Origin of the sequence: Mesorhizobium sp. Root157, from assembly GCF_001427385.1 — a bacterium.
Lineage (GTDB): Bacteria > Pseudomonadota > Alphaproteobacteria > Rhizobiales > Rhizobiaceae > Mesorhizobium.
Map to the genome: position 1 here is coordinate 222894 of NZ_LMGJ01000023.1, position 102580 is coordinate 325473.

Consider the following 102580-nt stretch of genomic DNA (forward strand, 5'->3'; position numbering starts at 1 on the left):
GGTCGAGCCGGAATCCACGATGACGATTTCCCGGCACACATCCAGGCTCTCGATGCAGGGGCCGATCATCGAAACTTCGTTCTTGCAGATGATGAAAGCGGAGACTGGCGGTTTTTCGGTGCGCTGCATGAATTTTCCTAAGGTAGGTAAATACCCAAATCTTTACTTCATCTGTTAAACAATATGTGAATTTTTTGATTAAAATTTAAAAATCTTGGAATTCATTATTTCGTAGAGCCATTAGTCGGCCATTTAGTGCTTTGGCTTTACTATCAAGTCCTTGTTGTCTCGCAATTGCTTTTTTAAACATATTTCGTATGATGTGCCAGGAGCGGATGAATGTAACACTGTGCTTTCGACTGACGTAGATACGGGATTTCATCGTCTCGTATTCTCTAAAGGCGTTCATATCGTCGGAATTTCCCGACGAACCACGTCCTTTGTGATAAACGACTGCATTATGAATATAATGCATCTCGTGCCCGGATTTGATGATGCGTGCGCATAGATCGTCATCTTCATAATAAAGGAAAATATTCTCGTCAAAGCCGCCCAATTCAAAGAAGATATGTTTTCGGACGAGTAGTGCGGATCCTGAGGCTGTGATGATTTTTTCGTCACCGGTCGGCAACTGCGGGCGGATCAGGTAAGGACGCGGAAGCAGGATCGTGCGGCGGCGCAGGAATTGGCTTCCATCTTCATTCAAGATTCGGGGGTTAAAGGCGACCGAGCGAGGATGCCTGGCGAGCGCCTCCGTCATTGCCTCTAAGGCGCCCGATTCCAATTTCGCATCTGGGTTGAGGAACAGGATGTTTTCCGCCGTCGCGACTGCGGCGCCGCGATTACAGGCCGTGCCAAAGCCGAGGTTCCTCGGCATTTCCAGCACTGTTGCTCCCAATGCGCGGCAAACCTCCACGGAGTTGTCGACGCTGGCGTTGTCGGCGACGATCACTTCATTTCCGGGAGGAATGGAACGAATGGCGTCGCCTATCACTTCGGCGCTGTTATAGGTGACGAATACGATGGAGAACATGGCTAGCGCCTGACCAGCGCGAGAGTGTTTTCGTGTTGCTCCAGCGTTTTCATGCCAGCTTTCTCGACCAGTTCCATGAAACGAGCGACCGAGCGTCCCTGCTGTTCGAAGATGTGTGGATGGATTTCCACGACTGCGAGACGGCAGGAGGCAAATGCCTCGCCATCGTTTTCAAAGACATCGAACTCGGCACCTTCGATATCCATTATCAGGCTGAAACCCTCGGTGACGCCCATGGCCGAAACGATTTGCTGCAAGGTACGGGCGGCAATATTGACGTTGCCCGGCAGGATGTCCGAACCAAGGCGGCTGATGTGGACATTCTCGCTCTTGGCAAAGCTGACGCTCTCCGCTCCGTAGGCGATGGCGTAATTGTGCACTTGGACTGGAACGGAACGCGGCTGCGTTGCAACGTTTTCCGTGCAAATATCGATTATGTCCGGGTTAGCTTCGATCACCCAATAGGGTGTCTGAGGCGCTAGCTTTCTAGCAATATAGGCGCTGAGGATGCCGAGAGATCCTCCCATTTCTATCACGGGCAGGTGTGGATCGAGGTGGGCATCTACCAAGCGGCGCTCGGCTTCTTCATATTTGCCCTGCATGACCTGCCGTTTGAATGTGAACGGAATGTGATCAGGAATCGTGACCTTGATAGAATGATAGTCGAATTTCGGCCCGTGCCTGAGCCGGTACAGGCCCAACCGAAAATCACGCGACAGTTTCTTCAGTGTCTTGGCCATGGTCCGTTCTGTTGCAGCGAGTAGACTTGGGCAATATGCGTGCTTCGCCTCCCTCTAGGCCAGAACAAGACTGCGTGTCGAGAGCAGACTGAACCCCTCCAGCCGCTCGCCTAAATCTCCACCGGAACCTCGTCCTTGACCTTGCGGATGGTGAGTGCCGTGCGCACCGTGCCGACATTGGGCGTCGAGGTCAGTTCCTCGATGACGAAGGTCTGGAAGGTGCCGATGTCGCTGGTCACGCAATGCAGGAGGAAATCGGATTCGCCCGACACCATCCAGGCCTCGCGCACGATCGGCCAGCCGCGCGTGCGCTCGGCGAAGGCCTTCAGTTCGGCATCGGCCTGGTGGTGCAGCCCGATCAGGCAGAAGGCGACCACCTCCATGCCAAGCGAAGGCGCATCGAGAAGGGCGCGGAAACCGCGGATGATGCCCTTTTCCTCCAGCCGGCGGACACGCCGCAGACAAGGGGGCGCCGATATGCCGACGCGTTGCGACAACTCGACATTGGTCATGCGGCCATCGTTTTGAAGCTCGCGCAGTATCTTCCAGTCTATGGCGTCGAGATCGGCCTTGATCGGCATTCGGGAAAGTCCATTGCGCAAGAATCTGTCGTTCGTCGGTAATTAAACGACTTTTTGCCGCACGCCAGCCCTTTCAGGCGGAATTGCCCCAGTTTCCAACACTTCCAGCAGCCAATTGGTGCGACAAGCTTTCCGGGGACACTTGCCGCACCGCCTTGCTGGCAGGGCGGCCAGCACTTACATTGCGCATTCGAAGATCCAGCCATTTGCGGGCCGCGCGGCGGCTTGCTGTCCCGAAGGCCGCTCCATGACCGTCAAGCACGCTCCCGTCCTCATCATCGGCTCCGGCCCCGCCGGCTATACCGCTGCCATCTACGCGGCGCGCGCCATGCTGAAGCCGGTCCTGGTGGCGGGGCTGCAGCAAGGCGGGCAACTGACGATCACCACCGATGTGGAGAACTATCCCGGCTTCGCCGAGGCGATCCAGGGGCCATGGCTGATGGGCGAAATGCTCAAGCAGGCCGAGCATGTCGGCACCGAGGTCATCAACGACATCATCGTCGAGGTGGACATCAACCAGCGTCCGTTCATCGCCAAGGGCGATTCCGGTACGACCTACACGGCGGATGCGCTGATCATCGCCACCGGCGCGCAGGCCAAGTGGCTGGGCATTCCCAGCGAACAGGCCTTCATGGGCTTCGGCGTTTCGGCCTGCGCCACCTGCGACGGCTTCTTCTATCGCGGCAAGGACGTGGCGGTGGTCGGTGGCGGCAACTCGGCGGTCGAAGAGGCGCTTTATCTTTCCAACCTGGCCCGGAGCGTGACGGTGATCCACCGGCGCAGCGAATTCCGCGCCGAGCGCATCCTGCGCGAACGGCTTTTGGCGAAGGACAACATCAAGGTGATCTGGGACACGATGGTCGACGAGATCACCGGCCGGCCCGGCAAGGCGCCGTTGCCGCCTTCGGTCGAGGGGCTGAAGCTGAAGAACGTGGCCACCGGCCAGGACAGCCTGCTCAAGGTCGACGGCGTGTTCGTGGCGATCGGCCATGCGCCCTCGGTGGAGCTTTTCGCCGGGAAGTTGAAGCAGAAGCCGAACGGTTATTTGTGGACGGCACCGGATTCGACGCGCACAGATGTGCCTGGCGTGTTTGCCGCCGGTGACGTGACCGACGACATCTATCGCCAGGCGGTGACCGCAGCCGGCATGGGCTGCATGGCGGCGCTCGAGGCGGAAAAGTATCTGGCCGGGATAGAGGTGCATCGGGAAGCGGCGGAATAAGCCGCAGAAAAGCCCTATCTCTTCATCAAACGCCGTTCGGAACGAGGGGAATCATGGCGTTGGATTGGGATAAACTACGCGTGTTTCACGCAGCGGCGGAGGCTGGCTCCTTCACCCATGCCGCGGAGACCCTGCATCTTTCGCAATCGGCGATCTCCCGGCAAGTGAGCGCGCTCGAGCATGACGTCGGCGTGCCCTTGTTCAACCGGCACGCACGCGGTTTGGTGTTGACCGAGCAGGGCGAGATGCTGTTTCGCACGGCGCACGACGTGCTGATGAAACTGGAAACGATCAAGACGCGGCTGTCGGAGACCAAGGATCTTCCGAGCGGTGTCTTGAGAGTGACGACCACGGTGGGCCTTGGCACAGGGTGGCTGACCGAAATGGCCAAGGAATTTCTCGACCTCTATCCCGAGATCAACCTGCAACTGGTGCTGGCCAACGAGGAACTCGACCTGACCATGCGCCAGGCCGATTGCGCGGTCAGGTTGCGCCAGCCGCAACAGCCGGACCTGATCCAGCGCCGCCTGTTTACGGTGCACCTGCACGTGTTCGCCTCGCAATCCTATCTCGACAAGCACGGCGTGCCGAAGTCCGTCGCCGATCTCGACAATCACCGTATCGTGACGTTCGGCGAACCGGTGCCGTCCTATCTCAGCGGGCTCAATGCCCTGGAAACCGTTGGCCGCTCCGAAAACGACAAGCGCCCGTCCGTGCTGCAGATCAACGACCTGATGTCGATCCGGCGCGCGGTGAAACGGGGTGCGGGCATCGCCATGCTGCCCGAGTACATGGCCGGAAAGGATTCGGGCCTGGTGCCGGTGCTGGAGGAACTCGAAGGCCCATCCTTCGACACCTTCTTCGTCTATCCCGAGGCGATGAAGAACCAGGCCAAGCTGAAGGCTTTCCGCGACTTCATGTTCAACAAGGCGCGAAACTGGTCCTACTGACCGGCGCTCCGCCGCCATTGCGGCAGGCAACATGCTCAATAGAGCGGCCGAAGGCTGGGCGCATTGCCTGCGGGCGTCGCACTGGCGTGGAAACGGGCAGGCCGCCGCAGTATCGGCCCGGCTTTCTGGCCTTATTGCCGCAAAATCGGCATTGGACCACAGCCTGCGTCTTTTTGCATGTGTGAGTTGCAAAATAGATGCTTGTTTCGAAGGCAGGAGGGTCCCATATATTGTGCATCTCCTGAGCGCGTTCTCCTCCCATTAGCGCTCACGAGTGTTCCCCTCTGGAGGTTTAGCCCTAACAGGCACTTCCAATCAACTCAGCCGGATCTTCTTGGATCCGGCTTTTTTGTTGCCTTGAAAACCCCGCGCACGGACGCGACGCGGCGCTCGACGCCGGGGCAATGTGGAACTTTCCCGACGCGCTTTGGATTCGGCATCGCGATCCATCCCTTGCACATGATTCGGAACCGAATTGCGCGGGCGACCGTTGCGCAGGCTGCTGCACTCCGGCTGTCCGCGGATTGCCGCGCAGTCACGGCGTGTAACAGTCATGTAACCCCTGTAACGTGACGCGGGCGCCCAGTCTTGACTAAGCAGTAAGCAGGACGCGGCGCGTCGACTCGAGGGATGGGGGCATCGCTCGTTTCGCAGGCTCAGGTAGCCGCCGCGTCCAGCTTTTTCTGCCGGCAGCAGCCGGTCACTGGACTTGCCAACGATGCGGCGGGCCTGCCGTTACCTCCCCGGAGACGGTCCGCAACAAACGGCGCCCGGTTGAACCGGACGCCGTTTGTCGTTGAGGTGCGGCGAGCGCCCCGTGAGGGTTGCCGGTCACTGCTTCATGCGGCCTTGCCGCTGGCATTCATCGCATCATCCGCCAGCCGGCCAGTCAGTTCCGCCATGTGGCTGAAGCTGGCGCTATAGGTGGCGACACCCGCGGTTGCCGAGCGCAGTTCGATGATGAGGTCGCCGATCTCGGCCTGCGGCATGGTTGCTTCGACCACATCCCAACCCGGCCAGCCTTCGCGCGCGTCGTAACCCAGTATCTGGCCGCGCCGTTGCGGTATGAGCGCGATGATCTTTGCCGTCGCGTCCGAAGGCGTGAGGATCTCGACCTTCGTGACCGGTTCGAGCAGCACCGGCGAGCAAGACGCCATGCCCTCCTTCATCGCCAGCTTGGCCGCCATCTGGAAGGCCATGTCCGAGGAATCGACGGCGTGATAGGAGCCGTCGGAGAGGTTGACGGCGACATCCACCACTGGGAACCCCATCGGTCCTGACTTGAGATAGTCGCGAACACCCGTTTCCACCGACTGGATGTAGGTCTTGGGCACGACGCCGCCGGTGATGGTGTCGGTGAACTGGAAGCCGGTGCCGCGCGGCAGTGGCTTGATCTGCAGCACGACATCGCCGAACTGGCCGTGGCCACCCGACTGCTTCTTGTGGCGGCCGCGCTGTTCGACCGGCTTGCGGATCGTCTCGCGGTAGGGAACCGCTGGCGCGTGGCCTTCGACCGGAATCTGGTTCTTGCCCTCCAGGCGTTCGCGCACCACGCGCAGGTGCATCTCGCCGTGACCGGACAATATGGTTTCCGCCGAATCCTGATTGTGGCGAAGGCTGAGCGAGGGATCCTCCTCTGCCAGGCGCTGGATGGCTGCCGACATCTTCACGTCATCCTTGCGCTCCTTCGGGCGCAACGCGAAGGCATAGACGGGTTGGGGTGGCGAAAGTTCGATAAGGGGTGCCATGCCGCCCTTGGCGGAGGTGAGGGTCTGCCCGGTGCGCACGTCGTCCAGCTTGCCCAGCGCGACCGTGTCGCCGGCCGTTGCGGAGGCCAGCTTCGACTGGTCCTTGCCCAGCAGGCGGTATATGCCGGACACCTTGCCCATTTCCCCACCGGGAAGATAGAGTTCGGCGCCGTCCGCGACCTGGCCGGACAGGATGCGTGAAACGGAAAGCTTGCCACCGTGCGCGGTGTGAACGGTTTTCATGACCTGCACCACCGTGGCGTTGCCCTCCGGCGCGCCGAGCCGCTTGCGGGTCGCCTCGATATCCGGCGCATCGTGGCGGATGGCTTTCAACAGGCGCAGCACGCCGTTGCCCTTTTCGGCCGCTCCGATCAGTACAGGTGTCAGCGTGCCGGCTCGAAGATCGGCGGCGAGATCATCGAAGATAGCGTCCTTCGGCGGTTCGATCTCTTCCAGCAATTGCTCCATCAACTGGTCGTCCTGATCGGCCAGCGTTTCGAGCATGGAGAAACGAGCCTCGATCTCGCGCGCCTTGTCGTCGCCGGGAATCTCGGCGACTTCGCTTTCGGCGTATTCGCGGTAGATGTAGGCGCGCTCCAGCGCAAGGTCGATGGAGCCGATGACGACGCCATCCTTGCGCAGCGGGATCTGCCGCAAAAGCAGCGGCAGGGAACTGGCCGGCTGCAGCATCTTGAGCGTATCGCGCACGCCGGCAACCGACTTGTCGATCTTGTTGAGGAAGAGGATGCGCGGCACGCCGAGTTCGTCCAGCCGGCGCATGATGAGTTGCAGGGCAGGGATCTTCTTTTCGTCCGCCTCTGCAACCACCACCGCCACGTCGCAGGCAGCGAGCACCGGCTCGGCCTCGAAGGCGAATTCGATCGAGCCGGGGCAATCGATGAAGGTGAGCGTATCGCCCATGAATTCGGTGGTGGCGACGGTGGCCTCCACGCTCATGGCGTGCGCGCGCGCTTCGGGAGAATGATCGGAAACGGTGTTTCCGGATGAGACCGGGTTCTGGCGGGGAATGGTGCCCGTGCGGGCGAGTATGGCTTCGAGAAGTGTCGTCTTACCGCTTGAGAAGGGACCGACTATGGCGATGCATTTCGGTCCCGTGCGTCGTCCTCCGGCGCGACTACCCATGGCTGACCTCCGCTCAGGCATTTTTTTGGGAGCGGCGGCCGGCCTGAAGACCGTCGCGCGGCGGCAGGATTGGAAATCTGCCATCCATGTACATCGTCACATGGCTTTGGCATTTCGGCAAGTGTATGGGGTGACAGCACGAAAGGAATGTCGCCATCCCAAAGTCCGCCGCCGAACTCATCTATGACAGTCTGGCCGTTTCGGAACGATTGCCCCGAGGCCAACTGGAAGCTTATGTTCGGCGGCAGCTCTGTGCCATCACCAGGCACGCCTACAATACTGTGCCGTTCTATCGGGAGCGGCTTTCGGCCGCTTTTGCTGCGGGCTGCGATATCGAAAGTTCGGCGTGGGCGCAGTTCCCAGTGCTTACGCGCGCTGATCTGGTCGAACACTTCGAATCGTTGAAAAGCACTGCAGTACCGGCCGCGCATGGAGAGGTGAAAGCGTTTTCTACCTCAGGAACGTCAGGTGTCCCAGTCACGGTACTGAAAACCGCCCTTGCCGGCAGGATGGAACTGGCGATGATGGGGCGGTTCTACCGCTGGGTCGGCGTCGACCCGACCTGCAGGCTGGTGATGGTCCGCGCCGCGGCCCATCCCAAGCTCAGCTACATGGCCCAGGAAGAAGAGCCCTGGGTTCCTGGCTGGATGGCGCCGGAAACAAATTTCGGCACCTACTCGCGGCTTGCCTACCCGATGAGACTGTCCGACCAGCTTGATTATGTCAGGCATCAAGGGTCGGTCTATCTCAACACGCAGCCGAGCAACGCCATGGGTCTCATAGCCGTGGCAGAGCAGGATTCCGTATCGGGCATCGACTTAAAGGGGATCATCACGCTTGGTGAATATGTAAGCGCACAGATGCGCCGCGACGCCGAACGGGTGTTCGGCTGCCCGGTATTCGATACTTACAGCGCCAATGATGTGTGCACCATCGCCTCGCAGTGCGCCTGCGGATCACTCCACGTCAATGCCGAGTGTGTGCGGGTAGACATACTGCGGCCCGATGGCTCGCCTTGCGACGATGGCGAGGAGGGGCGCGTCGTCTTGACCACGCTGATCAATGCGGCGATGCCACTGATCCGATATGATATCGGCGACATCGGCTACATTGGTGGTCCGTGCCCGTGCGGGCTGACGCTGCCGAGGCTGGTACTTACGGTGGGGCGGCAGCGGCGTTTGTTCAGGTTTTCGGACGGCACTGAGATCGCGCCGATCTTCAGTCTGGAAAAATTTGCTTCCGGCTTTCCGGTCGTGCAGTGGCAGCTCGCACAAGTCGGCCCAGAAGCGCTCGAACTGCGCTTCTCGAGCCGAGCCGGCGATGGCGAACTCGATTTCGAAGGGGTAACCAAGGGGGTGCGGGAGTATTTCCAGCGCCCGGTCAGCGTTGCCTATAGGCGTTATACGCACATGCAGGTCGGCCCGGGTGGCAAGATCGACCAGTTCGTGAGGGAAGACGAAGCCGGCGTGTAAGGCAACCGGCTCCTTCTTGAACCCTGATCGAGGTCAGTACGCGCACTCGCTGGTGCAGGGTGGCGCTGCGTTATCCGGGGCGGTGAAGGCCGCGCCGAAGAAATCGAGAAGGCGGGCTTGGGGGTCGTCCTCGCGATGACGAGCCTTAAGCGACTTGCCGCTTTCGCCGAAATAGATGCGCAGCCCAACCTTATAGGCTTGGGTGTCTTCACCAAAGCCGGCATCCGCAAACAGAGAGACATTGTTGCTGGCGAACGGCAGCATGGCTTCTCCGCCGACCTTGGCGAATGTCTCGTCGAACTGGTGCCCGACACCGGCATGGATACGGATATTGTCGGTTGCGTAGAATGCAGCGACGAGATCGCCGTTGAAGAATGTATCGTTACCGGCATTGGTATCGACGAAATCGGCGCCGACGAACGCTTCAACGCTGATCCGGTCGAAATAAGCCTCGCCTTCGGCGCCAAGCCGCCAGACATCGGCATTTTGTCCGCCGCCGGAAGTACGCACGTAGTGGCCGTAGACGCCGAGCAGGCCCTGGTCGGGGTTGCGCCAGAAGCCATGGGCGCCAACACCGGCCGCGGTGATGCTGGGATCGGTATCGAAGCGCCCCACGCCTGCATCGATCTGCACGCCGAACTGCTGGGCTACCGGCAACGCAATCGAACCAATGCCGTGGAGAGCATCCAGGTCATCTGAAGTACCGGAAACATCAGTGCGGCTATAGCCGATCTCCAGCTTGCCGTTGATGCCGGAAACGGCAGGCTTCCCTTCAAATTTTTCCTGGAAGTCGGCAGCCTGTGCCGAAAACCCGAGGGTGAAAAAAACCGCAGTCGTAGTCAGTAAATGAACTCGCATATCCCTCATCCAAAAAGTACTCAAATCAGCACGCGGACCATGACGAGACTCGGGTCAGACTGGAAGCGACCATTGCCGAATTCACTGTTGCCGTCGCGGAATGCGGGTCTGCTGTGGCGAAGTAGACACATTAGAGGGCGCTTGAGCTGCCTGGAAGCGGCTGCGGGTGTCGTTTGACGCCGCCCGCTATTTCATCAAACGACCGATGACCTTGCGGGCGACGGCCCCCGGTTTGACGTTGACGATATGAGCCTTGTAGTCGCCGGAATAGACCCGGCGCATCATGGCGGTGCGGTTGACGAGGTTTTCGTCGAGCGAAACGGCGAAGTCGGATTCCGAGCGCCGCACGATGTTGCCTTCGAAATGAGCATGGCCAAGTTGCACCGACACCCGCGTGCCGACAGGCGCGCGAACGTTGCCGAGCAGGCGCATGCCGCCCACCGAGACATCCGCCGTGACAAAGATGTGGTGTTCGTTGTCAAAGGACACGATCACGGTTTCCTTGCCTTGAAGGCGTTCATGGCGGCGCAGGCGCGGCTTTTCGATGCAAACCGCGATTGCGGAAATGAGGATGACCATGTTGTACCAGGACCAGTACAGCGCCACCATGCTGGAATCCTGGAGCGGGCCGCTACCGCCGAACGAGAGCAGTACGCCGAGAACGGTCAGGCCGAGCAGGAAGCTGAACAGACTCATCATGCGCCACTGGATGACCGTTTTCGAGCGGTCGCCGCCTTTGGCGGTAACCTTGAATTTCTGGCCTTTGGGCTTGAACAGGCCGATGGCGACGGCCGTCAGGATTTCGCGAGCCGCCAGCAACTGGGAGATGTCGGTCATGACCGGCAGGACTCGCTGTCCGGACAGCCACGCCATCACCGCGATCTGGGCGAGATAGTAGGGCAGGAAATTGGCAATGCCGTCCGCCGTGCCGACATTGACGGCGTTGATGCCGAGCAGAAGATAGAAGATCGGGACGAGAACGCCCGCCACGCGAAACAGGTAGGCCATGCTCCAGTAAAGCAGGCTTTCGACAAGGCTGACGCGGTCGATGAACTGAAGACCGTTGCCAAGGTTGAAAGGGCCGTCCTTGCCGCGGATGATCTGGATGAAGCCAAGGCACCAGCGGGACCGCTGGGTGATGTATTCCTGCAGGCCTTCCGGCGCCAGGCCGAGTGAAAGGCGCTCGTTGAGATAGACAGTGCGAAAGCCGTTGCGCTTCAGGCGAAGGGTAAGCAAATAGTCTTCCGTCACGGATTCGGTCGGGAAGCCGCCGGCAGTTTGCAACGCCTCCATGCGTATGACCGAGGAGGTGCCGCAACAGAAGGCCGTGCCCCATGCATCCTTGGCCGGCATCAGCACATCGAAGAAATAGCGCTGTTCGTCCGGCCATGCGTCCGAAGCCTGCAAATTGGCCTGGATCGGGTCGGGATTGATGAAGTGCTGCGGCGTCTGGACGATGCCGACATCCGGCTCCCTGAACAGGGTCAGCGCGCGCGACAGAAACATCGGCGTCGGCACGAAATCGGCATCGAGAACGGAAATGAAGTCGGGCGGCTCGTCCAGTGCCGAGACGTGCCTAAGCGCGTGGTTGATGTTGCCGGCCTTGGCGTGGGCGTTGTCGGGACGGGTCAGATAGTTGCAGCCCAGTTCGTCGGCCAGTTCGGCGAGCCATGGCCGCCGGCCGTCATCCAGCACCCAGACACGAAAATGGGCATATGTCATGCCGGTGGCGCCGACGATGGTGCGCTCGAGGATTTCGCGTTCCTCGTTGTAGGTGCAGATGAAGACGTCGACCAAGGGCATCTGTGGCTGGGAGAAAAGCCAAGGTGTATTGTTCTCGACCTCGCTCGTGCGTTCGCCGGTTCGGGTGAGGGTGATGTAGGAAATCACCGAGCCCGAAACCGCACCCAGTTCGATCAGAAAGAACAGCCAGCCGAAGGCAAAGTCGACGGGATCTGAAAAGGACGGGATGGTGATGGTGACGCGCCAATAAAGGTACCTGGCGGTGAGGGCCAACACCAGCATGATCGGCAGTATCCGCAGCCGGCTATGGCGATCGATCCACGGCATCGCTGCCAACAAGAGCCCGGCAATGATGAAGCCGGGCACCGCACCTTCCGACAGAACCGACAGGATCGGGTTCATGGTTGGGTCGCTCTCAGGAAGCTGCTTCGCCGAATACCACCCGGCCGGTGCGGCCAACCGGGCAGGAGCCTTCCTGTTGCATGCCTTCGACCGCAACCAAAGCGCGATAGGCTTCCTTGGTCAGCGCCGAGGGGAGGATGGCGAAGTTGGAGGCAGCAGAAGAGACGCCGCTCAGTTGCACGACCTTGCCTGGCAGAGCGTGCGTCCCGTCGCGGAAGGTGAAGTTTGCCGGCATGCCCACCGAAAGGGTGTTGTAGACGGCTTCGGTAACAGCGGCGGTAACCAGAAGTTTCGAGCAGTCCAGCACGCTGACCAAGGGCTGGCCGGCGACGACCTGTTCGCCGGGGGCGGTGAACAGTTCCCAGACCTGGCCGGCGGTGGGCGCCGTAAGCGTTGCGTTGCTGGCCAGTTCGAATTGAGACTGTTCCCGATCGAGCCCTTGCTGCAGCCGCGTCACCCGGGCATCCAGCCTCGCCTTGTCGGCCTCAAGCGTCGCCATCGTCTCGGCTATGTCGTCGAGGCGCTGGGCCGACCGGGGCTCGTCGTCATAGCCGTCGCCGAAAAAGCGGCTTTGCGCCAGCGCTTCGGCTTCGACGGCAAACGCAGCCTTTCGAGCCTTCGCTTGATTCAGGGCAGCCGTGGCGACATCGAGATCGCGCCTGGCGTTTTCTTGCGAGGTTCTCGCACCGGCGCCGGAAGCCGCCAAAGACGATTGGCGCTGGAATTCGGCCTCGGCGCGGGACAGCACCGCCTCCGCTCCGGACAACTCGGCATCGACTTCAGCGATCTTGGCCGCGACGCGGTTCTTGCGGTCGGTGCGATAGGTTTCCACGCGCTTGGAGATGCCGGTGCGCAGCTCGGCAAGACGCTCGATGCGCGAAGCGAGCGCATCCTGCTCTTCGCGGGCTGCGCCCAGTTCTTCGGAGGCGCGCTCGATGGCGTTGTGATCGGCGCGGGCATTGACCACGGTCGCCAACTGCCAACCGGCGGGGATGGTACTGCCGACACGAAGGCCTTCCAGGCCTTCCGCGACGACGCCACCGATGGGCGCGCGTATGGTCACGATCTGGGCGTTGACCACGGCTTCGACGCTGGACACCTGGAAGAGGCGCTGCATCGGCATCCACCCCACCGTAAGCAGGATCGCCAGGCCGGCGATCGTCTTGAGGCCGCGAGACCACATCGGCGACAGCGGCTGGCTAAAGCGCGATGGCGTTGGCGGCGGGGAGAGAGTCTTCTCGTGCTCCTCGTTGCCAAACTCCTTGGCCAGCATGGTCTGCAAAGCGCCAGCATCCGTCAGTGCGGAGGCCGAAGCCGGCTGATTGTAGGTAAAACGGCCGGCCGGCAACGGCTGCGTGTCCTTTCCCTGGTCAGGCTGGACATTGGTCATTTTCCTGGGCTGAGCCCTGGCTTTGGACGTCATTTCGAGCCTCCCGCAGTCAGCGGGCCCCTGTTGAGCCGAACTTGTATTGGTTCTCGATGTCGGCTTTGTCTGCCGTCATTGTTGCAAGCAGGGATTTCGAGACGTTAAACTTCTATGCAATTTTTACGCGATGGCTAATGTATCGTGAAAATGGCGATGGCCGCGAAACTGCCGTTCAGCCGGCAGGATCAGTTGGGGCATAGGCGAGGAACGAGGTTCACCCATGAAGATCACACCATGCGGAAGCGTGCCGACCCGCCTTGCCTCCGACCAGTATTTTACCGGCCGGGTGACGCAGGACGCAATCATTGAGGCGGACGCGCCTGCCCGCCTACGCGCGATTTCGGTACGCTTCGAGCCGAGCGCCCGCACGCACTGGCACACGCATCCGCTCGGGCAGACGCTGCATGTGGTTTCAGGGGCAGGGCGCGCGCAAAGCTGGGGTGGGCCAATTCAGGAAATCAGGGCCGGCGACACGGTGTGGTTCGCGCCCGGCGAGAAGCATTGGCACGGCGCCGCGCCCCTTGCAGCGATGACCCACATCGCCATGCAGGAAGCGCAGGACGGTAAGGTCGTCGACTGGCTGGAACCGGTGAGCGACGACCAATATGGCGGATGACGCCGCTGCGGAAGCCCGTGCGATGCCTTGAGCCTGAGACCACGATCAAAGCCAGCCGCGCCGCTTGAAGAACCAGTAGGGCACGATGGCTGACAGCGCCATGAGACCGAGCGCCCACGGATAGCCAAGCGTCCAATGCAATTCCGGCATCACATCGAAGTTCATGCCGTAGATCGAAGCCACCAATGTCGGCGGCAGAAACACGACGGCAGCCACCGAAAAGATCTTGATGATCTGGTTCTGCTGGAGATTGATCAGGCCCAGCGTCGCATCCAGCAGAAAGTTGATCTTCCCGGACAGGAAGATCGCGTGATCGGCCAGAGAAGCGGCATCGCGCTGAATGAGCTTGATGTGTTCCCGGATGTCCTTCTTTGATTTGCGCTTGGCCGTTTCGGACGACAGCCGGCTGATCTCGACCGCACTGTGATAGGCGGCGAGCCTGGTGATGCTGATCAAGCTTTCGCGAACCTTGGTCAGCAGGTCGCCCTTCAGGCCGATCTGCTCGATCAGCGACTGGAGATCGTGGGTCTTTTTCGTCGCGTTCTCCGACTTGTTGCGGAACACCTCCCGGGAGATCGCGTCGGCCTCGTCGCCGATGCGCTCCAGTGTGTCGGCAATCCGGTCGATGATGGCCTCGATCACGCCAATCATGATGGCCTCGCCTGATGCACACTGTCCGGCGGTGCCGCGCTGCACCTTGGCCATGTATTGGACGAACGGTTTTGAATCGACGTGGCGAACGGTAACCAGCGTTTGTCCCTTCAAGATGAAGGTAATCGGCGATTTGACTGGATCGTCGCCCTCCACGTCGGTGATCGCCGTCATGGTCATGAATTCGGCGCCGTCCTCGTTATAGAGGCGGTCCGAGAGCTCGATTTCCGCCATCTCGTCGCGTGTGGGAATGGCGATCTTGAGATGAGTTTCGACGCGCTTCACGTCCTCGCTGGAGGCGTCGAGAAGGTCCAGCCACACCGCTTCGGAAGCCTCGGGCCGGTCAAAATTTTCAATGGTAGCGAAACGGCCGTTATGGCCTGCATAGATGCGCAGCATTCCTGGCTCCTTCCGGTAAGGCTATTGCGCCATCCGTGGAGCCCGCAACTAGAGGCTCACGCGGACGACGGGTTCGAAGAGGGACTTCGACTGTCCGGGTCCATTGGTGTGTCCTGTGGTTTGATGACGGCTGGATGACCGTCATACATCGCGATGCCCCTTATTTTCGATAGTGTCAACATCGTCTGCAACAAGGTCGCACTCGGGTAGCGTATGGTCCCGCTTGGGGTGGGAAGCGGACTTTGGCGATCTATTCCTCGAAGCGACCCGTGGCGTCACGATCGCGTTCGTATCGTTTCGTCAGCGGAAACGGCGGCAACCAGGATTCGCGACGGACGGTCCAGAGTTCGTAGGTCGGCCTTAGTTGATCAGGGGCATCCAGGGATCCGAGGTTCACTTCGATCTCGTCGGCGGTGCGGCCGAAAACGGATGAGCCGCAGCGGGGGCAGAAAAACCGCCCGGCGTAATCGCGTGTTTCGCCAGCGATCGTCACCGCCTCCTGGGGGAATATCGCGGATGCGTGAAAAAGGGCCCCATGATGTTTGCGGCAGTCGAGACAGTGACAAAGGCCGACCCGGTATGGGGCGCCCGACGCCACAAATCGGACGTTGCCGCACAGGCAACCGCCGGTGAAACGGTCCATGCCGTGTCTCCTCTAAAATCGAGCAGTCGCAATGGCTACAACGAACCCTGCCGGGCGTCCATGAAAGATGTGCCAGCCTTGAGGCGACGGCTGCAGGGTGGAATTGGACTTCTCGTCGGCAAAAAGCCCGGCGCGAGGTCGGGCTTTTGTGATTTCCACTAACCTGGGCTGGTTAGCTCAAGCTTGCGGTGAAGCGCTGGATGCGTGTGCAGGCTTCTTCCAGCAGCGTCTCCGACGTGGCGTAGGAAATGCGGAAGTTGGGGCCGAGGCCGAAGGCCGACCCGAACACCACCGCGACGCCTTCCGCCTCCAGCAATTCCGTGCAGAAAGCTTCATCACTGTCGATGAGCTTGCCGTTGGGGGCTGTCTTGCCGATCAGTTCGGCACAGGAGGGATAGACGTAGAAGGCGCCTTCCGGCGAGGGGCAGGAGATGCCGCGGGCCTGGTTAAGCATCGACACGACGAGGTCGCGGCGGTTCTGGAAAATCGCCTTGTTCTTCTCGATGAAATCCTGCGGACCATTGAGTGCTTCGACCGACGCCCACTGGGCAATCGTGCAGGCGCCAGACGTCTGCTGGCCCTGGATCATATCCATCGCCTTGATGAGCGCGACCGGGCCAGCGGCATAGCCGATGCGCCAGCCGGTCATCGCATAGGCTTTCGACACGCCGTTCATGGTCAGCGTGCGGTCGTAGAGCTTCGGCTCGACCTCGGCGAGGGTCTTGAAGACGAAATCGCCATAGGTGAGGTGCTCATACATGTCGTCGGTTAGCGTCCACACATGCGGGTGTTTCAACAACACGTCGGCCAGCGCTCTGAGTTCGGCTTCGGAATAGGCTGCGCCCGACGGGTTGGACGGCGAGTTCATCAAAAGCCATTTGGTCTTCGGCGTGATTGCCTTCTCCAGCACTTGTGCCGTCAGCTTGAAGCCGTTGTCGATGGAGGTCTCGGCAAACACCGAGGTGCCGCCGCAGATGGCCACCATTTCAGGATAGCTGACCCAATAGGGGCGCGGGATGATGACCTCGTCGCCGGGGTTGAGCGTCGCCATGAAGGCGTTGAACAGAATCTGCTTGCCGCCGGTGCCGACGATGGTCTGCTCGGGCTTGTAGTCGAGGTTGTTCTCGCGTTTGAATTTTTTGGTGATCGCCTCGCGCAGCGGTACGATGCCGGACACAGGAGGGTACTTGGTTTCGCCGCGGCGGATTGCTTCGATCGCTGCATTCTTGATGTTGTCGGGCGTATCGAAATCCGGCTCGCCGGCACCAAGGCCGATGACATCGCGCCCGGCGTTTTTCAGCTCGCGCGCTTTCTGCGTCACCGCGATGGTCGCGGAAGGCTTTACGCGGGAAAGGGCGTCGGCGAGAAAGGCCATGAGAAACGTCTCCAGTGTGTGGCTGAGCAGTCACTCGACTGCGCATTTCTATTGTCGCATCGGGGGGCGAAGTGCAAGCTTAGCGAATTGACCTGCAGGAAAATCCGTTTCCTGCTACATTAACGAGCGGTAAAATATTGGCGGGTAGAGTTGCCTGATTTGCAACCGTTTCGCGGAGCGCCATTTTGGCTCGGAGCATTGGGCTCGCCCATGTCATTCGTCATGAAGACGGCACCGCGACCGGTGTGTGGGGCGTTTATGCGCTCAAGAGTGCTTTTCAACCGATCTTTGCATTCAATGAGGGGAGGCTTTCGATCGTTGCGTTCGAAGGCCTCATCCGCCCTTTCCGCGATGGGGAGCCAGAAACGCCTGCGGTGTTCTTTTCGGGCTGTCCCCCCGTGGATCGCCTGCACATCGAAGGGCTGACCCGCACGATGCACCTTTTGAACGCCGGCGCATGCCTGCCTGAAGATATGTCGGTGTTCATCAATTTCGACCCGTCCGTGTTTACCGACCGCAGCATTTCCGATGCCGCCATGCGCGACATGCGGCTGGTGCTGCATGAAGCGAATATCGATCCGCGCCGCGTGGTGTGCGAGGTGACGGAGCAAAAGACGGTATCGCAGGAAGCACTCTACGATTTTGTCGCAGCGTTGCGCGACAGCGGCTTTCGCATTGCCGTTGACGACTATGGTGCCGATGAGTCCGACATCACCCGTATCCAGGAACTGAAGCCTGATATCGTTAAGTTCGATGCGGTGTGGATCGCCCAACTGATGGAATCGGGTGCAGGCTTTGCCTTGCTGAAGGCGATGGTGAAGTCTTTCGAGGAGCAGGGGATACATACTGTCTTCGAGGGTATCGAGGAGAATTGGCAACTGGAGCTTGCGGAGAAATCCGGCGCTTCGATGGTTCAAGGCTTCGTGCTGGCGCGCCCGGAAATCGCCTCGCCGGCACTCCGGTCGATGGTCACCGCTGCTGAGCCGTCCGAGAGACCTGGGGAGAGCGGCCAGGCCGAGACGACCCAGCCGGCGCGTGCCCCCGGACGTACGGCCAAGGTATTTGGCCGCAGGACTGCCAGATGACGCGTAGAGCCGAGCGGCGTCGCGATGTCGGCGGCGCTATCTTTGCCGATGAAATCGGCATCGAATATGGAGTCTATGGCGAGTTCCGGCTCCGCAGTGCCTACCAGCCGATCTTTGCGCCTTTTGAAGGCTCGCTGAAGCCGGTGGCCGTGGAGGCCCTTATCGAACCCCACAAGGTCGGTGCCGCCATTTCGTCGTCGGTGTTTTTCGACGGTGTCGCCGCCAAGGATCGGCTGTTCGTGGAAACGATGTGCCGGACGCTGCATTTGCGCAATTTCCGCAATATCGGCGTTGGCGAACTGGATTTGTTCTTTAACTTCCACCCCGGCGTCAATGATCATCCTGGTCGGGTTTTGTCCGAGTTGCGGCTGATGATGGGAGGGCTGGAGGATGCAGAATTGCATCCCGGCATGATGGTTTGCGAAATCACCGAGCATGCCGCACCGAACGACAAGGTGCTGGCGGCCATCGTGCATGAAATGCGTCGCAATGGCCTTCGCATAGCGGTCGATGATTTCGGCGCCGGCCATTCGACCGAAGAGCGGCTCAAACTTATCGAGCCGGACATCGTCAAGATCGATGGGCCATGGTTTGCGCTGCTGTGCCGTTTTCCAGCGGCCGAGCGTCTTTTCAAATCGCTGGTCAGCCTGTTGCATGACCGTGGCACCAAAATCCTGGTCGAAGGCATCGAGCAGCCGGAGCAGTTGCGGGTGGCCCTCGACGGCGGTGCCGATCTGTTGCAAGGGTTTCTTCTTGGGCGACCGGCACTGGCTGGAACGATCTTCGACGAAGAACCGATCGATACAGCGCGCCTGCTTGGCCGTTCTGGTTTGGCATCGCCGCTGATCGGCTGACCGATCAGCGCAATCGATCGCTGCACCAACATAAATCACTGGAAGCGTAAACCGCCGGGCGCAATATTCAAGCGTTGGGGAGGCTGGCCGAATGACCCTGCTTTATGGAATGATCGACAGCGGCAATTGCTACAAGCCGCGGCTCTTGATGGCGAAGCTTGGCATGGCGTTTACCAATGTCGAGGTGAGTTCGCATACTGGCCAGACGCGCGCGCCGGACTTCGTGGCCAAGAACCCCAACGCCATGGTGCCGCTGCTTGAACTCGATGATGGCCGGCGCATCGCCGAATCGAACGCGATCCTGCTCTATCTCGCGGAAGGAACGCGCTTCCTGCCCGGCGACCGTTATCAAAGGGCGCTCGCCTATCAGTGGCTGTTTTTCGAGCAGTACAGCCATGAACCGTATATCGCCGTGCGCAAGGCACTGCTGACCTTTCCTGAACGGGCGAAGGACGCGACGCCTGAACGGCTGGCGCAGACCTTGGAGCGAGGCAACAAGGCGCTTGGCGTCATGAACAGGCATCTGGCGGGGAATGAATATTTCGCCGGGGAGGTGCTTAGCGTTGCCGATATCGCGCTTTATGCCTACACCCACACGGCAGAGCAGGGCGGCTTCCAACTCGACGCCTATCCGGCGGTGGCTGGTTGGCTGAAGCGGGTCGAAGCCGATCCGGGGCATGTGCCGATCGACTGGCTGCCTGATTGAATTGTCCCCACGCGGCCGCCGCTTACGCGGCTCGCTCTGTGCGCCACGAGGCGCGACGCCCGGTCGGGCTTGCGGCCTGTCGGTAGACTGTCTGCGAAGAACAAAAAGGCGGGAAAAATCCCGCCTTTCGATGCTCGGTAGCCTGATTGGGAGCCTGTGGTCCGGGCCGGCAGCAATCTGCTGCATCGGCTGGTCGGGTTCAACATGCTCCGGCGCGCTTCTCACGCAGCCGCCAGTACATCCGTGACTTGCTGCGCGCCCCAAGCTCTCGCCCGGCGCGCGCCTTGTGCTAAATCAGGCTGCCTTGCTCAGAGATCCAGCGGACGACTTGCCGGTGCGGCGGTCCTGCTCGATCTCGAAATTGACCTTCTGGCCCTCGTTAAGGGTCGACATGCCAGCGCGTTCGACAGCGGAGATGTGGACGAATACGTCCGCGCCGCCATTGTCAGGCTGAATGAAGCCGTAGCCCTTGGTGGCGTTGAACCACTTCACGGTCCCAGTTGCCATAGTAGTATTCCTTCGAGTCTGCTCATGTTTTCGGTGACCGGACCAAAGCCCGGCCGGTGGCATCGAGATTTTGGAGAAAGACGTCAGCAAACGCGAGGATCGCGAGGCCCGGATCGATCGGCCGAAATATCAACGGACCGCATATAATTCGTGATTGCGGCAAAAACAAGAGGCTGCCGCAAATGGCTTGCAGCAAGCTGCCAAGGAGCACCTTAACTGTGGCGGAACTTGCACGGCATGCGAGCGTTAGGGTTGGAATTTTACCCGTCGGCAGAGATTCGGAGTGAGATCATGAAAGCCATCCTTATTGCAGCAAGCCTGTGCCTGATCGCGGCAGAGGCGCATGCCATATCCCGCTACGACCCGACCCGCATGAGTTGCGGCGAGGTTCAGGCGCGGGTGGCCCGTGAAGGGGCGGTCATCCTGCGCTATCGATCGCCGCGCAATCCGAACATGACGCTTTACGACCGCTATGTGCGCAGCGACCGCATGTGTCCGATGGAGCAGAAGAGCGCGCGCGCCTATGTGCCGAGTGCCGATGCGAGGGCGTGCCCGGTGCGCAAATGCGAGCCCCGCGAAGACAACCGCCGCTTTAGGCGGCTGTGGCCAATGTTTCCGGATTGAGCGGGCGTCTTGCGGTTTCAGAAGCTGAACGCGGCCTGCGTCGAAGGCGGGGGGCCGATTCGCACGCCTTCCAGGGCCAGCATCCTTTCCTTGGCGACCGAGCCGCCAGGGGCAGAAAAGCCGCCGATCTTGCCGCCGGCGGCGAGGATGCGATGGCACGGGATGACCAGCGGCACCGGGTTGGCGCCAAGCGCGGCACCCGTTTCGCGCGGCAGGCCGGCCTTGCCGGCGCGCTTTGCCAGTTCGCCATAGGTGGTGGTTTCGCCGAAGCCGAGCTTGCGCGCGGCATCGTAGATGGCCAGCCGGAAATTGTCGACGCCTGACAGATCCACCGGTACGTTCGAGAAATCGACCTGTTCGCCGGCGGCATAGGCCTTGATGCTGTCGACAAGTTCGACGACCCATGCCGGCATTCCAGCGCCTGCGGCGGCGCTATTGCCGACCTCGCGCAACAGGCGACGTTCGACGCTGCCGCGGCTCTTTTCCGCCAGATGCAGCCTTGTGAGGCCGCTCTCGCTCCAGGCAATTCCCATGAAACCAAGCGCCGTTTCGAAGACGGCGCGGCCGATGGTTTCGGGAGACAGTGCAGCGTTCATCGCGTCATCCTTTCGCACATGCCGCCCATTTTCGAGGGGGTAAGCCGGTACGAAGCGGGAACATTATCGCACCGCGTTGTGGCAATTGCCACCCGAAAACCGCGAAAGCCACAGGTTGCGGGGCGGAATCGGCTGGTGTAAGGAGCGTAGGCACGTTCCCGACCAACGGACCTTGAACCCCCGGCTTGCCAGCGAAGCTTTCCATTGCCGCCCTTGGTGTGACGCTGGCCGCGTTCGGCCTTGCCGGTTGCACCACGACCTCGCAGTCGCCGGGGCTGGCGGAAAATGTGAGCGTCGAGGAGGCCGATGCGGGCTTCACCATCCCGCTGCCCGATACGGTCGCCGTGCTGCCCGAAAGCGCCTTTGCCGATGCGGCCCAGCTTGCCGACATGGCCGCCCTGCCGCCGCCGGCACAGCCCGGCGAAGCGCTGGTCGCCGACGCAGCCGAGCCGCAGTCCGCGATGCCGGGCGTTGCGCCACAGCCGGCCTTGCTGGCTTCCGCCATGCCCCAGATCCAGCCGGCATCTTTCGTGGCGCCCGCCCAGCCGGCGATGCCCGATCCGGCGGCACAGCCGCGCGGCGAGGTGGACCGGCTGATCGCCAAATACGCCGCGCTTTACGAAGTGCCGGAAGCCTTCGTGCGGCGCGTGGTGAAGCGCGAAAGCACCTTCAACCCGATGGCTTACAACAAGGGCCACTGGGGCCTGATGCAGATCAAGCACGCGACGGCGCGGGGCATGGGCTATAGCGGGCCGGCCAACGGGCTGCTCGATGCAGAGACCAACCTCAAATATGCGGTGAAATACCTGCGCGGCGCGTGGCTGGTGGCCGACCGCGACGAGGACCGCGCCGACCGGCTCTACCAGAGCGGCTATTATTACCACGCCAAGCGCCGCGGCATGCTGGCGATCACCGGGCTGGGCAGGGACCGCAAGCGCCGGCTCCCTGTCGTGCCGGCACAACCGGCCGAGACGCCGCCGGTGATGGACCTGCCGGTTTCGCTGACCGATTCCTGATGCCTGAGCCGCGCGCGCCGGCTGCCAACGACGTGCGCCTGCGCAAACCCCTGAGCGATCCCCTCGACCTGCCGCGCTGGCCGCAAGGCTTTGCCCCGCGCGCATTCCAGCCTGCCGATGCGGCGCTGCTGCACGCGCTGCTCGCCGAAGTTTTCGACGACGGCACCGACGGTCCGTTCGAGACATGGTGGCCGCGCATTTGCGGCGATGCCGACTTCGATCCGGCGCTGTGCTTTCTCGTCTGCGACGGCGGTGGCCGGCTTGCCGGTGCGGCGCTGTGCTGGACCTCGGCCTTCGTCAAGGATCTGGCCGTGGCGGAACAGGCGCGCGGCAAGGGTATCGGCGAAGCGCTGATGCGCCATGTGTTCCAGACGTTTCGGGCGCGCGGGGCAAGCCATGTCGATCTCAAGACCAATACGATCGACAATGCCGCTGCATTGCGGCTCTACCGGCGGCTCGGCATGGTCGAGGTGGACTGGCGCGGCTAGGGCAGCGGGGACAAATCAACCTGATTTCTGCTATAGCGGGCGAGAGAGCAAAGAGGCCGTCATGACAACCATTGCGCTTCCCCTTGCCGGTTCGTGCCGTTGCGGCCAACTCGAAATCCGCATCACCAAGGCGCCGATCTGCACCGCCGCCTGCCACTGTCCGGGCTGCCGGAAGATGTCGTCTTCGGCCTATTCGCTGACGGCGATGGTGCCGGCTGACGGGTTTGAGGTGGTGAAGGGCGAGCCTGTGATCGGCGGCCTGCACGGGGCGGACATTCACCATTATTTCTGCCCGCATTGCATGACCTGGGTGTTCACGCGGCCGGTCGGCATGGACTTCGTCAATGTGCGGCCGACCATGTTCGACGATACGAGCTGGTTCCGGCCCTACATGGAAACCTATGCCAGCACGAGGCTGCCCTTTGCCGAAACCGGCGCGGTGCGGAGCTTCGAGACATTCCCGACGATGGAGGACATCGAGGGGCTGGTGCGCGGCTATGCGGAATGGGCAGGGTGAGAGGATTTTCGCTCCCCTGAAGATGGAGAGGCGCCCCCTTTCCGCGTCGTCATCCTCGGGCAAGCCTGAGCATAGCGAAAGGCGCGACCCGAGGATCCATGCCGTGAGATTGGGAAATGCGCAGTGGCTCAGGATGAGGAGTCCTCTTCTACATCGTACCACGCTGCCGCTCCGTCACGGCATGGATCCTAGGGTCTGCGCGACGGCCTTCGGCCTGCTCCGCCCTAGGATGACGAAGGAATGGGTGTGCTTTATGGTCGCCACGCTGCCTTTTGGCCCTGGGAGTCTTCTGCCCCGCCCTTAAGCTCGCTCGCTGCGCTCGTCGCTGGCGGGGACCCCGGATGGCCAGACGGCTATCGGAGTTCGTGCTTTATGGTTGCCACGCCCGGCATTGCCGTCTGGCCATTGTCAAAGAACTGACCTCGATTGAGAGGTCGGGAAGACGGGCGGCCGTTCGGACGCTCGTTTAGGTAAGTATGCGACCTTGCGGCCGCCCGTCCGGTGGTCTTGCCTCACCGGGGGGCGCTGCCGCCTGATGCGGCCCGCTGGCCCAGTCGAGGCCCGGACTTGGGGGCTCATCACCCAGCCGCACACCGTCATGCGACCAATCCGGCACCGACGCCGAAGGGGTGGGGATAAGTAGGGTGAGAGATTTTTGCGGAGGTGAACGAGATCAAGGGGTTGGCGGGTGGCAGCGGAGGGATCGATCCACGGCGGTAAATTGGAAACTTGCTTGCCTACAATGAGAAGCGGAGTCTGTTCCCAGACGAACCCGAGATGTTTGGTATCTGCTCGGTAGGAATGTGAAACAAGGTGAGGTAGGCACTATTGTCGGCTCGTATCCAGAGGACAAGGTTACCGGACGACAGGCACAGAGAAATTTTGTGCCACAAATGTTGCGCGATATGATGCTTTTCGCGACTTTTTCTAAGTAAAATCAGACACCTCTAGGAGGTGGGTGCTGAGCAGATTGTGCGGTCCTAAATCGAACCCGATTTGCCCTTTGTGATGGCACCTTGTGCCTGTGGATAACTCAAAATGGCTACTGTAATTTTCTATAGGTTTTTCAATCTGTTGCTGATCTAAATCAGGTTCTATTGCCCGTGAAACGTGTGCAGTGATGGCAAAAGCCTCTTGCAGCGAGTTTGGAAATCGAGCCACCTAAAGAAATCGGCCTTTGAATGATTCTTCATGAATTTCTTAATGGAGAAATCTGCCGATGCGTCGGAATCATAAAAAGCGTCGCCAATCCATTCGTCCCAACTGGAGACGAACATTTGATCTGGCTGCTCTCTATTTCATTCAGAAGCTGATTGATTTCGGGTTCGACAGTTTTCGCGATTTCCTGTGAGTTGCCGCCAATCCTGCGGGCCGACAAGTCAGCGGGACAGCGCCCCCCCTCTGGCCTGCCGGCCATCTCCCCCTCAGGTGGGGAGATCAGCAGCTTGCGCGTTATCGTCTAAAAATAATCCTGCAATGGCCTGACTTCCAGGGAGCCGGCCCTCAGCGCCGCGATGGCTTCGGCAACAGCGGCGGCGCCGGAGAGGGTGGTGTAGTACGGCACCTTCTGCATCAGCGTGGCGCGGCGCAGCGATTTTGAGTCGGAGACGGCTTTCTGGCCGTCCGTGGTGTTGAAGACGATCTGCACCTGACGGTTGCGGATGGCGTCTTCGATATGGGGGCGGCCTTCCAGCACCTTGTTGATCTTTTCCGCCGCGACGCCGTTTTCGCCGAGGAAGCGGGCGGTGCCGGAGGTGGCCAGCACCTTGAAGCCTTGTCCGGCCAGGCGCTTGACGGCGGGCAGGATGCCCTTCTTGTCTTCATCGCGCACCGACACGAACAGCGTGCCCGAACGCGGCAGGTCGACGCCGGCACCAAGCTGGCTCTTGGCGAAGGCCAGCGCGAAATCGTGGTCGAGGCCCATGACCTCGCCGGTGGAGCGCATTTCGGGACCGAGCAGCGTGTCGACGCCGGGGAAGCGGGCGAAGGGGAACACCGCCTCCTTGACCGCGATGTGGCCGGGATTGCGGGGATCGGGCTTGGCGCCATAGTGGGCGAAGGCGGCGTCGAGCGTTTCGCCGGCCATGATGCGGGCCGCGATCTTGGCGATGGGGCGGCCGATGGTCTTGGCGACGAAGGGCACGGTGCGCGAGGCGCGCGGGTTCACTTCCAGCACATAGATGGTGCCGTCCTTGACGGCGTATTGCACGTTCATCAGGCCGCCGACATTGAGCGCCTTGGCAAGGGCTGCCGTCTGGCGCTCGATCTCGTCGACGATTTCCGGGGCAAGCGTGTGTACCGGCAGCGAGCAGGCCGAGTCGCCCGAATGGATACCGGCTTCCTCGATGTGTTCGAGAATGCCGGAGACGAAGGTCGCCTTGCCGTCGCACAGGCAATCCACGTCCACCTCGACGGCCTCGCTGAGATAGGTGTCGAACAGAAGCGGGTTCTTGCCGAGCAGCGTGTTGATCTGGCCGGTCTTGTCGTTGGGGTATTTCTGCTTGATGTCTTCCGGCACCAGTTCAGGCACGGTGTCGAGCAGATAGGTTTGCAGCATCGTCTCGTTGTGGATGATCTGCATGGCGCGCCCGCCCAGCACGTAGGAGGGACGCACGACCAGCGGGAAGCCGAGCTCGCCGGCGACGGTGCGCGCCTGCTCGACCGAATAGGCGATGCCGTTCTTCGGCTGGGTGAGGTCGAGCTTCTGCAGCAGCTTCTGGAAGCGGTCGCGGTCTTCGGCAAGGTCGATCATGTCGGGCGAGGTGCCGAGGATCGGGATGCCGTTCTTTTCCAGAGCCTCTGCAAGCTTGAGCGGGGTCTGGCCGCCGAACTGGACGATGACGCCGACGAGTTCGCCGCGCGTCTGCTCCATCTTGAGGATCTCGATGACGTCTTCGGCGGTGAGCGGCTCGAAGTAGAGGCGGTCGGAGGTGTCGTAGTCGGTCGAGACCGTCTCCGGGTTGCAGTTGATCATGATCGATTCGTAGCCGGCTTCGTTGAGGGCGAAACAGGCATGGCAGCAGCAATAATCGAACTCGATGCCCTGGCCGATGCGGTTGGGGCCGCCGCCGAGAATGACCACCTTCTTGCGGTCGCTGATGCCGGCCTCGTTGGCGGGCTGGCCGGCGAAGGGCACCTCGTAGGTGGAGTACATGTAGGCGGTGGGCGAGGCGAATTCGGCGGCGCAGGTGTCGATGCGCTTGTAGACCGGGCGCACGCCAAGCGCATTGCGCAGGTGCGCGACTTCCTTGGCGGTTCTGCCGGTGAGCGAGGCGAGGCGGGCATCGGAGAAGCCCATGGCTTTCACCATGCGCAGGTTCTGCTCGTCTTCCGGCAGGCCATGCTCGCGGATGCGGGCTTCCATGGCCAGGATGCCGGCGATCTGCTCGAGGAACCACGGGTCGATCTTGCACATTGAATGCACGTCTTCGAGCGAGGTGCCCATGCGGATCGCCTGCGCCACCATGCGCAGCCGGTCCGGCGTCGGCGTGCCGAGAGCGGCGCGGATGGCGTTGCGATCATCGCCGGTTCCGATGCCGGGGATTTCGATCTCGTCGAGACCGGTCAGACCGGTCTCAAGGCCGCGCAGGGCCTTTTGCAGCGATTCCTGGAAGGTGCGGCCAATGGCCATGACCTCGCCGACCGACTTCATGGCGGTGGTCAAGGTTGGCTCAGCGCCGGGAAATTTCTCGAAGGCGAAGCGCGGGATCTTGGTGACGACATAGTCGATGGACGGCTCGAAGGAGGCTGGCGTCGCGCCTCCGGTGATGTCGTTTTCCAACTCGTCCAGCGTGTAGCCGACGGCCAGCTTGGCGGCAATCTTGGCAATTGGGAAGCCGGTGGCCTTGGAGGCAAGGGCTGACGAGCGCGACACGCGCGGGTTCATCTCGATGACGACGAGGCGGCCGTCGGCCGGATTGACGGCGAACTGGACGTTGGAACCGCCGGTCTCGACGCCGATCTCGCGCAGCACCGCGATCGAGGCGTTGCGCATCATCTGGTATTCCTTGTCGGTCAGCGTCAGCGCCGGCGCGACGGTGATGGAATCACCGGTGTGCACGCCCATCGGGTCGATGTTTTCGATGGAGCAGATGATGATGCAGTTGTCGGCTTTGTCGCGCACGACCTCCATCTCGTATTCCTTCCAGCCGAGCACCGATTCCTCGATCAGCACTTCTGTGGTGGGGGAGGCGTCGAGGCCGGACTGGACGATGTCGAAGAATTCGGTGCGGTTGTAGGCGATGCCGCCGCCGGTGCCGCCCAGCGTGAAGGAAGGCCGGATGATGGCCGGCAGGCCGATCTGGTCGAGCGCGGTCGCGGCCACGCCCATGGCGTGGTTGATGTAGCGCTGCTTGCGGTCACCCTCGCCGAGGTTCCATTCGGTCTCGGCGCGATCGAGCGCGGCATCGAGTTCGGTGCCTGAATGGGTCGCCTTCAACTCGGCGCGGCGCGCTTCGTGGGTCTTGCGGTCGGCGTCCTTGACGTCGGTGGCGTTGGCCAGCATGGAGCGCGGCGTTTCCAGCCCGATCTTGGCCATGGCCTCGCGGAACAAGGCGCGGTCCTCGGCCTTGTCGATGGCGTGCGCGTCGGCGCCGATCATCTCGACGTTGTAGCGTTCGAGCACGCGCATGCGGCGCAGCGAAAGGGCGGTGTTGAGCGCGGTCTGGCCGCCCATGGTGGGCAACAGCGCGTCGGGGCGTTCCTTGGCGATGATCTTGGCGACGACCTCGGGCGTGATCGGCTCGATGTAGGTGGCGTCGGCCAACTCCGGGTCGGTCATGATGGTGGCCGGGTTGGAATTGACCAGGATGACGCGGTAGCCCTCTTGCCGCAGCGCCTTGCAGGCCTGGGTGCCGGAGTAGTCGAACTCGCAGGCCTGCCCGATGACAATGGGGCCGGCGCCGATGATCAGGATGGATTTGATATCGGTGCGTTTTGGCATGGCGGGTCCGTCAAGCTGGCTGCACGAAACGCCGGCGCGAGGTTTCTCCATTTCGCGCGCTAACGCGTCGCGGAGAGCCGGGCCAGTGTGCAGAAGGATTCTTTGTTCAGGCTAAGAGGGCCTTATAGGGGAGAGTTTCGCGCGATGTAACCCCGAAAAGTGCGCCTTTTTGGCAATCAGGGTGTGGACAATCGGCGCAGGGCTCCGGCATTGCCGCCCTGTCGTTCAAATGCCGGCTATTTCGAGCGGCCGGATGCCGGTGCCGACCGAATAGCCGGCGACGGATCAGCCGCCCGCCTTCAGCTTTGCGCGGCGTTCGATTTCGGCGTCTGTCGGTTCCTCAAGGGCGAAGGAGCCGGTCTTGATGTCGCCGGAACGCTGGTAGGTCGCCATGATGACGCCGGTGGCGGACACTTGCGACGAAACGAGCTTGAAGGCGGCCGGCATGGCGCCGCCGTCGAACAGGCGCTTGCCGTGGCCGAGGGTCAGCGGGAAGACGAGCAGGGTGATCTCGTCGATAAGGTCGCTGGCGAGCAGCGTCTGGTAGAGTTCGCTCGAACCCTGGATGAGCAGGTCGGGACCGTCCTCTTTCTTCATGGCGCCAAGCGTTGCGACGATGTCGGGGCCGAGCCATTGACTGTTATGCCAGGTCAGCGTGTCGGGCGAATGGGTCGCCACATATTTGGTGGTGGCATTGAAGGCCTTGGCGATCGAATCGTCGTCCGACACCTGAGGCCAATAGGCGGCGAAGATGTCGTAGGTGCGCCGGCCAAGCAGAAGGTCGAAGGGCCTGGAGAAGGTGTCGTCCATCACCTTGCCCATGACGTCGTCCCAATAGTGGAACGTCCAGCCGCCAAACCTGAAGCCTCCGGTCGTATCTTCCTCCGGCCCGCCGGGAGCCTGCATGACGCCATCGAGACTGACGAATGTGGAGGCTTTGATCTTACGCATATCCGTTCTCCATCCTGGTGGTCGCCGACCTGCGGCTCATGACAATGACGCGCCAGAATACGGCTTTCCGACAGGGGCGTCGCAAAAAGTTACCGGCGGTCATGGCGGTGGCGCGTCGGGAAGCCGCCGCGACGAGAACCAGACCTCGTCGAAGATCGCGGTCGAGGAACTGTCCGGCCGCCTATCGGCAACGAGCCACAACGACCGGCTGCGCAGCGCCTGTTCGCGGGTGACCTCAACGGCTGTTCCTGCCTCCGCCAAGCCGCTGCAGGCGATGAAACGTGAACCCATCAGCGGATCGCAAGCAAAGCCCTGGCCGCGGCGCGTGATCAGGATGGTGATGCCCAGGCGCCGGGTCGGTTGCCACGGAAAGATCAGGCGACCTCCTGGGAGCAGGGGCTGTAACCAAGCCTGCGGCGGCGCGGCCACGGCTGCATTGACATAGATGACGTTGGCAGGGGGCACTACGCTTGTGAGCGCGTTGGCATGCACAAGGCCGACATTGCCGTAGGGTCGCAGATTTTCCGTGGCTCTGGCGGCGAGGCCGGGGTCAAGTTCAAAGGCGACGACAAGGCCGCCCGGCTGCACCAGCAGGGAAAGCAGGGCCGTATAGTAGCCGGTGCCGGCACCGATATGCAGGACGGTCTCGCCGAGCTGCGGCGCGACCCTCGCCATCCACATGGCGTGCAACAGCGGCTCGCCATTGTTGATGCCCTTGTCGGGGTCGAGGACAACCAGAACGTTTTCGTAGATGTGCGATGCGTCGGCATCGGGTGTCTCGACGAGGCGGCCCTCTGCCACGATCTGCCAGGGGCCGGGGCCAAGGAAGGCCTCGCGCGGAACCGTTGCGAAGGCGCGCTCGATACGGGGGTTGGCGGCAGCCGCAGCGACGGCCAGCCGCCGCGCATAGCGTGCCCGGGCGTCCGCCGGATCGGCCATCGCAATCGGCCTCCATTGCAGTCCCCGCTACAGTTTGCACCGTCCGGAGCTCATCTGCAAAAGCAATGAAGGTGTGTTGCGCTTGCGATCCTGCTCAGCCTATGCCGACGACGGTGTCGTAGAGCAGCTTGAAGTTCAGGAGCAAAATGAGGCCGGCGACGAACCAGGCAAGCCACGACACCGCACGTGGAATGGCGAGGCTGCCCATCTTCTTGCGGTCGGAGACGAACGATACGAGCGGAACGACGGCGAAGGGAAGCTGCATCGACAGGATGACCTGGCTGAAAACCAGGAGCTCGGCCGTGCCCTTCTCGCCATAGAGGATGGTGACGAAGACGACCGGGATGATGGCGAGGCCGCGGGTGACCAGGCGGCGCGCCCAGTGAGGCAGGCGCAGCCGGAGGAAACCTTCCATGACGATCTGGCCGGCAAGCGTGGCGGTGACCGTGGAGTTCAGGCCCGAGGCCAGAAGGGCGATGGCGAACAGCGTCGAGGCGATGCCGAGGCCGAGCAGGGGCGACAGGAGTTGATAGGCATCGCCGATCTCGGCCACGTCCTGGTGCGGGGTGCCGTGGAAAGCGACGGCGGCGACGATGAGGATCGAAGCGTTGACGAACAGCGCCAGCATGAGGGCGATGGTGGAATCGATGGTGGCCCACTTGATGGCGTCGCGCTTGCCCTTGTCGGTGCGCTCATAGGCACGGGTCTGCACGATCGAGGAGTGCAGGTAGAGATTGTGCGGCATGACGGTGGCGCCGATGATGCCGATGGCGATGTAGAGCATGGCGGGGTTGGTGACGATCTCCGACGAAGGCACGAACATCGCATGCAGGATGGAGCCCGGTTCAGGCGCGGCGACGAAGATCTGCACCGCAAAGCAGCCGAAGATGACGATCAGCAGCGCGACGACGAAGGCTTCCAGATAGCGGAAGCCCTTGTTCATCAAGAGCAGGACGAGGAAGGCGTCGAGGGCTGTGAGCACGGCGCCGCCGACCAGCGGAATGCCGAACAGGAGTTGAAGGGCGATCGCCGTGCCGATGACCTCGGCAAGATCGCAGGCGATGATGGCAAGCTCGCACGCCACCCACAGCAGATAAGCAACCGGCTTGGGGTAATAGGCGCGGCAGGCTTGGGCGAGATCGAGGCCGGTCGCGATGCCGAGGCGGGCGGAAAGCGCCTGCAACAGGATCGCCATCAGGTTGGACAGCATGATGACGAACAGAAGCGTGTAGCCGAACTGGGCGCCGCCGGCGAGATCGGTGGCCCAGTTGCCGGGGTCCATGTAGCCGACGGAGACCATGTAGCCCGGCCCCATGAAGGCGAACAACCGCCTCAACCATATGCCTGAAGCCGGCACGGCGATGGAGGCATGAACCTCCTGCAGGCTGGGCATCGCCTCTTGGGAACGCTGGAGAAAACGTCTGCTGGGCTGTGTCGATGCGGCGGCTTTGGATTCGGACATGGAGGGGGATTCGGACACGGAGGGGCTTTCAAACGAACGGGACTGGCGAATGTCGCGGAATTTATGCCAGAGCCCGACATTATTCAATAGGCTATATTTCATTGTAGCGGCTTTCTCGTGCGTTGGACGAAAGCCTATCCGGGCAAGGGTTGCGGAGCCGGGGGAATGGGTTAAACACATGGGGAGGGCGCGACAACGCCCGTTGCCTGGCCGAACAAAGCCTGTGCTATGATTATGAAGGCTGTTTGGAAGGAGGAAGCGGTGGCGCCCAGAAAACGTCCGGTTCGGCGCGACGAGCCACTTCCCGATGCCGAGGTGCATTCGGAAGGGTTTCGCGCCACGCGCGAAGCGCAACGCAGCGCGCTGATGGAAGATTATGTCGAACTGATCGCCGACCTTATCGAAGACGGCAATGAGGCACGCCAGGTGGATATCGCCGCGCGGCTGGGGGTGGCGCAGCCGACGGTTGCCAAGATGCTGACCCGGCTTTGCGCCGAAGGGCTGGTGTCGCGCAAGCGCTACCGGGGCGTGTTCCTGACCGAGGCCGGCCGCAAGATGGCCGATGAAAGCCGCATCCGTCATCAGACCGTGGAAGCGTTCCTGCGTTCCCTGGGTGTCAGCGCCGAAACCGCGCGGATCGATGCCGAGGGCATCGAGCATCATGTCAGCGCCGAGACGCTGGAAGCGTTTCGAAAGGCAATGGCGGCGGACTGAAACCCGCCGGCCTCCCAACTCCCGCCAATCGCACCGGCTTGCGGAACCGCAAGGGCTGCGCCGCGTTGAGGGCGATGCCCGCGGATCGGCGCGGGTCCAACCCGAGGAGAACGACATGGGTGCTGAACAGGCCGTGACGGCAAAGGGCAAGGCTGCGGCCAAAGGGCTGAAGGAAGCGGCGGCAAAGGAAGAGCGCAAGGTCGAGGCCGCAACTGGCAAGGACCTGAAGAAAGGGGCCGAGCGTTTCAACGAGCGCTCGAAGAGTTCCGACGGCAAGAGCGCGGGAACCAAGCAGCGCGGCTAGGTTGTTTTTCGACATTGGTGCGATGCGCATGGCATGACGGCGAAGAATGGTCATGACTCGCTGCAACCATTGAGATATTCGTTGGGAAATTCAACCGCAGCGAAAGCGCCGGCGCGGCGTTGCGGCCACCGTTGATGCGACACCACAGTTGAGGGTTTGACATGCTTTGGAGAGGCCGCCGTCAGAGTGACAATATCGAGGACGCGCGCGGGCAGTCCGGCGGTTTCGGGCGGCCTGGCGGCGGCCTGGGCGGCCGTCCCGGCCAGTTCCGCATTCCGATCGGCGGCCGGGCGGGCGGCGGCGGGATTTCCACCATCGTCATCCTTGTCGTGCTGTTCTTCGCGCTGAAGGCCTGCGGTATCGACCCGATGCAGATTCTTGCAGGCGGCGGCCTGGCACCTGACGACGGCAGCGGCCGCATCACCCAGACCGATTCGGGAACAGGGACGCCGGCCAACGACGAGATGAAGCAGTTCGTCTCGACCGTCCTGGCCGAAACGGAAGACGTGTGGAACGGCATTTTCCAGGCGAACGGACTGACCTATGAGGAGCCGAAACTGACCCTGTTCGACGGGCAGATCAAATCGGCATGCGGGTTTGCATCCTCGGCGTCCGGCCCGTTCTATTGCCCCGGCGACCGCAAGGTCTATCTGGACACCTCCTTCTTCCGGCAATTGTCGCAGCAGTTCGGCGCGTCGGGCGATTTCGCCGAGGCCTATGTAGTCGCGCACGAGGTCGGCCATCACGTGCAGAACCTGATCGGCGTGCTGCCGAAATTCAACCAGATGCGCCAGAACATGAGCGAGGCGGACGCCAACCACATGTCGATGCAGGTCGAACTGCAGGCCGACTGCTTCGCCGGCGTGTGGGGCCACTTCACCGCGCAGAAGGGCATTCTGGAGCAGGGCGATCTGGAGGAGGCGCTGAACGCCGCGCAGCAGATCGGCGACGATACGCTGCAGAAGAAGATGCAGGGCTATGTGGTGCCGGAAAGCTTCAACCACGGCACCTCGCAGCAGCGGCAGACCTGGTTCGCCCGCGGCTTCAAGAGCGGCAAGCTTTCCGATTGCGATACGTTCAACACGCCGATCTGAGCGTATTGAGGTTGGCGAGCGGCGCGCGATGATCATGCTGGCATGGGGTGTCAGCATGAAAATTTTTGATACGTTCCCTTATTGTTCCGAGCTGCCATCTTCTTTATAAGAGCCCTCCGCGCCCAATGGGTCATTCACCCCGGCGCGGATCAGAAACGGGACAATATTTCATGGTGGACGCCGCTCATGCAAAGCGCGGGCTCGCGCTTGTTTTCACGACGCTTCTGCTCGACGTCATCGGTTTCGGCATCATCATGCCGGTGCTGCCGGCCTATCTGCAGGAACTTTCCGGCGTCGACATCAGCGAAGCGGCAATCGAGGGCGGCTGGCTGTTTCTGGTCTATGCTGCGATGCAGTTCGTCTTCGCGCCGCTGATCGGCAATCTGAGCGACCGTTTCGGGCGGCGGCCGATCCTGCTCGCCTCGGTGTTCACCTTCGCCATCGACAATTTGATCTGCGCAATCGCCTGGTTCTATCCGATGCTGTTCATCGGCCGCGTGCTGGCCGGCATCAGCGGCGCCAGCTATTCGACAGCATCCGCCCTGATCGCCGATGTCAGCAACGACGACAACCGGGCGAAGAATTTCGGCCTGCTCGGCATCGCCTTTGGTGTCGGCTTCGTCATCGGGCCGGTGCTGGGCGGGCTGCTTGGTCAGTTCGGCCCGCGCGTGCCGTTCTATTTCGCCGCCGCGCTCGCCTTCCTCAATTTTGCCGTCGGCTATTTCCTGCTGCCGGAAACGCTGGATGAGAAACACCGGCGCCGCTTTGAGTGGAAGCGCGCCAATCCGCTCGGTGCGCTGCAGCAGATGCGCAACTATCCCGGCATCGGCTGGATCGGGCTGGTGTTCTTCCTGATGACGCTCGGCCACATGATGTATCCGGCGGTGTGGGCGTTTGTCGGCACCTATCGCTATGGCTGGAACGAGCAGGAGATCGGTTTTTCGCTGGGCGCTTTCGGCCTGTGCGGCGCGATCATCATGGCGACCGTGCTGCCGCGCGCGATCCCCAGGCTGGGCGAATGGCGCACCGCGGCGATCGGGCTGGCCTTCACCGCTGCGAGCGCCTTCGGCTATGCCTTCGCCTGGCAGGGCTGGATGGTCTATGGCGTCATCGTTGCGGGCTGCCTGGAGGCGCTGGCCGATCCGCCATTGCGCAGCCTGGCCGCCGCCAAGGTGCCGCCCTCGGCGCAGGGCGAATTGCAGGGCGCGATGACCTCGATCTTTTCGATCACGTCGATCATCACGCCGATCCTATACACGGCGATCTTCGCCTGGTTTACCGGGCCAAGCGCGCCTGTGCAATTTGCCGGCGCGCCTTATGTGGTGGGCGGCATATTCCTTGCGCTGGCGCTTCTGGTGTTCGTGACCAAGGTGGCCAAGCCGACGCCCAGGGAAGTGGAGCGCATGCACGCCGAGGAAGCCGCTGGCGCCGGCGGACCCTAGATGGGCCGGGCGATGTTTTAAGCCCGTTCGGCCAATGCGGGTTCGCCTTTGCGCTCGCGCACGAGGTTGGCGAAGCGGCGGAAGAGGTAGTGCGAATCCTGAGGGCCGGGCGATGCTTCCGGGTGGTGCTGGACGGAAAAGACCGGCCGGCCGGTGAGCGCAATGCCGCAATTCGAGCCGTCGAACAGCGAGACATGGGTTTCCTCCACGCCCTCGGGCAGCGAATCCGCATCGACCGCGAATCCGTGGTTCATCGACACGATCTCGACCTTGCCGGTGGTGTGGTCCTTGACGGGATGGTTGGCGCCGTGGTGACCCTGGTGCATCTTCTCGGTCCTGCCGCCGAGCGCCAGCGCCAGCATCTGGTGGCCGAGGCAGATGCCGAAGATCGGGATGTCGGTGTCGAGCAGATCCTGGATGATCGGAACCGCATATTCGCCGGTGGCAGCAGGGTCGCCGGGGCCGTTGGACAGGAAGATGCCGTCCGGCTGCATGGCGAGGATTTCCCTGGCTTCGGTCTTGGCCGGCACGACCGTGACCTTGGCGCCGAGACCGGCCAGAAGGCGCAAGATGTTGCGCTTCACGCCATAGTCGACGGCAACGACATGCATGGTCGGTTGGGTCTGCTCGCCATAGCCTTCATCCCATACCCACGGCGTCTCGCTCCACACCGAGGACTGGCCGGATGTGACTTCCTTGGCAAGATCGAGGCCTACGAGGCCGGACCACGCGGCGGCGCGGCGCTTCAAATCCTCGATGTCAAACTTGCCGTCCGGCGCATGGGCGATGACGCCGTTGGCCAGGCCCTTTTCGCGGATCAGCGCGGTCAGCGCGCGGGTGTCGATGCCCGAAAGCGCGATGATGCCGCGCCGCTTCAGCCACTGATCGAGATGGCTGGCCGCGCGATAGTTCGAGGGATTGGTGGCGTCGGCCTTGAAGACGGCTCCGACCGCACCGGCACGGGCGGCCGGGTGCAGATCCTCGATGTCTTCGTCATTGGTGCCGATGTTGCCGATGTGCGGGAAGGTGAAGGTAACGATCTGGCCGGCATAGGAGGGATCGGTGAGGATTTCCTGGTAGCCGGTGAGGGCGGTGTTGAAGCAGACTTCGGCGACCGCCTGGCCCGTGGCACCGAGGCCGCGCCCTTCGATCACCGTTCCATCGGCGAGAACGAGCAGGGCGGTCGGTTTTTCCGAAACCCAAGGGGTGGTCGATGCCATGGCGGCGCTCCATCAAGTGGCCGCGGACGGAACCCAATCCTTCGCGCAGCAAAAAACGCGCAGCGGCGATGCCGGCAGCCTCCACGCGTAGTCAAAAGTGCGGTTGCAAGGCCTTCACATAGGGGAAGGCGGGCGCAGGGTCAATCGTTGCGTCCCGCCTTTGCCTTGCCTAATCCATGGCTGGAACTTTTGAACGCCGGCCTGGGTTTTACTGGGTGATTTCAGGCTCGACCAGCCTGGCCAGATTCCGCAGCGATTCCTGCCAGCCGAGATAGCAGGCTTCGGCGGGGATGAGATCGGGTATGCCGGCTTGCTCGACGTTCAGCTCGGTGCCGCAGGACACTTTCTTCAGCTTCACCGTGACCTGCATTTCGCCGGGCAGGTTGGGGTCGTCGAACTTGTCGGTGTAGCGCAGGCGTTCGCCTGGGACGAGTTCGAGATACTCGCCGCCGAACGAATGGCTGTCGCCGGTGGTGAAGTTGCGGAAAGACATCCTGAACGTCCCGCCGGCTTTCGGCTCCAAATGGTGCACCGTGCAGGCAAAACCGTTCGGCGGAAGCCACTTGGCAAGTGCATCCGCCTCGATGAAGGCGCGATAGAGCTTTTCCGGCGTTGTTGCCAGAACGCGGTGCAGGTGGACGGTGCTGGGCATGTCGTTCATCCTTGTTGTTGTCAGGTGTCCGGGCTTCGATAGCGGTTTTTGTCGTGGCCGGTTCCGACCTTACGGGGCGAAGCGCCGCGCAAATCCCGGTTCCGAATCCAAGGACGGACGACGACCGCCCGATCCGACAATTGGTTGCAGTCTCATGTGCAAGATGATGCTCGCCCGATGGCGGCTTGATGCGCCACCCACTTGAGATTTCAGCCGGAATGCCATTTATCGATGCCAGGACTTAATTCGCATGCACTGCATATTGAAGGAAACTCGCCATGCGCGAAAGACTCGCCGAGGACGTGAAGGCGGCAATGAAGGGAGGCGACAAGGCGCGCCTTTCGACGCTGAGGCTGATGCAGGCGGCGATCAAGGATCGCGACATCGCCAACCGCGGCAGCGGCAAGGAGCCCGCCACCGACGATGAGATCGCCCAACTGCTCGCCAAGATGGTCAAGCAGCGCGAGGATTCGGCCAAGGCGTTCGATGACGGCAACCGGCCTGAACTGGCCGTCAAGGAGCGCGAGGAGATCGTGGTGATCCGCGACTTCATGCCCAAGCAGCTTGGTCAGGCGGAGACCGAAGCCGCCATCCGCGCGGCGATTGCCGAGACGGGTGCTGCGGGCGTCAAGGACATGGGCAAGGTGATGGCCGCGCTGCGCGACAAATTCGCCGGCCAGATGGATTTCGGCAAGGCGAGCGGGCTGGTCAAAGGGTTGCTGGGCTAATGTCGCCCAAAGCGGGAACCGGTTCGGGATCACGGCCTGCATAAAATCAAAGAGCCAAAGCGCTTGAAGCGTATCTGGAAGATCGCGATGCGCTCAGGTTTTCCAACGGCGAAATTCGGGTCGTTCGGCTTTCTATTCCGCAGGTACGGGAAGCGGCGGTGACTGGTTCCTGCTCCGCTCCAACAGGTATGAGACCAGCGCGACCGCGACAGCGACCAGCATGGCGGCGGTGCCGAGCAGGGGCAAGGCGCGATAGCCGTAGCCGGCGCTGAGTACGGCGGCACCCAGAGAAGCAGCAAGCGCAATGCCCACGTTGAAGCCTGAAGGGATCAACGAGGATGCAAGGCTGGGAGCGTCGGCGGTCCACGACAGGATGCGGGTCTGGATCGGGGTGCCGATGGCGAAGTTGAGGCCGCCCCATAGGGTGATCGCGGCCACCATCGGCAGCGGATAGGGGCTCACAGCATAGATGGCGGCAAGCATGAGCGCCTGCAGGGCCAGCATCGTGATCAATGACGGCATCAGCTTCCAGTCGGCAAGCCGCCCGCCGAGAAAGACGCCGATAGTGGCGCCGACGCCGTTGAGGAGCAGTACCCACGGAACCCAGGCTTGGCTGAGGCCGGTGACTTCACTTAGCATGGGTGCAATGTAGGTGAACGGTCCGAACTGGCCGATCATCAGCATCACCATGATGATCAGCGACGTCCATACCTGCTGGCGGCCAAGCGCGCGCACCTCGTGCGCCAGGCCGGCCGGCCGCTTCGCCGATCCCGTTGCCGCGGGCACGAGCGTGGCAATGGCCGCAATCGCCACCACGCCAAGGCCGCCCATGACCCAGAACGTCGCTCGCCAGCCCCATATGTTGCCGATTGCCGTTCCCACCGGAACGCCGATGACGTTGGACACGGTAAGGCCAGACAGGATGAGGGCCACGGCCATGCCGCGCTGTTCTTCCCGAACCAGACCGACGGCCACCACCATGGCGACACCGAAATAGGCGCCGTGCGCCACCGCGACGGTGACGCGCAGCCCCAGCATCGAGGCAAAGTCGGGGGCGAGCGCGCATGCCACCTGGCCGAGCGTGAAGGCGACGGTGAGGCCAAGCAGCAAGGTCTTGCGGGAAAGGCCGTGGGTGGCAAGGGTGAGCAGCGGGCCGCCGATGGCAATGCCCAGTGCGTAGCCGGAGACGAGATAGCCCGAGGCTGGGACCGATACGCCGAGGCCTTGGGCTACCTGCGGCAGGGCGCCGGCGATGACGAATTCGGTGGTTCCGAACGCAAAGGCCGCGATGAACAGGGCAATGAGCGGAAGGGGCATGAGGGGCTCCTTGCCAGAACGGATGATTTGGTGAACCCGGGCGGGAAACCGGTTCCCGCGTTTCCCGGAATTGCTCAAGGAACAGCCTCAAAGCATGGTTGACCCTGGCGGGCAATCCGAAAATTCTTCACGCACGATCAGATTTCTTGGGCGGAACTCAGCCGGCCTTCAGCCGCGAACCGGAAAGCAGACCCTGTTCCTCCAGCACCGGATAGGCCATGGAGGCGAGCAGCGAGTTGACCTGTTTCAGGTCGCGGATGGTGTCGAGGTGGATCGAACTGGTTTCGATCGAATTCGGCGTTCCGTCGCGCAGGCGCAGGAAGTGCTTCTGGCTGGTTTCCTTCTCGCGGTCGCGCAGGAGGTCCTTTTCGAGCACGAGCTGGCGCGCCGTTTCGGAATCGCGCGATACCAGCACGTTGAAGGCGAGGCGGGCGTTGGCGAGCACGGAGGCGTGGAAGGCGCACAGTTCCTGCCAGCCCTCCGGTGTGAATTCCAGGCCCTGGTCCAGCTTCTTTTGCACATGAACCAGCATGTTGCGCACGATGATGTCGCCTACCTGCTCCAGCTTGACGCAGGCGCCGATAAGTTCCTGGCAGCGCAACGCCTGGTCTTCGGTCAGCGGGTTCTTCGTCACCTTGGCGAGATAGATCTTGATGGCGGCATGGCGGCTGTCAACGCGGTCGTCGAGGGCGGCGAGCGCTTCGATCTTGTCGGCGTCGGCGCTTTCGTAAAGCTCGATGATGCGCTTCAGCATGATCTCGACCGTTTCGCACACGCGCACCACTTCACGCGTGGCGTTGGCCAGCGCCTGGTTGGGGCTCGACAGTGCCGATTCGTTCAGCGCCGAAAGCTCGGCGACCTGCAAGGCGTCGGCCGATTCCGGCTTGGCGCCGAGCGCCACGATCTTTTTTGAGGCGCGGTAGACGAGGCCGGCCAGCGGCAGGCCGGCGAGCAGGATGATGACGTTGAACAGAATATGGGCGTTGACGATCTGGTCCGATGCGGTCTGGCCGAGAAAGGCGACGTCAGGCCGGAAGTTCATGATCACGATCAACATGATGACCGAGCCGACACCGCGCATCAACAGATTGCCGACCGGCACGACGCGCACGCCGGGTTCGGCGTTGCGGGTGAGCATCGGCGCGATGACCGAGGAACCGAGGTTGACGCCCAGCACCAGCACGAGGCCGAGTTCCGGCGTGATCAGCCCGCGCCCGGCCAGCGTCGCCATCAACAGGACGGAGGCGATGGACGACTGGAACAGCCAGGTGATCAGCGCGGCGAGCAGATAGGCGGTGACCGAATCGCTGGAGAAGTAGTTGATGACGATCGGCATCAGTTCGCTTTCGCGAAGCGGCTCCGAAGCCTGGCCGATCATCTCCAGCGACAGGATGAGCAGGCCGATGCCGACGAGGATGCGGCCGATCTGGCGCCAGTCGCGCCGTTCCGTCGCCATGAACATGAAGGTGCCGGTGATGAGGCAGAGCGGCACCAGCAAGGTCAGGTCGTAGGTCAGGAGCTTGGCGACCAGCGCCGAGCCGATCTCGGCGCCGCGCACCGCCAGTTGCCCGGCAAGGCCGGAGACGATGCCGGCGCCGGCGAAGGAACCGACCAGCAAGGTAACGGCGGTCGAGCTTTGCAGGGCAATGGCAAGGCCGGTTCCGGCGAGGACCGCCATGATGGGATTGCGCATGGTGGCGCGCAGTTTGTGGCGCAGTACATCGCCATAGGCACGCTCGACGCCGGTCTTGACCAGCCGGGTGGCGAACAGCATCAGCGCGACGGCGCCGGCCAGATGGATGAGGACGACGGAGCCGCTCATGCCTGATCCTTGCTGGCTTGGCCCCTGCTGGCCTGACCCCTGTTGGCTTGGCCCCTGGTTGCTTGTTCCCTATTGGCGAGCGGCGCTGCCGGGGGCACGCGCACAGGCGTCGGGCGCCGCGGCGAAAGGGCCGCGAGCGTGGGGCAGGAAAGGACGCGAATCAGATGCATTGCAGGTGTCATGGCTCCGTTTACAATATTAGCCGGGTAATAAAATTTGTCCATCGTCCGCGCGTGTCTGCACGACCGACGTGGCCGTGTCGAGGCAGGGTCGCTTTCGTCGTGAGCCTGAGGCCGTTGAAACTGGCGGCTTGGTGTCGAAAGTTTCGGCGTGGGTTCAGCTTCGTAAGCTAAATATAGGATTCCATTACGGATTTGTAATGCTCCTGTTCAGTTTCGGTTCATGGAGCGACCTCTAGTTGTGGCGGTGTCTTCAACCAAGGAGTGCCTGCCATGAAACGCCTCGTCATTTCCGCCCTTGCTTTTTCCATGTTGGCCGCAACGGCGTTGCAAGGTCAGGCAGTGCCCATGAATCTGCCTGCCCAGCCGCAAGGCAACACCACGCAAGTCGACTGGAAGAAGCCAGTTCATCGGTATGACAATCGCAAGGTCGAAAAGCGGACCGTCATCAAGAAGCAGAAGGTGGCGAAGCGTCACCAGTGGAAGCGCGGCGAGCGCTACGGCGAATGGCGCCGCCACCCGCCGGTGCGCGACTATCACCGCTACGGCCTGCATCGCCCGGCCCGCGGCCAGCAATGGATCAGGGTCGGCAACGACTACATGCTGGTCGGAATTGCGTCGGGGATCATCGCCGGCCTGATCGCAGGACGGTAGCCGACCCGATCCGGACGGAAGGGGCGGCCCCAGGGTCGCCCTTTCCATTTTGGGCCTGTGAACAGCGGGTATGGGCAGGATCAGGAGTCGTCTTGGCCGGCGAGGGTGGCTATATGAAGGGAAACGAGCCAATGCCCGATGCGTTTTCCGCCCTCATTCCTCGACGAGATCCGTGACCGTGTGCCGATTTCATCGGTCATCGGCGCACGCGTGGCGTGGGATCGCAAGAAGACCAACGCGCCGCGCGGCGATTACTGGGCCTGCTGCCCCTTCCATGGCGAGAAGTCACCGTCATTCCACTGCGAGGACAAGAAGGGACGCTATCACTGCTTCGGCTGCGGTGTTTCCGGCGATCATTTCCGTTTTCTCACCGAACTCGACGGCCTGAGCTTTCCAGAGGCGGTCGAGCGCATTGCCGATCTGGCCGGCGTGCCGATGCCGGCGCGCGACGAGGTTGCCGAGGCGCGTGAAAAGCAGCGCGCCAGCCTGACCGACGTCATGGAAATGGCGACCAGCTTCTTTCAGGAACGGCTGCATGGCAGCGAGGGCGCGAAGGCCCGCGCCTATCTGCGCGACCGCGGCCTGACGCCGGCCACGCAGCAATCGTTCCGGCTCGGCTATGCGCCGGACAGCCGCAACGCGCTGAAGGAGCACCTTGCCGCCAATGGCGTCGGCAAGGAGGAGATCGAGGCCTGCGGGCTGGTGGTGTTCGGCGAGGATATTCCGCTCTCCTACGACCGCTTCCGCGACCGCATCATGTTTCCGATCCCGGATTCGAGGGGCAGGATCATCGCCTTTGGCGGGCGGGCGCTGTCGCCGGATGTTTCGGCCAAGTATCTGAATTCGCCGGAAACCGAACTCTTCCACAAGGGCAACGTGCTTTACAATTTCGCCCGCGCCCGCAAGGCGCTGGGCAAGGCCGGCCCAAATGGCGGCGGCTCGGTGGTTGCGGTCGAAGGCTACATGGACGTGATCGCACTGGCGCAAGCCGGATTCGAGAATGTCGTGGCGCCGCTCGGGACCGCGCTGACTGAAAACCAGTTCGAACTCTTGTGGCGCATGAGCGGCGAGCCGGTGCTGTGCTTCGACGGAGACGGCGCAGGGCTGAAGGCGGCATGGCGCGTGGCCGATATGGTGCTGCCGATGATCCAGCCCGGCCGAACGGCGCGCTTTGCGCTGCTGCCGGAAGGCAAGGACCCCGACGACCTGGTCAAGAGCGACGGGCCCGATGCATTCCGCGCCGTGCTTTCGGAAGCGCGGCCGCTGGCCGATCTGATCTGGATGCGCGAGACGGCCGGCGGGGTGTTTGAGACGCCCGAACGGCGGGCTGAACTGGAAAAGACGCTGCGAGAACTGACCAACCGCATCCAGGACGAGAGCGTGCGCTTTCATTACAACCAGGAAATGCGCGACAGGGTGCAGAGCTTCTTCGGCACGCAGCGCAATCGCCCGTCGCGGCCCGGCGAGCGTCGCGGGCAGGGCGGATATGGTGCGCAAGGCGGAGGCCAATGGTCGCGGGGCGGCGGCGGCGGGCGCAGCGCCATCAGCGAAAGCCTCGGACGATCTGCCCTGCTCAAGCGCGGCGGCGAAGTGATGTCGGTGCGCGAGGCGACGATCATGGTGGCGCTGGTCAACCACCCGGCCCTGATCGACGAGAATTTCGAGCATATTGAGTTTCTCGATCTCGCCAACAGCGACTTGAGGAAGCTTCATGCAGCCCTGCTCGATGCGCTGGCGCACGATCTTGCCAACGAGCGCGGCGCGGTCGTGGAGGCGATCGGTCGCTCTGGCTGCCACGAAATATGGGAGCGCGCGGTGACGCTGATCAGGCGCACACGGCAGTGGCCGGCGCTGGAAAGCGCGGCACTGGAGGATGCGCGCGACGCTTTCAACCAGGCGCTACACTTGCACCGCAGCGCGCGCACTCTACATAAGGAACTGAAACAGGCCGAAACTGCGCTGGCTACCGATCCCACTGATGAAAATTATCGGCGCCTGATCGAAATCCAGGCGCAATTCAGGGACGTGCAGGCAACTGAGGCGCTGATTGAAGGATTCGGCGTTTCGTCGGGTCGAGTTGGGCGTGTTTAGCCTCGGCGAAGCGTTTACAGGCATTTGATTCGCTTTTTTGGCGCGAATCATGCGACAGGCCTTGACCTTGCGAGAGATTGGCGGAATCAGGTCGATTCGAAAACTTTAGCCCAACGGCATCGACGAAAAAGCGCAGATGCAAGGGTACCGGTCACTGGACGGATGAAAAACCGACCTCAGATATCAGGGTTAATCCGGACTTAACGAGACATGCGGCAACTGTGAGGGTGGAGCGCATCGTTCGCTCATGACATTACCCGGTTCAAAAGCTTGCCCGGCTTACCAGTAAAGCCGCTTGGAGACATAAGAAGAATGGCGACAAAGGAAAAGGAAGAGGTCGAGACCGAGCGCGAGGGCACAACCGATGGCCCATTGCTCGACCTTTCCGACGATGCTGTCAAGAAGATGATCAAGGTCGCGAAGAAGCGCGGCTATGTGACCATGGACGAGTTGAACGCGGTGCTGCCTTCCGAGGAAGTGACCTCCGAGCAGATCGAAGACACCATGGCGATGCTTTCCGACATGGGCATCAACGTCGTGGAAGACGACGAGCAGGGCGAGGAACCGGAAGGCGAAAGCCATGGCGACGCCGAAGAGGACGCCAACGAACTGGCGGAACAAACCGGCACCGCCGTCGCGGCCGTTGCCAAGAAGGAACCAACCGACCGAACCGACGACCCGGTGCGCATGTATCTGCGCGAGATGGGCTCGGTGGAGCTTCTGTCGCGCGAAGGCGAAATCGCCATCGCCAAGCGCATCGAGGCCGGCCGCGAGACGATGATCGCGGGCTTGTGCGAAAGCCCCCTGACCTTCCAGGCCATCATCATCTGGCGCGACGAACTCAACGAAGCCAAGATCCTGCTGCGCGAGATCATCGACCTCGAAGCGACCTATGCCGGCCCCGAGGCCAAGCAGGCTCCGATCGTCGAGCGCGTGGAAGAGGAAGCCAAGCCCAAGACCGACGAGAAGCCGCGCCGCGGTTCGCGCGATGAAGAAGACGACATCACCAATGTCGGTGCCGACACGCGCGGTCTGGAAGAAGACGAGGAAGAAGACGACGAAGCGAATCTTTCGCTGGCGGCCATGGAGGCCGAGCTTCGCCCGCAGGTGATGGAGACGCTCGACGTCATTGCCGACACCTACAAGAAGCTGCGCAAGCTGCAGGACCAGCAGGTGGAAAACCGCCTTGCTGCCGCCGGCACGCTGTCACCCAGCCAGGACCGCCGCCTGAAGGAGCTGAAGGACCAGCTCATCAAGGCGGTGAAGTCGCTGTCGCTCAATCAAGCGCGTATTGAATCGCTGGTCGAGCAGCTCTACGACATCAACAAGCGGCTGGTGCAGAACGAGGGCAAGCTGCTGCGCCTGGCTGAAAGCTATGGCGTGCGCCGCGAGGAATTTCTGCGCGAATACCAGGGCTCGGAACTCGATCCCAACTGGACGCGCTCCATCGCCAACCTGACTTCGCGCGGCTGGAAGGAATTCACCAAGAACGAGAAGGATACGATCAGGGACCTGCGTTCCGAGATCCAGAACCTTGCCACCGAAACGGCGATCTCGATCCTGGAATTCCGCAAGATCGTCAATCAGGTGCAGAAGGGCGAGCGCGAGGCGGCGATCGCCAAGAAGGAAATGGTGGAGGCCAATCTGCGCCTCGTCATCTCCATCGCCAAGAAATACACCAACCGCGGTCTGCAGTTCCTCGACCTGATCCAGGAAGGCAATATCGGCCTGATGAAGGCGGTGGACAAGTTCGAGTATCGCCGCGGCTACAAGTTCTCGACATACGCTACATGGTGGATCCGGCAGGCGATCACCCGTTCGATCGCCGACCAGGCCCGCACCATCCGTATCCCGGTGCATATGATCGAAACGATCAACAAGATCGTGCGCACCTCGCGCCAGATGCTGCATGAGATCGGCCGCGAGCCGACGCCTGAGGAATTGGCGGAAAAGCTCGCCATGCCGCTCGAAAAAGTGCGCAAGGTGCTGAAGATCGCCAAGGAGCCGATCTCGCTCGAAACGCCGGTCGGCGACGAGGAAGATTCGCATCTCGGCGACTTCATCGAGGACAAGATGGCGATCCTGCCGATCGACGCGGCGATCCAGGCCAATCTGCGCGAGACGACAACGCGCGTTCTGGCCTCGCTGACGCCGCGCGAGGAGCGCGTGCTGCGCATGCGCTTCGGCATCGGCATGAACACCGACCATACGCTGGAAGAAGTCGGCCAGCAGTTTTCGGTGACGCGCGAGCGTATCCGCCAGATCGAGGCCAAGGCACTGCGCAAGCTCAAGCATCCAAGCCGCTCGCGCAAGCTCAGAAGCTTCCTCGACAGCTGATTGCCGCCAACGAAACGAATGAAAAGCCCGGCTTCTCGCCGGGCTTTTTGCATCTTGGGCGATCTGTGCGGCGATTGGTGCAGGGTCCACCAAAGGGATGCTCGACTGCATCGGGGGCTCTGGCGCCCTGGCCTGCCGAGGTTCATAATTGCGGCGGGGGGTGGAATAGCCGGCGCCGGGACGTGCGCTGCCCGCACGGTGCGCGGCACCGGAGGGAGGTGAACCATGACCACTTACATCCTGCTTCTCAACTGGACGGACCAAGGCATCAAGACGGTGCGTGAATCGCCCAAGCGGCTTGATGTCGCCAGGAAGGCTCTTGCCGACATGGGCGGCTCTTTCAAGGAATTCTACATGACCATGGGCGAGTACGACATGGTGGCGGTGTGCGAGGCGCCAGACGACGCTGTGGCTGCACGTTTTGCGCTGCAGATCGGCGCTGCCGGAAACATTCGTTCGCGCACGCTGAAGGCCTTTCCCGAAAACGCCTATCGCGCGGTGGTCGGCTCGCTCGGCTGAGGCAATGGGCGGCGCGGCGCGGTTTCGCGGCGCCGCCCTATTTGCCGAAGTTTCCGCCACGACAGGGCCTCGCCAGCCGGGCGCAAAGCATCGCGGTTCAACAACAATCGGAGTATTGGGCGATCCTCGCCGGAGAACCTCTGTCCGCACCGGACAGCGCTGCAGGCACATTGCAATTTGAACCTTCAAGCGCCAGCATGACGTGAAGCTTCAACTTGCAGGATCGTCATGCTCACCCTTTTTTATGCACCGCGCACATGTGCCCTCGCATCCCATATCGCGCTGGAGGAGGCCGGTGCCGACTACCGGCTGAAACGCCTCGATTTTTCCAAGACCGAACAGCAATCGGCCGAGTATCTGGCCTTGAACCCGAAAGGCCGGGTGCCGGCGCTGTCGAGCGAGCGCGGGGTCCTGACGGAAACGCCGGCGATACTTGCCTTCGTCGCCCAGACGCATCCGCAGGCAAGGCTGGCGCCGCTTGACGATGCCTTCGCCTTTGCCGAGATCCAGGCTTTCAACAGCTATCTGTGTTCGACAGTGCACGTTGCTCACGCACACAAGGTGCGCGGAAGCCGCTGGGCGGACGACGAGGCGGCACTCGAGGCGATGCGGCGCAAGGTGCCGCAATCGGTCGGTGCCTGCTTCGATCTCGTCGAGCGCCAGATGCTGCGCGGGCCATGGGTGATGGGCGACACCTATACGATCGCCGACCCCTATCTGTTTACCATCGCGCAATGGATCGAAGGCGATGGCGTCGACCCTGCGCGCCTGCCGCGTGTCATGGATCATCGCAAGCGCATGCTGGAACGGCCAGCCGTAGCGAAGGCGGTTGCGCATGAGACTGCCGGCTGACATTTGCCTTTGAGATTGTGGGCAGGTCGGGTCTATAGAGGGCACAGTCGAAGACGGGAGGCCGGTTGATGTCATTTTGGAAAAAGCTGTTTGGCGGCGGCGGGTCGGACGAAGCGTCCGCTGCGGCTGGGCCCGTCAAACAGGTCGAGCACAATGGCTACACGATTAGCGCCACGCCGTTCAAGGCGGAAGGTCAATACCAGACCTGTGGCGTCATCACCAAGGTGGTGGATGGCGAGACGAAGGAACATCGCTTCATTCGCGCCGATCGCTTTCCGGGTCTTGACGATGCGGTGGAGGTCACGATCCGCAAGGGCGTGCAACTGATCAACGAGCAGGGCGACCGCATCTTCGGGTAAGGCCAGCTTTTGTCCGCGCGATTCCGGGCGAAACGGACTTGTCCCGGTTCCTGCCTGCTCGGCGAAGGGCGACGCTGCGTAATCGCCTCAAAGGCCGCTGCGGCCTTGCGCGGCAACGGCTGAGCGGGCAAGGATCGGCCAGCACAGATTGGAGACCGAGACATGTCGCTCAAGGGAAAGACGCTGTTCATCTCCGGCGGATCGCGCGGCATCGGACTGGCGATTGCGCTGCGCGCGGCGCGCGACGGGGCGAATGTGACCATCGCTGCCAAGACGGCCGAGCCGCATCCGAAGCTGCCGGGCACCATCTATACGGCGGTCGAGGAGATCGAACAGGCCGGCGGCAAGGGGCTGCCGGTGCTGTGCGACATCCGCGAGGAAGAGCAGGTGGCTGAGGCTGTTGCCAAGACCGTGGAAAGGTTCGGCGGCATCGATATCTGCGTCAACAATGCCAGCGCCATCCAGCTTACCGGAACGCTGGAAACCGACATGAAGCGCTACGACCTGATGCACCAGATCAACGCCCGCGGCACGTTCCTCGTGTCGAAAACGTGCATTCCTCACCTGAAGTTGGCTCAAAACCCTCACATTTTGAATCTGGCGCCGCCGCTGGACATGAAGGCCAAGTGGTTCAAGAACCATGTCGCCTACACCATGGCCAAGTTCGGCATGTCGCTGTGCACGCTTGGCATGAGCGCCGAGTTCGCTTCAGCCGGCATCGCGGTCAACTCGTTGTGGCCGATCACGACCATCGACACGGCGGCGGTGCGCAACCTTCTCGGCGGGGCCACGGTAGCCGCGATGAGCCGCTCGCCGGAAATCATGGCGGATGCGGCGTACGCTATTTTCAACCGGCCTTCGCGCGAGGCTACGGGCAATTTCTACATCGACGAAGAGGTGCTGCGCGCCGAAGGCGTCAAGGATTTCTCGCATTATGCGCCGGGCGCCAAAGGGCCGCTGGCCGGCGATTTTTTTGTCCCCGACGAGGTGTTCGAACGCACCGACACCAAGGTAACCAGATTGTCCTGATCGCAATTGCGACGTTCATGAGCCGATGAGGGAACGCAGCCCGCCGGCTGCTCTTCGGTAGCCGTTGCTCCAAATCCTTGCTTGCACGCGATGCCGGCCCGAAAAACGTGAGACCCCGCCGGGAGGGGGTCGCGGCGGGGCCTCGTGTCCCGCTGGGAGCGGGACGGGGCAGGGAACCCCATAGAGAATCTGGGGTAGCTGCGCCGCGATTCAAGAGTTGGTGCGAATCGCGGCGCTTTTGGTGTCAGTTGGCGCTGGCGACCGGAGCCACCAGCGGGGTGATGCGCCGGATGGTCACGCGGCGGTTTTCCCGCTCGGGCTTTTGCGACTTGATCTTCAGGTACTGCTCGCCATAACCCTGTGTGGTCAGGTTTTCGGGCGGCACTCCGAAGGCGCCGGTCAGGGCTTCGGCCACCGATTCAGCGCGGCGGTCGGACAAAGCGAGATTGGCTTCGTTCGAGCCGACGGCATCGGTATGGCCTTCGATGAGGAAGGTTTCTCCCGGGTTCTTTTCCAGAAGCTTCTCCATTGCGTCGGCGACGCCTTGTAGTTTCTCGACTTCGGCGTCGCCGATGGAGGCGGAACCGAACTCGAAGTTCAGCGTGTCGAGATCGATGCGCCGGGCAATGTCGCGCACGCGGGCCGAGCGCTTGACCTCGTCGACCGAGTAGAGGCGTTGCACGCGTTCCACGGGCGGCTGTTCGAGGAACTCATAGTAGAGGTCTGGGTCTTCCACTATGCGCGATTCAAGGATGTAGTTCTCGCGCGGAATGGTGAGACGCATGGGCGGGAGGTCGTCGCCCGGATCGCGCCACTCCCTAACGTCGTCGTAATAGCGCTCGTCGACGTAGTTCAGCACATATTCGCGATTATCCGGCATGATGCGCGAACGGCGGATGATGTCGCCGTTCCGGTTGCGGATGGTGACGATCTGGGTTCCGTCCCGGCGCACCACCGTTTCGCGGGTGCGACCCCGCGGCAGGTCTTCATAATAGACGTCGCGCGCATCTCGCCGCATCCGCGGCCGATCATCGCTTTCAACATAGGTCTGGTTGTTGAACTGGATGATGACACGGTCGCCGATTTCACGCAGCACATCGACGCCTTGCGGGCGTTCCTGCTGCCGGATGTCGGGCGCCCGTTCACGGCGCGTACCTTTTTCCTGCGCCACCGGAACGATCGTTTCAGGCGTGATCGCCTGCTGGGCCGCCCGGTCGTCCGCTGGCGGCGGGCCGGGATCGACCGGAGCAGGTTGCGGAGCCGCAGCCTGACCGCCATCTGCCGGCGCTGCCTGGCCGCCCTCGGCAGGAGCGGCCTGTCCGCCTCCGGCGGCACCGCCATCCTGGGCGGGAGCCGGCGCTTCCTTCTGGCTATCCAGTATAGGTGCGGCATTGGGATCAACTGGCGCTGCTTCGCCCTGTGCAGGCTGTTCACCAGTCGCCGGTTGTTCACCGGTGGCCGGCTGCTGCTCGGCAGGCGCCGGCTCACCTTGCGGGGCGGGGGCGGGTTGCTCTGCCGGCGAGGCCGGCTGCTCGGATGGAGCCGGTTCCGGTGTTGGTGCCGCCCCGGACTCCGGGGGCGGCGCGGATTGTTCGGGTTCGGCTGCGGGCTGTTCAGGCTGCGGAGCCGCTTCGGGCTCTGCGGCTGGCGCCTGCTGCTGCTGTCCCGGTTCTGCCTCGGGAGCCGTCTGCTCGGGGGCAGGCGCTTCTTGTGCCGGTTGCTCCGCCTGAGGGGCCTGCTCTTGAGCAGGTTGTTCCGGCTCAGGAACCGGTGCTGGTTCGGGTGCGGGAGCCGGCTGTTCCGGTTCAGGCTGTGGTGCCGCTTCAGGTTCCGGCGCAGGTTCAGGTTGTGGAGCGGGTTCAGGCTCTGCCGCTGGCGCCTGCTGCTGCTCGGGCTCAACCGCGGGCGGCGGCTCCGGCGCTGCCTGCTCGGCCTGAGGTTCTGACGCTGGCTCGGCCTGGGGCTCGGGCGCTGGTTCGGGTTGCGGCTCAGGTGCAGGCTCGGCCGGCGCCGCCTCGGGTTCAGGTGCCGGCTGTTCCGCTGGAGCTTGTTGCTGACGCGCGGCGCAGGCTTCGGCGGATTCGCCCTCGGCGCATTCGGCTTGCGCAAGCATGAGAGGTCCATTCGAAGCGCGCGGCGAAAGGCTGGTGCCGTCCAAAAGCGGGAAGGCGGCCAATGGCGTCGATGCCATGAGCAGGCCGAGTGCGGTGCCGGCCAGAATCCTGGGTTGGCGTTTCATGCGTTCACTCTCCTTGTAAAGTCCCGTTACTGCCGAAACTTGCCGTCCCGCATTTGGTTCCGACAATAGGGGCGATAGACCAGATGCAAGGCGAATGGCCGTCTAAACAATGGCGAGATCGTGTCTTTTTCTACCCTCGCTTGACCTTGCCCCCCGCGCAAGCCACATGCAGCTTCATGAAAGAACCGTTCTGGAAGACCAAAACGCTGGAGGAGATGAGCCCGCACGAGTGGGAATCGCTGTGCGATGGCTGCGGCAAGTGCTGCCTGTCCAAGCTGGAGGACGATGATACGGGCGAAATCCACTGGACAAGTGTTGCCTGCCGGCTGTTCGATGCTGGCACCTGCCGCTGTTCGGACTACGCCAACCGGCTGGCCAAGGTGCCGGACTGCGTCGGCCTGACCCCGCAAAACGTCCGCACCATAAGCTGGCTGCCCAGCACCTGCGCCTATCGGCTGGTTGCCGAGGGGCACGATCTTTACTGGTGGCACAGGCTGGTTTCGGGCAGCCCCGAGACGGTGCACGAGGCCGGCATTTCGATTCGCGGGCGGGTGCGGGCCAGCGAGAGCGACCTTGCCGAACCGGAAGACTATTTCGACTACGTGCTCGACGAGGAACCTTGAGCGTGGGCTCGGCCGTTCCTTCCTCGCTTGTCAGAAATATTTTATAAATCAATTGGTTGTGGTGAAACCGCGCCCTGTCTTGCGTCGTCGGTCAAGTGGCTTTCCGGCGGTGGACGGCAAATGAACCGAACATGAATGCGCGGTTCCCGATCGGTTCAGCATCGGAATTCTAATGTTGCGGCATGGATTGGCGAGCGACTGAGACAAGCCAAGCCAAACGAACCGCAGCAGGAGAACGACAATGCTCAAGATGATCAAGACCGCAGTGCTTTCCGCCCTTATCGGCCTCGGTGGCCTTGCCGCCATTCCCGCCACGGCTCAGGCGGACGGCATCTATCTCAACTTCAACGGCGGCGGTTCCGGCCTCGGCGTTCATGTCGGCGATCGTTATGGCCGTCACGATTGGCGCCCGGATCGTCACGATTGGCGCAGGGACCGCGGCTGCTCGGCACGGACTGCGCTGAACAAGGCCGAGCGCATGGGCCTGCGCCGCGCGCGCGTCGTCGATACAAGCCGCCGCACAGTGAAAGTGGCGGGCCGCAAGTTCAATCATCGTCAGGTGGTGGTGTTCGCCAACCGCGCCGGTTGCCCGATCGCCTATCGCTGAGACGCGCGGCGATAGCCGGGACGGCCGGTCCATTCATTGAAAAAGCCTCGCACGCGCATGCTTGCGGGGCTTTTCTCGCTCAAGATGATGGTCACTTGATCTCGAAGGTGACGTTGACCTGGACCCTGTAGGAATTTTCCCCAGCCTGGACGGGGACGGACGCCCTGGCGGCGTCGAAGGACTTGGCGCTCATCGGCATGGGCTGGGGGGCGTAGCTCTGCTCGCTGATCTCCACCACCTTGCCAACCGACACGCCGGCGGCTTCCGCCAGCGTTTTGGCCTTGGCGACGGCATCGGCAACCGCCTTCTTGCGCGCCTTAGTGATCACCGTTGCCGGATCGGCATTGGTGAAGGAAATACCGCCGCCCTCGTTGACGCCGAGTGTCACCGCCTTGTCGAGAATATCGCCGGTCTTGTCGATGTCGCGCACCCGTACCGACAGCGTGTTGGTGACCTGGTAGGCCACCAGTTCGGCCTGTTGGCTGCCGTCCGGCTTGTTGGTGTAATTGTAGCGCGGGCTAATCTGGATGCCGGCCGTTTGCAGATCGCGCTCTTCGATGCCTGCCGCCTTCATCGCCGCAATGACCGCGGCCATTGCATCGTTGTTGGCATCAAGGGCAACGCGAGCGGTCTTGGCCTCACGCATGACCGACAGGGTCAGCATGGCGAGGTCGGGCACAGCGGTTGCCTCGCCCTCGCCGCTGACGATGATGCGGGGTGGTGTTGGAACGTCGGCCGCCTGCGCTATCGCCGGCAGGGCAAACGCCGCCGCCAAGGCTAGTGGGAAATAAAATCTCGTCATCAAATGCTCCAATGAAGTGCGTCCCTGTCGGCGGGACATATTGCGTGAATATGGACTGATTTTGGCGGCCGGCGCCAGAGTGCCGTCAAAGCCTTGTGTGGGCGCGAGAAAAACACTAAGCAGCCTGCGTGGGGCCTGTAGCTCAATGGTTAGAGCCGGCGGCTCATAACCGCTTGGTTGGGGGTTCGAGTCCCTCCGGGCCCACCATTACCAATAAAAACATGAGCAGCCAAATTAATCTTGACGCGCGCTGTAGCGGCGCGCGCGATCTGGCAGTTTTTGCAGCGGTTCTGTCAGCAACGCGCTTTTCCTTCTTCATCCCTCGAATCACTTTCAAAGCCTCTTCGAAGCCCGGTTGAGGCGTGAGCCTGCCGAACTGATGATCAGCTCCTTCGCCGCCGTGGGTGGCCCGCTGATCGTATAGGTCAGTTCCACCTCCTCCATCGCGAACCGGCCGAACAGTTTCCGGATCGGCTCCACATTGTTGATCGACAGGATGAAGCTGCCCTTCAGCCGGCCGAGGCGGTCGGCCATGGCGGCGAACTGGTCCCGTCCGAACAGCTCTTTCCCATAGTCGCCCTCGCTGCCCCAGTACGGCGGATCGAGGTAGAACAGCGTCTCCGGTCGGTCGTAGCGATCGATGAAGGCCAGCCAGTCCAGGTTCTCGATGGTCACGCCGGCAAGGCGATCATGGATGTCGTCGAGCAACGGAGCGAGACGGGTGAGGTTGAAGCCGGCCGCCGAGCGAGGATCGACCCCGAAGTTGCGCCCGGCGACCTTGCCGCCGAAGGCCAACTTCTGGAGGTACAGGAAGCGGCCGGCACGCTCCAGATCGGTCAGCGTGGCCGGGTCGGACGCCTTCAGGCGCTCAAACTCACGGCGGCCGGATATCTGGAAGCGCAGCGTGTCCATGAATTGCGGGTAGTGGCGCTGCAAGATGCGGAAGAAGTTGGCGACATCGCCGCTGCGGTCGTTGATGACCTCGGCCGAGGGCTTCGACTGCCGCCGAAAGAATACCCCGCCCATGCCCACGAAAGCCTCGCAATAGGTGCGGTGAGGCATGGCCGCTATTCGCTCGCACAAGGTCGCCGCCAGCTTGCGCTTGCCGCCGATATAACCCGCTGCCGGCGAGATTGGCTGGACAGGGGAGAGTTCGTTCATCTTCATCATTTGTTTTCCGATAATCGGTAGCACGGCAACGCCCGAAAGGGCGGATGCGACGGTTATCGTTAGGTGCTGTCGGGCGGGTTTGGATTGGCGTCTGTCCCGCCGCCACGAATTGACGTGGCCGTCCCTACTGCGGCTTCAGGAGCCGCCTTTCGGCACCTCCCACGGCGGCGGCTCGGCATCGAGGTCGGGCGCGGCCGAGCTGCCATTCTTGCCCTTCTTCTTGCCGGATTTGCCGGCGCTGCTGTCGCCGCGCTTCGCCTCGATCGACGTTGTGTAGGCACTGGTACCGGAGAACTTGTGCTGGACGGTCTCGATCGACCAGGAGCCGTCCGCATCCTTGTCGCAGCCGTCCAGCTGCAGCTCGGCATCGGCCTGTGCGTCCGGACGGCCCCATAGCTGTAGCGACAAGGTTTCCTCCTCGCGCTCAAGGCCTTCCTTGCGGCCCTTTACCGCCTCGCGGGCCTCGTCCTCGTCCTGGAACGGTTCGGTAATCTCGGCGGCTAGATCGCCGTCGCCTTCCTCCACCTTCTTGCGCACGGCCTCGTCCTGGTCGTGCCAATAGGCGCGGACCTTGCCGTAGGCAGCTCGCGCGGTGCCGCGAAATACGCATTCGTCGGCCAGATCGTCGGGGCCGACCGTGACCAGTGGCAAGGCTGCGCCACCCATGGTCATGGCATCGCCCTTGCGCGAAAACACCAGCCGGCCGTCCTTTGCCGAGGCGACGGCGTTGAAGCGCTGGCCGAGCCACGACAGCAGGTTTGCGTCGCTCTCGCCGAGCTGCGCGCGATACGGCACCTTAATCCCGGCAACCTTGGCGCTGATGGCCGGCTGCAGCCCGTTGTCGGCGGCGATCTGCTCGATGATCTCGCCGACTGTCTTGCCGTCGAAGGCGCGGTTCTTGCGCTCCTTCATCGTGTCGCCGATCTTGGCCGCTCGCGCGACGATCGTCATGGTGCGCCGCTGGAAGGTCTTTTCGGCGTCCTCGACCTCGTAGGTACCGAAACGGATTGCGCCGCCTGTTTCCTTGAAGCCGCCGCCGAACACCACCACGGCCTTCTTGCGGGGCCGAGCGATGATGTCGCCGGCATTGTCCAGGATGATGGTCAGGCCATCGCTCTCGAAGCCGGCACCGTCGTCCACGGTCGCCTCGATCAGGCGCGGCTGCAGCAGATCGGTGATGTTGCGGCCGTCGACCGAACAGAACACGACAGGCGTGTAGCCGGTGCGGCCGCGCCGCAGGATGGCGGGGTCAATCGCCATCAATCGAACAGCCGCAACATGGCCTGCGGTTCCTTCACAGTGGCAAGTTCGGGAAGCACGATGACGAGGCCGGCCGGCATCATGGGCGGGTGACGGCTCACCCAGGCGTTGGCCATCAGCAAAGCAACGAGCGCCTCGGGCTGGCCGGGGTATTCCTGGGCAGCGATCTCATCGAGCATTTCGCCTTGTTTGGTGGTTCGCGTCCTCATGGCCTCACCGGAAGTAGCCCAGGACGCCGGTGCCGGGACCGTCGGAGCCGAAGCGAAGCAGGGACAGGATGACGCCGGCACGGCGTGGCCGGCCGGCGCGGTCCATGTATGTGTGTTCCTCCTCGACCGAGACGATCGAATACCAGCCGATCATGCGGAAATCGCCACGGACAAGCGGGAGCGGCTGCCCGGCATTGGCAACGGCTCGGATGGTCTCGACGGTCGCATCGTCATGGCCTTTGAGCCGGCCGGGAAACAAGGTCGCTTCCAGCGTCAGTTCGCCGGTGCCTCGGCCGAGGAACTGAAGGGCGGCTTCGCCTGAAAGGCGCGGCGTTTCCTCCCAGCGCCATGTGTCGGCACGGGTCAGCACATGAGGCGCGAGCGAACGCAGTTCGAACGTGAAGGTGCCGAGCTGGAAAAGACCCATCAGCCATACCCCACGTCGCCAAGCACGCCGTCCAGCTTGCGGCGGATGGCGTCGCCCGCATAGTCGACCGCCGCCTGCGGATCGGAAACGCCGATGATCGACACGCCGCCGAGGTTGACCATGATGGACCCCTTGCCTCCGGCGCTGGACTGGCCAGCCGCTGCCGCACTACCGCTTTGCTTCAAGATGCCGGCCGCGACCCGGCTGGCTGCGCGGGCCGGGCTGTCATGGGTCATGCCACCCGCCAGCTGCGCCGAAATCTTGCGGCCCATGTCGGGCAGTTTGCGCAGCGGCCCGACCTTGGCCGGTGATTGAGGGAAGTGCCCGGCGACGCTGCCGGCTACCGAATTGGCGGCGGCAGCGGCCTGCGGCGCGGACGCCTTCAAGCCGGCCGCGAACTGGTTGCCGGCCTTCAACCCGGCCGCATAGGTATCCATGCTGGAAAGGATGTTTTCGATGGCGCCAGCGGTGTTCTTGGCCGCCGCCTCCGCCCTGCGGCCGCTGTCCTGCATCGCCTTGTCGATACCAGCGCCACCACCAGCCGGCGCGGTGAAGTCCCGGCCGGCCGGGATTACCGAGTTGATGCGCGACTGGAGTTCGGCGGCGTCCTTCGCTGCAGCTGCTTGCCGCGCATTCTGGACGAAGGCCTTTTTGTCCGCGTCGTAAAATTCCGCATCGTGAAGGTCTTTGGTGAGATCGGACGGCTCAAGCCCGAACGTCTTTTCCGCCCAAAAGCGAACCGCTTTCTGGTGACGCTGACCGGATGCATAGCCATCCTTGCGGGTCTGGGAGGCGTCCTTCAGCTTTTCTTCGGCGACCTCGTCTAAACCCTCCATCCCCTCGGAAGCGGCGTTCATCGCCGCTGTCACCGCTGGCAACACGACTTCGGCAAGGCCCTTCGCCTTGGTGCTCACATTGGAGGCGAACCGGTCCCACGCCGCCGAGGCGTTGTCCGTCGCCGTCGCGTAGTCGTTCATCACCGTGCCGCTGGAGTTGTCCATGTCCCGGATCAGCTGCAGCACGAAGGGCATGTCGCGCAGCACGGCGGTGATGGCGGCAGCTGCTTGCCGATCCGGAACCAACTCGGCAATCTTGAACGGGTCGCCCTTTGTCGCCTTGGCTATTTTCTGCAGGATGGCAAAGGCGGGGCTTAGCCCCTTTTTGTTCGCCTCCGTCATCGTCTTCTTGACGTTGATGCCCATCTTCGCAGCATTCTCGACGAAGTCGGTAGACGTGAACTTGTCGAGCATGTTTTCGAAGTTGGTGGCGGCTTCGTCGGAGGTGCCGACCGTCTTGCGGATCGCCTGCGCCATGGCGACGGTGTTGCGCACACCGGTCTCGCCCATCTCGCCGAGCTTCGACATCTTAGCGAGCAGCGAGGGCAGGCTCTTCGCCATATCCTGGACTTCGAACTGGCCGGCCTTGCCGCCAAGTGCGATCGCGTCATAGGCCGTCATCATCTTGTCGGCCGTGATGCCCATGTTGTTGCGTAGTGCAACCGTCGAACGCGCCGCGTCTTCGGTGGCGGCCTGTGTCGCTTTGGCGAAAACGACGACGCTGTCCGTCATGGCGGCGGCGTCCGTGTCCGACAGGCCGCCAGCCATCAAACCGCCGAACACGCCAAAGGCACCTTGCGAGCCGACGCCGCGCCTGGTTGCCGTCATGTCCAGCGTCTTGCTGTGGATTTTCATCTGGGCGTCGGAGATATCGCCCAGGACGCGCAACTGATCGCGTTCCCATTCGTCGCTCGCCGCACCCTTGACGGTTTGGGCGGCGATCATGCCCGCACCCGCGCCGACGCCGAGACCCATGCCACCGAGGAAGGACAGGCCCACGGCACCCGCCTTCATGCCGGCGCGCGACATCATGGCACCCGCGCCCATACCCGCCGCGGCATGAGTGCCAAAGCCTCTTTCGGCCCGTAGCAATCCACGCCGCTGTGCCTGCTCAAGCCGGCGCTGCTGACGCTCCAGCGCCAGCGTCTCGACCTTCTGCCGGCGCATGGCCTCGGTGGAGCGGTGGATAGATCGTGCGTGCCTGTCTTCGGCCCGCGCTGCGCGTTCGGCGCTGCGGGCGGATCGGTCGCCGCCCCAGTCTATTCCCTTGCGGGCGGTGGCGGCTTTTTTCCCGCTCCTGGCAAGCTTGTCGAGCGATTTCGCCGCCTTGTCGGCCTTCTCGAAACCCTTCTCGATCAGCTCCAGCGTGACGCTGGCTTTCATGTCGGCCATGGTTTCAAGACCTCCTCAAAGCCGCCTCGACGATGGATTGCCGTTGTTTCAAACGCGCCCTGGCGGTCACCCACCAGAACGCCAGCTCGGACAAGGGGAGCGCCATCAGGTCGCGCCGGCTGAACGAATAGGCCGACGCGATCTCTTCCATGGCGGTCAGGATTGTGGCTTGGTCCCGCCCGCCTTCGAAGGGTTTTCTTCCGTCTCTGTTCCGGGCTTGGCTTCGACGCTGGACCACTCTTCGCGCCACCACGTCTCGATCTGGACAATGTCGACCGGCTTGAGCTTGCGAAGCACCACAAAAGGCAGATCGGCGCATTTGGCAGCGACACGCAGCTGCATTTCCGACTGGCTCGCATTATCGGGAAGCTCGCGGCCGGCGTCGCAAACGTCGCCGGCCTCGATCTCGCGCAGCGACAGCACGTCCCACCGCTGTTCGGCACCGCCCGCAATCGCGGACGGCATGATGATCGGGCGCTTGAGCGTGATCGTCTTCATCGGCTATCTCCCGATCGCGCGGCGGGCCTCGGCCAGCACATCGTTGCCGTTGACGCGGAAGATCATGCCCTCCGGATCAACATGGTACTGTTCGATGCCGTTCACGAACCGGCGATAGGTATGGATGAAGAGCGGCAGCTTGACGCCTTCGAGGTTCTTCCGGTTCCACTCCGGAAACTCCAGGTCCATCGTCGCCTTCATGTGGATGACGACGCTTTCCGACCCTTGCTCGCGCGTGTCGAACAGTTCGCGGCGGAACTGGAAGGCCTGCGGGACGCCGGGCGTCACGCCGAAGATGTTGATCGCGTCGGTGTCGTAATTGAAGAGCGTCAGTTCCCCCTTCAGGGCTTCGAGGATCAAGCCGACCTCGACTTCGCCGACCATGCCGCCACCGGCATAGCCTTCGCGGACCCACTTCAGGTCGGGTTCCTTCACCGTGGCGGTTTCGGCAAACTTGCCCTTGCCGTCGATGAAGGCGGAAAAATAGCGGCCGGTCTGCTTCACGGTTTTGCTCCTTACGCCTGCGCCGCGAGATCGCGGACGATGTCCTCGACAAGCACGTCGAAATACTTCTTGTTGCGGCGCGAACCGACGGTCAGGCCATGGATCGGAGGTGTCTCTTCGGCATCGAACTCGATGCGAAGCTGGCCGCGCCGAAGCTGGCCATTCGAGTTTTCGGCGGGCAGGAAGAAGGCCCGGCCGTTGATGACCGCGCCGGCAATGCGCAGGTCGCCAAGCTTCTCGTCCAGGGACACGATGGCCTCGACGACAGCCGGCGCATTCATCGGCGCGTCGATGATCGGCGCGAAATCCTTGGCCACCATCTCCTCGATGGCGAAGCGCGTGCGCACCACGGACGAGAACATCCAGTCGTCGTCGGCCGAGGCGGACAGGCCACCCCAGTAGCGATAGCCGCCGTCGCGCACGATGGTGTTGATCCGGTTCTCGTTGAGCAGATGGCTCTCGGTATCGGGATCGGTGTAGTCGAAGGTGATCGGCCGCTCGGTGCCGACGATGCCGCCGATGATCGCATTCGACCAGGACACCCAGAAGCCGGCCGGCTTCTTGGAGTTGGGATCGCCGTCGCGAATGATCTTGCAGCCGAGGCCGGCGATGAACGGCTCGGCCGGCCGGGCGACAGGCAAGCCGTCGCTGCCCGACACCATCACGCGCGGGTCGATCAGGTCGACCGCCAGCGAGCTGACATCATCGCGGTAGGTAAGGGCCTCCTCCTTCGTAGCCCCGCCTATGCCGACCAGCATGCGGGCGCGCTGACGCTCAAGGAATGGCACTAGCCCGGCGACGACAGGATTAGCGGCTCCAGCCGGCCGCTGCCCGGTCAGTCCGGGAGCCATGTAGATTTTCGGTTTGAAACCAAGCTCACTGCCAACGCCCTTGAAGGCATGAAGGCCTGTCATCGAGCCGGCCGAGCCTACGGCGTTGGCCATCGTCGCCTCGGCATCCACCCCTTCTTCGACCCGGACAATGCAGGTCTTGGGAATGAAGCGGCCGCCCGATGCGGTGACCAGGGCGTTCACGCTGTCCTTCAGGGTGCCGGTGACACCGAGCGCCTCGATCTGGGCCAGATCGCCGGTGATGGCGACCGGCGTGTCGAGCGGGAACAGTGCATCGTCGGCATCGGGTGCGGTGCCGAGGATCGCCACCGGCGTCTGGTCGAACACTTCGAACGAGACGGTTCCTTCGGGAACCCGGCTGACGCGCGTGCCGTGCTGATAGGTGAGTTCGGGCATGTGGCTGGCCTCTTGAAACGCTGAAGGGACTGAAGCGTCCCGATCTCTTCGAGGCGTAGAGCCTGCCGCAAAAACAATTAAGGGGGCAGTTTCGCCCCCGTAACCGCAACTCTACTTGAATGGCGATCAGGTATCACGATCAGCCAAAACCGACAAGATCGGGCGCTACAGACGGTGGTTGCGATAAAAGGCCTCGAAGCGGATCGATGATGAGGGAGAACTTCCACCCGCGCCGCCAACAAGCAGGCGCGGCACTACCGCTGCCGTAGCCCTTTCAGGTTGTCGGGATTAAGGGTGGTGTGCTAGCCGATACCGGCTCGCTCAATTTCGGAGGCCACGATGCGCAGACATATTGAGAAATGGCGTCGCAGCCTTAATCGGAAGCGCATACCGTCAATCCTTGATCAACGCACACACAGTTTTCTGGACGCTGTTCCAGCAATGCCCGAGGGCCATATCGGCAATGCTGCTCTGGTAGACCAGTTCTTCGCCGCCGTTTCGCAACTCGCCCCGGCAGTCTTCTGCGATATCGGCGCGAACAAAGGCGATGCGGCGATACGCGCCAAGATGGCATTACCGAACGCCGCCGTGCATGCTTTCGAGGCAAATCCGAAGATACATGCGGCCTTTGGCGACAAACCAGTATCGATGGGTATCGGATGGCACAATCTGGCTGTCACGAGCAGACTTGGCCCTGTTGACATCTATGTTCCTCGTCGAATTTCGCGTGTGCTCAAGCGTGGCCGGCTTCTGAAACGCGATCACAGGGAGAGTGAGGATACCGGAAAAGGTTCCCTGCTTCGCCGCAATGAAGATGCTGACTATGACCACCACGTTGTGTCCGGGGTCACGCTCGATGGGTTCCTGGCAGAGGCTGCGCCGACAGGCGATGCCGCTCTCTGGGTAGATGTCGAAGGTGCTGCATCGCTCGTTTTAGATGGCGCGGCGAAGACGCTTGAACGTACGCAGATCATTCTCGTGGAAGTGGAAGGGTACAAGTTTTGGGAGGGGCAGTCCGGTGCCTCCGAGGTTTTCCAGAAGCTGATCCCTGCCGGCTTCACGCCAGTGCACCGAGATCGCGAATACGGCGATTTTCAATGCAATGTGCTGTTCATCCGCAATGATTTGTTGCCAGATTTCCGACCTGCCGTGAGCTATTCGGAGCAGGGCGACGTGCCGGCCTTGGTTCCGTGTTTCAACAATCCGACATACAGCGCGATGATGCTGGACCAACTCTGGCGGGTTGGTTTTCGCGACATTCGGTTCATCGACAACGCGTCGACCAATCCTGACATGCAGGCCTGGCTGGATAGAGAGGACGGTCGCCGCAAAGTCGTTCGGTTAAATGACAATCTTGGGCCAGGTGCATCCATGCTCACGCAGAACGATTTACCGCGCCATTTTTGTGTCACTGACCCGGATATTTCCTTCAACCCTAACCTTCCATCGGATTTTTTGATCGAATTGCGCGACCTGACGCATCGTCATGCCATTGGCAAGGCTGGCTTTGCACTCGACCTGTCACGTCGTCACCTATTCCCAGCGAAGACTTTTCCTTTGAACGGACGCGACTACACAGTTTCGGAATGGGAGGAGCCGTTTTGGCAGCATCCCCTACGCTTTACCGCTGGCGGTGATCGAGTTTTCGACGCGAATGTTGATACTACATTTTGCATGGTTGATCGGCGGTTTTTTATACCAGACAGATCAACCAGAGCCGTCAGAATAGCCGGTCGATACACCGCGACGCATCTGCCATGGGAGGGCGCAGCCCTGCCTCCAGAGCGTGAAATGTCGCTCTATGCCGAGACCCAGCGGCACTCAAATTACGGTGTCTAGCTTCTCCATCCGGTCTATTCCGGCCAAACCAACGCAGGAAGCTCACCTATGAATGCTTCGACGGCTGGCACTTGGCGCTGGCCGTTCTGCACTTTGCCCAGTTCGGCATAGGCATAAACCCACACGACGTCACGCCAAGTGACGAATGCCTGTGCCTCCGCCGCCCATTGAGGCACGGTGCTGTTGACGTAGCCAGCAAGCGCGTTGCCATCGTTGTAGAGCTTGGAGACTGCGGATGCATCAACGTGCGCCTGAATTGCACTCTGGAATTCGGTAAGAGTAGGCACCGGATTGTATGGCTCTACCGTCTTTCCGTCCGATATCCACTGCTGGACAGCCGCCCAAATGACAGGGGCGAGGCCGTACGCATCGCTTTCGCGGCTGACATATTCGACGGTATCGCGGAGTTCATCGCTATCGGTCAGCTCGGTCGTGACGAGAAATGAACCATCTGACATTGCCTGTACGAATGAGATTGAATGAAGTTCCATATCAGGCTGTCCTTTGTGCAAGAAGGTTTGGACCGGATATCACGCCACGAGCCCGCCACGTTCCAGACAGAGCGGTCGTTCCGGATTGGGCATAGAGATCATTGTTGCCGGAAAGCGCCGGATAAATGGTCACTACACCGTTTCGGGCCTTGGTCGACCCTCCAGAAATAAAAACTGTATGACCGACAGGAAACACAGTCTCATCCTGCGTGCTGCCTGTGTAGACGCCAGCCTTGGTGGCTAAGCCATCGTCTACATAACTTTTGCGGGCCAACACGTTGGCGCTGGCAGGATCGGCGGCATATTGCGGTGCGCCCGTGAAAGCACCGCCTGATTTCGGCATGGCGTTTGTTGCCAATACCCCCTGTGCGGCCGAGGCAACGCCTGAAACATCGGCAAAACTTATTCCCAGAGCCACCTTGAGCGCGCTGGCTGTGATTGCCCCAACCAACCCCGCGACCGACAATACCTGATCCGTATTGTCGATCTTATCCCAAGACGCACCATTTGAGGCTATCCAGTCACCGACCTGCCAGTCGTTGATGCCGGAAATAGATGTCGTGCCGGCCACAGACACCTTGTAAAAATAACCCTTGTTCGCAGCACTCGCGGCCGGGATCACCGGGCTGTTCGTGCTGGCGTTCCAGACACCCTGATAGTTCAGAGCCCCGAACAGAGCGGCTGGCAGTTGCGCGGCGGGCACCTTGCCGGTCTCGTCCAGGCCGGCATAGCCGTTCATCTGTCCCTTCTCGGCCACGGACTGTTTGAGTGCGAGAAACTCTGCCAGCTCCGCCATCTGGTCGGTCGCCAGGGCAAGCGCGGCCTGGGCGTCGGCGATCAGCGGATTGATGATGTCATCGACCCGCTGCATGCCGTTCGTGCGGTAGTCTTCGTCGAGCGCTGCCAGCCCGTCGCGGGTTTCGTCGAGGCCGGCAAGCATCGTTGCCAGAACGGGCGCGATCGCCGCCTCGATGCGGTTGAGGGCCACATCGCCATAGCGACGCTCGAATTCGTCGACCATGCCCTTGATGTTTTCGACAGCCGCAATGCGGATATTGATGTCCGCCAGGACGCGCTTCAGCTTGGTGACAAAATCGGCAGTGTCGTTGTCGAAGTCCTGGTAATCGACCTTCGCTCCACTGGGATTACTCATCGGCCGGCCGCGCCTTGTTGCCGAGCTGATCGAGGACGAGATCGTCCACGCGATAAACCCGACCGGGGATGAAGCGCGTGATGCCGACCGGGGTCAATGCCGACACCGTGATCGGCGTGAGGCCGTCCTCGCCCTTCTTGAAAGTTGCTTTGGCCATGGTTCGAAGTCCTTTTCAAAGGTGGTTGAGGCTCCGGCCGAGAAGGCCGGCGCCGGGGATCAGTAGGAATTCCAGACGGTCTCGTTGATCTGGAAGAGGTCGCGATCAGAGACGGCCGTGCCGACATGCTTGATCCGGAACTGTGTGATCGGCGCGCCCAGGTTGAACGTCGCCTTTCGCCTGATCCCGATCTCGGCGACCCTGTCCTCAACGACCGAAGCGGTCACGTCGCCGGCCCCGGTCACCAGCTTGATGGCGGCGGTGTGGTCGGGTGCATGGAAGTAGCCGAGGTAGCTGGTCACCGTGACCGTGTTGGCGGCGGCAGGCAGCGTGATCTCTTCGGAGACGCCGGTGAAGCCGGATTTCGACCGTGTTGCGCGCAGGCGGCTGTTGGTAAGCTTCAGCATCGGCTGCACGTCGGACGTGCCGTTGAACACGGCGCGTATCTTGACCAGGGCGGGCTTGTTGTAGAGCAGGCTTTGACCCTCGCCGCCGACCAGCCGCGACCATACCGCCTGTCCTTCCGGCTGTATCTCCCAGTCGATCGACGTGCCCTCGGGGGCGATGCTCTCATAGAGGAAGTCGAGATCGGTGATGCCGCCCGCCAACGATACAGGCGTCAATTCGATGACGGCGCGCGGGTTGGTGAAGCGGGCATAGATCGCGCGGAACAGAAGGTCGCGGGTGAGGTCGCCTGTGAACCAGCCGCCGTCCGATGAATAGAAGAGCGACCCATTCAGATAGGCGTTGTTGTCGGCGAGCGCGACGTGGTGACTGCCCTGCGAGATCAGCACGGTGGCATAGCGTTTGCCGCGCTCGCGGTAGATCGGCGGAATGCCGAACCGGGTCCACTGCGGATAAGGCTTCAGGTCGGCCGGCTGCTTGGTCACCGAGGCGATGACCTTTGTGACATCAGGCGCGCCGGCCGTCACCTCGCAAACCGCCATGGTGACGGCACCATCGGCGGCGATCTGGGTGAAGGCGAAATCGCTGCCGAGATACCAGCCGCCTTGAGCGTCGAGCATCGTCTGCCCGATTACAGCGCCATTGATGACGGTTTCGGTGGGCGTGGCGTCCCAATAGGGTTCCTGCCAGCTATCGGTCCAGAACTGCGTGACGCGCACCATCCTATGGTTGATGACAGCGTTCGGCCGGTCCGCCTCCGCGACCTCCCACACCTCACCGGCGCGCCGGAAGATGCCCGAAGCCGGATCATACTGGCCGGAGCGCCACCACTGCGCGTTGGTGCAGACGTTCATGGACTGGCCGTAGCGGATACGGGTGCGCGTAACCGACCGCTGCGTCAGCGTGATGGCCTGACTGGCATACTGGTTGAGCGCGATGTCTCCGGCAAAGCCCTCGACCCGGATGCGCGCTTCTTCCGTGTACTTTGGCAGGAGCTGGCCGGTTGCCTGATCGACTATCGCCACCGGATCGAGCGGGTTGAAGAGCTGCAGCGCCTGCTCGGTGATATTGTCCCAGTTGGGGCGGATGCCTTCCTCTACGCGGCAATCCGAAGCGCCGTGGGTCAGGTCCATCTTATCAAGGTTGAGGTACCGATCAGCGCCATAGGAGACCGCGTCTTCGTCGATGCCGACCGTGTCCTTCAGCAGGGCGACATCATAAAGAAGCTGCTCCAGCGTGTTCGATGACGCCGATGCGCGCAGCTTGTCGGCAAGAGCGGCGATATCGGTTCGGATGGTCGAGATCAGCGGCTCGGCAATCTGCCGCCAAAGGTCGATCTGTGTCGCCAGCGAGAAGATGTCCTGGATCGACTTGAGCCGGGCGGCTTCGTTCATCTCGACCAGTTCCACGCCCGTTGTCGACAGCGTCACCGTGGCGATATGCACATAGCCGGGGTCGATCGGCGGCACCTGCGGGTTGGCGCTCTCCTGGCCGTAGACGACATCGACATTGGCGACCCGCGCCCGACGCATGGCCACGTCCTGCGGCTCGACGGCGTTGGTGGTGACATCGGTGCGGAAGTTGCGGCGCTCGATATCGGTCTCTGTCTCGACCGCCCAGGCAACGACAACGGCCATCTTCTGTGCTGCCACAGGCAGATTGCCGATCATGTCGATGTTGACCGCCACGTCGCGGCCGTGGATCGGGCCGGAGGCATAAAGCAGTCCGGAGGCGACCTTGATTTCGGCCGGTCCCGTCTTCTCGGTGAGGAACCCGTAGAAGCGCTTGGACGCGCCGACCGTGGCGCGGAAAGCTTCGTCGAACGAGGCGCGGGTATATGCCTGCATATTGCCGGCATCGTCGGCCAGGAACTGCTGGCGCGGGCGGATCATGACTTGGTTACGCATTGAGGCGGAACTCCTTTGAGTTGATCATTTCGCCGAACGCGAAGCTGCCGAACGGCAACCCATCGGAGAAACGGACAGGGCGATGAAGGGCGGTGGAAACAAGTGTGCGGTCGGAGGTCGGATTGGACGCCGCAGCCGCAGCGAACAGCCGCTGGCGATGCGCCCCGTCATCGGCGAGGAAATAATCGCCTTCGAAGCTGCCGTAGAATGCTGCCTGCCGGTCGAGCGGGAACCTTGCGTCGACATCGACCAGCATGTGGTTCGGATCGAGGCCGAACAGATCGTCGTCATCGAAGCAAAAACCGCCTTCACGCGAGCCGGAGGATCGGCTGGCGTCATAGAGCCGGAAGCTTTCGTAGATCATCCGGTCGGCGGTCGACGGCTGCAGGAAGCTTTCCCCGACGATGGCGTCGCCTAGGAGGAAGTCGTCAGCGATGCCTGTCACAATGATGCGCTCGGGGATCGGCGTGATCAGCGTGGCATCGATGCCGGTGCGCGTCTCGACTGCGCCATCGAGGAGGCTGACGAACAGAACCGGACTGGCGGGCAATAGATAGTCGCCGGGCACGGCCTCACCCATAAAGAAGCCGCCCTGGTCAATGCCGGAGCCGAACAGCTTTTCCACGATCCGGGTCGAGCCGCCATCATGGTGGGTGCGTGTCTCGACCATTTCGAGCTGCAAGATGGTGCCCCCAGGGGCGTCAGGATCATGAAGCTCGGCGCGGCGCTTCGGGCGAGGCGCGTAGGGCGCGAGGAAGACGCCGTCCGGTTCGTCGTCACCCGCGCTGACAAAGGCTTCGTCCAGAAAATCCCAGGCGACGGTGTCAGCGCCCGGCCGATCATAGATGCGGATCTCGGCGAAGCGTCCGCGCCAGCGGCGCTTCTCTTCTTCGTCGGGTCCGGCCGACAGGTAGATGCCGCTCGGCGGCAGCATGAAATCCACCGCCCGACCGCCCATGATTTCGACATAGCGGGCGACGGCGTAGACGGTTCCCTTGACCGAGTTGAGTTCCGGGCTTTCGGCAAGCACGCTGCGCTTCGTGGTTTCCGGCCAGGTCTCATCCCAAAGAGGCGCGCGCAATGCCCAGGCGAGGAAGGGCAGCGCCTCGACCGGACACAGCCAAGGGTTCCACATGCGGCCGATCGGATCATCCAGTTCGTGGACGAGCGGGCCGAGTGCCGCCAGCACCTTTTCCGGGATGGTGGCGTTGGCGGGAAGAAGATGATTTTCCGGGGTCAGGTCACGAGACAGCAGATCAGCCATTGATCCGCTCCATCGTCAGGTCGAGTTCCGTGATCCGGATGCGTTGGCCGGCAGCCGGAATGATGTCGGCCGTGGGTGTCGTCAGCCGCACGCGGATGACATTGCCGGCGTGCAGCGCGGACGTGATCGCAGAGGTGGCCAGGAGGCGGCGCGGCCGCTCCACGTACGACTTCAGCAGGCCAAAGCGGCGACGGGCCTCCGCCTCGATCAGTGCCCCGTCCGGCCCAAAGGGCACATCGATGGCAGCGACAACGGCGGTGTCGATGGCGACCAGGCGGTTGACGGACAGCACATCTGACGTCTGAAGCTTCGGTTCGCGCAGGCGCTTGTCGACCTTGGCTACCAGCTGGGCCGCAGCGTCGGGATTGTCGTCGTCATGGATCGTCTGGATGGCGACGTTGGCATAGCCGGGTGCCGGGAACCACACATCCGCGTCGACGATCGCGACGGGATCGACCGTCAGCGTGTGGAAGAGATAGCCGCCAAGCGAGCCGGCGCTGGAATAGGCTTCAGGCGCCAACTGGATGCGGCGGCGGAAACTGACGTCGCTTTCACCAGGAGCGCGCTCGATGCCGGCGAAGGAATAGTAAGTGGCGGCGATATGATCGAGGTCGCCGCCCTGGGCGAAGGCCAGCAGGATCGAACGGCCGTCCTCATTATGGCGCTGCTGTTCGAGCATCAGCCGCGCCGCCCAGCTCTCGCAAGCTTTCAGGAAGGGATCGCTCTCGAAGACGCCATGCCATTCCGGCAGCCGCATCTTAAGGTCGGCAATGAAAGCGATGATCTCCGGCTCGGGATCAAGTTCGCGGATCAGGTTCGGCTCGGGCAGGGTGGAAAGGTCGATCGTCATGCCGATGCTCCGGTGTAGAAGCGGCGATCGACGATCTGTTCCGTGCCGTCGGCAAGATAATCGAAGACGAAGGCAAGCGTGTAATTGCCCTTGGCGTCGGCGGAGACTTCGCGGGCCTGACGGAACCGAACCAAAGCATCGCCTGTTTCGAGATCGCGGATCTGATCGGCGGCAACCGCGACCTCGGCGCACAGCCGAAGGACGGTCGCGCTGTTGCCGGGCGCATCGATAAAGGCCGGCACATCCGAGCCATAACCGCGCCGAAGCACGCGCCCTCCCTTGCGGGTTGCGAGCAGATCATCGAGCAGGCTTTCCACATAGGGCCAGCCTTCAACGATCTTGAACGTGCTGCGGTCGAGGCCGCGCGGTGCGCGCATGGCTACTTGCCCCCGCGCTTGCGCTTCGAGGCTACCGGGCCTGCCTCGGCGACGGGCGCAGAGGCCTTGCGCAATTTGCCGGCCAGCACATGGTAGCGGGCAGCTTCCTCGGCAAGTTCGACGGTGCTGCCGATCGGAAGAGGCCGGCGAGCCGGGTAGGTGCCGGTCACCTCGTAGGCTTCCTTCATTTCACGATCCTCACCTTGCTGGATAGCTCGCTGACAAGCACGTCGCCGTCCGTGTCGATCGAGCCGCGCATGCCTGCTGGCTCGCCGCCTTCGCCGCCCAGATCGACGCCGCCGTTGAGCAGGCTGTTGCCGTTGACCTTCAGGTTGCCGGTGATCTCGATGCCATCGCCGGTCTGCAAGAAGGTGCAGCCGCCGACCTTCTGCATGAATTCACCGGCCTTATCGTGCGGGGCCGGATTGTCGTTGGAGAAGCCGCCTGCCGTCGCCCAGGAGCGCGTTCCGATCTCGCCGGCCGGCGAGGTGACCGTGACCTGTTCGCCGATCGCCGGCTTGCCATAGGTGGAGACGGCACCGGCGCGCTCCCGCCACCTGATCCACGGCGTCTCGACGGGGGAGCCTTCGGGGCCGATGTCGACCTTGATCAGGTTCGGGTCGTCTGGATGGTGTTGTGTCACCTTGCCGACGCGCTCCTGATTTTCGAGGCGGCGGCGGACTTCACGCGTCTCCAGGGCGAGGCGGGCGAACTGGCGCTCGATCGTCATGGCGCGTCCTCCGGCACTTCGAAATAATCGTCGAGGCCGCTGATCTCGACGGTGCCGGTAGCCTCCTCCTTCGCCAGATCGACGCCGATCACGACAGGCACCGTGAACAGGCAACCCCAAAGGGCGATGCCTTCGGCCTCCAGTTCGCGGGCCGGCGACGGCTCCACAGAGATAGCCTCGGGCAGGCCGACGCCGAGCAGGGCCGGCGACGTGATGTCTCCGGCACCATCCACCAGAGCTGCGCCTGGGCACCACGCTGCAAAGGTCGCGGCGAGAGCGACGGCCAAATCCATCGCCGTGTCGGTGCTTTCCAGCAAGTCACCCTCGCGGGCGATGGCGACGGCGGCAAAGCGCGGCATGATCTTCAGCTCGCCGGTCGGCAGATATTCCGAGCGCACCGGGCCGAAGACGCCGACGCGGGCGGCGGGCGTGAACATGGAAATCTTGCGGACCTCGTCCGCTTCGAGACGGCCGTAGTGCAGGTTGACATCGCGGAAGTCCGGATGCGCTGCAACGACCAGGTCTTTCAGGCGGGAGCGGATGGCGGTCAGGACGCTCACTGGAACGACCTCACGATGAAGTCCTCGGCAAACAGCTCGATCTCCTCGCCGTTCTCGGCCGAGATGCCGACATACGGGCGAGCCGGCATCTCGACTTCGTCCGTCATGACGAAGTTCCCGCCGACGAAGAATGCGAGCTTGTCGGCGTTCTTCGGCTCGATGGTGCCGCCGTGCTGATGAATGCCGGCATAGACGAGGCCGGAGCCGACCTGGACGGACGAGCCGCCGACGACATGATGAATGCTGTCATCGAGCGCGCCCGACGCAAACAGGATGGAGGTGCCGGCGATGTTGGGCTTCCAGGCGCTGCCGTCCGGTGCGGTCTTTTCCGATCGTATGCGCCGCTGTGTCTGGCTGACGACCAGCCCGCCCAGTTCGTCGAGGAACTGCGGCCGGTTGTAGTCGCCGATGGCCGCGACCTTTGCGGCGGCGACCTCGACACCTTCGACGACGATGCGGAAGCTCATCACATGATCTCCGTATCGCGGGTGAAGTAGCGTTTCGGCGCGATGACCTGGACGCCCTTCGACCCGGTCGCGCCGGTGGCCGGGTCGCCGGTACCGGCGTCGGCCGGTGTTGCGCCGGCCAGCGTGATCTCGCCCTTGCCGATATCCTTGAACAGCTTCAGCGCGTCTTCGTAGCGCTTGCGGAATTCGTCGGTGCCGATCATCACGTCTGCGGCCAGACGGTAGACGGCGATGTCGATGACAGCCTCGACCAAGTAGTCAGGCGGCGACGCCAGCGGCACCGCATACTTCTTGTCGATATAGGCGTCGGCCAGGGACGAGGCGCGGGCGAGAGCGGCATCCAGGGCCGCGTCATCACGCTGGCCGGTTTTGTTCTTGTCCGAGAGCTTGCGGACCAGATCGACGCCGCGAGCGCGTTCCATATCTTCGATCGTCGCGTACATCGTCGGCTCCCTTCTTCTGCGTGCCGGGTGCGCCTTGCGTTGACGCACCCGGCCGGCGGTCGCTCTCGGGGGGTATGGTGGTTGCGGGGGCCGGATTTGAACCGGCGACCTTCTGGTTATGAGCCAGACGAGCTGCCGCTGCTCTACCCCGCTGAACTGGTCAGTCGATCGGCGGTGTGATCTTCAGCACCGGATCGGCAATGATTTCCCGCCACTGGCCTTCATTGAAATCACTCTCGGCGACCTCAACCGGCTGCCCCTTCGGGAACCGGCGTCCGCAACGGCGGCGGCTTTCCGATGCCGTGATGGTGATGACAGGGCCTTTCCGGACATCGCTGTCATCGGCGTCGTTGCCTGGCTCGGCCTTCTTGTTCTTGGGATCGGGCATGGTGTCTCCTTTTCGGGGTTCATGAAAACCGCCTTCGAAGCGGCTTTCAGAAACCCCGCTGGATCGCTCCAGCGGGACTTCGTCTGGCGGGCGATCAGGCCAGCCAGGGCGAGTTCAGGATTTCGGCCTTCTTGTAGTTCGGGTTGTCGGAACCGTTTTCGAGGCGCTGGACCGACAGGATTTCGTCGGCCTTCTTTTCGAGGCTGGGCGGAATGACGAGCAGGTCGGGCACGATGCCGAGCGGGCGGCCGTTGTTGCCCTTCAGGCTCATCATGGCCGTGCGGGCCGCCTCGAAGTTCGCCGCCGTCAGATCGGCCTTGGAGCCGAACGCCATCTGCCAGAAGGCGTAACCGGCAGCGCCGCGCGAGCGGGTGCCATAGGTGAACTTGTCCCGCTCGAATACGCTCTCGGAAGTCGCCGGGTCATCATGGATGATCAGTTCCGGCTTGACGCGGTCCTGGTAGATGAACGGCTTCACCGGGCGCTTGGTGCAAAGCAGGTACCAGGGCGAGAGCGCGCCGGCCTGCATGTTGGAGACGCTGACCTCCTCGCCGTTGACCATCACCGGATGATCCGCGTCGAAGAAGTTCTGGCCGTCGAAGCACTTCGCCGCGAAGCCGCCCGGCAGCGCCTCGACAAACACGAGCTGCTCGGGATGCTCGGCGGCCGCCGTCGCCATCATACCGATCGCAGGCGAGAAGATGCCGTATTGATCATCCTCGATCGAGGTGCGCGGCACTTCGACCGTGTCTTCGAACAAACGGTTGGCGAGCGTGTAGCCTTCGACGCCGAGGTTCTTGCGGTGACGATCGCCGATCCATTCGCGCATGCCGGCGAAGTCGCCCAGCCATGCGTAGGTCTCGATCGACGTGCTGGATGGCACCACGGTGGCGATACGCGTGTACGCCAGGGCAACGGCTCCGAAGCCGTTGCGGAAGGTCGCCTTGAACCCGGTATTCAGGTTGGTGAGGTTGGATTTGTTGATGATCATGAGATCGTTTCCTTGCGTGGAATAGCTGCGGGAATGGCGATTTAGGCGAAGGTCACCCACACGCCGCTGTCATCCACGTCGAAGCAGATGCCGGCGACCGAGCGGGCATTGGTGTCGCTGGTCGCGGCGACGGTTTCGTCATCGACGATGTAGACATCCTTGCCGATCGACGCGGCCGTGACGGGATCGGCACTGGAATTGCCGAACAGGAAGGTGCCGGCATCAATTTCGATGCTCTTGCCACCGCTCGTATTGTCGACGGTCTCGGCGGCGCGGCCGAGGCCGACAAGCCCGGCAGCCGTCTTGCCAGGCGCGGCCTTGCCTGCATCATTGACCACCAGCGCACCGGCGAAGATCACGGTGGCGGCTTTGACCGGCACGACGCGACGGTTCGCGGTGCGGGATTTGGTGTTTCGCTCATTCGAAAGCATGTGAAAAATCTCCGGTTGGGATGGCTGGCGCGACGCGTCGGCCGTTGATGGCTGGGATCAGGCGGCGGGCAAGTCCTTGAGGTATTCCTCCTCGGAGAGGCCAAGACGGCGGCACATTTCCTTTTGCGCATCGTCGAGCTTGCCGGCGACCTTGCCGGGTTCGACGCGGGTCTTGTCGTCTTCGCCGGGCTTCAGCACGGCGGTCAGCTTCGACAGGCGCTCCTTGTACTTGTCGGCACCGACAGCGCGGCACAGCTCCAGCTCGCTCTCGCGAATTGCGGGAATGACCTTGCCGTCCGAGATCGCGCCGTCGACCAGGGCGGTGATTTCTTTCTCGGTATCGGCGTCCTTCAGCGTCTTGACCTCGGCGCGCAGCTGGCTGCACGTCGTGATCAGCGCATCGTGCTCGGTCCGCAGCACGTATTTGGCGGCATCGGGCTTGTCGACCTTGCCGCGCAGCTGCTCTTTTTCCGAATGCTGGACGGCGATCGCCGACAGGATTTCCGCCTCGGTGGCGGTCTCGGCGAGATTGAGCGCCTTTGCGATGGCTTTCAGCATGGCTGTTTCCTCTTGGGTTTCGGGCGCGTCGCGCCGGTTTAGGGATTTGATGTAGAGGGCGGGATCGTTGGTCAGGGCGACCGAGGAAATGCGGGTGACCGCGCGCGAGCCCGGCTCCAGGTGAACGACGGGCGAGATGTAGCGGTAGGATCGGCCTTCAACGGCAGCGCGCCCTTCGTCGGTCCAGGCCACCTTGCCGAACACTTCGCCGGCCTCGATCTTCAACTCGTTGATCCAGCCAACGGCGGGGGCCGACAGTCCCTGCGCCGCCCGGACTTCCGTCGCGTGCTCGTAATCAATCGGCATGTCGCGCTGGTCGCCCGCGAAGCTGGCGATGATGGTGTCGGGCGTGACGTTGCGCAGCAGGCGGCCGTCGCGCGTGGTGATGTCGCCGGCCGGCAGCAGCAAAATCCATTCCGGCGCGGCCGTGGAGGCAGCACCGGGTGCGGACAGAGCGAGGCGGATGGCGTTTTTCATCGCCGCACCATGGCGGCAACGATGTGCGAAGTTGCGGGGGTAGATTTGCCCTGGCAACCATTGGCCGGGGAGAGGATCGGCGGCGGTTCAGCGAACCGGCAGGCCCAGAACTATCCTATACTGCCGATCTACCGCAAGATCGATCGGGGAAAGCGAAACAGGGTCGATTTCGAAACGCTTTCAAAGCCCGTGGGAAGCCGTTCGACCCTTCTCGGCTCCATCCGGCCCTACGAACAGCACGCGCGTGTTCTAGGGCCATCCCTGCGATCACTGGAAGTCGCGCGAGATCTCGCGCTTGTAGATGACCTGGAAGAGAGCGGCCGCTTGAGCCTTGGCCGTGGCGAGCTGCGCGGGCTCGATCCGGCCGCATTCGGATTTGAAGCTGCTGATATCGCCATCACCCAGCTCGGCGTGGCCGGATGCAAGGATGACCATGCGCCACGCGCATCCCATGGTCGGGTTGGCAATCACCGCGTCATCGCAACCGGAGCTTAGGCAAAAAGCAAGATTCCGCTGGTCACCGTAGTCTCTTTCGTAAGCTCCCTTCATCGACGATCGGGCCTGACAATATGCCGGGACCGGCTGATTGCAATGCGCGTTTGCACGCGGGCGACGGCTGCACTATATTGCCGGTGCGTTCGAGACACGCTTGCCGGTCAAATGCGACCGCGGGGAGGTAGCGGCCCCCCGAACGCTTAATCCCTCTTCATCCCGTCACGCGCCCGCCGCATCTCGTCCCGCCGCCGTTCGCTGGAACGGAAGAACGTCGCGATGCGCACGAAGCCTTTGGCCGAGCGCCGCAACGCGACCACCCACCAACTGCCGTCGATCTGTTTCCAGTAGGCATGTGAGCCGTCTGGACGCTCGATAAGCTCGCCGCTGTCCAGCAACTCCTGGACCCGCCCAAAGCTGGCCGGATCGACATGCCGGTGCTTGCCGGATTTTACTGCCAGCGTTTCGTTTGAAACCACGACTGTAGGGCCTACGCCACGAAGCTTGGCAATGGCCTGCGGCGCGATCGCCACCGGCAGCTGGACGCGCTCCGGCATCGCTGCATAGGCCTCCGGGGTACGGCTTTCCCACAGATCGGCGACGATCCTTTTCGCAGCTACCGGCTCCGCCAGTTCGATGCGGTCGGCCATGGCGTGCAACAGAGTTCGGGCGCGGGCCTTGCCGGGGTTCGTATGCCAGCCGGGATCGACACCTTCCGGGACGCGGGAAACCTCGCCGGTGCGCTTGTTGCGATAGTTGCGCCACTGAATTTCCGGCTCGGGACTGACCCCGACCTTCACGGCCTCGAAGCGGGTGATGGCGCGGACCCTGCATTTGCAACCCCATCCGTTCGGCGGATAGTGCGTGTCCCAGAACGCATCGTCGATCGGCAGCACCGTGCCCTCGATGGCGACGTGCGCGTCACGATGTACACTGCTCGGCCCAAGCTCGTAGATGAAGAACGGCAGCGCACCCTTGGTCCGCTGCGCGCGCTCCCACTGGCCAGCTGCATAGGCCGTGCGGGTATTCGCCCAATAGATCGTCTGGAGCCGGCGCGGACTGCCGAGCTGCGCATTGATGATCTCGCCCGTCGCCGGGTCCGCCATCTCCTTCTTCCCCCACCAGCCGAGCGCCTGGAGGCGCGGCGCGAGCTGCTTGGCGAATTGCTCGAACGGCACGCCATCCTTCACCGCCGCATCAGTCGCCTCCCGCAGCGCCTGAAGCACGTCCATCTCCATCGCCTTGGCGACGGTGAAGGCGTGAGCATGTTCCTCGCCCCAGGTGTCCTGCCAGTGAAAGGATTTTTTGAAGCCCTTCCCTTCGAGATAGGCGACGGCTTCCGGTGGCGGACCGCCCCGCAAGCCTTCACCCGCCATTGTTCTCGCTGCCCTCGACGCGCGCGGCAAAGGTCGCGGCCGCCAATCGGTCGATCAGCGGCTGCAGATCGAACTTGCCAGCCAAGCCGGCAATCGCCGCCTGCATCTCCTCATAGGTCGAAGCCCCTTCAAGGGCCGCATGAACAGCCTTCATAAGCGGGTCGATCTGCGGTTCCCATTCGTCCAGCATCTCGGTGGAAAAGCCGGTGATCGGATCTTCGAGAAGCGATAGCGCCATGGCCTGTGCGAGTTTCTGGCGACGCATCTGCTCGGCCTTGCCGAAGCGTCGCGACGGTTCGGCTACCGTGACGGGCGCGCGCTTCAGCACCTTCTCGCCCTCGGCCGGCTCGCGCCAGCCGAGCTTCGCAAGCACCGGCCCTTGCGGTACCTCGCCGCCCATCTCCACGAACTTTTGTGTCGCCTCCATCAACGCCTTCAGGTCTTCGGGATCGTCGACTGGGTATGTCACCTGCGGGGTGCCATTCTTCGGCACGCCCTTGTTGAAGGCAATGTAGGGGTCGATCAGATCGCGCTGCGTTGTCGCCGCCAGATCATCGCCGTCAGCACGAAGGATCAGCAGGCGGATATCATCATGCACCTCGGCCTGGGCAAAGCTAGAACCGTCCGCCGATGTCATGGTCTGGCCGACGATCAGCTTCGCGAATTGTTCGTCCAGATATGTAGCCATGCCCTTGAAAGCATTCTCGCCACCGGCCGACGCTTTGGTCTCGATGAACTCTATGATCATGTTCTTATGGATGATGGCCCCGCCATCGGCGGCGACGTTGGCAACGGCGCGCAACAGCGCCCGCTTGTCAGCCTCGGTCGCGCTATCATCATATTTGCCGATGCGGAACGGCATGCCGTAGACTTCCAGAAACGCCATCCAGTCCTTCAAGCTGAAGCTCTTCAGCATGAATATCCACATGGCGGTTCGGGCGAGACCTTGCCGGATCGGCGTGCCGGACTTCAACACCGGCGTGTGGATCAGATATTTGCCCGCCGTGAGCGCCAGGCCGTCCGGATTGCCATCCTCGCGCAGCCGCAGCTCGCGGCCGGTGATGCGGTCGAACTGGAAATGGCGCGGATCGCGCGACAGGATGCGCGACGGTTTCCAGGCCGAACCGGACATCGACCAGACGATTTCCGCAACGGCAAAACCCTTGGCAATGCCATCGGCCAGATGCATGACGATGTTGCGGAACTGGGTGTTGTCGATCAGCTTGCGGACTTCCTCCGCCAACTCTTGGTCGGCAGTGTCTTCGCTCGCGGCCGTGACCACCGGCTTGATGTTGCGGATCGCCAGCTTGCGCTGGCCGAGCGCCATGCGATATTGCGGCTCGCGCTCCTCCATCTCTTCGGCGAGCGTAAGGTAATCGGTCAGGTCCGCGCCCGGTTCGGCACTTTCACGCATGATGCGGGCGAGCTTGTTGGGCGTCAGGCCGGAAGCAACACCTTCATGCCAGATCGAGCGCACGCCGGTCATCGTCGGCGCGCTCTCCTCCAGGGCGAGCTGACGCTTGGCGACGGCCGTCGCCTTCAGCGCCCGGCCGAACTGATCCATGAGACCGGTGAATTCCATGATCGTCTCCTACCAAAGACCGCCGCGACCGAAGGCCGAATAGTCGCCAAGCCCGCCGCGCTCGTTGATGTCGTCGTCATTCAGGGCGCTGATCGGGGTGTAGCTGTACTCAATTTGCGACCCGCCAGCGGCATTCACGGCGAGAAAGCATGCCCAGGTACGGTCGGCGTGATCCTCATCGCGCTCGGCAACAAAACGTGGTGCGCCGGTCGGCCCGACCATCTTGCGAAGCTTGTGCAGATCAGAGCGCAGCGCAGGCCGGCCTTCCGGTATGCGGATGGTGCGATCCTCAAACCGTTCCTTGCCGGCCGTCGCCATGACGAGCTTGGTCGGGCCACTGAACAGCACGCCCTCGATGCGATCCTCGCCATAGAGGCGCTGGGCATCTTCCACCGGCTTTTCGCCCATGCCGGTCTGATCCATGCAGACGCGGCCGACACGGTAGCGGCGCATCACCTCGTCCAGTGCCTCGTCCTGGGCGGCGAACTTGGCGCGCTTCAGCTCGATGATCTCGCGCGTCCACAGCACATCGCCGATCTGCTCAAGCACGTAGATAACAAAAAGGTCGTTACGCCGGCCGATGTCGACGCCGACGAAACAGACACCGCCGCGATACAATTCAGGCTTTCCCGCGTCCGGGTCTTCAACGGAAGTGATGAGTTCGTAGGACAACCAGGCCGAGGCTTCATCCAGATATTTAAGCTCGTATTCCTGTGCCCAGGCATCCTCGTCCGCGATGCCCTTGCGCAGTTGCTCGATGTTGCGCGGCAGGCCATCGGCCACCGCCTGATAGATGTCGACGGAATGGCGGGACCATTCTTCATCGTCGGATGTGTCGAGTTCATAAAACTTGCCGCTTTTGCCGTTCGGCGTCGAGGTGACCCGCAACTTCCAGCCTGCCGAGATGACCGGGAAGAGCGCCTTCCAGATCGCGTTGCTGTCGCGGTGGAAGGCGAACTCGTCCAGGAACACATTCGACGAAAAGCCGCGCGCCGTGTCCGGGTTGGCTGGCAGCGCCGTTATCCTGGAGCCATGAGGGAAGGCGACTTCGAGAGCCTTGTAGCTGACGGCCCCAATATCATAGGCGGCCTCGTAGCTGTCGAACGTGAGACCATAGGCCTTGGCGTGCAGCTTCACCCCTTCGTCCATGGCCTCTTTGGCCTGACGCTCGCCGCGTGACAGGATCACCCACCGGGTGCGCTTCTGCTGAACGACATGCTCAAAACTATCGTCGACGCTTTCCAGCGTCGTCGTGAAGGTCTTGCCGGTCTGGCGGGCGAACTTGCCTAGCTTGAACCGGGAGTTGTCCTTCAGCCAGCGGCGCTGATATTTGTAAAGCAGCGGACGGTCGGCCATCTCACTCTCCGGAATAGGCTTTGCGGATAAGCGACAGCACCTCGGCCGCGTCCACGTTGCGACCGGTCTTTTCGACCTCGCCGGTGACCGCGTTGACGGCCTTTTCCATCTTCGCCTGGGCGGCGGCTTCCGCCTTGGCCTTGAGGCTTGCAGAAAGATGCTGCGCCGAAACGGTCTGTTTGAACGCCGAGGCAAGTTCCTTCACATCCTCGGCGGACTTTGCATCGTCGATCAGTTCGTCGATTACCGACTTCAGCAGCTCACCAAGGATGATATCCTGATCGCCCATCTTTTCCGGGGTGATGGTTTCGGCGATGCCGGCGTAGATATGATCGCGTTCGGCCAGTCGATCGGCCCGGCGCTTCAGGCGGATGCGACGCCGGCTGAAGGCGGATTTCGATATCGGTCCTTGGCCCTTGACCGCGAGCCGGTCGTTCAGTTCGAACAGGATATCAGCCTGCGTTCGCGCGCGCTCGTTGAGCCGGGCCAGCGCCCACACGACATCGTCCTGGCAATCTTCTGGCAGCTGGTCGAGCGAGGATAGGACGCGGCGTTCTACGGCCATGTCACAGCACCGGTTCGGAGGGGCTGTCGACACCGGATATGAACGTCTGAAGCGCCAGATGTTCCAGTCCACGCGGCGTGATGGTGGCAATCTTCACCGAACCGGCCGCCGTGATCCGGACGGCCTTGCGCTCGGCCAGGAACTCGAATTGATCCTCGACCCAGCCACGTGAGCGGTTGATCAGAAAATCGTTCAGCAGGAAGTTGCGCACGGCGCTCGATGTCATCGAGCGGTTCGACTGGGCGTGCAACTCCCGCAGGATGATGAGGCGCGCCTCTTGTTCGATTGCTGTCTCGCCGCCCATGCTATTTCTCCACGCCCTGTTCCATGAGGTAGTTTTGAATTCTGGCGCTTGTGGCGGCGAGCGGCCGAAGGCGCTCGTCCAGGGTGTCCATCCGCCCGGTCATCCGACTGTCGAGGGTTTCCATCTGGCCGGTGAGTTTTTCCAAAGCCAATTCCAGACGATGCGACTGATCGCGGTCTGGCATGTGCTGCATTTCGCCCTCGATCTTCAGCAGCCGGTTCTCGACTTTCTGGAACCGTTCACCAATGTCTTCGCTGGCCCGCTGACGCTGATCGGCAAACTTGCCGATTTTGTCTTCCAGGTTCTCGATCGCCTTCAGCGCTTTGGTCGCCCTGGTAGACATCAAGTTGTAGGCGGTGGTGGCGAAAGTGGTCACCGTGTTCGCCGCGACGATCCAGGCGAGCAGTTGCGTCAAGTCCATCAGGTGCGTCTCCGGCGATAGCGTTCGAGACGCTGTTGGCAGTCAAGGCAGCGGTCGGCCGAGGGCAGTGCGCGACGGCGTGCGGGGTCGATCTCTTCGCCGCAACTGCGGCAGTCGATTTCACCCTGCCGTCGCAGAGCGATCCGTGCGGAGGCTATGCCGGCCTCACGCTCCTGGTGGGCGCGAAGGTCGGCCAGTTCATGCGCGAAATTGCCAAGCTTCAAAGCGCGCGCCCCAGCCATTTTGAAAGGCCGTCCTTGATCGTGTGACCACCCATGTAGAAGGCGGTGAAGATGCCTGTGACCGCAAGCAGGGTGCCGATGTCGACCAGCAACACCAGGCGCGCGCTGGCACCCATTAAGGCGACGAACAGGTTGAGCATCGGCACAACGAAAACATACCAGGCCCAGGCTACGAGAAGGCCCCACATCCATGCCGGCCGCCACGCCCACGTCCACGTAGCCCCGCCCTTGTCCATCTCGGCGCGCATCAGATCGTGCGCCTGCCTTTGCTGCACGTTCCATTGGATCAGGAGGTCAGGCGCCTGCGCTTCCGTCACGGCCACCGCCGCCTCGATCTTGTCGGCAGGCAGCGAGGGCAATTCATCGGCCGTTACGCCTGCATGGCCGGCGATGGTGTCGACGATCATGCCGCCGACTTCACCCACCGCTCCCCCTAGGTATTTCTCAAGGAGACCTTTGACGATCGGCGCGCCGACCTTGGCGGCGGCGTCGACCAGAATGGATGCCACAAACGTGCTCATGCCAGCACCCCAATCGTCACATCAATGATCCATGAGACCGCCGCCAGGACGAGGCAGATCGGGCTGGCGCATCCGAAAAAGATCAGAAGCGGCAAATATCCGGACATGCTCGGCGTTGGGTCATTGGACAGCGCAGCGAAGAGCACCATCGCAACTGCCGCCGAAAGACACCCGGCGATCAGGAAGAACACGGCTACGGACATCATGCCACCGCTCCCGCCTCGGCCGCGTAGGCGGCGGCGCGATGCTTATGGATGATCGCGCGGATGATCAGGACCGCCACGACAACAGCGCCGGCCGCGAGCAGCCCGCCAATCACCCAGCCGGCAATCGCATCGGCATGTTGTGGGTTGAGCGCCACGTCGCCGCCGCCTGCCGTGGTGGCGGTACCGGTTGCGCCGGCACCCTTCGTATGATTGGCGGCCTTCTTCTCTGCGGCGACCTGCTCGGTCTGCAGCTTTCTGTGGACGACCGCTGGCGCTGATGACGCGGCCAGCGCCCAGGCAACGCCCTTCGCCTCAATCGCCGCGACGCGACGTGACCAGCCCTTGCCGAAGGTTTTCCAGATTGCGAGTGACTGCATGAAGCCGAGGCGCTTGGCGCAGAGCTTCTTGACGGTCTGGTCATCGCTGCCGCCAGCCGCCGCCAGGAGCCATTTCAAGGCGCGCGACGGGCCTGAATTGACGCCTGCGTCGAAGGTCGCGAGATCAACACCGGAGGCGAGACGGTCGCCGCTCACCTTGTTCCAGAAGTCCTCGCGGTAAATCTTGGCGACGTTCTCGGCCGTGATGTTGCGCAGCTGTGTCTTGGTGGCCTTTGGCACCCAGCGCCTGAAGGTGGCCAGCGTAATCCCCTTCATGGTCGCGCCACCGGGGTCTTTCGGGTTGTCGGCCCAACCGCCTTCGTATGCCAGGGTGACGTTCAAACACGCCTGAAAGTTCTTCTGCATGGGTGATCTCCGGTGCGACAAAGCCGGAGCGGCCCCCGGTATTCGGAGGCATTGTGGTCATTCAGGGATGGAAGTTGCGGGGGCAGTTTCGCCCTGGTCGACGGCTGCTAAAACAGGGAGCCTTGGCCATCATCGTCCGGCTCGCCATCTTTGAGGCGGCGGCGATGGCTCTTCACGGTCGACCGACTGACACCGAGCAGCCGGGTGGTGTGATTGATGGAATAACCGTTGCGGGTCATTTCGGCAATGGCAACGCGGCGGCGGCGCATCTGGCCAGCCAGCGCTGGCGGTATCTCGATCTCGGTACCGCCGAATGCCGCGATCATGTTCCGAGCGGCCTCCTCACCGATTAGCTCCGGCAGCCAATGACCAGGCCGAAAATGCTTCGGGATGAAAACGGTCAGGCAGGCGCGCTCTCGGCCAAGGATCAGGGCGGCGCGCTCGCCGGCGACCTCGGCGATCCGGTTCAGCATGGGCGAAAGCCATGGGCGGTCGTCGTCCGTCAAATCGCCCTCCCGATCGCTGTCTGAAGCTTCAACTGCTGTGCCGTCAAATCGCGCAGGCGCGCCTCCAGCACGACGCGCCGGTGGCTGTGCGGCCGCAGCGACAGGATACGGCGCTGGAGATCGGTGCGGGCATCCTGCAGCAAAAGCACTTCCCGCTGCTCGGTCCATACGAGCAACGGGAGGATTTGCGGCAAGGTGCTGGCCATGATCATCACGTCCTGGCCGGCCATTGCGGAAACAGTGCCGTGACGGCCGAGACGTTCTCGGCGTCGCGCTGCAGGACGAATTTCACGTTGTCGATGGTGACGCCGACAGCGCCGAGGCGCGCGCCATTTTCCAGACGGCCGGCAAGGTGCCGGCGTACAGCGGTCACATCGAGGCCGTGCGCGCGTTCCAGATACCGCAGCACGGCACGATCCGTGATGTGGACAACAGGCATCAGGCCGGCCTCCATTCGATCAGGACGCCGTCGAAGCGGCCGGCGCCGTGGTTGGTCATCCAGAAGTGACCCATGTTCCAGCGCGCGGAACCGCGCCAACCTGTGTGCTTCCACCGCCAGTCCCCGACAGCGTCGACACCGAAGCCATCGGCGCAGGCAAAGGCTTCGATCTCGGCGGGGCGCAGCGGTATTCCGTCGATCAAGATTGTCGCGATCATGTCGTCGATCAGCACTGTGGTAGCGATCTCGATCCTTCGGGTTGCGGTGCAGATCGGGTCGGGATCGACCAGCTTGCGGCAATGGCGGGTGCGCATGCCCTGATAGAGCTGCACCGGCTCACCCGGTCGCGCATGACGCTTCCGATCGGCGCGCACCGTCTGGAGCTTGGAGCCGGCGATGATCTGCGGGCTGAACATGGCCTTGAAGCTATAGGCAACCATCATCAACCAGCCTTCTTCGCTGCAATGTAGGCCCGGATATCGGCCTCATGATCCTGGCAGAACAGCAATGTGTCCCGCACGGCTTCCATGTGGCCGATGAGCAGGTCGGCCTCGGCCTGCCGCATCTTCCTTTCCGCGACCCGACGCGGGTAAACCTGCTTGCGCATTTTGATCTCCCGGTCGATTTCGAGGAGCTGGCTGGTAATCGAGACCCTGGCCATCAGCGGCGCACCTTTCTGACCTGTTCGCCGAGAGCGTTCATGACCGGCTGCCAGTCCTGGTCGGCCATCTGGTAGACAGTCGATCCTTGGTCCGACACGAACTTATGGAAGTCGGCGATGGAGGCACCAAAGGCCTCTGCGGCCAACAGGATTTGCCATTGAGCGATCGCCACCTGCGCTCCGGGAACGCGCAGCCAATCGGGCCGATCGAAGCCCGTCGACCAGTCCACACGGGCCTCACGCGCGATCCAGCTTTTCAGCGCCTCGATCGCCTTCGCGGCGTCGGCTGGATCGTGGAGGAAGCGAACGTGAGACAGGCCTGTCTGCCGTTCGACGAAAGCGATCAGCGCCTTGTCGTCTCTATTGTGAACGACGCCGAGGTTCCAACCGGCGATCCACAGCGCCTGCAGCTTGCCGGAATACTTGCCTTCAAGGCGCTTTCGAGAGCCGGTTGAGGCGGGCTTGAAACCGCGATCGCGGAAGGCCGCGACGACCTTGTTGCGCTCGGCCTCGGTCATGTCGCGCGTCGAAGCCTTGCCCGTGATGTTGACCAGGGCGGCACGATAGGTGTCATCGTCCAGGCCAAGCTGCTTCTTTGCGACGTGGATGGCTGCGAGCGCGCTCATTGCAGGGCCTCGCCGTGCATACGCAGCTCGCCGCGCTGGCCAGCATCAACCGTTTCAACGATCTTGGTGGCAAGCCAGATGGCGACGCTGCGGCTGGTGACGCCGCCATCAAAACTGTTGTTGCAGGTCGCGGCCGTGATCGAGACAATTGCCGCGAACGCATCGTCGAGGGGCATGCCCTCCATGACAGCGGTCAGCGACAAGGCCAACTCGCGCTGTGCGGTCGTAAGGGTGTGGTGCGTCATGACGCACCGCCTATCTGCAGCGGCGCATCGGCCTCGCCAACTCCATGGGCAAGCGTAACCCGCGCACCGGCGCGCCAGCCTGCTGACCGGGCGGCACTGTGGCGCAGCGGCGCCTTCCGCTGTTTGATAAGACCCATATCGGGATAGCGTTCGGCCAACGCGGTGGCGGCATCGGCCTGTGCGGCCTCATTGATGGTGGACGCGAAAACGTCGACCAGTCGCCATCGCAGCAGATTGACCATGCCATCCGTGAAATCGGCAACCGCCGCACGTTTCGACTTCAGCCCCCTCCGGCGGCGATAGAACGTGGTGGTTTTGAATTCGCGCACCGCGCGGGTGATCGCGCCCTCGCAAACTTCCCGCAGATAGACGGCGACCTCCGGCCCCGGTGCCCGCCCGATAAACTGGACCTCGGCACCGCTGCGGCCACGGATGACGACATGGGCGGTGTTCGTGCAATGGCCGATCACCGGCCAGAGCTTTGCCTTGATGGATCGGCCATGGTCGCTTGGCGACGTTTCCTCGCTCATGACAATATCGGCTTCAGATAGGCCATGGTCGCGCATCAGCTGCGCGACCTTCTCGGCGGCGGCAAGGGCCTCGGCTTCCGTGCAGCCGCGCTCGGGCGTCTTCTCGCGCAGCATGCGGATGCGGTCGCGGACTTTCTGGCTGGCGGCGCTCATAGCTCAACCCTCCCGCTGCTCTAGGTCGGTTAGCAGGGCGGTCACGGCCCTATCTGCCCAGCAGGCATGCGCCTCGACCTCGTCCGCCAACTCGTGCAGGATCTTCGCGGCTGTGTGAAACGCGCCGTCCTTGGCATAGAATTTCGCCAGCCCGACCTGATCCCTGATCTTATCGTGTATGCTCATCGCTCAGCCCTCCCTCGGCACGATCGGTGCCGGGCCGGAGCCCTGCAGGTTGATGACGTCTTCGGCCGGCTGGGCAGCGTCGATCTTCTTCCTCGCGGCCGTCTGCCAGTTGCGCAACGCGCCGTCGAAGCCGCTGGTGCAGGTCGACCGGATGCTGGCCATCTTGACGGAGCAATCGCTTCCCCGGCTCGTGAAGCTGGCATCCTCCTGGTTCATGAAAAATGCCATCAAAGCGCGCATGGCGGCGTCGTGCCGCTTGCGCCACGCGGCGTAATCCTTGATGGTCTTGGTGTCGGAGGAGCCGGACGCTTCCGACACGTGGGCCATCTGCTCATCGACCAGCGCGACCAGGCGCTTCAGATTGTTAATCCACAGGGTCATGACTGAAGCGCCTCCAGCGCGGTGCGGCTGGCCTCTGCCAGCTTGTTGACGGCGGTGATTTCAGCAGCGGCGCTCGCCTTCGCGGCGACGACCTCGGCGTCCAGGCGCGCCATGTCCTGGTGATAGACGGCATCGAGCCGGCCTCGTTCGTCCTCGACCTCCTGCACTGTGGATGCGCATGCCTTGCGGGCGTCGGATGCGCGGCGCATGCAAGCTTCGATCGAGCGCCGATAGCCGTCTGCCGCCCGCTCCAGTTCCTCGGCCGGCGTCTGCGGCAAGTCGAATTCCTTGGCCAGTTCGCTGGCCAGCTGATGATTGATCGCGTTCATGATTTCCCCCTCAAGCCTTGGCAAGATCGATGGTGACGGCGGTCCACGGCGCGTCCTGTCGGGAGCGCTCGTAGCAACGCACGTAGGTTTTCGAACCAACGACACGCATGGCGTCGCGGATTGCGGTCATGGCCTTCAGCCAGCGCTCGTCCTCGATGTCGTGGCGGAGCAGCGCGAAGATCTCGGCGCGGTTGATTTGGCCAGTCTTGTCGACGTTGAAGGCGCGGGTCACGATCGAGCGGATTTCGGAACGGCTGTCGGCCGTCCATTCCCGCAGACATTCGTCAATCAGGCTTTTGGCAATCTGCAGCTGCGGGCCGAAGTCGATGTAGTCCTGCACCTGCACCTGAATTTTCATCAGGCCGTCGAACGACATGAAGGTCTTGTTGCCCTTCAAACCGCCGACCTTTGCGCCGTACTCCTGGGCGAGCAGCGCTTCGAATGCGCCGAGATCGTCAAAGGTGTGGGCCTTGAAGCGGGAGATCTGTTCCGACAGCTCGCGGGCGTAGCTGATCACCTTGCGGACTGTTTCGTCCTGCAGCTTGTCGGCAGGTTTTATGCTCTCCAACGGAACAAGGTTGCCCTTGGCGTCGGGCATGTAGGGTTTGCCGGCGACATCAACGACGCCGGCCGGAGCCTGTTCAAGCGTTTGAGCTTCCATCTTTCATTTCCTTCTCGGTGAGGGCTTGGGTTTCGACGCGAATGGCGGACAGCAGGCGAGCGACCTCGCTGGCCTGATGCGCGATCGCGGCGTCGGCTACGGCACAATTCTCATCTGTGTCCTGCGGGAGGCGGAGCGCCCGCAGGAGGAGGTCAGCTTCCACGCAGACCGCCCAAAAGCGTTCGGTCGCAACGGCAAGCGCAAGCACGGTCGACGAAGAGGCCCCGACTGCATTGCGCCGGGGGTTCGCGATGATGTGGCCGGCAGCGTCAAGAACATCGACGCGCTGGGCGGCAGACTGCAGGGCTTCGGAACCACTCATGCCGATGCACCCGGCAGGCCATCGCGGCCGACATTGGCCAGCAGGAACAGGTTCGTTCCCGGCCGCATGGCCTCCTCCAGCACGCGGTCCTCGCTCCCGTGATCGGCACGCGCTGCCGCGTTCCACCGATGGCGGGAAATCTCATGTGCCTGCTTGAGGGCGGACTGGCCGAAGAGGAACAGCACGCGGTTCATCAGCTGGACCTGCTCGGCGCTCAACGTCACGCCGGTCGCTTCATGCGATACGAGTGCCCGCCGCAACTGGAACAGGCCGTCGCTCACTTGGTAGAGGTTGTCAGTCATGACTTCCTCCCCCCGAAATCCGGACGGAACACATTGCCGTCCTGGGCGATGGGTGCGGCATGCAAGGCAGCGTCGGCTTCCTGATCGAGGAACCTGCGACCAGCACGATCCGCTTCAAGCAACCGGAACGTGTTCAGTTCGCTTTCCATGCAGAGGGCCAGATCGCGCAGGATGCTGATCTGCTCGAAGAAGAACTGGCGGGACTGTTCGTTGATGGTGATCGGCGTCGGCCGCCGATCCTTGAAATAGCCCGCGATCTCGTTGAGCTTGGTGGAAAGGACGGCACTCATGTGTCCATCTCCACGTCGCGGTTCTTCCAGGCCCCCTGCAGATGCTTGAGTGATATCGGCTCTCCGCAGCCGGTGGCCAACATCGATGCAAGCTTGACCGTCTTGTCGATCTGGCCGAGGGCACCGCCCTTGTTGCCGACGCCGATCAGGAACTTGACCGCGTCCGGGTCGGACACGCCCCATGCCGAAATGAACGTCCGAAGATCGTCCATGTAGGGTTTGTTGCGCAGCAGCCGCTTGCCTATGCGCCTTTTGATCTGCGCGTAGGAAGGCCCGTCGCGCTTGTCGTCGCGGTTCTTCGAGAACCTGCCGTAGATTTCGGTGTTGCCGACCAGGGCGACACCGCAACGATGGATATCGACGAAGTGCCGGAGCTGGTTGACCGCATCGTCGTTGAGGTTCTGCGCCTCGTCCACGATCAGCAGCGTGCCGTCGCCCGACCGCTCCAGCCGCTTGCCGATGGCGCGGGTGAGGCGGGCGGGATTGTGGACCATCACGTCCAGTTCCTGGGCGAGATCGGTCAGCATGCCGTGCACCGTCTTGGTGTGCGGCGACATGGTGACCATGTAGACATGAGGGCGGGTGGCGGCGAAGTGCTTGCAGGTCATCGTCTTGCCCATGCCGGCTTCCAACGTGATGATGACCATGTCCGACGCAACCTGCGCCCAGTGCAGGGTTTCCAGAACTTCCTTCGCGGCGATGGTCGGAAGGAAGGCCGGGCTGGATGGGATAGCCGCAACCAGTCCGACAGTCTCGCCGACCGCGTCCAGCCACAGCTGCACCTGCTTGTTCTGGTTTTCCAGCCGGCCGTTGTACTTGCCGGAAAACCACTGGCTAAACGTCCCGTCGGGCATGCCGATGCGCCGCGCAACATCGGTTTTGGTCCAGCCCTGTGCGGTGGCGATCTCGATCACCTGGTCGATCAACAGCCACCACGCGTTGATGTCGGTTTCCGTCCGGTTCGCCAGACTGGCATCCGGGCCGGCGAGGGGCCGCTCCCAAACCGGCGTTGATTTCAGGTGGCTTGTGCCTACGATTTCATTCATCTAAAAAGGTTCCTCGTTGATTTTTTCGGGCGGGCTTTCAAACCCGCCCGTTCTTTTTGGAACCGTACTCACTACTTACCGGCTCATTCCCCTGCGGGAATTGGTGGATCGAAGTGCCGCCTGTCAGCTTGGCCATCGCCTTCGAAAAACTGTTCTCAATTTCCTCGTCATCCATCTGCTCGGCCGGCGCTGGCTTCATCGCCAGATTGCCCGTGACCAGTCGCGTGATTTTCGGAGGAGCGGATCGGGCAGGTGCGGCTGGCGCTTCCTCGCCCTTGGTCAGGATTGCGGCCAGTTCCTCGGCCGACAGGCGCGCATGGGCGCGCTTTTGGGCCGCGACCGCCTTCTGGTAATCGCCGCGCATCTTGGCGTGTCGCCGCGCCGCCTCCGCGTCGTGGAAGCCGGTATCTGCAACGCACTCGGCATCGCAGATCAGCACGTTGTTGGCGTCGTAGACCTTGATCGGCTGCGTCAGGGCGTCGGGGTCGAAGCGTACCGTGACGAAGCGCCCGGCATGGCCGTTCAACTCGCGCGACCAGTAGCGGTTGCCGAACAGATGGATTTCGCCGGAACCCTTTTGGGTGCGGATACGGTCCGCTGCCAGCAGCCAGAGTGACCGCTGGGCAGCTGTTGGCCAGCGCACGATCGTGGCGGGATCGGCCATGGAGGCGGTGAACGTTTCGTCGAAGCTGCGGCCGGCACATACCTTGGCGGTACGACCAGGGCGGGCGTTGTGTTCGGCAATCATCCGATCGACATGGGCCTTCATCACCGCCAGCGGCACGGCGGTGGAGCCGTAGTTTTCCGGCTTGGCGTCGACCTTGTTGCCGGTGTAGGCGCCGGCACAGATCGGGTGCCGCGATATCTCGCTGGCTAGGTCGCGCCATGCACGTTCGATCGGCTTCGACTGGCCCGAGTAGGGCAGGGTGAACTTCAGCTCGATGCCGAGCGTGGTCAAAAGGCCCTGCGGGTCTTCGTCCCGAACCTTGAACCGATACCGGGTCGGCGTGCCACCGCTGATGTCTTTTGAGGCGAAGGCGCGGCCGTTATCCAGCGTCATCATATCGGGGATGCCGTGGCGCTCGACCATGTCGCCAATGACGAGCCGGACCGTCTCCTTGTTTTCGCTGTCGGACAGTCGCCACGCGAGGATTTTTCCGGAGTACAGGTCTTGGATACCGAGCAGCATCAGGCGGGTGACGTGGCCATCGTCGAGGCGCACGAACACGTCGATCTTGTGGCCGTCCATGTTGACCGCCTTCATCGCATGCAGGTGGGTGCGGGTTCGGCGCTGGGCGGGAAACAGGGTCTTTGCCTTGTCTCGGCCCTTGCGGGCGAGCGTCTGGACGGCTTCCGGTATCTCCGCATTCAGACGGCGGCGCAGAGACCATTCAGATGGTACCGGCGACCATTTTTCCTTCTTCGCCGCCTTGAGCAGTCTACGGTAGCAACTCGTGAACGTCGGCTCTTCCGGTCGCAGATAGTCCGACATGATGAAGGCCCATGCCTGTTCATGGCAGGCGGATCGTTCAGCGCTAGCCTTTGATCCGGGAGCAAGTGCGGCCAGCCAGTCATCGCGATCCAAGCCGTGGACCGCACCCAGCCAGCGGTAGATATTGCGGGCGCTGACTTCGTGGCGTTTGCCGGCCAGCTCCACTGCTGCCGTGACCGACCAGCCGGATCGCAACAGCTCATCCGCCTCCGTGACAGTCTTCAGGCGCATATCGCAGATGGCTTTCTGATCGTTCGAAAGGGCTTCGAACCGCGCCCAAAGGGCCTTTTTCTTTTCGGCGGCGGGGTCGGCATCGTCATTGGCCGGGGTCGAATGTACGACCAGGAGGCGCAGCTGTGCCGCCTTCGGGAGCAGGTCGACATGGTATTGCCAGACAGGCTTTCCATCGCCCTTCACCTGACGTGCGAAGGCTGGGTTATGACGCCACTTTGCGCGGGCCAGATTGTCCAGGCTCTTTTCGGAGGGCGGCAGGTCTGGCAGCTTCGCAGCTGCCAGTTCAGCAACGGAAAACCATTCGCGCGCAATCGACATCAGCGCACCCGGCGCTTCAGGTTGACGGGGATGGCCGAGAGCGTCTTGAGCTGCCTTTCGAGAAGTTTGCGCTCCTGCTGGATCGCGGCGATTTCGGCGAGCCGAGCCTCGTCACCTTCCAGCAATGTCAGGCCGTCTTCCGAAACCACCATGTCCCAAAGCCAGACGGCCCCGGTGGCGCGGACGAACGCCTTGAAACGGGCAAGACTGATATCGTGGTTGGCGTTGCTCTCGGCCGTATAGGCGTCGAGCGTGGCCTTACTGATCGACGGCAGGCCGAGATATTGCGCCATGCGTGCCGCGATCACCGGGCGGTCGTATGGGCATTGGCGGATCGCCTCTGCCATCGCGCGTTTCACTTTCGAGCGAAAACGCTGCAGGTCGATATGGGTTGCGGGCGAGCGCACCGGAAAGCGCGGCTCGCTGAAAAGATCGTACTGGTCGGGATGGAGCTTGGTCATTGTGCCGGCTCCCCGGCTTCGACCAATCCGACCAATCCAAATTCTTCCATGAACCGGGCCTTGGTTTCTTCGGTGGCTCGCGCCCAGGCGGATACGAGGTCGTCATAAACTGCGGCCTGCTTGTCCACCTTGGGGCGCGGCCCCTCTACGGCCGCTAAGGCCTTGGCCAAGTTCGGCCCTTCGGCCTTGAGCGCGATGGCTGTCAGGCGTTGCTTGTGCGGCTCCATCTTGGCCAGCTTGAGCAGGGCGGACTGATTGTCGGCGAGCGGGGTGCCGCGAATGGCGGAGCGAACGTCCGGATGCAGTTTCTGCACAATGAAGCTAAGGCGCTTGACCGATGGAGCCGAGATCCCCATGCGGTCCGCAACATATTGCGAAAAGCCTGCTGATGCCTCGTCTTCGAGTAATTGGATCAAGTTGATCCTATTACCCGGCCGACCCGCTTCGATTTTACCGTATTTGCGTTCCCACGCCTCGCGGTAGGAGCCGACGAACACGGCCCGGTCGATCACCGATAGTTCGTTTCGAAACAGGTTTTCCGAAATCTCGACAAGTTGCGCCTCGTCCTTGTCGGCATCGACGATCACGGCGTCGATGTTGTCGTCGTCGTTCAGCACTGTGGCGCGCAGACGGTGCGCGCCGGCCACCAAAGTGAACTTGCCGCCCTTGGCCGCTGGAGTGGCGCGCACGGTGATCGGATTGATCAGGCCATGCTCGACGATCGACTGCGCGATGGCGATGGCATGTTCTTCTTCCACGGCCCGCAGCCGCTGCGGCACGACAATATCGGTGACGGCGATACGTTCGAATTTCATCACGCGGCGTCCTTCATGATTTTCTTGTCAAACAGGTCGAGCGCGCGGCGAGCCATGCGCTTGTAGGCAGCCTCGAAAACCGGGTGTTCCAGGCGCGCATCCACAGAGCGGACGGCAAAGGAGATCGAACAGCGTTGCCGGCCCATCATCGTGACGAGACGGCGGCGCGGCACGTCGAAGACGGTGTTGAGGATGTGGATTGCGATCTGACGGGCAAGCGCCGCATCGAACCAAGCGTGCGGCGGATTGATGATGTCGCGCAGCGCCAGATGGCTGAAGCCGGATTTCACGGCAGCGTAGCTGCAGGCCATCATGACCTCCAGGCGCTCGTCTTCGTTGTACGGATTGATCGTCATGACTTACTCCACAAACAGCCGGGAAAGGGCGAGGACGACGCAAGCGGCTGTGCTGATGATCAGGATCGAGGCCATCGCGAGCGTCTCCGCAGCCCGGCAGGCTTTCGAATGCGCTGGGATAAACGGGTTGGGCCTGTCGATTTTCGAGGAGACTTTCGCCGTTGTGGCGCGGGGTCGATCCGGCAATTGTCCAGGGCGTGACGTGGGGCGGGTCGGAGCGCTGACAGCCGGGGCGGACCTCTCGACTATGGGAGTGCATTCATGCCCTGCCGGTTTCCACCGGATGGCAAAGGCTAGAGCAGCCGGAACCCGCCCTGCGCCACGCATCAAGCGGCATCCCGGCGGGCGGGAGCGGGCTTGCTGGGGGTTGTGAATTTGGTTGCGAGAATGCGGTTCCTGCGTTTCGGATATCGGTCTTGGAATACCGTCTCCACGGGTTCGCCAATGAAATCGGCGATGGCGCGCTCGACGCGTTCGTTTGGGCGGGTCCAGATGTTCTTGACTCCGGAAAGCGCAAGCCCGTACGTCTCTGCAATGCCTGCCAGCGTCATGTGTTTGCGGCGCAGGCAGGCAAGGATTTCGTGACGATCCCAGGCTTTGGGCTTTGTCATCGGTATCTCCTCATTAAGCGGGTGTTGGCGCATCCGCTTTTTGTTGGTTCGTGTGTGTGCAATTGTCGGCGGGTGTTACCGGCGACTTAGGTAGGGATAAGCATATTTGTGCTCATGCGCAAGCATTATTGTGCCTGTTGAGGAATGGCGGCGTTGAACGCGCCGGACACCATCGGCGGTCGCGCGGCGGGACTACGCTCCGAACTGCGCGAAACGCAGCAGGGCATGGCCGATAGGCTCGGCATATCTCTGCGAGCTTGGCAGAAGATCGAGCGAGATGAAGGCGTGCCAAGTGGCGAGACGTTGCTGCTCTTCAAAGCGGTCGACGTTAATCCTGGCTGGGTGCTGACAGGCCTCGGCCCTCGCATGATAGGTCAGCAGGAGCGGGAGGCCGCTTCGGTAGACCCTGACCTTCTGGAAAAACTCGCCCGGTTGGCGAAGTCGGTCCATCAGGAAATGGGCATGACGCTGCCCGGCGATCGCGCAACCAACGAAGCCGGCAACCTCTACAACGACCTGGTGGCCAAGGTATCGGACCTGTCGGACAAGGAGATGATCGAGGCGACGCTGCCGCAACTCCGCCTTGCGTTGATGCGACGACTTAAAGCAGCTGCTGCCGCGCCCGGTACCGGCAAACGCTCGGCCTCATGATCGTCAGTCGCGCTACGGTGCCAGTAGCCACCTAGGCGAAGCCCGTCTTCGGTCCGCACAGTGTACAGCGAAAATGTCGCAGCGCGATATGGATTGCCCTCTTTAGCCCTGACCCTGCCTATCTGTTTGATAATACGCATTATTCTCGCGCTTTAAGCGCAATCCATCTTAATGTGGGTTGCTCAATTGGATTTGCCGTGCCCTTGGCCACCAAACAGCGCCGGTCATCGCCTGATGCTTGCCGGCAGGAACCCACGTTTTAAGCGGTTCGAAGCGCTCTCAAAGCCCGTTCGATGGTTTTTGAAGGCCGGTTCGAAATCTCGCCGGGATTTTCTCTGCCGCCCGCGATGTGGCCGGTTCCAGCGGCTTCAGGTGCAAAAGCTCTTTGGCTCCGCCGCTCCGGTTGGTCCTGCTCAACCCCTTGGGTTTCCGGGGTTTCTCGCGCAGTCCCGGCTATTCCCGCCAATTCCCGGCCACTGCCATATCCGGTGCAAAACTACACGCGCCACAATTTGATTTGACGCAGGTGTAGTTAGAGTATGATATAACCCTCTGATTTGTAAAGAAATTTCCGTTTTCTCTTCTGCCGTATTTCGTGTCGAGCCTCAATTCCGCCATATAAAAGACCGGATCGCTGCCCGTTGCAAATCACTTGAATCAAAGTTCACATTCGCAATGTGGGCTATGCGCCTCGGACTTCGACTAGGCGGAATCAGTGCTGACATTCGCGATCGTTAGAACCTCAAACCTTTCTGATTTATAAGATCCCGCCGGACTCGCAGCCCGGGCCCGGACGTCCCGTCATCGGGAACGAACGTTACGCCAGCCTTTTCGAATGCATCCTGCAGGCGACGGCGTGATTCCAACGTGACCGTTTCGTCGTTGCGTTCGATGCGCAGGATGGTCCGCTGACCGACGCCGGAGAGCTTGGCGAGTTCTCGCTGGCCGATGTTCAGGGCGACACGCGCGGCCCGCAGAAGTTCGTTGGGGACATCCATGCCCCATTCCTAGCGCCTGCCCCGCCGGCACTCCAGATAGCACTTATGGCAATCCATAAGTGAATCTTTGAATGGCGTCGTGGACGCCTCAACCGACGTCATGGACGCCGATGACGCGACGCCGTATGTCTGTCCCGCTGATTCCAGCGAATCGCAAGGATCCGAATGCGCTGGATCCTTGGAGACAGACGGAGGCTTGCTGATGCTGCTGTTCAACCAGCACGATGAACCCGATGCCGGCTTCGTGCGCGAGATGGAGCGCCTCGCCGCGCTGGTCGCTGACGTGGAAGGCATTCACCGTGGCGTGCTGCCGGAGGCGATGGCCGGCGATGACGCCCCGATTCTCGACCGATGGATCCTTGCGCGGAGGGCGGTGCCTTGCCTCGCCGGCCTGTCGACGGGTCATCCTCGGCTTGCCGGCGAGAACCGACTGATCGGCACGTCTGACCTGTGGCTGCTTTCCAAGGACCACAGCTGGGCACGCACGCTGTCGCGCTGGTATCGGCTTGGCCGCCCCGCCGAGCGTTCCGGCCTGGATGCCTGAGCCGTGGCCATGAGTTCCCTGGATTCGCAGGATCGTCATTTCAGCCGGCGGCTGAAGGCAGCCGTCGAGGGGCTGCACCTGCCGAGCGAGGAGGAACTGCTGCGCGGCATGAGCTTCTTCCGGGGCGACCTCGGCGAGGATATCCGCGAATATGCCGAACGGCTGTGGCGACGGCTCAGGAATCGCGGTGATCTCGCGTTCGCATCGCTCGCCGCCGCCCTGGAGGAACTGACCGTCGAACAGAGCGATGACGGCGTGCGATCTCTGGTGAAGGCCCTCGATGGCGTGGAAGCGGTAAAGGGCGTCCCTATCGAGGCATGCCGGCTGCGGTGCCGATTCTATCTCGCCTCCTCCGGGGATTCGGATGCCGCCGCATCGATCGCAGGCGAAACAGCAGTCGTCGCGCTGCGGGACATTAATAACCGGGACGATCTCCGCCTGGCCGGGCGGGCGCTCAGTTGGGCCGTGATGGCGTGCTCGCTCGCCCAAGCCGCCAAGGTCGACAATCTTTACGCCTCGCGCCGATCGCTGTCGCGCATGCTGCAAGGCTACGAACGCGATTTCGAGGGGGCGATCAAGCGCGCGTCAAAGAGGACGGAGCCGGAGGAGCAGCCTCTTGTCATCGATGATCTGACGGAGGTCGTCGACAACGAAACGCTGGACGTAACCGATAGAGACGGGTCGATTCTCGTTTTCACCTCCGTCGGCAACGATGCCACGTCGGAAGGCAAGCGCGTCGTCAAGGAATTCGAGGCGTTCGTGCGGCGTCGCTTGCCGCTGCCCGGCACTCCCGACCTTGCCGCCGTGCGGACACGGCTGACGACGGAGTTCCCCTGGGCCATCTCGATTGCCGATGATCTACTGAAGAGGCTGGTCGGCAGGAAGCATGTGCGTTTGCGGCCAGTCATCCTGCTCGGGATCCCAGGATGCGGCAAAACCCGTTTCGCAAGGCGGCTGATCGAGGAACTCAGGCTTCCCTACGAACTCGTCTCCTGCGGTGGACTGAGCGACAGCGCGCTCGGCGGCACGGCGCGCCGATGGTCGTCGGGCGAGCCGAGCCTCGCCGTCATGGCCGTGCGTCGCCATGAATGTGCCGGACCCGCGATCATTCTAGACGAGATCGAGAAGGTGGGAACAAGCCGGCACAACGGCAACGTCCATGACGTGCTGGTCGGACTTCTGGAGAAGGAAACCTCCGCCCGCTGGTTCGACCCTTACCTCGAGTCGAACTGCGACCTGTCGCATCTCTCCTGGTTGATGACGGCAAACGAAGTCGAAAGCGTTCCGGCCGTCCTGCGCGACCGATGCCGCATCCTTCGCTTTCCAGAACCCGGCCTGGACGATCTGCCGTTCCTGGCAAGCCGCATCCTCGAAAGACTCTATCTCGAACAGGGCCATGACCCGCGCTGGGCGACGCCGCTCGAGGGATACGAGATCGAAGCCCTGGCCCGGGCCTGGACGGGTGGCTCGATCCGCAAGCTGGAACGCCTTGTCGAAACACTCGTGGAAACCCGTGAACGGCACCGGGAGCCGCAATGAGCGCGAAGCGCGCTGCACTCTCCAACGGAGAAAGGATCAGGGATGACAGCGACGTCGAATATAACGTACGAGTTGAACGATCGCCTCGCGCTGCACTTCGTGCGGCGGTTGCGCCGGGAGGCCGAGCGCCGTGCCGTCGATGCAGCCGTCGAGGCAGGCTTTCTGCGCGAAGAATTCGTCGACAGTGGTGGCCGCGTTCTCCATGTCTTTCATCGGGGAGAAGGACTTCCGGCCACTGCATCGGGAAAGCAGGCCGCCGCCATGCTGGCGCGCCGCAGGCGCAGGCTGGTTGACGAAACCAGCCATCCGGCCCCCAGCGACCTGTTCGTTGAAGAAGACCAGCCTCAGCCATCGACTTCGGCTTCCCAGAACGGGAACAGCGGCGGTCCAGTCTTGCTCGAGGGGAGCGCCTCGGCAACGGAGATCGTACGGGCCGTGCGGGCGGCCGCCGAACCGCCCAGGGCATCCGAGGTCGCATGCCTGCTGCTCGTCGCACAGGCGGTCACCAATGCAGAACGTTCCGAGACCCAGACACTTGGTATCCTGGGCCAGCAGCAGCCGATCGTTGCCATTCATTGCGGGACGCGGCATTTCGAGACGTGCTTCCTCGATCTCCTCGGACGCGGCCTGATCCTGCCGGGGGAAGTCACCCGCTGCAACGGCTACGATATCGATCGACGTAGAAGCTTCTACTTCCCGAACGCGCCCGCCGCAAAACGGCAGATCGTCAGTTTCGCCGGCAAGGATCGCGACCGGGACGACGACCATTGGCACGTTGCTCAAGCTGTGCAGGGTTCCTATCCAATCCTTCTCGTTTCGGAACGTGACAGGAAGGTCCCGGCAAAGCTCGCTGCCGCCGCCCAACTCAAGCTCGACTGCGGCACTCTCAACGCGGAGATCGTCAAGCGGACCATCCGGGCGGTGCTGGGCGAAATACCGACAGAAGAACTGGACGACATCGATTTCGGCAAGCTTGATCTCGCCGATCTGTCGATCGCCATCCGGCCGGGCGTGACGCCGTCCTCCGCAGCCGCGACCCTGCGCATTCTTGCTTCCGATCCCGATGGCGAACCGCCTGACGACAACGAAACCAAAGCTTCGGCAAAATCTGGGGATTCGAACAGCACCAGTTCCGGCTCAGGCTCGTCTGGGCGGCGTGGCAAGGATCATGTCTCCGGAAGCGAGATCGTCCAGCCGAAAGACATCTCCGGCGCCGACAGCGGTCGCTTCATCGAGCGCATTGAGACTTTCTCTGGCTGTGACGAAGCCCGCGACTGGGGGCTTTCCTTGAAAGAAGACCTGCCGCTATGGCAAGCGGGGGGCCTCCACTGGGAGGAGATGAGCACGAAACTGCTTCTTTCCGGCCCTCCGGGCACGGGCAAGACCATGTTCGCCCGCTCGCTCTGCAACTCGCTGCAGATCCCGATGTTCTCGACGTCGATGGCTACATGGCTCGAACCCGCCTATCTCGGCGATGTCGTGAAACGCATCAAGCGGGCCTTTGCGGAGGCCGTCACGCATCATCCGGCAATTCTCTTCATCGACGAGATCGACGGCATCGGCCGCCGCACCGATTTTACCCGGGATTATGCCGATTACTGGAACGCCCTGGTCAACTGCCTGCTCGAACTTCTCGACGGCGCGGCAAGGACCACCGGCGTGATCGTGGTCGGCGCCACCAACTATCCGGCGATCATAGACCCCGCGCTACTGCGATCAGGCAGGCTTTCGCCGCACTTGAAGATCTCGCCGCCCGATGTCGCGGCCCGAATGGGAATCCTTCGGCACCATCTGGGTGATGATCTCGACTCCATCATCGCCACCGCGCCGAAGCCGACAGCCCTCCAATCGGAGGACGATCTTCGCAGCTTTCTCCACACACTGCCCGACGCGGTGCTGCGAGACCTCGCCGCTAACGGAATAGAGGACATTGCCTGGAAGGGAACGCCATGATGCAGCCCGACATTGCTACATCCAACGGGGCCACATCCGACGCGCCCGCGATCGAACGCGTGCTTCGTTCCCTTGCCCGCAAGGCCGGCGGGATGACGGGCGCCGACATCAGTGAGGTCGTCCAGAACGCTAGGAGAATGGCCCGGCGACAGAAGCGGGCCGTCACCTATGACGACATCGAATCCTTGCTTACCGGGACGAAGCAGCCGCGTTCGATGCCTTTGCTTAATCGCATGGCCGTCCATGAGGCCGGGCATGCGATTGCCCGCCTTTATTTCCAGCTTGGCCCGATCATCGAGATCACCATCGAAGCGCGGGATGGCGGATACGTCCTTGGCGCGTTCAGCCAGGACGAGCAGACCGAGGAATTGCTCACCGTCTTCCTCATTGCACACTTGGCCGGCCGGGCAGCGGAAGAGGAAATCCTCGGTTCGGCAACGTCGAACTCCGGCGGCTCCGAGCAGAGCGATCTCGCCCTTGCCACCAGCCTCGCGCTCGACATGGAGACGGTGCTCGGATTCAGCCGCAAATGGCCGCTGCTCTACCGCAAGCCCACGAGCGGCGTGGCAATCCTTGGCACGGACCTGGAGCTCGCCCAACGCGTGCATGCCCGGCTCGCGAGCGCCCACAAGGCCGCGCGCGACATCGTTCGCAAGCAGAAGACGGCGCTTCAGTTCCTGGCGAACATCCTGCTGGCGGAGGAAACGCTGGAAGGGCCGGATCTGGACGCCGTTGTCGAACAGGTCAGGCACAAGATGGTCGACCTTCCGGCGCGACGATGACGCAGACAAAAGGATTCAGCCCGCAAAATCCCTTGTCAACAATTGCGCGAATCCTTCCTCGCGTTGCTCCGAGCCGTCCGGATACGGATCTCCGGCAAAGACAGGCCCGTCCATCACCGTCGCCCGCTCGATAGATCCCCAACTGGTTCGCTGATATGAAAATCTGGCTGCTCTCCGACCTCCATCTCGAATATGCAGACCTGCGTCAGCCGCTTGTCGTTCCCGACGCCGATGTCTGCGTCATGGCCGGGGACCTGTGTCGCGCTCCGGCCAACGGCGTGCATTGGCTCGCCACGCACATCGCGCATGCCATGCCCTGCGTCTATGTCGCCGGCAACCACGAGTTCTACAAAGGCTCGATCAAGGAAGGTATCGAAGACGGGAAGTCTGCGGCGGCGCAATTCCCCAATGCCCATTTCCTCGAAAACGACATCGTGTTGGTTTCCACGCGGAACTGAGCCGGTTTTTCCACCGAGAAGTGAGCCACCTCTGAGTATGGTTTTCTGATCAGGGTTTGGTCAAGGGATTGGCCTCTGTGTTGGTTTCCACGCGGAACTGAGCCGGTTTTTCCACCGAGAAGTGAGCCACCTCTGAGTATGGTTTTCTGATCAGGGTTTGGTCAAGGGATTGGCCTTTTCTCCTCTCTTCTGTGCTGCTGCAGCCGAGCTGGCCTTGAAGCGGAAGCTATCGTTGCCGGTTTCCAGGATATGGCAACGGTGGGTCAGGCGGTCGAGCAGCGCTGTCGTCATCTTGGCGTCGCCGAAGACGGTGGCCCACTCGCTGAAGCTGAGGTTGGTGGTGATCACGACGCTGGTCCGCTCATAGAGCTTGCTCAACAAGTGGAAGAGCAGCGCTCCTCCTGAGGCACTGAACGGCAGGTATCCCAACTCGTCCAGGATAAGCAGATCAAGGCGGACCAAGGTCTCTGCGATCTGCCCTGCTTTTCCTCTGGCCTTCTCCTGCTCAAGCGCGTTGACCAATTCGATGGTGGAGAAGAAGCGGACCTTTCGGCGATGATGCTCGATCGCCTGGATGCCGAGGGCCGTCGCCACGTGGGTTTTGCCTGTGCCCGGACCGCCGACAAGCACGATGTTTTGTGCTCCGTCGATAAACTCGCATCGGTGCAATTGGCGCACCGTCGCTTCGTTGATCTCGCTGGCGGCGAAGTCGTATCCGGAGATGTCCTTGTAGGCTGGGAAGCGGGCAGCCTTCATATGATAGGCGATTGAGCGGACCTCGCGTTCGGCCATTTCCGCTTTCAGCAACTGGGACAGGATCGGCACGGCCGCGTCAAAAGCCGGAGCACCTTGCTCGATCAGATCACTGACGGCTTGAGACATGCCATACATCTTCAGGCTCCGGAGCATGATGACGACGGCTGCGCTGGCAGGATCATGACGCATGGCGACCTCCAACGATCCGGACACGCAGACCGTCATAGCGTTCTACGTTGGCCTTGGGTTCAAGCAGCAAGGTCAGCGCCTGTGGCGTATCGATATCGGGACCATCGGTCGTCTTGCCGTCGATCAGCATGTGCAGAAGATTCAGCACATGCGTTTTGGTCGCCACGCCTTGATCCAAAGCCAGTTCCACAGCCCTGACGACGACCTGTTCGTCGTGATGAAGGACGAGGGCAAGGATGTCGGCCATTTCGCGGTCACCACCAGCGCGGCGAAGCATCTGGTCCTGCAGTTGTCGAAAGGCCAGCGGCAATTCCAGGAAGGGCGCACCATTGCGCAGGGCACCAGGTTTGCGCTGGATGACCGCAAGGTAGTGCCGCCAGTCGTAAATAGTCCTCGGCGGTTTGTCGTGGCTCCGCTCAATGATCCGCGGATGTTCGCATAGGATATTGCCCTCGGCCGCAATGACCAGTCGCTCGGGATAAATTCGCAGGCTGACGGGCCGGTTCGCAAACGATGCAGGCACGCTGTAACGATTACGCTCAAAGGTGATCAGGCATGTCGGCGAGACGCGCTTGCTCTGCTCGACGAAGCCGTCAAAAGCGCTTGGCAATGCCATCAATGCTGTCCGCTCATCAGCCCAGACATCTGCGATCGAACCGGACAAGATGCCATGCGCCGTCTCCTGCCACAGGTCCTGGCAATGCTGCTCCAGCCAATCATTCAACGCCGCCAGATTTGGAAAGTCTGGCATCTGTTGCCACAAGCGTGGCCGAGCATCCTGGACGTTCTTCTCGACCTGTCCCTTCTCCCAGCCTGCGGCGGGATTGCAGAACTCAGGCGCAAAGACGTAGTGGTTCGTCATTGCCTGGAAGCGGACATTGACCTGTCGCTCCTTGCCGCGACCCACGCGATCGACTGCTGTCTTCATATTGTCGTAGATGCCACGACCAGGTACGCCGCCGAACACACGAAAGCCGTGCCAGTGGGCGTCGAACAGCATCTCATGCGTCTGCAGCAGGTAGGCCCTGACCAGAAACGCGCGACTGTGCGATAGCTTGATATGTGCGACCTGAAGCTTCGTCCGCTCGCCGCCGATCACGGCATAGTCCTCACTCCAATCGAACTGGAATGCTTCGCCTGGGTGGAAAGACAGCGGAACGAATATGCCGCGGCCCGTCGTCTGCTGCTCACGTTGCCGATCAGCCCGCCAATCACGGGCGAACGCGGCGACCCGGCCATAGGAGCCCGTAAAGCCGAGCGACACCAGGTCCGCGTGAAGCTGCTTCAACGTTCGGCGTTGCTTGCGCGACCTCCCGGTCTCGGTCTTCAGCCAGGCCGCCAGTTTGTCGGCAAAGGGATCAAGCTTGCTCGGTCGTTCCGGTATCGTGAACGTCGGCACGATCGTACCAGCGTTCAAATACTTCGCGATCGTGTTGCGCGACAGCCCGGTGCGCCGGCTGATCTCGCGGATCGACTGCTTCTCTCGTAGCGCCATCCGACGGATGATGTTTAAAAGTCCCATGTGGATCACTCCGTTGCCCCCGCCACTCACCGCGTTGGGGGAAGGTTCACATGGCTCAATTCTCAATGGAAATTATGCGCCTAACCGGCTCAGTTCCGCGTGGAAACCAACA

At 62.3% G+C, this 102580-nt stretch carries 115 protein-coding genes and 2 tRNA genes (1 of these 117 running past the window's edge); 33 read left to right on the forward strand and 84 right to left on the reverse strand.

What is annotated here, in order from left to right:
- From ASD64_RS13375 to ASD64_RS13390, 4 genes are all read right to left on the reverse strand, one after another.
- Positions 1-129: the 5' end (the start) of a glycosyltransferase family 2 protein gene (locus tag ASD64_RS13375; protein WP_056105723.1), read on the reverse strand. It extends 678 nt beyond the left edge of the window; only the first 129 of its 807 coding nucleotides appear in the window; it begins with the start codon at positions 127-129; its stop codon lies off the left edge, out of view.
- A gap of 76 nt (positions 130-205) precedes the next feature.
- On the reverse strand, positions 206-1033 hold the full coding sequence (locus ASD64_RS13380) for a glycosyltransferase family 2 protein (protein WP_056105725.1): 828 nt from the start codon (positions 1031-1033) through the stop codon (positions 206-208).
- A gap of 2 nt (positions 1034-1035) precedes the next feature.
- Complete coding sequence (locus ASD64_RS13385) at positions 1036-1773, reverse strand: FkbM family methyltransferase (RefSeq protein WP_056105727.1); 738 nt, start codon at positions 1771-1773, stop codon at positions 1036-1038.
- 110 nt (positions 1774-1883) lie between these two features.
- Positions 1884-2354 carry an Lrp/AsnC family transcriptional regulator gene (locus ASD64_RS13390; protein WP_056105728.1) on the reverse strand — a complete coding sequence of 157 codons (471 nt, stop codon included), beginning with the start codon at positions 2352-2354 and terminating at the stop codon, positions 1884-1886.
- 247 nt (positions 2355-2601) lie between these two features.
- Here ASD64_RS13390 and trxB point away from each other — a divergent pair, with 247 nt between their 5' ends.
- The gene (gene trxB / locus ASD64_RS13395) at positions 2602-3576 is read left to right on the forward strand and encodes a thioredoxin-disulfide reductase (RefSeq protein ID WP_056105982.1); all 975 of its coding nucleotides are present in this window, start codon (positions 2602-2604) and stop codon (positions 3574-3576) included.
- A gap of 53 nt (positions 3577-3629) precedes the next feature.
- On the forward strand, positions 3630-4526 hold the full coding sequence (locus ASD64_RS13400) for a LysR family transcriptional regulator (RefSeq protein ID WP_056105730.1): 897 nt from the start codon (positions 3630-3632) through the stop codon (positions 4524-4526).
- A gap of 839 nt (positions 4527-5365) precedes the next feature.
- Here the strand turns inward: ASD64_RS13400 and ASD64_RS13405 are convergent.
- Positions 5366-7417: an elongation factor G gene (locus ASD64_RS13405; protein ID WP_056105732.1), complete on the reverse strand. Its 2052-nt coding sequence runs from the start codon at positions 7415-7417 to the stop codon at positions 5366-5368.
- Positions 7418-7698: 281 nt separating this feature from the next.
- Between ASD64_RS13405 and ASD64_RS13410 the strand changes: the two genes are divergently transcribed.
- Complete coding sequence (locus ASD64_RS13410) at positions 7699-8889, forward strand: phenylacetate--CoA ligase family protein (RefSeq protein WP_056105734.1); 1191 nt, start codon at positions 7699-7701, stop codon at positions 8887-8889.
- 33 nt (positions 8890-8922) lie between these two features.
- Here ASD64_RS13410 and ASD64_RS13415 read toward each other — a convergent pair whose 3' ends face one another.
- The 3 genes from ASD64_RS13415 to ASD64_RS13425 form a co-directional block, all read right to left on the reverse strand.
- Entirely contained in the window at positions 8923-9747 is an 825-nt protein-coding gene (locus ASD64_RS13415; protein WP_056105736.1) for a hypothetical protein, read from the reverse strand.
- 186 nt (positions 9748-9933) lie between these two features.
- Complete coding sequence (locus ASD64_RS13420; RefSeq protein ID WP_056105738.1) at positions 9934-11892, reverse strand: glycosyltransferase; 1959 nt, start codon at positions 11890-11892, stop codon at positions 9934-9936.
- A 13-nt stretch (positions 11893-11905) separates the two neighbouring features.
- Positions 11906-13315, reverse strand: coding sequence for an HlyD family secretion protein (locus ASD64_RS13425; RefSeq protein ID WP_082549984.1), 1410 nt, complete (start codon positions 13313-13315; stop codon positions 11906-11908).
- A 223-nt stretch (positions 13316-13538) separates the two neighbouring features.
- Between ASD64_RS13425 and ASD64_RS13430 the strand changes: the two genes are divergently transcribed.
- Positions 13539-13934 (forward strand): cupin domain-containing protein, encoded by a 396-nt coding sequence (locus ASD64_RS13430; RefSeq protein WP_056105743.1) that lies wholly within the window; start codon positions 13539-13541, stop codon positions 13932-13934.
- Positions 13935-13979: 45 nt separating this feature from the next.
- Here ASD64_RS13430 and ASD64_RS13435 read toward each other — a convergent pair whose 3' ends face one another.
- The 3 genes from ASD64_RS13435 to ASD64_RS13445 all read right to left on the reverse strand — a co-directional run bounded on the left by ASD64_RS13435 (position 13980) and on the right by ASD64_RS13445 (position 17002).
- Entirely contained in the window at positions 13980-14984 is a 1005-nt protein-coding gene (locus tag ASD64_RS13435) for a magnesium transporter CorA family protein (RefSeq protein WP_056105745.1), read from the reverse strand.
- Between the two features lie 250 nt (positions 14985-15234).
- Positions 15235-15627 carry a GFA family protein gene (locus tag ASD64_RS13440; RefSeq protein WP_056105747.1) on the reverse strand — a complete coding sequence of 131 codons (393 nt, stop codon included), beginning with the start codon at positions 15625-15627 and terminating at the stop codon, positions 15235-15237.
- A gap of 172 nt (positions 15628-15799) precedes the next feature.
- Positions 15800-17002 carry a pyridoxal phosphate-dependent aminotransferase gene (locus ASD64_RS13445; protein ID WP_056105749.1) on the reverse strand — a complete coding sequence of 401 codons (1203 nt, stop codon included), beginning with the start codon at positions 17000-17002 and terminating at the stop codon, positions 15800-15802.
- Between the two features lie 185 nt (positions 17003-17187).
- On the opposite strand from ASD64_RS13445, the gene ASD64_RS13450 reads away from it, so the two are divergent.
- From ASD64_RS13450 to ASD64_RS13460, 3 genes are all read left to right on the forward strand, one after another.
- Complete coding sequence (locus ASD64_RS13450) at positions 17188-18087, forward strand: EAL domain-containing protein (RefSeq protein WP_056105751.1); 900 nt, start codon at positions 17188-17190, stop codon at positions 18085-18087.
- Complete coding sequence (locus ASD64_RS13455; RefSeq protein ID WP_056105753.1) at positions 18084-18941, forward strand: EAL domain-containing protein; 858 nt, start codon at positions 18084-18086, stop codon at positions 18939-18941. The genes ASD64_RS13450 and ASD64_RS13455 overlap by 4 nt, the downstream gene beginning before the upstream one ends.
- A 91-nt stretch (positions 18942-19032) precedes the next feature.
- A complete protein-coding gene (locus tag ASD64_RS13460) occupies positions 19033-19647 on the forward strand; it encodes a glutathione S-transferase family protein (RefSeq protein WP_056105755.1) in 615 nt (204 codons plus the stop codon).
- Positions 19648-19941: 294 nt separating this feature from the next.
- Here ASD64_RS13460 and ASD64_RS13465 read toward each other — a convergent pair whose 3' ends face one another.
- A complete protein-coding gene (locus ASD64_RS13465) occupies positions 19942-20154 on the reverse strand; it encodes a cold-shock protein (protein WP_056105757.1) in 213 nt (70 codons plus the stop codon).
- A 291-nt stretch (positions 20155-20445) separates the two neighbouring features.
- Here ASD64_RS13465 and ASD64_RS13470 point away from each other — a divergent pair, with 291 nt between their 5' ends.
- Positions 20446-20778: a hypothetical protein gene (locus ASD64_RS13470; protein WP_056105759.1), complete on the forward strand. Its 333-nt coding sequence runs from the start codon at positions 20446-20448 to the stop codon at positions 20776-20778.
- Between the two features lie 17 nt (positions 20779-20795).
- On the opposite strand, the gene ASD64_RS13475 is transcribed toward ASD64_RS13470, so the two are convergent.
- Positions 20796-21374, reverse strand: a complete 579-nt coding sequence (locus tag ASD64_RS13475) for a methylated-DNA--[protein]-cysteine S-methyltransferase (protein ID WP_056105760.1) — start codon at positions 21372-21374, stop codon at positions 20796-20798.
- Positions 21375-21559: 185 nt separating this feature from the next.
- On the opposite strand from ASD64_RS13475, the gene ASD64_RS13480 reads away from it, so the two are divergent.
- The 3 genes from ASD64_RS13480 to ASD64_RS13490 all read left to right on the forward strand — a co-directional run bounded on the left by ASD64_RS13480 (position 21560) and on the right by ASD64_RS13490 (position 23395).
- On the forward strand, positions 21560-22390 hold the full coding sequence (locus ASD64_RS13480) for a lytic transglycosylase domain-containing protein (RefSeq protein WP_244480791.1): 831 nt from the start codon (positions 21560-21562) through the stop codon (positions 22388-22390).
- A complete protein-coding gene (locus ASD64_RS13485) occupies positions 22390-22878 on the forward strand; it encodes a GNAT family N-acetyltransferase (RefSeq protein WP_056105762.1) in 489 nt (162 codons plus the stop codon). The genes ASD64_RS13480 and ASD64_RS13485 overlap by 1 nt, the downstream gene beginning before the upstream one ends.
- Before the next feature lie 61 nt (positions 22879-22939).
- Positions 22940-23395, forward strand: a complete 456-nt coding sequence (locus tag ASD64_RS13490; RefSeq protein WP_056105764.1) for a GFA family protein — start codon at positions 22940-22942, stop codon at positions 23393-23395.
- 1459 nt (positions 23396-24854) lie between these two features.
- Here the strand turns inward: ASD64_RS13490 and carB are convergent.
- The 4 genes from carB to ASD64_RS13520 form a co-directional block, all read right to left on the reverse strand.
- Positions 24855-28337, reverse strand: coding sequence for a carbamoyl-phosphate synthase large subunit (carB, locus tag ASD64_RS13505; protein ID WP_056105769.1), 3483 nt, complete (start codon positions 28335-28337; stop codon positions 24855-24857).
- 285 nt (positions 28338-28622) lie between these two features.
- Positions 28623-29288, reverse strand: a complete 666-nt coding sequence (locus ASD64_RS13510; RefSeq protein ID WP_056105771.1) for a dihydrofolate reductase family protein — start codon at positions 29286-29288, stop codon at positions 28623-28625.
- A 99-nt stretch (positions 29289-29387) separates the two neighbouring features.
- Positions 29388-30227 carry a protein-L-isoaspartate O-methyltransferase family protein gene (locus ASD64_RS13515; protein WP_056105773.1) on the reverse strand — a complete coding sequence of 280 codons (840 nt, stop codon included), beginning with the start codon at positions 30225-30227 and terminating at the stop codon, positions 29388-29390.
- Between the two features lie 94 nt (positions 30228-30321).
- The gene (locus tag ASD64_RS13520) at positions 30322-31689 is read right to left on the reverse strand and encodes an Nramp family divalent metal transporter (protein ID WP_056105776.1); all 1368 of its coding nucleotides are present in this window, start codon (positions 31687-31689) and stop codon (positions 30322-30324) included.
- 261 nt (positions 31690-31950) lie between these two features.
- On the opposite strand from ASD64_RS13520, the gene mntR reads away from it, so the two are divergent.
- From mntR to ASD64_RS13540, 4 genes are all read left to right on the forward strand, one after another.
- Positions 31951-32403, forward strand: a complete 453-nt coding sequence (gene mntR / locus ASD64_RS13525) for a manganese-binding transcriptional regulator MntR (protein ID WP_056105984.1) — start codon at positions 31951-31953, stop codon at positions 32401-32403.
- A gap of 115 nt (positions 32404-32518) precedes the next feature.
- The gene (locus ASD64_RS13530; RefSeq protein WP_056105778.1) at positions 32519-32707 is read left to right on the forward strand and encodes a hypothetical protein; all 189 of its coding nucleotides are present in this window, start codon (positions 32519-32521) and stop codon (positions 32705-32707) included.
- Between the two features lie 161 nt (positions 32708-32868).
- Entirely contained in the window at positions 32869-33801 is a 933-nt protein-coding gene (locus ASD64_RS13535) for a neutral zinc metallopeptidase (protein WP_056105779.1), read from the forward strand.
- Between the two features lie 170 nt (positions 33802-33971).
- Entirely contained in the window at positions 33972-35243 is a 1272-nt protein-coding gene (locus tag ASD64_RS13540) for a TCR/Tet family MFS transporter (protein ID WP_056105781.1), read from the forward strand.
- Between the two features lie 17 nt (positions 35244-35260).
- On the opposite strand, the gene carA is transcribed toward ASD64_RS13540, so the two are convergent.
- Positions 35261-36463, reverse strand: coding sequence for a glutamine-hydrolyzing carbamoyl-phosphate synthase small subunit (gene carA, locus ASD64_RS13545; RefSeq protein WP_056105782.1), 1203 nt, complete (start codon positions 36461-36463; stop codon positions 35261-35263).
- 208 nt (positions 36464-36671) lie between these two features.
- Positions 36672-37115: an SRPBCC family protein gene (locus ASD64_RS13550; protein WP_056105986.1), complete on the reverse strand. Its 444-nt coding sequence runs from the start codon at positions 37113-37115 to the stop codon at positions 36672-36674.
- Positions 37116-37393: 278 nt separating this feature from the next.
- Between ASD64_RS13550 and ASD64_RS13555 the strand changes: the two genes are divergently transcribed.
- Positions 37394-37843, forward strand: a complete 450-nt coding sequence (locus ASD64_RS13555; RefSeq protein WP_056105784.1) for a GatB/YqeY domain-containing protein — start codon at positions 37394-37396, stop codon at positions 37841-37843.
- Between the two features lie 132 nt (positions 37844-37975).
- On the opposite strand, the gene ASD64_RS13560 is transcribed toward ASD64_RS13555, so the two are convergent.
- Both ASD64_RS13560 and ASD64_RS13565 read right to left on the reverse strand, forming a co-directional pair.
- The gene (locus ASD64_RS13560) at positions 37976-39160 is read right to left on the reverse strand and encodes an MFS transporter (RefSeq protein ID WP_056105786.1); all 1185 of its coding nucleotides are present in this window, start codon (positions 39158-39160) and stop codon (positions 37976-37978) included.
- A gap of 157 nt (positions 39161-39317) precedes the next feature.
- The gene (locus ASD64_RS13565; RefSeq protein ID WP_056105787.1) at positions 39318-40982 is read right to left on the reverse strand and encodes a Na/Pi cotransporter family protein; all 1665 of its coding nucleotides are present in this window, start codon (positions 40980-40982) and stop codon (positions 39318-39320) included.
- A gap of 452 nt (positions 40983-41434) precedes the next feature.
- Here ASD64_RS13565 and ASD64_RS13570 point away from each other — a divergent pair, with 452 nt between their 5' ends.
- The 7 genes from ASD64_RS13570 to ASD64_RS13600 all read left to right on the forward strand — a co-directional run bounded on the left by ASD64_RS13570 (position 41435) and on the right by ASD64_RS13600 (position 49002).
- Positions 41435-41815, forward strand: a complete 381-nt coding sequence (locus ASD64_RS13570) for an RcnB family protein (RefSeq protein WP_056105789.1) — start codon at positions 41435-41437, stop codon at positions 41813-41815.
- A 138-nt stretch (positions 41816-41953) separates the two neighbouring features.
- Positions 41954-43906 (forward strand): DNA primase, encoded by a 1953-nt coding sequence (gene dnaG / locus ASD64_RS13575; protein ID WP_056105791.1) that lies wholly within the window; start codon positions 41954-41956, stop codon positions 43904-43906.
- Between the two features lie 312 nt (positions 43907-44218).
- A complete protein-coding gene (gene rpoD, locus ASD64_RS13580; RefSeq protein WP_056105793.1) occupies positions 44219-46243 on the forward strand; it encodes an RNA polymerase sigma factor RpoD in 2025 nt (674 codons plus the stop codon).
- A gap of 225 nt (positions 46244-46468) precedes the next feature.
- Positions 46469-46762 carry a GYD domain-containing protein gene (locus ASD64_RS13585; RefSeq protein ID WP_056105795.1) on the forward strand — a complete coding sequence of 98 codons (294 nt, stop codon included), beginning with the start codon at positions 46469-46471 and terminating at the stop codon, positions 46760-46762.
- Between the two features lie 228 nt (positions 46763-46990).
- On the forward strand, positions 46991-47614 hold the full coding sequence (locus tag ASD64_RS13590; RefSeq protein ID WP_056105797.1) for a glutathione S-transferase family protein: 624 nt from the start codon (positions 46991-46993) through the stop codon (positions 47612-47614).
- A gap of 68 nt (positions 47615-47682) precedes the next feature.
- Positions 47683-47973: an HlyU family transcriptional regulator gene (locus ASD64_RS13595; protein ID WP_056105798.1), complete on the forward strand. Its 291-nt coding sequence runs from the start codon at positions 47683-47685 to the stop codon at positions 47971-47973.
- Between the two features lie 162 nt (positions 47974-48135).
- Positions 48136-49002, forward strand: a complete 867-nt coding sequence (locus ASD64_RS13600; RefSeq protein ID WP_056105800.1) for an SDR family oxidoreductase — start codon at positions 48136-48138, stop codon at positions 49000-49002.
- 244 nt (positions 49003-49246) lie between these two features.
- Here the strand turns inward: ASD64_RS13600 and ASD64_RS13605 are convergent, their stop codons facing one another.
- A complete protein-coding gene (locus ASD64_RS13605) occupies positions 49247-51241 on the reverse strand; it encodes an OmpA family protein (protein WP_056105802.1) in 1995 nt (664 codons plus the stop codon).
- Between the two features lie 176 nt (positions 51242-51417).
- Here ASD64_RS13605 and ASD64_RS13610 point away from each other — a divergent pair, with 176 nt between their 5' ends.
- Both ASD64_RS13610 and ASD64_RS13615 read left to right on the forward strand, forming a co-directional pair.
- Entirely contained in the window at positions 51418-51864 is a 447-nt protein-coding gene (locus ASD64_RS13610) for a YcgN family cysteine cluster protein (RefSeq protein ID WP_056105804.1), read from the forward strand.
- Between the two features lie 241 nt (positions 51865-52105).
- On the forward strand, positions 52106-52471 hold the full coding sequence (locus tag ASD64_RS13615) for a hypothetical protein (RefSeq protein WP_056105806.1): 366 nt from the start codon (positions 52106-52108) through the stop codon (positions 52469-52471).
- Positions 52472-52562: 91 nt separating this feature from the next.
- Here the strand turns inward: ASD64_RS13615 and ASD64_RS13620 are convergent, their stop codons facing one another.
- Complete coding sequence (locus ASD64_RS13620; RefSeq protein ID WP_056105808.1) at positions 52563-53273, reverse strand: SIMPL domain-containing protein; 711 nt, start codon at positions 53271-53273, stop codon at positions 52563-52565.
- A gap of 131 nt (positions 53274-53404) precedes the next feature.
- Between ASD64_RS13620 and ASD64_RS13625 the strand changes: the two genes are divergently transcribed.
- Positions 53405-53480 (forward strand) — tRNA-Ile (locus ASD64_RS13625).
- Positions 53481-53606: 126 nt separating this feature from the next.
- On the opposite strand, the gene ASD64_RS13630 is transcribed toward ASD64_RS13625, so the two are convergent.
- From ASD64_RS13630 to ASD64_RS21285, 9 genes are all read right to left on the reverse strand, one after another.
- Positions 53607-54443, reverse strand: a complete 837-nt coding sequence (locus tag ASD64_RS13630) for a DNA adenine methylase (protein WP_413813603.1) — start codon at positions 54441-54443, stop codon at positions 53607-53609.
- 135 nt (positions 54444-54578) lie between these two features.
- Positions 54579-55703, reverse strand: coding sequence for a contractile injection system protein, VgrG/Pvc8 family (locus ASD64_RS13635; protein ID WP_056105810.1), 1125 nt, complete (start codon positions 55701-55703; stop codon positions 54579-54581).
- Complete coding sequence (locus tag ASD64_RS13640; protein ID WP_082549986.1) at positions 55703-55912, reverse strand: tail protein X; 210 nt, start codon at positions 55910-55912, stop codon at positions 55703-55705. The genes ASD64_RS13635 and ASD64_RS13640 overlap by 1 nt, the downstream gene beginning before the upstream one ends.
- 4 nt (positions 55913-55916) lie before the next feature.
- Entirely contained in the window at positions 55917-56339 is a 423-nt protein-coding gene (locus ASD64_RS13645; RefSeq protein ID WP_056105814.1) for a phage tail protein, read from the reverse strand.
- The gene (locus ASD64_RS13650) at positions 56339-58567 is read right to left on the reverse strand and encodes a phage tail tape measure protein (RefSeq protein WP_056105817.1); all 2229 of its coding nucleotides are present in this window, start codon (positions 58565-58567) and stop codon (positions 56339-56341) included. Before ASD64_RS13650 ends, ASD64_RS13645 begins: the two co-directional genes overlap by 1 nt.
- A gap of 4 nt (positions 58568-58571) precedes the next feature.
- On the reverse strand, positions 58572-58718 hold the full coding sequence (locus tag ASD64_RS21030; protein WP_156460139.1) for a hypothetical protein: 147 nt from the start codon (positions 58716-58718) through the stop codon (positions 58572-58574).
- 5 nt (positions 58719-58723) lie between these two features.
- Positions 58724-59065, reverse strand: a complete 342-nt coding sequence (locus ASD64_RS13655) for a phage tail assembly protein (protein WP_056105819.1) — start codon at positions 59063-59065, stop codon at positions 58724-58726.
- A 3-nt stretch (positions 59066-59068) separates the two neighbouring features.
- Positions 59069-59569, reverse strand: coding sequence for a phage major tail tube protein (locus ASD64_RS21280; RefSeq protein WP_056105822.1), 501 nt, complete (start codon positions 59567-59569; stop codon positions 59069-59071).
- An 11-nt stretch (positions 59570-59580) separates the two neighbouring features.
- Positions 59581-60816: a hypothetical protein gene (locus ASD64_RS21285; protein WP_056105825.1), complete on the reverse strand. Its 1236-nt coding sequence runs from the start codon at positions 60814-60816 to the stop codon at positions 59581-59583.
- A gap of 339 nt (positions 60817-61155) precedes the next feature.
- Here ASD64_RS21285 and ASD64_RS13670 point away from each other — a divergent pair, with 339 nt between their 5' ends.
- Positions 61156-62655 carry an FkbM family methyltransferase gene (locus tag ASD64_RS13670; RefSeq protein ID WP_082549988.1) on the forward strand — a complete coding sequence of 500 codons (1500 nt, stop codon included), beginning with the start codon at positions 61156-61158 and terminating at the stop codon, positions 62653-62655.
- 14 nt (positions 62656-62669) lie between these two features.
- Here ASD64_RS13670 and ASD64_RS13675 read toward each other — a convergent pair whose 3' ends face one another.
- From ASD64_RS13675 to ASD64_RS13910, 49 genes are all read right to left on the reverse strand, one after another.
- Positions 62670-63146 carry a hypothetical protein gene (locus ASD64_RS13675; protein WP_056105829.1) on the reverse strand — a complete coding sequence of 159 codons (477 nt, stop codon included), beginning with the start codon at positions 63144-63146 and terminating at the stop codon, positions 62670-62672.
- Position 63147: 1 nt separating this feature from the next.
- The gene (locus tag ASD64_RS13680; protein ID WP_156460140.1) at positions 63148-64167 is read right to left on the reverse strand and encodes a hypothetical protein; all 1020 of its coding nucleotides are present in this window, start codon (positions 64165-64167) and stop codon (positions 63148-63150) included.
- A gap of 124 nt (positions 64168-64291) precedes the next feature.
- Positions 64292-64456, reverse strand: a complete 165-nt coding sequence (locus tag ASD64_RS21035) for a hypothetical protein (RefSeq protein WP_156460141.1) — start codon at positions 64454-64456, stop codon at positions 64292-64294.
- 59 nt (positions 64457-64515) lie between these two features.
- Positions 64516-66768, reverse strand: a complete 2253-nt coding sequence (locus ASD64_RS13685; protein ID WP_056105833.1) for a hypothetical protein — start codon at positions 66766-66768, stop codon at positions 64516-64518.
- Positions 66761-68032 carry a phage tail protein I gene (locus ASD64_RS13690; RefSeq protein ID WP_056105835.1) on the reverse strand — a complete coding sequence of 424 codons (1272 nt, stop codon included), beginning with the start codon at positions 68030-68032 and terminating at the stop codon, positions 66761-66763. The genes ASD64_RS13685 and ASD64_RS13690 overlap by 8 nt, the downstream gene beginning before the upstream one ends.
- Entirely contained in the window at positions 68025-68882 is an 858-nt protein-coding gene (locus ASD64_RS13695) for a baseplate J/gp47 family protein (protein ID WP_056105837.1), read from the reverse strand. The genes ASD64_RS13690 and ASD64_RS13695 overlap by 8 nt, the downstream gene beginning before the upstream one ends.
- Complete coding sequence (locus ASD64_RS13700; RefSeq protein WP_056105839.1) at positions 68879-69259, reverse strand: hypothetical protein; 381 nt, start codon at positions 69257-69259, stop codon at positions 68879-68881. Before ASD64_RS13700 ends, ASD64_RS13695 begins: the two co-directional genes overlap by 4 nt.
- A 2-nt stretch (positions 69260-69261) precedes the next feature.
- Positions 69262-69447 (reverse strand): hypothetical protein, encoded by a 186-nt coding sequence (locus ASD64_RS13705; protein ID WP_056105841.1) that lies wholly within the window; start codon positions 69445-69447, stop codon positions 69262-69264.
- Positions 69444-69989: a phage baseplate assembly protein V gene (locus ASD64_RS13710; protein ID WP_056105843.1), complete on the reverse strand. Its 546-nt coding sequence runs from the start codon at positions 69987-69989 to the stop codon at positions 69444-69446. Before ASD64_RS13710 ends, ASD64_RS13705 begins: the two co-directional genes overlap by 4 nt.
- Complete coding sequence (locus tag ASD64_RS13715; protein WP_056105845.1) at positions 69986-70549, reverse strand: hypothetical protein; 564 nt, start codon at positions 70547-70549, stop codon at positions 69986-69988. The genes ASD64_RS13710 and ASD64_RS13715 overlap by 4 nt, the downstream gene beginning before the upstream one ends.
- Positions 70546-71016, reverse strand: a complete 471-nt coding sequence (locus ASD64_RS13720; RefSeq protein WP_056105847.1) for a phage virion morphogenesis protein — start codon at positions 71014-71016, stop codon at positions 70546-70548. Before ASD64_RS13720 ends, ASD64_RS13715 begins: the two co-directional genes overlap by 4 nt.
- On the reverse strand, positions 71016-71459 hold the full coding sequence (locus ASD64_RS13725; RefSeq protein WP_056105849.1) for a DUF1320 domain-containing protein: 444 nt from the start codon (positions 71457-71459) through the stop codon (positions 71016-71018). The genes ASD64_RS13720 and ASD64_RS13725 overlap by 1 nt, the downstream gene beginning before the upstream one ends.
- A gap of 78 nt (positions 71460-71537) precedes the next feature.
- Positions 71538-71612, reverse strand: a tRNA-Met gene (locus tag ASD64_RS13730).
- A 7-nt stretch (positions 71613-71619) separates the two neighbouring features.
- Complete coding sequence (locus tag ASD64_RS13735; RefSeq protein WP_056105851.1) at positions 71620-71847, reverse strand: hypothetical protein; 228 nt, start codon at positions 71845-71847, stop codon at positions 71620-71622.
- 94 nt (positions 71848-71941) lie between these two features.
- Positions 71942-72838 carry a Mu-like prophage major head subunit gpT family protein gene (locus ASD64_RS13740; RefSeq protein WP_056105853.1) on the reverse strand — a complete coding sequence of 299 codons (897 nt, stop codon included), beginning with the start codon at positions 72836-72838 and terminating at the stop codon, positions 71942-71944.
- 41 nt (positions 72839-72879) lie between these two features.
- The gene (locus ASD64_RS13745) at positions 72880-73269 is read right to left on the reverse strand and encodes a hypothetical protein (protein WP_056105856.1); all 390 of its coding nucleotides are present in this window, start codon (positions 73267-73269) and stop codon (positions 72880-72882) included.
- A 57-nt stretch (positions 73270-73326) separates the two neighbouring features.
- Positions 73327-74304 carry a phage protease gene (locus ASD64_RS13750; protein ID WP_056105858.1) on the reverse strand — a complete coding sequence of 326 codons (978 nt, stop codon included), beginning with the start codon at positions 74302-74304 and terminating at the stop codon, positions 73327-73329.
- Between the two features lie 267 nt (positions 74305-74571).
- Positions 74572-74739, reverse strand: coding sequence for a hypothetical protein (locus tag ASD64_RS13755; protein WP_156460142.1), 168 nt, complete (start codon positions 74737-74739; stop codon positions 74572-74574).
- Positions 74740-74999: 260 nt separating this feature from the next.
- Complete coding sequence (locus ASD64_RS13760; protein ID WP_056105862.1) at positions 75000-76172, reverse strand: phage minor head protein; 1173 nt, start codon at positions 76170-76172, stop codon at positions 75000-75002.
- A complete protein-coding gene (locus ASD64_RS13765; RefSeq protein ID WP_056105864.1) occupies positions 76162-77754 on the reverse strand; it encodes a DUF935 domain-containing protein in 1593 nt (530 codons plus the stop codon). The genes ASD64_RS13760 and ASD64_RS13765 overlap by 11 nt, the downstream gene beginning before the upstream one ends.
- A 9-nt stretch (positions 77755-77763) precedes the next feature.
- A complete protein-coding gene (locus ASD64_RS13770) occupies positions 77764-79110 on the reverse strand; it encodes a terminase large subunit domain-containing protein (RefSeq protein ID WP_082549989.1) in 1347 nt (448 codons plus the stop codon).
- A gap of 1 nt (position 79111) precedes the next feature.
- Positions 79112-79675, reverse strand: a complete 564-nt coding sequence (locus ASD64_RS13775; RefSeq protein ID WP_082549990.1) for a phage protein Gp27 family protein — start codon at positions 79673-79675, stop codon at positions 79112-79114.
- 1 nt (position 79676) lies between these two features.
- On the reverse strand, positions 79677-79979 hold the full coding sequence (locus ASD64_RS13780; protein WP_056105866.1) for a hypothetical protein: 303 nt from the start codon (positions 79977-79979) through the stop codon (positions 79677-79679).
- 1 nt (position 79980) lies between these two features.
- Positions 79981-80400: a hypothetical protein gene (locus tag ASD64_RS13785; RefSeq protein WP_056105868.1), complete on the reverse strand. Its 420-nt coding sequence runs from the start codon at positions 80398-80400 to the stop codon at positions 79981-79983.
- The gene (locus tag ASD64_RS13790; RefSeq protein ID WP_244480792.1) at positions 80400-80642 is read right to left on the reverse strand and encodes a TraR/DksA C4-type zinc finger protein; all 243 of its coding nucleotides are present in this window, start codon (positions 80640-80642) and stop codon (positions 80400-80402) included. The genes ASD64_RS13785 and ASD64_RS13790 overlap by 1 nt, the downstream gene beginning before the upstream one ends.
- Positions 80621-81163: a 3TM-type holin gene (locus ASD64_RS13795; protein WP_056105871.1), complete on the reverse strand. Its 543-nt coding sequence runs from the start codon at positions 81161-81163 to the stop codon at positions 80621-80623. The genes ASD64_RS13790 and ASD64_RS13795 overlap by 22 nt, the downstream gene beginning before the upstream one ends.
- Positions 81160-81369, reverse strand: coding sequence for a hypothetical protein (locus tag ASD64_RS13800; protein WP_156460143.1), 210 nt, complete (start codon positions 81367-81369; stop codon positions 81160-81162). The genes ASD64_RS13795 and ASD64_RS13800 overlap by 4 nt, the downstream gene beginning before the upstream one ends.
- Positions 81366-82112 (reverse strand): glycoside hydrolase family 108 protein, encoded by a 747-nt coding sequence (locus ASD64_RS13805; protein WP_056105875.1) that lies wholly within the window; start codon positions 82110-82112, stop codon positions 81366-81368. Before ASD64_RS13805 ends, ASD64_RS13800 begins: the two co-directional genes overlap by 4 nt.
- A 107-nt stretch (positions 82113-82219) precedes the next feature.
- On the reverse strand, positions 82220-82618 hold the full coding sequence (locus ASD64_RS13810) for a helix-turn-helix domain-containing protein (protein WP_056105877.1): 399 nt from the start codon (positions 82616-82618) through the stop codon (positions 82220-82222).
- A complete protein-coding gene (locus ASD64_RS13815; protein WP_156460144.1) occupies positions 82615-82824 on the reverse strand; it encodes a hypothetical protein in 210 nt (69 codons plus the stop codon). The genes ASD64_RS13810 and ASD64_RS13815 overlap by 4 nt, the downstream gene beginning before the upstream one ends.
- Before the next feature lie 5 nt (positions 82825-82829).
- Positions 82830-83057 carry a hypothetical protein gene (locus ASD64_RS13820; protein WP_082549995.1) on the reverse strand — a complete coding sequence of 76 codons (228 nt, stop codon included), beginning with the start codon at positions 83055-83057 and terminating at the stop codon, positions 82830-82832.
- Positions 83057-83500, reverse strand: a complete 444-nt coding sequence (locus tag ASD64_RS13825; RefSeq protein WP_244480793.1) for an ASCH domain-containing protein — start codon at positions 83498-83500, stop codon at positions 83057-83059. The genes ASD64_RS13820 and ASD64_RS13825 overlap by 1 nt, the downstream gene beginning before the upstream one ends.
- Positions 83500-83664 (reverse strand): hypothetical protein, encoded by a 165-nt coding sequence (locus ASD64_RS13830; RefSeq protein WP_210171810.1) that lies wholly within the window; start codon positions 83662-83664, stop codon positions 83500-83502. Before ASD64_RS13830 ends, ASD64_RS13825 begins: the two co-directional genes overlap by 1 nt.
- Before the next feature lie 53 nt (positions 83665-83717).
- Positions 83718-84344, reverse strand: a complete 627-nt coding sequence (locus ASD64_RS13835; protein ID WP_056105884.1) for a regulatory protein GemA — start codon at positions 84342-84344, stop codon at positions 83718-83720.
- Positions 84341-84589: a hypothetical protein gene (locus ASD64_RS13840; protein WP_056105886.1), complete on the reverse strand. Its 249-nt coding sequence runs from the start codon at positions 84587-84589 to the stop codon at positions 84341-84343. The genes ASD64_RS13835 and ASD64_RS13840 overlap by 4 nt, the downstream gene beginning before the upstream one ends.
- Positions 84586-85272: a DUF2786 domain-containing protein gene (locus tag ASD64_RS13845; RefSeq protein WP_056105888.1), complete on the reverse strand. Its 687-nt coding sequence runs from the start codon at positions 85270-85272 to the stop codon at positions 84586-84588. The genes ASD64_RS13840 and ASD64_RS13845 overlap by 4 nt, the downstream gene beginning before the upstream one ends.
- A 3-nt stretch (positions 85273-85275) precedes the next feature.
- Complete coding sequence (locus tag ASD64_RS13850; RefSeq protein ID WP_056105891.1) at positions 85276-85458, reverse strand: hypothetical protein; 183 nt, start codon at positions 85456-85458, stop codon at positions 85276-85278.
- A gap of 3 nt (positions 85459-85461) precedes the next feature.
- Positions 85462-85839: a hypothetical protein gene (locus ASD64_RS13855; RefSeq protein WP_056105893.1), complete on the reverse strand. Its 378-nt coding sequence runs from the start codon at positions 85837-85839 to the stop codon at positions 85462-85464.
- On the reverse strand, positions 85836-86168 hold the full coding sequence (locus tag ASD64_RS13860) for a hypothetical protein (protein WP_056105895.1): 333 nt from the start codon (positions 86166-86168) through the stop codon (positions 85836-85838). The genes ASD64_RS13855 and ASD64_RS13860 overlap by 4 nt, the downstream gene beginning before the upstream one ends.
- A 10-nt stretch (positions 86169-86178) precedes the next feature.
- The gene (locus ASD64_RS13865) at positions 86179-86829 is read right to left on the reverse strand and encodes a DUF3164 family protein (protein ID WP_056105897.1); all 651 of its coding nucleotides are present in this window, start codon (positions 86827-86829) and stop codon (positions 86179-86181) included.
- The gene (locus tag ASD64_RS13870) at positions 86810-87151 is read right to left on the reverse strand and encodes a hypothetical protein (RefSeq protein ID WP_056105899.1); all 342 of its coding nucleotides are present in this window, start codon (positions 87149-87151) and stop codon (positions 86810-86812) included. Before ASD64_RS13870 ends, ASD64_RS13865 begins: the two co-directional genes overlap by 20 nt.
- Complete coding sequence (locus ASD64_RS13875) at positions 87148-87453, reverse strand: hypothetical protein (protein ID WP_056105901.1); 306 nt, start codon at positions 87451-87453, stop codon at positions 87148-87150. Before ASD64_RS13875 ends, ASD64_RS13870 begins: the two co-directional genes overlap by 4 nt.
- A complete protein-coding gene (locus ASD64_RS13880) occupies positions 87450-87743 on the reverse strand; it encodes a hypothetical protein (RefSeq protein WP_056105903.1) in 294 nt (97 codons plus the stop codon). Before ASD64_RS13880 ends, ASD64_RS13875 begins: the two co-directional genes overlap by 4 nt.
- Positions 87740-88789, reverse strand: a complete 1050-nt coding sequence (locus ASD64_RS13885; RefSeq protein WP_056105905.1) for an AAA family ATPase — start codon at positions 88787-88789, stop codon at positions 87740-87742. The genes ASD64_RS13880 and ASD64_RS13885 overlap by 4 nt, the downstream gene beginning before the upstream one ends.
- Before the next feature lie 37 nt (positions 88790-88826).
- Positions 88827-90833 carry a transposase domain-containing protein gene (locus ASD64_RS13890; protein WP_056105907.1) on the reverse strand — a complete coding sequence of 669 codons (2007 nt, stop codon included), beginning with the start codon at positions 90831-90833 and terminating at the stop codon, positions 88827-88829.
- Positions 90833-91294, reverse strand: a complete 462-nt coding sequence (locus tag ASD64_RS13895; protein WP_056105909.1) for a hypothetical protein — start codon at positions 91292-91294, stop codon at positions 90833-90835. Before ASD64_RS13895 ends, ASD64_RS13890 begins: the two co-directional genes overlap by 1 nt.
- Positions 91291-92112 carry a ParB N-terminal domain-containing protein gene (locus tag ASD64_RS13900; protein WP_056105912.1) on the reverse strand — a complete coding sequence of 274 codons (822 nt, stop codon included), beginning with the start codon at positions 92110-92112 and terminating at the stop codon, positions 91291-91293. The genes ASD64_RS13895 and ASD64_RS13900 overlap by 4 nt, the downstream gene beginning before the upstream one ends.
- Complete coding sequence (locus ASD64_RS13905) at positions 92109-92465, reverse strand: hypothetical protein (RefSeq protein WP_056105914.1); 357 nt, start codon at positions 92463-92465, stop codon at positions 92109-92111. Before ASD64_RS13905 ends, ASD64_RS13900 begins: the two co-directional genes overlap by 4 nt.
- A gap of 326 nt (positions 92466-92791) precedes the next feature.
- The gene (locus ASD64_RS13910; protein ID WP_056105997.1) at positions 92792-93076 is read right to left on the reverse strand and encodes a helix-turn-helix domain-containing protein; all 285 of its coding nucleotides are present in this window, start codon (positions 93074-93076) and stop codon (positions 92792-92794) included.
- A 153-nt stretch (positions 93077-93229) separates the two neighbouring features.
- Between ASD64_RS13910 and ASD64_RS13915 the strand changes: the two genes are divergently transcribed.
- Positions 93230-93727, forward strand: coding sequence for a helix-turn-helix domain-containing protein (locus ASD64_RS13915; RefSeq protein ID WP_156460145.1), 498 nt, complete (start codon positions 93230-93232; stop codon positions 93725-93727).
- A 734-nt stretch (positions 93728-94461) separates the two neighbouring features.
- On the opposite strand, the gene ASD64_RS13920 is transcribed toward ASD64_RS13915, so the two are convergent.
- Positions 94462-94725 carry a helix-turn-helix domain-containing protein gene (locus ASD64_RS13920; RefSeq protein ID WP_056105918.1) on the reverse strand — a complete coding sequence of 88 codons (264 nt, stop codon included), beginning with the start codon at positions 94723-94725 and terminating at the stop codon, positions 94462-94464.
- 202 nt (positions 94726-94927) lie between these two features.
- Here ASD64_RS13920 and ASD64_RS13925 point away from each other — a divergent pair, with 202 nt between their 5' ends.
- The 5 genes from ASD64_RS13925 (at position 94928) to ASD64_RS13945 (ending at position 100001) form a co-directional block, all read left to right on the forward strand.
- A complete protein-coding gene (locus ASD64_RS13925) occupies positions 94928-95269 on the forward strand; it encodes a DUF6634 family protein (RefSeq protein ID WP_156460146.1) in 342 nt (113 codons plus the stop codon).
- Positions 95270-95278: 9 nt separating this feature from the next.
- Positions 95279-96808: an AAA family ATPase gene (locus ASD64_RS13930; protein ID WP_056105921.1), complete on the forward strand. Its 1530-nt coding sequence runs from the start codon at positions 95279-95281 to the stop codon at positions 96806-96808.
- A gap of 42 nt (positions 96809-96850) precedes the next feature.
- Complete coding sequence (locus ASD64_RS13935; RefSeq protein WP_082549991.1) at positions 96851-98761, forward strand: AAA family ATPase; 1911 nt, start codon at positions 96851-96853, stop codon at positions 98759-98761.
- On the forward strand, positions 98758-99543 hold the full coding sequence (locus tag ASD64_RS13940; protein WP_056105925.1) for a hypothetical protein: 786 nt from the start codon (positions 98758-98760) through the stop codon (positions 99541-99543). The genes ASD64_RS13935 and ASD64_RS13940 overlap by 4 nt, the downstream gene beginning before the upstream one ends.
- A 155-nt stretch (positions 99544-99698) precedes the next feature.
- The gene (locus tag ASD64_RS13945) at positions 99699-100001 is read left to right on the forward strand and encodes a metallophosphoesterase (RefSeq protein ID WP_056105927.1); all 303 of its coding nucleotides are present in this window, start codon (positions 99699-99701) and stop codon (positions 99999-100001) included.
- A gap of 150 nt (positions 100002-100151) precedes the next feature.
- On the opposite strand, the gene istB is transcribed toward ASD64_RS13945, so the two are convergent.
- Both istB and istA read right to left on the reverse strand, forming a co-directional pair.
- Positions 100152-100946, reverse strand: coding sequence for an IS21-like element helper ATPase IstB (gene istB / locus ASD64_RS13950; protein ID WP_056105999.1), 795 nt, complete (start codon positions 100944-100946; stop codon positions 100152-100154).
- Positions 100936-102468 carry an IS21 family transposase gene (istA, locus tag ASD64_RS13955; RefSeq protein ID WP_056106002.1) on the reverse strand — a complete coding sequence of 511 codons (1533 nt, stop codon included), beginning with the start codon at positions 102466-102468 and terminating at the stop codon, positions 100936-100938. Before istA ends, istB begins: the two co-directional genes overlap by 11 nt.
- Positions 102469-102580 lie beyond the last annotated feature (112 nt).

What these genes read in the sequence shown, in the direction of transcription:
- ASD64_RS13380 (WP_056105725.1), bottom strand. Translation starts at nt 1,033, where the DNA reads ATGTTCTCCATCGTATTCGTCACCTATAACAGCGCCGAAGTGATAGGC.
- ASD64_RS13385 (WP_056105727.1), bottom strand. Translation starts at nt 1,773, where the DNA reads ATGGCCAAGACACTGAAGAAACTGTCGCGTGATTTTCGGTTGGGCCTG.
- ASD64_RS13390 (WP_056105728.1), bottom strand. Translation starts at nt 2,354, where the DNA reads ATGCCGATCAAGGCCGATCTCGACGCCATAGACTGGAAGATACTGCGC.
- trxB (WP_056105982.1), top strand. Translation starts at nt 2,602, where the DNA reads ATGACCGTCAAGCACGCTCCCGTCCTCATCATCGGCTCCGGCCCCGCC.
- ASD64_RS13400 (WP_056105730.1), top strand. Translation starts at nt 3,630, where the DNA reads ATGGCGTTGGATTGGGATAAACTACGCGTGTTTCACGCAGCGGCGGAG.
- ASD64_RS13405 (WP_056105732.1), bottom strand. Translation starts at nt 7,417, where the DNA reads ATGGGTAGTCGCGCCGGAGGACGACGCACGGGACCGAAATGCATCGCC.
- ASD64_RS13415 (WP_056105736.1), bottom strand. Translation starts at nt 9,747, where the DNA reads ATGCGAGTTCATTTACTGACTACGACTGCGGTTTTTTTCACCCTCGGG.
- ASD64_RS13420 (WP_056105738.1), bottom strand. Translation starts at nt 11,892, where the DNA reads ATGAACCCGATCCTGTCGGTTCTGTCGGAAGGTGCGGTGCCCGGCTTC.
- ASD64_RS13425 (WP_082549984.1), bottom strand. Translation starts at nt 13,315, where the DNA reads ATGACGTCCAAAGCCAGGGCTCAGCCCAGGAAAATGACCAATGTCCAG.
- ASD64_RS13430 (WP_056105743.1), top strand. Translation starts at nt 13,539, where the DNA reads ATGAAGATCACACCATGCGGAAGCGTGCCGACCCGCCTTGCCTCCGAC.
- ASD64_RS13435 (WP_056105745.1), bottom strand. Translation starts at nt 14,984, where the DNA reads ATGCTGCGCATCTATGCAGGCCATAACGGCCGTTTCGCTACCATTGAA.
- ASD64_RS13440 (WP_056105747.1), bottom strand. Translation starts at nt 15,627, where the DNA reads ATGGACCGTTTCACCGGCGGTTGCCTGTGCGGCAACGTCCGATTTGTG.
- ASD64_RS13445 (WP_056105749.1), bottom strand. Translation starts at nt 17,002, where the DNA reads ATGGCCTTTCTCGCCGACGCCCTTTCCCGCGTAAAGCCTTCCGCGACC.
- ASD64_RS13455 (WP_056105753.1), top strand. Translation starts at nt 18,084, where the DNA reads ATGACGCGTAGAGCCGAGCGGCGTCGCGATGTCGGCGGCGCTATCTTT.
- ASD64_RS13460 (WP_056105755.1), top strand. Translation starts at nt 19,033, where the DNA reads ATGACCCTGCTTTATGGAATGATCGACAGCGGCAATTGCTACAAGCCG.
- ASD64_RS13465 (WP_056105757.1), bottom strand. Translation starts at nt 20,154, where the DNA reads ATGGCAACTGGGACCGTGAAGTGGTTCAACGCCACCAAGGGCTACGGC.
- ASD64_RS13470 (WP_056105759.1), top strand. Translation starts at nt 20,446, where the DNA reads ATGAAAGCCATCCTTATTGCAGCAAGCCTGTGCCTGATCGCGGCAGAG.
- ASD64_RS13475 (WP_056105760.1), bottom strand. Translation starts at nt 21,374, where the DNA reads ATGAACGCTGCACTGTCTCCCGAAACCATCGGCCGCGCCGTCTTCGAA.
- ASD64_RS13485 (WP_056105762.1), top strand. Translation starts at nt 22,390, where the DNA reads ATGCCTGAGCCGCGCGCGCCGGCTGCCAACGACGTGCGCCTGCGCAAA.
- ASD64_RS13490 (WP_056105764.1), top strand. Translation starts at nt 22,940, where the DNA reads ATGACAACCATTGCGCTTCCCCTTGCCGGTTCGTGCCGTTGCGGCCAA.
- carB (WP_056105769.1), bottom strand. Translation starts at nt 28,337, where the DNA reads ATGCCAAAACGCACCGATATCAAATCCATCCTGATCATCGGCGCCGGC.
- ASD64_RS13510 (WP_056105771.1), bottom strand. Translation starts at nt 29,288, where the DNA reads ATGCGTAAGATCAAAGCCTCCACATTCGTCAGTCTCGATGGCGTCATG.
- ASD64_RS13515 (WP_056105773.1), bottom strand. Translation starts at nt 30,227, where the DNA reads ATGGCCGATCCGGCGGACGCCCGGGCACGCTATGCGCGGCGGCTGGCC.
- ASD64_RS13520 (WP_056105776.1), bottom strand. Translation starts at nt 31,689, where the DNA reads ATGTCCGAATCCAAAGCCGCCGCATCGACACAGCCCAGCAGACGTTTT.
- ASD64_RS13530 (WP_056105778.1), top strand. Translation starts at nt 32,519, where the DNA reads ATGGGTGCTGAACAGGCCGTGACGGCAAAGGGCAAGGCTGCGGCCAAA.
- ASD64_RS13535 (WP_056105779.1), top strand. Translation starts at nt 32,869, where the DNA reads ATGCTTTGGAGAGGCCGCCGTCAGAGTGACAATATCGAGGACGCGCGC.
- ASD64_RS13540 (WP_056105781.1), top strand. Translation starts at nt 33,972, where the DNA reads ATGGTGGACGCCGCTCATGCAAAGCGCGGGCTCGCGCTTGTTTTCACG.
- carA (WP_056105782.1), bottom strand. Translation starts at nt 36,463, where the DNA reads ATGGCATCGACCACCCCTTGGGTTTCGGAAAAACCGACCGCCCTGCTC.
- ASD64_RS13550 (WP_056105986.1), bottom strand. Translation starts at nt 37,115, where the DNA reads ATGCCCAGCACCGTCCACCTGCACCGCGTTCTGGCAACAACGCCGGAA.
- ASD64_RS13555 (WP_056105784.1), top strand. Translation starts at nt 37,394, where the DNA reads ATGCGCGAAAGACTCGCCGAGGACGTGAAGGCGGCAATGAAGGGAGGC.
- ASD64_RS13560 (WP_056105786.1), bottom strand. Translation starts at nt 39,160, where the DNA reads ATGCCCCTTCCGCTCATTGCCCTGTTCATCGCGGCCTTTGCGTTCGGA.
- ASD64_RS13565 (WP_056105787.1), bottom strand. Translation starts at nt 40,982, where the DNA reads ATGAGCGGCTCCGTCGTCCTCATCCATCTGGCCGGCGCCGTCGCGCTG.
- ASD64_RS13570 (WP_056105789.1), top strand. Translation starts at nt 41,435, where the DNA reads ATGAAACGCCTCGTCATTTCCGCCCTTGCTTTTTCCATGTTGGCCGCA.
- dnaG (WP_056105791.1), top strand. Translation starts at nt 41,954, where the DNA reads ATGCGTTTTCCGCCCTCATTCCTCGACGAGATCCGTGACCGTGTGCCG.
- rpoD (WP_056105793.1), top strand. Translation starts at nt 44,219, where the DNA reads ATGGCGACAAAGGAAAAGGAAGAGGTCGAGACCGAGCGCGAGGGCACA.
- ASD64_RS13585 (WP_056105795.1), top strand. Translation starts at nt 46,469, where the DNA reads ATGACCACTTACATCCTGCTTCTCAACTGGACGGACCAAGGCATCAAG.
- ASD64_RS13590 (WP_056105797.1), top strand. Translation starts at nt 46,991, where the DNA reads ATGCTCACCCTTTTTTATGCACCGCGCACATGTGCCCTCGCATCCCAT.
- ASD64_RS13595 (WP_056105798.1), top strand. Translation starts at nt 47,683, where the DNA reads ATGTCATTTTGGAAAAAGCTGTTTGGCGGCGGCGGGTCGGACGAAGCG.
- ASD64_RS13600 (WP_056105800.1), top strand. Translation starts at nt 48,136, where the DNA reads ATGTCGCTCAAGGGAAAGACGCTGTTCATCTCCGGCGGATCGCGCGGC.
- ASD64_RS13605 (WP_056105802.1), bottom strand. Translation starts at nt 51,241, where the DNA reads ATGAAACGCCAACCCAGGATTCTGGCCGGCACCGCACTCGGCCTGCTC.
- ASD64_RS13610 (WP_056105804.1), top strand. Translation starts at nt 51,418, where the DNA reads ATGAAAGAACCGTTCTGGAAGACCAAAACGCTGGAGGAGATGAGCCCG.
- ASD64_RS13615 (WP_056105806.1), top strand. Translation starts at nt 52,106, where the DNA reads ATGCTCAAGATGATCAAGACCGCAGTGCTTTCCGCCCTTATCGGCCTC.
- ASD64_RS13620 (WP_056105808.1), bottom strand. Translation starts at nt 53,273, where the DNA reads ATGACGAGATTTTATTTCCCACTAGCCTTGGCGGCGGCGTTTGCCCTG.
- ASD64_RS13630 (WP_413813603.1), bottom strand. Translation starts at nt 54,443, where the DNA reads ATGATGAAGATGAACGAACTCTCCCCTGTCCAGCCAATCTCGCCGGCA.
- ASD64_RS13635 (WP_056105810.1), bottom strand. Translation starts at nt 55,703, where the DNA reads ATGGCGATTGACCCCGCCATCCTGCGGCGCGGCCGCACCGGCTACACG.
- ASD64_RS13640 (WP_082549986.1), bottom strand. Translation starts at nt 55,912, where the DNA reads ATGAGGACGCGAACCACCAAACAAGGCGAAATGCTCGATGAGATCGCT.
- ASD64_RS13645 (WP_056105814.1), bottom strand. Translation starts at nt 56,339, where the DNA reads ATGGGTCTTTTCCAGCTCGGCACCTTCACGTTCGAACTGCGTTCGCTC.
- ASD64_RS13650 (WP_056105817.1), bottom strand. Translation starts at nt 58,567, where the DNA reads ATGGCCGACATGAAAGCCAGCGTCACGCTGGAGCTGATCGAGAAGGGT.
- ASD64_RS21030 (WP_156460139.1), bottom strand. Translation starts at nt 58,718, where the DNA reads ATGGAAGAGATCGCGTCGGCCTATTCGTTCAGCCGGCGCGACCTGATG.
- ASD64_RS13655 (WP_056105819.1), bottom strand. Translation starts at nt 59,065, where the DNA reads ATGAAGACGATCACGCTCAAGCGCCCGATCATCATGCCGTCCGCGATT.
- ASD64_RS21285 (WP_056105825.1), bottom strand. Translation starts at nt 60,816, where the DNA reads ATGCCCGAACTCACCTATCAGCACGGCACGCGCGTCAGCCGGGTTCCC.
- ASD64_RS13670 (WP_082549988.1), top strand. Translation starts at nt 61,156, where the DNA reads ATGCGCAGACATATTGAGAAATGGCGTCGCAGCCTTAATCGGAAGCGC.
- ASD64_RS13675 (WP_056105829.1), bottom strand. Translation starts at nt 63,146, where the DNA reads ATGGAACTTCATTCAATCTCATTCGTACAGGCAATGTCAGATGGTTCA.
- ASD64_RS13680 (WP_156460140.1), bottom strand. Translation starts at nt 64,167, where the DNA reads ATGGTCGACGAATTCGAGCGTCGCTATGGCGATGTGGCCCTCAACCGC.
- ASD64_RS21035 (WP_156460141.1), bottom strand. Translation starts at nt 64,456, where the DNA reads ATGGCCAAAGCAACTTTCAAGAAGGGCGAGGACGGCCTCACGCCGATC.
- ASD64_RS13685 (WP_056105833.1), bottom strand. Translation starts at nt 66,768, where the DNA reads ATGCGTAACCAAGTCATGATCCGCCCGCGCCAGCAGTTCCTGGCCGAC.
- ASD64_RS13690 (WP_056105835.1), bottom strand. Translation starts at nt 68,032, where the DNA reads ATGGCTGATCTGCTGTCTCGTGACCTGACCCCGGAAAATCATCTTCTT.
- ASD64_RS13695 (WP_056105837.1), bottom strand. Translation starts at nt 68,882, where the DNA reads ATGACGATCGACCTTTCCACCCTGCCCGAGCCGAACCTGATCCGCGAA.
- ASD64_RS13700 (WP_056105839.1), bottom strand. Translation starts at nt 69,259, where the DNA reads ATGCGCGCACCGCGCGGCCTCGACCGCAGCACGTTCAAGATCGTTGAA.
- ASD64_RS13705 (WP_056105841.1), bottom strand. Translation starts at nt 69,447, where the DNA reads ATGAAGGAAGCCTACGAGGTGACCGGCACCTACCCGGCTCGCCGGCCT.
- ASD64_RS13710 (WP_056105843.1), bottom strand. Translation starts at nt 69,989, where the DNA reads ATGACGATCGAGCGCCAGTTCGCCCGCCTCGCCCTGGAGACGCGTGAA.
- ASD64_RS13720 (WP_056105847.1), bottom strand. Translation starts at nt 71,016, where the DNA reads ATGAGCTTCCGCATCGTCGTCGAAGGTGTCGAGGTCGCCGCCGCAAAG.
- ASD64_RS13725 (WP_056105849.1), bottom strand. Translation starts at nt 71,459, where the DNA reads ATGTACGCGACGATCGAAGATATGGAACGCGCTCGCGGCGTCGATCTG.
- ASD64_RS13735 (WP_056105851.1), bottom strand. Translation starts at nt 71,847, where the DNA reads ATGCCCGATCCCAAGAACAAGAAGGCCGAGCCAGGCAACGACGCCGAT.
- ASD64_RS13740 (WP_056105853.1), bottom strand. Translation starts at nt 72,838, where the DNA reads ATGATCATCAACAAATCCAACCTCACCAACCTGAATACCGGGTTCAAG.
- ASD64_RS13745 (WP_056105856.1), bottom strand. Translation starts at nt 73,269, where the DNA reads ATGCTTTCGAATGAGCGAAACACCAAATCCCGCACCGCGAACCGTCGC.
- ASD64_RS13750 (WP_056105858.1), bottom strand. Translation starts at nt 74,304, where the DNA reads ATGAAAAACGCCATCCGCCTCGCTCTGTCCGCACCCGGTGCTGCCTCC.
- ASD64_RS13755 (WP_156460142.1), bottom strand. Translation starts at nt 74,739, where the DNA reads ATGGTCATCCTTGCATCCGGCCACGCCGAGCTGGGTGATGGCGATATC.
- ASD64_RS13760 (WP_056105862.1), bottom strand. Translation starts at nt 76,172, where the DNA reads ATGGCGGGTGAAGGCTTGCGGGGCGGTCCGCCACCGGAAGCCGTCGCC.
- ASD64_RS13765 (WP_056105864.1), bottom strand. Translation starts at nt 77,754, where the DNA reads ATGGAATTCACCGGTCTCATGGATCAGTTCGGCCGGGCGCTGAAGGCG.
- ASD64_RS13770 (WP_082549989.1), bottom strand. Translation starts at nt 79,110, where the DNA reads ATGGCCGACCGTCCGCTGCTTTACAAATATCAGCGCCGCTGGCTGAAG.
- ASD64_RS13775 (WP_082549990.1), bottom strand. Translation starts at nt 79,675, where the DNA reads ATGGCCGTAGAACGCCGCGTCCTATCCTCGCTCGACCAGCTGCCAGAA.
- ASD64_RS13780 (WP_056105866.1), bottom strand. Translation starts at nt 79,979, where the DNA reads ATGGGCGGCGAGACAGCAATCGAACAAGAGGCGCGCCTCATCATCCTG.
- ASD64_RS13785 (WP_056105868.1), bottom strand. Translation starts at nt 80,400, where the DNA reads ATGGACTTGACGCAACTGCTCGCCTGGATCGTCGCGGCGAACACGGTG.
- ASD64_RS13790 (WP_244480792.1), bottom strand. Translation starts at nt 80,642, where the DNA reads ATGGCTGGGGCGCGCGCTTTGAAGCTTGGCAATTTCGCGCATGAACTG.
- ASD64_RS13795 (WP_056105871.1), bottom strand. Translation starts at nt 81,163, where the DNA reads ATGAGCACGTTTGTGGCATCCATTCTGGTCGACGCCGCCGCCAAGGTC.
- ASD64_RS13800 (WP_156460143.1), bottom strand. Translation starts at nt 81,369, where the DNA reads ATGATGTCCGTAGCCGTGTTCTTCCTGATCGCCGGGTGTCTTTCGGCG.
- ASD64_RS13805 (WP_056105875.1), bottom strand. Translation starts at nt 82,112, where the DNA reads ATGCAGAAGAACTTTCAGGCGTGTTTGAACGTCACCCTGGCATACGAA.
- ASD64_RS13815 (WP_156460144.1), bottom strand. Translation starts at nt 82,824, where the DNA reads ATGGCCAGCACCTTGCCGCAAATCCTCCCGTTGCTCGTATGGACCGAG.
- ASD64_RS13820 (WP_082549995.1), bottom strand. Translation starts at nt 83,057, where the DNA reads ATGCCTGTTGTCCACATCACGGATCGTGCCGTGCTGCGGTATCTGGAA.
- ASD64_RS13825 (WP_244480793.1), bottom strand. Translation starts at nt 83,500, where the DNA reads ATGATGGTTGCCTATAGCTTCAAGGCCATGTTCAGCCCGCAGATCATC.
- ASD64_RS13830 (WP_210171810.1), bottom strand. Translation starts at nt 83,664, where the DNA reads ATGCGCAAGCAGGTTTACCCGCGTCGGGTCGCGGAAAGGAAGATGCGG.
- ASD64_RS13835 (WP_056105884.1), bottom strand. Translation starts at nt 84,344, where the DNA reads ATGAGCGCGCTCGCAGCCATCCACGTCGCAAAGAAGCAGCTTGGCCTG.
- ASD64_RS13840 (WP_056105886.1), bottom strand. Translation starts at nt 84,589, where the DNA reads ATGACGCACCACACCCTTACGACCGCACAGCGCGAGTTGGCCTTGTCG.
- ASD64_RS13845 (WP_056105888.1), bottom strand. Translation starts at nt 85,272, where the DNA reads ATGAGCGCCGCCAGCCAGAAAGTCCGCGACCGCATCCGCATGCTGCGC.
- ASD64_RS13850 (WP_056105891.1), bottom strand. Translation starts at nt 85,458, where the DNA reads ATGAGCATACACGATAAGATCAGGGATCAGGTCGGGCTGGCGAAATTC.
- ASD64_RS13855 (WP_056105893.1), bottom strand. Translation starts at nt 85,839, where the DNA reads ATGACCCTGTGGATTAACAATCTGAAGCGCCTGGTCGCGCTGGTCGAT.
- ASD64_RS13860 (WP_056105895.1), bottom strand. Translation starts at nt 86,168, where the DNA reads ATGAACGCGATCAATCATCAGCTGGCCAGCGAACTGGCCAAGGAATTC.
- ASD64_RS13865 (WP_056105897.1), bottom strand. Translation starts at nt 86,829, where the DNA reads ATGGAAGCTCAAACGCTTGAACAGGCTCCGGCCGGCGTCGTTGATGTC.
- ASD64_RS13870 (WP_056105899.1), bottom strand. Translation starts at nt 87,151, where the DNA reads ATGAGTGGTTCCGAAGCCCTGCAGTCTGCCGCCCAGCGCGTCGATGTT.
- ASD64_RS13875 (WP_056105901.1), bottom strand. Translation starts at nt 87,453, where the DNA reads ATGACTGACAACCTCTACCAAGTGAGCGACGGCCTGTTCCAGTTGCGG.
- ASD64_RS13880 (WP_056105903.1), bottom strand. Translation starts at nt 87,743, where the DNA reads ATGAGTGCCGTCCTTTCCACCAAGCTCAACGAGATCGCGGGCTATTTC.
- ASD64_RS13885 (WP_056105905.1), bottom strand. Translation starts at nt 88,789, where the DNA reads ATGAATGAAATCGTAGGCACAAGCCACCTGAAATCAACGCCGGTTTGG.
- ASD64_RS13890 (WP_056105907.1), bottom strand. Translation starts at nt 90,833, where the DNA reads ATGTCGATTGCGCGCGAATGGTTTTCCGTTGCTGAACTGGCAGCTGCG.
- ASD64_RS13895 (WP_056105909.1), bottom strand. Translation starts at nt 91,294, where the DNA reads ATGACCAAGCTCCATCCCGACCAGTACGATCTTTTCAGCGAGCCGCGC.
- ASD64_RS13905 (WP_056105914.1), bottom strand. Translation starts at nt 92,465, where the DNA reads ATGACGATCAATCCGTACAACGAAGACGAGCGCCTGGAGGTCATGATG.
- ASD64_RS13910 (WP_056105997.1), bottom strand. Translation starts at nt 93,076, where the DNA reads ATGACAAAGCCCAAAGCCTGGGATCGTCACGAAATCCTTGCCTGCCTG.
- ASD64_RS13920 (WP_056105918.1), bottom strand. Translation starts at nt 94,725, where the DNA reads ATGGATGTCCCCAACGAACTTCTGCGGGCCGCGCGTGTCGCCCTGAAC.
- ASD64_RS13925 (WP_156460146.1), top strand. Translation starts at nt 94,928, where the DNA reads ATGCTGCTGTTCAACCAGCACGATGAACCCGATGCCGGCTTCGTGCGC.
- ASD64_RS13930 (WP_056105921.1), top strand. Translation starts at nt 95,279, where the DNA reads ATGAGTTCCCTGGATTCGCAGGATCGTCATTTCAGCCGGCGGCTGAAG.
- ASD64_RS13935 (WP_082549991.1), top strand. Translation starts at nt 96,851, where the DNA reads ATGACAGCGACGTCGAATATAACGTACGAGTTGAACGATCGCCTCGCG.
- ASD64_RS13940 (WP_056105925.1), top strand. Translation starts at nt 98,758, where the DNA reads ATGATGCAGCCCGACATTGCTACATCCAACGGGGCCACATCCGACGCG.
- ASD64_RS13945 (WP_056105927.1), top strand. Translation starts at nt 99,699, where the DNA reads ATGAAAATCTGGCTGCTCTCCGACCTCCATCTCGAATATGCAGACCTG.
- istB (WP_056105999.1), bottom strand. Translation starts at nt 100,946, where the DNA reads ATGCGTCATGATCCTGCCAGCGCAGCCGTCGTCATCATGCTCCGGAGC.
- istA (WP_056106002.1), bottom strand. Translation starts at nt 102,468, where the DNA reads ATGGGACTTTTAAACATCATCCGTCGGATGGCGCTACGAGAGAAGCAG.